This window comes from Acinetobacter sp. Res13-Abat-PEC15-P4-01, assembly GCF_015676285.1.
Classification (GTDB): domain Bacteria; phylum Pseudomonadota; class Gammaproteobacteria; order Pseudomonadales; family Moraxellaceae; genus Acinetobacter; species Acinetobacter nematophilus.
Genome location: NZ_JADAIN010000006.1, coordinates 115344 through 210988, shown reverse-complemented (window position 1 = coordinate 210988; position 95645 = coordinate 115344). Strand labels below are relative to the sequence as shown.

Here is a 95645-nt window from a genome sequence, read left to right as displayed (position 1 = left end):
TAGGTAAAATGGTTATACTTTTTCAAAGTAAGCATAAGTTTATGAAAAATAATAATGGTTTTACATTGATAGAACTAATGATTGTTGTTGCGATAATTGGTGTTCTTGCTTCCATTGGTATTCCAAGTTATCTAAGTTATATTAAAAATTCTCAGGTAAGAGCTTGTTTAGCTGAAACTAAGTCATATGCAAATGATACATATTATCTACTGTACGACCAAACTCCAGAGACACATCCACAGAAACCCATCTATCATTCTTGTTCTAGTATTACAGATGCTTCTTCATGGAATGAGTCGACAACAAACTTGGTGATCGAAGCGAAAAGTAAAAATTCATCTACAGTCGATATTCGTTGTGACCTAAGCAAAGGCGCAAACTGTACAATCATTCCTTAAACAAAAAGTGCTAGAAACGCTATAATAGCCCAGTTTTTCTGTTTACTTTTCATATGAAAGCCATTCCTTATATCCTTTCAGCCTTACTGCTTTTACTTGCTTGGCTTTTACCGATCCATAAAATGCCATGGACGACTTTTGGTAGTGAAGTTTTGACTTTTCTATCAGCATTGGCATTGTTAAGTGTTTTTTACCATCAAGATTTAAAAATACCTAAACCCCAATTACTTGTATTGCCTGTACTTGCAATTCCTCTCATTCAGTTGGGCTTTGGTGAGATTCTATATTTAAGTAATGCCTTACTTTGTACAGCCTACATTGCTATGTTTTGGTTGATGGTGATTGTTGGCTATAACTTGGCAATTGGCGAAAAGGGGCAAAGAGAACAGATCTTTAAAATTTTCTGTCTGGTGGTGTTTACGGGTGGAATACTTTCAAGCTTTATTGCAATCATGCAATGGTTGGATATCAATGAATATTTTAGACCCTTGGTCAATCTGCTCAATGGTAATCGCCCTTATGCAAACTTTGCCCAACCCAACAATTTAGCGACCTTTATTTGTATGGGCGTATTTGCATGCTTGTACTTTTATGAAAAGAAAATCTTACCCAATTATCTCCTTGTACCATCTGCAAGTGTCTTTCTATTGACCATTGCATTAACCCAGTCACGTACTGCATGGGTAGTATGCTTATTCACACTGATCTATTTGACGGTTAAGCAATTTGGTCAAACCAAACGTTTTGGATTTGTCAAGCTGTTGCTATGGAGTGGGATATTTGTTGTTCTTATCACTAGTTTGCCACTAATTAATCAATGGATTACTGCGGTATCAACACAAGACATTGCACAAGCTTCCTCAGTGGTAGAGCGGGCAAGTTCGGGTTATCTGCGATTGGATATGTGGAACCAAGCTTTGATTGCGATTTCAGAAAAGCCTTGGCTGGGTTATGGCTGGAATCAAACAGGAATGGCGCAAATTGCAGCTTTTGATTTATATCCATCGCACGAATGGTATAAAACAGCACATAACGTGGTTTTGGATTTATTGCTCTGGAATGGTATTCCAATCGGCGGATTGATCATTCTGTATGTTGTTTTTTGGTTGTATTGGTTGAATAAAGGGATAAAAGAACCTGTTTCAATTGCAGCCAGTTTAATGGTCTGTGCCATTCTGATTCATGCTTTGTTAGAATATCCGATTCACTATGCTTACTTTTTACTGCCTCTGGGTTTTTTGTTGGGGCTGATTCAAGCGCAATATCCTCAGCTACCGACTGTGAAGCTGAAATCATCGATCACTGTGACTATTATTGTGATCGGTCTTATACTGGTTGGTGTGATTTATCGAGACTATATTTTATACCGTCAGCAAAGTGTTTTTGTGACCAAAAAGACGCCTTTAATTGCTTCACAGCAAGCCGTGATGAATCAAGATATTTGGTTGCTGACACAGTTTAAAGAGCGTGTATGGTGGATTGGTTTAAACCCTTATACAAAAATGACAGATCAACAACTGCAGTATATGGGGCGTATGGTGGCAAATTTAGCATCTGCATACGATATTCATAAATATGCACAAGTCTTGGCCTTTAACGGTAAAAAATCTGAAGCTGAGCATCAGTTGTGGATTTTAAAGACCTTGCATGGACAAGATAAAAGCTATCAGGAATTATTGCCTGCTTCCATTTCAACACAGTAGAATTCTTTTTATAAAAATGAATTCTTAATTTTAAAACTTGAGTTGAATGGTATTTCACGCTCAAAACCAAGCTTAAAATTATCCCAACGACAACGTAAAAAAATCCCCAATAGGGGATTTTTTTACAGAGTCAAACTTACATTTGGCTTTGGATATAATTCTCGATGCCTACACTTTCAGTAAGATCTAATTGAGTAGTTGTCCAGTCCCAATACTCTTCTTCTTTTTCTAGAATTTCTTGTACCAGATCGCGTGTTACATAGTCTAAATGTGTTTCTGCCAATGCAACTGCAGTTTTTAATGCTTCAATATTTTCTTTTACTTTGCGAACATCACAATTCAAAACTTCAAGCGTATGCTGACCGATATACAGTTTGCCTAAATGTTGAAGATTAGGTAAACCTTCTAAAAAAAGAATACGTTCAATAATTTTATCGGCATGCTTCATCTGACGAATTGATTCTTTATATTCAGCAGAACCAAGTTGTTCAATTCCCCAGTCATTAAACATACGTGAATGTAAGAAATATTGGTTGATTGCCGTCAGGTGATGAAAAAGTACTTGATTAAGTTGGTTGATAACGTCTCGATTGCCTTTCATGGTCAAAGCTCCACTCTAAATTTCTGCCTTAAATCATATCCAAGTTTTTCACTGAAAATGATGTCATTGAAATATAGTGATTAAGGCAATCTGATATCAGTCTATATTAATCAACTTTTTAGATGCTGACGAGTTATTTATAGAACGGCAAATGAAAATCGCAATCAAAAACAATAGAGTGTTGGTTTATTGAGGCAGGTTATCCAAAAAATGAACCCGCTTTGAGTCGAAGCGGGGGAGGAGAATGATCCGGGGATCATTAGAAAACTTATTTATTATCGTTATAGGGAAATTCTTGATGGGGCATGGAATCATTAAGCAGCAACGGAAATACGTGCGGCAATCAGTGCAAGCTCTTCATTGATGATGCTTTTTGCTTCAGGCGCACAGCGACCACAGCAGGTACCCAAATCCAATAGTTCACGCACTTCACGATAGCTTTCCGCACCATTTGCCATAGCGTCTTTAATATCTTGATCTGTAATACCACGACATAAGCATACGTACATGAAAACTCAACCCAGCGGTTAAATGCGATATCTAATATTATTGATAATTGTTATCATTTGTCAATGAAATTTATTTAAAATATCACTTATTATGATTGGCTTTTTGAATAAAAAAATACCACCTGATCGGTAGTATTTTTTGTATATTTTTAATACATTTTAAATCAATTGCTTAGTAAAAATACTTTTAAATGCAATTATTGAGGAATAATCACCACACCATCCATCTCAACCAATGCACCTTTGGGCAGGGCTGCAACGCCTAGCGCAGCACGTGCTGGGTAGGGTTGAGCAAAGTATTCTCCCATAATTTGATTAACCAACTGAAAATTTGATAAATCTGTCAGGAAAATATTGAGTTTTGCGATATCAGCTAAAGAACCACCTGCTGCTTCACAGACTGCTTTTAAATTGTCAAAAACGCGTCGGATTTGCGCTTCAATGCCTTCAACCAATTCCATGCTGTATGGGTCTAAGCCAATCTGCCCTGAAAGATATAAAGTATTGTCTACGAGGATTGCTTGTGAATAAGTACCAATCGCAGCAGGGGCATTTTCAGTATGAATCACTTGGCGGGACATTGATTTCTCCTTGATTTTTTAATCATTTCATCATGATACATATGCGCTATACCATTGATCGACGAATAACGATAAATAGCGTACTGCTTAATTTAGCATGCTTTTGCTTTCAGTGTTTCATTGATTGCAATTGGCATTGCCAATCGACTGATCCGAGGGAAACCAAACTGCATACGGAGTTCACGAATAATCTGCGCAATCTGTTTTCGGTTATTCACCACAATATTTACATAGGTTTTATCTTCATGAGTGTGTACTGATTCTACGCCTGTTTTTGCTTTACGGCAGAGATAAATCAATTCGGAAATTTGTTCATCAGTTAAAACCAAATCAATACTTAAGTACGCATTGAAGTTAACATCATCTTCCTGTTCAGAGGTCCAATGCAGCAACATGATATTTTCAGGATGCAAATGTTGCTCGTGCAAAAGATTGTGGCAGCGCTCACGGTGAACAATCAAACCACGACGGGATAAATGTCCTTGTATTGGATCGCCTAATACGGGATTGCAGCAATGTGCATATTTAACATCTACACCATCCGTACCCTGAATTAAACGATTTGAGGCATGTTCTTCAGTATTTTGAGATTGCGCATATAAATGGTTGGCAACCAACTGAGGCAGTAAATCGCCTACAGCGATTTGCTCAAATAAAGTATCTTGATCTTGAATATGGCGCCATTCCAACAGGTCGGCCCAATCTGCTTCCGATAGATCTTTGATGGAGCGATTAAATAATTTTAAAGCACGGTTTAATGCTTGTTGCCCAACCAAACGCTGTTCTTCAAGATCTTGGTCACGTAAAATATTTTGAATTGCACGCCGTGCTTTCTGGGTGTTGATAAAACTTAACCAATCCGGATTTGGTGTTGCCAATACATCAGTGATGACCTCAACCACTTGTCCACTGACCAGAGGGGTTGAAAGTGGTTTAATTTCTCCATTGATTTTGGCACCCACAGCATGGTTACCCAAAAATAAACTTGCTGAATAGGCAAAATCAACAGCAGTTGCACCTTGTGGTAACTCATGCAACTGACCATGTGGGGTATAAACCCAAATTTTTTCTTGGTGTAGATAATCCAGCAAATCACTAAATGTGGTTTTAGCACATTCATTACCAACCAAAAGATCTAGATTCTTCATTGAGGCTTGAATTGCTGAACGACAAGCTTGTGGTGCATTCTCACCCAAAACCACACCAAATCGAGCTGCTTTACGCATCAATTCTGTCTGGATGGTCAGCGAAAGTGTAGTGCGCTCACCTTTAAGCTTGATCATTAACGATTGATTACCGCCAGGTAAGGGGCGGCGAATATGGTCTTCATAGTCTAAAACCTGGAAGTTTTCCCGTAAGGCATCGACCAGACGGTCACAGTCGGCAATGCTTTGTAGAATAATTTCAAAAGCATGGCTATGTGTGAGTTCCTGCAAATCAATTTCATTTTTAACAAAGTGGCGCAATAATTCGATATTATTGTTTTTCTTTTTAATACGCCCTTGAATATTATAGTTATTGAGCAATTCAGCTAAATTTTGTTCCCAAACAGATTGGTATTTACATCGTTCTGGTTTGGTTTTAAGTAAATTCTCCTGCACATCATTGTACATATCCAGATCAAGATTTTGATAGCACAAATGCTCTAGGTTATCAGCCATTTCATTCATACCGACAAGACGTGCCATAGGTACAAAAATATCAAAGGTTTCTTGGGCAATACGCGCACGTTTATCTGGGCGTAATGCACCTAGCGTGGTCATGTTGTGATAACGATCTGCAAGCTTGATGATAATGACGCGAGGATCTTGTAAGGTTGCTTGAAGAATTTTGCGGAAAGATGCTGCTTTATTATATTCTTTGTCGCTGGAGTGGCTGAGTTTGGTGACACCGTCAACCAACTCTGCAACGGTCTTGCCAAATTTTTCAGTAATGTCTTCTTTGGTAAAATCAGTATCTTCAATCACATCATGCAGCAAAGCTGCCATCAATGTTTCGGCATCCATACGCATATGCGCCAAAATACAGCTTACTGCGATTGGATGTAGGATATAGGGTTCACCACTTTTACGTGTAATACCATCATGCGCAATGTCAGCATAATCACAAGCCGTAAGAACCCGCTCGACATCGCTTGGTTTTAAATAAGCGTCGATAATTACGTTAAGCTGTTGCTTGGCTTGGCTGACCTCTTGGCCTGGCATATAAACACCTATCTTAAATTACAAATTTGAAATCTTTTCCTAATGCTTAATGAAAAGCATATTGAGCGACTTGTCAATTTCTAGACCGAAAAAATATTTATTTTTTTTAACAAATATTTCTAAATTTGTCGATCAGTTGGCAATTTTTTTGAAAAATGGCTGCAATAAAAAAGCCTAGTTGAAAAACTAGGCTTTGATAAAAAGCTGAACTTATTGGAAAGAAAAGCCTTCAAGATTTAGGTTGTTTGCAGATAGAGCAAGGTCAAGACTCGATGTTTGATAATCTTGATCACGCTGTTTCAAAATATCTTTAGTCACATGACCGACTGCAATTTCACGTAATGCAACAACAGTGGGTTTGTCATTGTCCCACTCAACAGTAGGTTCAATACCTTGACGTGCCAATTGACGCGCGCGTTTGCTTGCCACTAGTACAAGCTCAAAGCGGTTGTCTACATGGTCTAAACAATCTTCAACGGTTACGCGTGCCATAAGAATTCTCGTTTGAATACAAAATTTTTAAATAGACTGTGCAGTATAAAATGCTTTCATCACAGACTCAAGTTTTAATCGATGCTTATTGAATAAACTTCAGCTCAAAAAAATTAACTTTGCGGTGTAATGAGTTTGCTGATTAAGGCTTGATGACGGTTTGCTTGTTGTTCAATTTTTAAACGATTGGCATTGATCACAGACTCGAGATCATGCAGTGCTTTATTGAAATCATCATTGATAATGATGTATTCAAAATTCACATACTGCTGCATGTCTTCAACAGCACAGCTGAGACGATGCTCAATCACTTCAACAGAGTCAGTTCCTCGATTGGAAAGACGCTGACGAAGATCAAACTGTGTTGGAGGAAGGATAAAGATTTGTTTAGATTCAGGAAAAAGTTTACGAACTTGTTCAGCGCCTTGCCAGTCAATTTCTAAAAGAACATCATGACCTTTTGCCAACTGTTCTTTTACCGTTGCTTGTGCAGTACCATAGTAATTGCCAAAAACTTCGGCATATTCGATAAAACCGCCTTGATTCACCTGTTCAAGAAAGTTTTCTTTAGAAGTGAAATGATAATGAACACCGTCGAGTTCGCCAGGTCGTTGACCACGAGTCGTATGAGAAACAGAAACATGTAAGTTGCTTACACGTTCAAGTAGTGCCTTCACGAGAGATGTTTTGCCTGTTCCTGAAGCCGCAGAAACGACAAACAATAGACCCGACATGATATTTTTCCTGATATGATAAAATATCTTCTCTATTTTAGAGTAGAGCGCAGACAAACAAAACAGTTTTTACACATTGTTTGTGTTTAATCGCTAAAATATATTCAACCATTGAAGTGAACATTGAGGATTTTATGGAAATTGTATTGGCGAATCCACGTGGATTCTGTGCAGGTGTAGATCGTGCAATTGCCATTGTCAATCGTGCACTTGAATGTTTTAGCCCACCGATCTATGTCCGGCATGAAGTGGTCCATAACAAATTTGTGGTGGATGACCTTCGTCAACGTGGTGCGATTTTTGTTGATGAGTTAGATGAAGTTCCGGATGATAATATTGTTATTTTTAGTGCACATGGGGTATCCAAAGCCGTACAACAGGAAGCTGAACGCCGTGGATTAAAAGTGTTTGATGCCACTTGTCCCTTGGTGACCAAAGTACATATCGAAGTCACCAAATATGCCCGTGAAGGGACTGAAGCAATTCTCATCGGTCATGAAGGTCATCCTGAGGTTGAAGGAACAATGGGACAGTATGACAAAAAAAATGGGGGTGAAATCTATCTGGTTGAAGATGAAGAAGATGTTGCATTACTGACAGTTAAACATCCTGAAAAAGTGGCATTTGTGACTCAAACTACGTTATCCATTGATGATACTGCTAAAGTCATTGATGCTTTACGTCATAAATTTCCGCAAATCCAAGGTCCTCGTAAAGATGACATCTGTTATGCCACTCAAAACCGTCAAGATGCTGTCAGGGATCTGGCAACACAATGTGATGTGGTATTGGTCGTAGGCTCTCCAAACTCATCCAACTCCAATCGTCTACGTGAGTTGGCAGAGAGAATGGGGAAACATGCCTATTTGGTGGATAATGCAGATGAGCTGCAACAAGCATGGTTTAGTCCTGATCATAAAATCGGGGTTACTGCTGGAGCTTCTGCACCTGAGATTTTGATTAAGCAGGTGATTCAGCGTTTACAGGACTGGGGGGCAACAGCACCACAAGAACTCAATGGTCGTGAGGAAAACATCACATTCAGCCTACCAAAAGAGCTACGGATTCATGTAACTCAAGCGTAAAGATAAGTGTTAATTTTTAGGCAGATAGCTGAATATTTCAGTTATCTGCTTTTTTATGCCTTTTATCCAACTTGTATTGGTTTTGTAAGCGTTTAAGTTATGATTTTAAATAGAGTAAAGTTTTGAAGTGATGGGGTTGGAATGCAAATTAATCGGGGATTCACCTTAATTGAATTGATGGTGACGATTGCTGTTTTAGCGATTATTGCGACGATTGCAGTTCCTTCATTTTCGAAGCTATTAGCAACTTATCAAGCAAGTAAAAGTAATGAAGAGCTCATGGCTGCGCTAAAAGAAGGTAAGAGTAGGGCATCGTCTATAAAAATGTCTGTGATTGTTTGTCCAAACAAAGACAGCTTAAACCAAGAGATAACAAAAACACTTTGTTTAACCAAAGCAGGTGTGAGTAGTGCGAATGTCTCAAATTATATTGATGCAAAACGTGTCATTTTAGCCAATGTTGATAAGGCTGTAAGTATGGGGGGAGACGTGAATGTTGTTTTTAGTGCGATTGGTTCATCGCTTGATAATGTGCCGAGTACAAACCTGAAAGCCAGAAAAATAACAATTTGTGGTAATAAAGAGTTAACGGAAATAACGGTATCGGTTATTGGTATTACATCCTCTGAGAAAATGGGGGCATGCTCATGAAAAATAAGAAAAATCAATTGGGTGTAGGTTTGGTGGAAGTTTTAGTCGCTTTAGTGCTCTTGGCGATTGGGGTTTTGGGATTTACTGCTTTACAGTTAAAAGCTGTTGATGCGACGGGTGAGGCACTAACAAGATCTCAAGCAACACTTATTTTGAGAGGACTAACAGAAAGTATTCGAGCTAATCCGACTGGTCAATCTAGCTACCCTGTCGCTGTGCAAAGTTATATCGGTGTTGGACAAAAGACAGCAAAAAAGAAATGTTTTAATACAACATGTACACCAGTAGAAATGGCGAATTATGATGCATATTTGGCAGCCGATGCTGCATCTAAAATTGGTATCAGTATTACGATGACGGATTGTCCAGGTGTCGGTAGTACAATTAAAAGGAAATGTTTGTTTGCTGCCTGGGATGAAACCGCATCAAAGCTAAAAGCGAGTGATTATAGTGCTTGTATGAGTAGTACTGGAACATACGAGTTTACTGCCAAATGCCTAATGATGGAGGCATATTAAATGAGCTTCTTGAAAAAGAACCAAATGATGAATTCTCAGAAAGGTTTCACATTAATTGAGTTGATCGTAGCTCTTGCTATTGGTCTTATTATTAGTGCCGCAGCTTTGCAATTATTCACAGGCGGGTTAATTACAACAAAAATGCAAGAAGCAAGTGCAGAGTTGCAAGATAGTGGTGTATTTGGCGTGGATTATGTTGCTAGAGATATTCGTTTAGCTAATTTTGGAAATGTAAATAACCCCGTGCTGGATACAACAACACCAAATGGGGGAATTATTTTTACCAGTAATGATCCAGCTTCTGGTAAAGCAAATCTACAGTTAAAAGATGTAAGTGCAGGATTATTGACAAAGTCTGGTGGTAGTTCAGAGACGAGTGCGAGTAGCGATCAATTAACGATTATGTTTCAAGCCCCTAATAAAATGATGAATTGTGAAGGGAAGCAGGTACAGGCAAATGAATATGTAATTCAACGTTATTTTTTAAGAACGGATAATAATAATTTGGCATTAGCTTGTGATGCAAATACGCCTGGAAGCATGATTCCTTCAATTGCTGGATTAAATGATTCAAATAATGGTGAAGTGATTATGCCAAGGGTAGATTTAGTACGCTTTTATATTGGTGCTAAAGTCGGAAATAATTTTAGTTATTACACCATTGAACAATTTAAAACAGCGGTGAATAGTGCATCTTCTCCGAATATCCCGAGAGTTGTATCTATTAGAATGATGGTTTTAGTTCGTTCTAAAGATCCAATTACCAATAAAAATATTGACCCTTCTAAAGAGAGTTTTAATTTTCCTGATGGTGTGGTGACTCTGACGGATAAAAGTACTAAATACTTGCGCCGCTTATATACAACAAACATTGCATTAAGAAATGGCTTGGGAGAAAAGATCTATGAAACATCGAACTAACCTAAGCAAACAGAAGGGATCAACGATCATCATTGTTATGATGATGCTGTTGTTCTTGACGATTATTGGTGTAATGGCAATTCGAACTTCCATGACGACATTGAATATCGCAACAAATGCACAGATTGGTCAGCTTTCAAGTCAAACAGCTGATACACCGATCAATCAAGTTTTTTTAGAAGACTTAAATAAGCAGGTTAATCTTTCAAGTGTTATTGGTAAAGCTTTAAAGGATGCGGATACTGAACCAGGTAAGGAATATGTATTCTGTTATAGACCAAAAGCAAGTACCCGATTTGGTTCAGTGACTTCTATGGCTGTACTTAGAAATACCACATCAGGAGTGGAGCTGGTTGAAGGAAGTACAGATAGTTTTTGTAACTTAACCACAGATTTTGGAAGCGCGAGAAGAGGCGTGGTTACGCAAGTCTCTATTAAAATTCCAACAGATACAGCGGATCTACCTCCACTTGCGTTACTTGCAAGAAATATCAATGTCAGTGGCGGTCAAACGATTCCACAAGGCGTTACTGAACAAAAACGTATTCGAATGACCACGGTCGCTGTCATGCCAGTTTATGCTAAGGATTTGACAGCAGCTCAGGCATGTTTGAAAGACAACATCAATGATAATTCAGATGCCGAATCGAGCGCTAAACAAACAACGGCTCAATGTCTTGTGAATCTAGGTGTGCCAGTGAATAGTCAAGTTCAAGAGTTTAATTTGCAAACATTTATAAAAATGGTTAAAGCACCAGTATAAATTCAGGGGAATGTAAAATGAAATCTAAAAAGCTTACCGCCTCATTGAGTTATGCAGGTAAACCCAAGAAATTAAATTCAGGTGGGGTTGGATTTACAACCTTCGTTGTAACATTTCTGATCGCTTCTTCAGTCACTCAGGCCAATGACTTACAGATTTATGCTGCGCCGACTGCAGGCAAAAAGACGTTGGTGATGATGCTGGATACATCGGGCAGTATGGGGCCGGCAAGTGGTAGTGGATTTAGTTACCGGGATGACTATGGCTTAAACTGTGGAATCAGTTATACACAAACAGCTTTAGCCACCTTAACGACAAGTCTGTCCGGTCTTACTAATAATAAAGCGTATCGGATCAGTTCAGGAACTGTGCCCAGTTATGAACGTAATTTTTGTTATGTGTCTGCTGGTTCGGCAACAGCAGCAGTTAAAGATGAAGTTTCTGGTTGTGACCCAATTAAAAATTCAAATGGGACAATTACAGGATATCAATGTTTAGATCGGTTAACGCGTTTAAAAGATGGAATGTTTGCATTTTTAAATAGTGAAGATGCTTCGTTAAGACAGGTTCGTGTTGGCTTAGGCAACTATTCTGCCAATGGTGATGGTAAAAGTGGTCAAATTTTAGTTCCAACTAAAGAGCTCGGAGCGGTAAATTCGACTCAAAGAACAGCGCTGAAGAATGCACTTAAAGATTTAACCGCTTACAATGGTACCCCCACAGCACATGCATATGCAGAAGCAGCTGCTTATTTAATGGGAACCAGTACTTTACAATCAGTGAATTTAAGTAATGCGCCAGTATATTTTTACTATAGTTATAATAACTATAGACAGTGTCTAGATTGGAGCGCTGATGGAACATCATGTACTAGTTGGAGTGGTTGGATAAGTGGCCAGTTGTCTAGCTCAGCTGTAAGTGGTATGAGTAGCCAGTCTTGTAGCTTAAGTGGATATAATGGAACATGTTACAGAAAAACAGGAAATTATATAATTTCGAATACAGATAGCGGATTTACAAAATCTGCTAATGATACAAAAGTCTCCGATAATACAAAATACGAGACGCCACTCCCCGCTGTTGCTGACAGGCAAAGCTGTGATGGACAAGGGGTTTATATTCTTTCAGACGGTGCTGCTAATGCTACAGATGAGTCAAGATCAAGTACTTTAATGTCTGCCGCCCTAGATACATTTGGTGGGAATTTTAGTTGTTCTGGTGGTCTTTCAGGTGGTGGTACCGATGCTGCTTGGAGTTGTATGGGAGAATTTGCAAAAAAATTATTTGATAAAACTCAGAACCCAACAGGCGTATCTATTCAAACAGCTTTTGTTGGATTTGGCGCGACCATGAACAATTTGGGAAATGGGTATGTGGAGAATGCCTGTAGATTGAGCTCCCGAACACAAAATGACCGAACTTCTGATGATCAATGTTCTCCAACAGCACCAAGTTATAAAACACCTTATCCAGGTTATGGTAATGGAGGATTCTTTATTGCAAAAGAGTCCAGTGAAATTACCAATAGTGTAATTCAGTTTATTGATAACTTAGGAAAGAACCCCATTAGTCCATTATCAACAGGAGCAATTTCTGTTCCGGTTGATGCATTAAGTCCGCAATCATTCCAACCTTATGGTTATTTAAGAGCACTAGAGCCTAAACCAGGGACTCAGAATATTACCTGGACGGGGAACTTGAAAAAATACAATATTCAAGGTGGGGCTTTAAAGTCTGGAAACAACTTTGTTTTTCAAACCAATGGCTTACTTAACCCGAGCTCGCAAGATATTTGGAACAATACGTCGCTCACAGATGGTGATGGTATTACAGCGGGTGGGGTTTATTCCCAAATTAAATTACCAACACTCGCAAGCCCTAACGGTTATAGACCGCTTTATTCGGATATTAAAAGTGTGGCATCAGGGGGAGCAATTACTTCCACCGATAAAAATTCTGATTTATTTTTAGTGACTCAATCTGCAACAACCCCGACGAGTTTACTCGATAAGTTTAAGACAGACAGCCGATTGAAAAATTTAGCATTAGATATTCAACTAAAGCTATTAAACTACTTGGGTTATAACTTAAGTCTAAGTTCTACACAGCTTCCGAGTAGCTTGGATACCCCTAAAGATGCTTTTACATCGATGGGAGCAAGTATTCATTCTTTTCCAGTACAAATGACTTATAAGGGAACATTGGATGCAGATGGTAATTTAAAGTCTACACGTGATCAGTCTGTACTTTACGGAAGCATGGAGGGTGCCTTACGTATCGTAAACTCTTTGACTGGTGCTGAGCAGATGGTATTTGTACCTGCTGAAATTTTACAGGATAGCACCTTATCAAAAGCATTAAGAAAAGGTGAGTCAGATGCAAATGGTGTGACTCAAGGAATCAATGGAGCTTGGGTTGCTGATTCAGATTATAAGGTGACTGGCGGAAGCGATACAGAAACATCGGTCGTTGCAAATAAGATGAATGTGTATGGTGGTATGCGAATGGGTGGAAAAAGCTATTATGGCTTAGATGTTCTCAACCCAACTTCACCTAAATTGCTTTTCCGCATTTTGGGTGGAACTGGTGATTACACACGGATGGGGCAAACTTGGTCTAAACCTGTGTTAGCCAATATTCGTTACAATAACCAAATTACCCGAGTGATGATTGTGGGAGGTGGTTATGACATGTGTTATGAGAATCCAAGATTCAGATTGAATGCATCCAACGCTAATACAGATTATCCATCTACCTCATGCGACAATAAAACTCAAGCTGATGGCAATGCAATTTATATAATTAATGCCAAAACAGGTGAGAGAATTTGGTGGGCGAGTAATGCAAATGCCAATACCAACAATACCAATATGACTCATAGTGTGGTGAGTAGAATCAGTACATTAGATCGCGATGGTGATGGCTTGGTTGATCATCTGTTCTTTGGAGATTTAGGTGGGCAAGTATTTCGAGTTGATTTAAATAATGCGAAAAATACGCCTCCAGCATCTTTTGGGAAGCGAGTGGTCCGTTTGGCAAATCTTGCAACAAAAGCAGATGGAACAGCCATTACAAATGGAGATCAACCTCGTTTTTATCAACCACCGACATTAACAGTTCACGATGAAGGAACCTCAACTTTTGTTATGGTGGGTATTGCTTCAGGTGACCGCAGTACACCATTGGATGTTTCACCGAGTAAAGGCCGTGAACTCATGTTGCCTTTAAATGAGTTAACGGGTCGTCCAACCAATAAAGTTTATGGATTGATTGATCGTGATATTGCGGATAGTGGATTAATTACGGGTACAAAGGATCCACTCACAGGTGTCTATAAAGATATCACCTTAAAATCAATTGATATTACTTTAAAATATTTAAAGGAAAATCCACAAAATATATCAGGTGTTATTGCTTCAACTTTCTTTCCTTATTCTAAAACAGGTATGCAGGGATGGTATCGTTCATTATCAAGTGATCAGAATGGGAATCCAGTCGCAGGACGTACAGCAGGAGGTGTGAAAGCGTTTGAGGAAGAACCTGTTGCAATGACGGGTAGATTGATTATTCCAGTTTATGATCCTGAAGGTACAGGTATTGTAGATAGACAGAATCCTTGCCAACCACGAATTATTGGTGAAAGTAATTCCCAACAGTTTTGTTTACCTTATGGGGCTTGTCTGGATGCAAAAGGTGTTGTGGACTGGAATCTTGAGAAAAGTACAGGTTTCCAGATCTCGGATGGAAAGAATCAAAATGTTTTAGGTCCTGGTATACAAGGTATCACTTTTGGCCCTGATGATACCAATAATGGTGGAAATAGTTCAGGCAATACATGTGGCGCCTTGACCTTACTTGGTTTACAACAAGGAAAAGGTCGTTGGGAGTGCAATAAGATCCTAAACCCTATTCGATGGTATGAAAAATATGTTGAAGCTAAGTATAACTAAGCGTTATGGATCTGTGACAAGCCCCGCTTGTCACAGGGGCAATCATGGCTTTACATTAATAGAGCTAATGATCGTCATTGTGATTATTACCATTTTAGCAGCGATTATTTATCCAAACTATCAGGACCATGTTAGAAGAGCAGCAGCAGCACAAGCACAACAGGAAATGCAGAAAATTGCAAATCAGTTGGAAGTGTTTAAATCTAAGAACCTCACCTATCAAAACTTTGATTTAAAAAATTTATATAACACAAATTCTTCGGAAGCGATTACAACCCCTGTAGGTTCATCTGGAGATACAGTCAAATATAAAATTACACTTAAAGATTTATCTGATCCAAGCTTGTCACTTAAAAGCTCCAGTGCATCAGGATTCGGTTGGGCAATAAAGGCTGAAAGTTCGGATGTTAAAAATTATAATTTACTTATGACGAGTGAGGGTGTTCGTTGTAAGACGAAAGATAGTGTAAGTTTTACAGCGTGTACAGGCAGTGATGTTACATCATGGTGAAAAGTATGAAATCAGAAGGTTTTACATTAATTGAGCTATTGATCGTAGTAGCAATTTTAGGAATTTTAGCTGCAATTGCTTATCCAGCTTATCAGGAATATGTAGTTAAGACCAATAGAGTGGATATGCAAAGTGAAATGTTGCAAATTGCTCGGAATCTGTCGAATTATAAAGTCGCGAAAGGAACTTATGCTGACGCAACGCTTGAAAATGGAAATATAGAAGAGAATTATCCAAGTACTGGAACTGCAAAATATAAAGTAAAATTAGATGTTTCTAAAGACAATTTAACCTGGTCTTTAAAGGCAGCTCCCATATCTGGTTCACAACAAGATGGAAATGGCGAGGTTGGGTTAGACAGTCAAGGTCAAAAATGTTGGACCAAAGGCAGCACATGCACCCCTGCTGCGACGACAAACTGGGACGGTAGATAGAATCTAAATTCAAAATTGTGGATAAATAAAAATTGATCTTTCTTTCACACTCAAGATAACGTAAAATACTGCCCTCTATGAAAGGGGTTTGAAATGTACCGATGGTCGGTGCAAGGATAATCCGTAAAAACTATAAGGTTCTATCATGGTTGTAATTCGTCTAGCACGCGGTGGTGCTAAAAAACGTCCGTTCTATCAAATCATTGTGACTGATAGCCGTAATGCACGTGACGGTCGTTTCATCGAACGTATCGGTTTCTTTAACCCTACAGCTCAAGGTAAAGCAGAAAAACTTCGTTTAGATGCTGACCGTTTTGCTCACTGGGTTTCACAAGGTGCTCAACCTTCTGAACGTGTTGCTTCTTTAGCTGCTCAAGCGAAGAAAGCTGCAGCTGCTGCATAATTTATTCGGCAGTAGGTAGCCCATGACACCAACACAGAATGTGCCCGAAGATCGTATTCAGATTGGACAGCTACGTTCAGCATATGGATTAAATGGGTGGCTCTGGGTCTATTCCAATACTGAACCTATGAGCAACATTTTTGACTACCTGCCTTGGTATATAGAAACCAAAGCAGGTTGGCAAATTGTCGATGTAAAACGTTGGAAACCACATGGCAAAGGCCTTGTTGTTGCGCTAAAAGGTGTGATTGATCGTACCGCAGCAGACAATTTGGTTGGCGCTAATATCTGGATTTCAAAGTCGCAACTGCCTCAACCGGGTGTGGATGAGTACTATTGGTCTGATTTAAAAGGTCTAACGGTGTTAGGTCTGAATGATGAAGAGCAAGAAGTAAATCTCGGTCAAATCCATGAACTGTTTGAAACAGGCGCCAATGATGTCATGGTTGTTCGTGCAACAACAGAGAGCATCGATGGTGAAGAGCGAATGATTCCATGGCATAAAGATGTGGTACAACGCGTTGATCTCGAAGCTGGTCGTATCTACGTGAATTGGGGCGTAGATTATTAATCCCTAGGATTGGCACAGCAGGAAAATAGAGGAGTCTGCGGTGTTTTTTGCAGTCATTACGCTTTTTCCTGAAATGTTTGAAGCGATTACAGCGTACGGCATTAGCGGACGCGCGGTAAAACGTGACATTGTACAAGTTCATTGTATCAATCCACGAGAATTTGCCGAGGGTAACTACAAAAGAGTGGATGAACGTCCATTTGGTGGTGGCCCAGGCATGGTAATGATGGCTGAGCCTTTGGCAAAAGCAATACACCATGCCAAACAGCTTGCAAAGCAAGCAGGAGCGGTTCATGTCCCTGTGGTGTATATGTCTCCACAAGGTAAAACCCTAAACGAACCTGCGGTACAGCAATTTATTCACTATGATGGACTGATTGTGCTGTGTGGACGCTATGAAGGTGTCGATGAGCGTTTGATCCAAAAATATGTAGATCAGGAATGGTCGATTGGGGATTACGTATTGTCGGGTGGTGAACTACCTGCGATGGTTTTATTAGACAGTGTGATTCGACGTTTGCCGAACACCATGTCGGATGAACAGTCAGCGGTGCAAGACTCATTTGTGGATGGTTTGCTCGACTGTCCTCAATATACCAAGCCAGACCATTTTGAAGATTTGGATGTTCCTGAAGTTTTAAAATCAGGTCATCATGCAAATATTGAAAAATGGCGGTTTTTGCAACGCTATCAACGCACTTTGGAACGTCGACCTGAGTTGGTGGAAAAAGTTGAGTTGACCAAGCAGCAAAAGAAATGGCTAAAAGATCAGCAAGACCAAGCAAAATGATGCTTGGTTCACGCACAGGATTGAGAAGCAATGCTTCTACAAATTGATATTTAGCTTTGGTTAAATGTCTTTTATAGGCTCCTTAGACTCTCTCTGACTTGAGTGAGATTAAGGGGAAAGATAAACGGGTTGATACGCGATTTAGCCTCTGTCCCCAGCGGTTGTACAGACCTCTTCTGTTCCGCAAAATCGGAGATTCCCACAATGAGTGGTAAACATCCTTTAGTTCAAGCAATTGAAAACCAACAGTTAAAAACTGACATCCCTGCTTTTGCTCCTGGTGACACAGTTGTTGTTCAAGTAAAAGTAAAAGAAGGTGACCGTGAGCGTCTTCAGGCGTTCGAAGGTGTTGTTATTGCGAAGAAAAACCGTGGTTTGAACTCTGCGTTCACAGTACGTAAAATTTCTAGCGGTGTTGGTGTTGAGCGTGTATTCCAAACTCACTCACCAATCGTTGCTAAAATCGAAGTGAAACGTCGTGGTGACGTTCGTCGTGCTAAGCTTTATTACCTACGCGAATTGTCTGGTAAAGCTGCACGTATTCGTGAGAAATTGCCTGCGCGTAAACAAGGTTAATTTAAACTTTGCTTTACAGCTAAAAATGCGCCTTATCAGGCGCATTTTTTTATAACGGATTAATGAATAGAATCAATATTATGGATATATTTTTTTGATTTAATACTTGTTTAGATTAATTCAGAGTTTTAATAAAAATCATAAGCCTTGTACTTTCAGGCGGTTGGCATGTTCACGATAGACTTGCACCGGATCCGGGGCAAAGAGTGCACGTAAACCTAAAATTTGATTGATTTCGTCCAGATGATTCCAGCGATAGTTATCTCGAATAGTTCTACCAAATTTTGCACTACAACGTGAAACTAAACCATCATTATCATGACCCGCATTGATTAATAAACTTGTACCAAGCAGTGCTGAATCTAAGTCTAAAAGATTGGTGACAGCTGTATTACCTGTAAATGAAAAAAATTGAATCCCTTTTTCTCGGTAAGCACCTTCACTACATGCGGTAGTACCGACACCCATTGGAAATTTACGGTTAAATAAAACTGATCCTTCGATCGTTACGCTTTTTCCTCCGGCAAGTGCATCATGCGGAAAGCTTTTGGGATCTAAGCCTTGTGCCCAAACAATAGCCTTCGAGAATAAATTTACAAGACTGACCACCGGTCCTTCAAGAATTGTACCTTCTGCATTCAGAATGATATCTGCAACGGGGCTTCCTCTCTGCGGTGAACCGATAGCGGTAACTGATGCAACGTGATTAGACATGATTCCTGCAACATAGCGACTGGTTGGACCACCATGAGAATGACCAATTAAGTTTACTTTTTGGCTGCCTGTAATGGCTAAAATCTCTTCTACTTGTTGAGCCAGCTGTTCACCGCGTACTTCAGTTGAGTTAAATGGTGATACACGTGTCGCCCATGTATTTGCACCATTACGTGCCAAGTTAGGTAAAATTTGATACCAATAGTCGATACCTAAAACATCGCCAACGCGAATAAATCCTGCCATACCATGAGCAAATACAATGGGGTATTGGGTTTTTGCATAATCAGAACTTATTTTTGTTGCAGTGATTTGTTGTGCTGTGGATGCATGTACAGTGGATAAGGTACATGCGAGAAATAGACCTGCGATCAGATGTCCATATTTCATCATCAATCTCCATTGGTTTTATTATTGGTTTTTTTGGTATGTATCGTTTTTTAACGTAGCAAAGCTGAAGTGATGTAATCGATGGGATTTGGATGAAAAACAACCTAAACTGTAACTTAATATTTTACTTTTAGATAAAAATCACGTTGCCATAACAGTGGATGGCAACGTGATTTTTTTAATCAAACATAAATAAAATTCACTGTTGTTGATCTCACAGTAAATATTTTATACACGTTATAAGCCTTCGAGTTTCAAACGGTTGGCTTGTTGGCGAAATTGATCGACTGGGTTTGGTGAAAATAATCCGCGCAATCCTAAAATTTGATTGACCTCATCCAAGTGGGTTTGATCGTAATTATCTCGAATGACTTGTCCGAAATGGGTATTACAACGACTCACTAAACCATCATTGTCTAAGTTTTTATAAGACAATGGCGCGAGAGTAGAAATTGCAGCATCAGTCAGATCAAGAACATTGGTCAATTGTGCTTTGCCTGTCCAGGAATAATGGTAAACACCATTTGCAGTCACTTTCTGACCATTGCCACAATCCTGAGGAATCGCTGCACTTGGAAATTTTGCATTAAATTCAGCAGAACCCTTTTCACTGATACTTTGCAGTGAATGATTTAAACTATTTGGGAGTGATGGATTATTTTCCAAAAGCGTAATTACAGGAGCCACAATATATTGGCTGACAACAGTTAACAAAGCATTAGCACCCTGATTATTCAATAGATCATCAGCAACTTTGGACCCTTTTATCGTTCCTGCAACAGCTGTTAAAGATGCAACTTTATTGGGCGCAACGATTTCAATATAACGGATGGTTGGACCACCATGACTATGTCCAATCAGATTTACTTTGGCGGATCCCGTTAATGCCAAAACCTCATCCACTTGCTGTAAGAGTTGTTCACCTCGAACTTCGGTCGTTTCTAGAGGAGACACTTGAGTTGCATAGACTTTTGCACCATTTCGAGCAAGATCAGGGAGAACCTGATAAAAATAATCTAAGCCAAATGATGAGGTACCAAGCCGAGTGAAACCAAACATGCCGTGGTTAAATACGATTGGATACTTGGTTTTTGCATAGTCAGAACTTACGTAGTTCGGAGTGACAGTTTGTAGCCCTGATGCTGAGACTGTCATTGCACTGAGCCCGAGGATGAAACCCAGCCCGAGTGAACTGATCTTTAATTTCATTTTTAAATACTCTTTTTGTTTTAACTGAATAAATAACCCACAATTTCTAGAATTGTAAGTTGATGTAGATTACAGTCCTTGTAACTTCAAACGATTGGCATGTTGTCGATATAGGGCAACGGGATCTTGTGAGAACCAAGCTCTTAAACCAAACATCATATTGGCTAAATCCGTATGATTTAAATCGTAATTATCTCTAATCACTTGACCAATATGCGTACTACAACGCGGTACCATGCCATCATTATCAGTGTTGCCATACACTAAGGGGGCAAGTTGCATTAATAGGGTATCGATATCGAATAAATTTGTGGTTTGTGCGGTTCCTCCCCAAGAGTAGTAATGGATTCCATTTTCAACTTTCGCCCCTGTTTGATTACAATCTGTAGCAAGTGCAGCAGTTGGAAATTTGTGATTAAACGTATAAGATCCTGATTCTGTGAGTGATTTCATTGAAGCATCAAAGTTAATCGCCAGATCTGGATTTTCCTGTGCCCAAGCAATCAATGGCGCAATAATATATTGCCCCAAAATATTGATCAGGATTTTACTGGCTTGATTATTCTGAATGCTGTCCGCAACACGCGTACCTCGAAAAGTTCCACCTACGCCAGTGATAGAGGCAACATATTGAGGCTTGACAGCCGCAACATAGCGTACAGTTGGGCCGCCATGACTGTGTCCAATCAGGTTAACTTTTGCTTTTCCTGTAATGGCAAGCACTTCTTCAACTTGGGTAATCAGTTGTTCACCACGTATCTCAGTGGTATTTGCGGGGGACAACTGTGCTGCAAAAACAGTGGCGCCGTTGCGCGCCATGTCGGGTAAGATTTGATACCAATAGTCAATATTAAAACCATTATTTCCGATTCGTGACCATCCGAGCCAACCATGTGTCATGACAATAGGATAGGTGGTTTTTGCATAATCAGACTTGATCGTATCTTTGACTTGCAAAATGCCTGAAGATGCCTGTGTCAAGCTGGCTATACCAAGTCCCAACATACAACATATACAGCGTCCCAAACGATTTTTTATTGTCCTGTTTTTCATTTATTTTCTGTCCCTGTGATGTCAAAAGATTATTGACTAATTCGCAAACGGTAATTTACCTCCTTGGTCATGTACTGTTTCAAATGTTTGTAATCTAAGCTGTTCTTGCTGATTGGAAAATTGTTGTGATTTGAGTTGCTGTATTGCACTTTTTTTAGCGGAATCAGACATATTGCTATTGAGAATTGTGTCTCGCTCAGATAAATATTGGTTTACTTTATTTTTCCAGTCACTTCTTTGAACATCCAATGTTTCTAGCCGTTGAGTTGCTTCTGGACCAACAAGGTTCGTGCGCATTTGATGCAGTTCTTGTGCTGACCCCTCGCGTGCTTTAATCTCTGCGGTAAGTTTTCGAAGGTCTTCAAGTTGGTTGAGTTGTTTTAGATTTTCTTTCCAATCTTCGGGAAGCTGATCGAACAGGGCTTTGAGTTTTTTGGCTTTTTCAGTTGCAGATAATGCTGAGTCATCCATCACCGCCATGCGATCGACTGTATATTGGTCATAGGTATCTTGCGTACCAAATAGACCTTGGATTTCATAATCTGAGAAGAATTTCTTTCTTAAACTTTTGGTATTATCCACAATCTGTTGATAGTATTTTGCACTTTCCTTGTCCGCACTGGGTGTTTGTAAATCTGCTAATTTACTTCTGTAATCCATGTAGCGAGTCCATAAATCACTCAACTGAGATAGAACAGGGTCTTGGTAGCTTGCTTGAATATAACGCTGAAAATCTGTTTTGATTTGTTCAATTGTTTTTTCACCGTACTGGGTAATGAAATATTCAAAACAGTCTTTGGTTTGTTCATTGACAATTAAACGATTGGAACCATCTACTCTAATTTGGCAATTAATTTGCGTGTCTTGTTGGCTTTTGCTGGCAAAATTTGAAGCTTCTGATGTTGAAAGTTTAGAGAAGGCCATTTGTCCTTCGGAATGCAGTGTATCTCCAGAACTCTGATGTGCTTCAACTGTTTGATGATTGGGTCTAAGCCAGAAAATGACTGTCAAAATCACCACTAAAAAAATAATCAGTGCTATCCCAAGCGTTTTTTTCCTAGATGAATCCATCTAATGTCCTATATTTTTTGTATTTTTATTCAAAAATAATTTGCCATAAAACAGCCAGTTTCAAATATAAAATTTGTAAAAATAGATGAGTGGTTTTTGTTAAAATAGCCCATCGACTTATGTATAAAGATCAAGATGTCCTCAAAAGCCCAGAAGATTCCACGTCGTCACATCAGTGGTGTATTTTTATTGAATAAACCATTGGGCATTAGTTCAAATGCAGCATTGCAAAAAGTTCGTTGGTTGTATCGAGCACAGAAAGCCGGGCATACAGGTGCACTTGATCCTTTGGCTTCAGGCTTATTGCCGATTTGTTTAGGCGAAGCGACCAAGTTTTCGCATTATTTATTAGATTCGACCAAACGTTATCGAACAACGATTCAGCTTGGACAGAGTACCACTACAGGGGATGTAGAAGGTGAAGTGTTATTGGAAAAGCATGTTCCTGAATTAAACCAAACCCATATTGAGCAGGTTCTTGCACAATTTACAGGTGATATTCAGCAAATTCCCCCGATGTATTCCGCTTTAAAGAAACAAGGTCGCCCTTTGTATGAGTTGGCTCGGCAAGGCATTGAGATTGAGCGTGAAGCACGTCCTATCCATATTTTCGCTGTTGAACTTATTGATTTTACATCGCATAGCCTGACTTTAGATATCACATGTTCTAAAGGAACTTATATCCGAGTGTTGGGTGAAGACATTGCCAAAGCATTAGGTACGTATGGACATTTGACCTATTTACATCGGATTCAGACTGGTCACTTTGATTTGATCCCAGAATATACCATTGAATATTTGGAAAGCCTAACCGAACAAGCACGAGAAAAATTGTTGCTTCCTGTGTATGCACCAATTGATCATTTTCCAAAAATTCAAGTACCTGAAGGTCGTGCAGAATATTTCTGCCGCGGTATGGAAAGTAATATTGATCACCCTGCATTAGCAGAAGTGCTTGTATTCGATGCTGAAAAATGTTTAGGGTTGGCTGAAATTACGGATAAGAAGCGTTTGGTACCGAAGCGTGTTTTAAATCTTTAATTGCAAAGATTGCCTGAAAATTCAGTGGATTGAAGAACGAGCGCTCTTCAAATATAGCTCCGTTAAAGATAAGTGAAGGTTATGGAATTTGATATTATTCTCAGTTTAGTGTTTTTTGCCTTTTGTGCAGGTGCCATTGATGCCGCTGTAGGAGGTGGGGGGCTGATTCAAATTCCTGCTTTAATGGGTGCATTGCCTCATTATCCGACGGCAACGGTTTTTGGGACCAACAAACTTGCGTCTATTTGCGGAACGGCATCCGCAGCATTTTCCTATTTGAAACAAGTCAAAATTGAATGGAAATTACTTGCGGTTATTGGGATCACAGCATTCATCAGCTCATTTGGCGGTGCCGCTTGTGTTGCACTAATACCCCAGGAAATTCTGCGTCCCTTTGTCTTGTTTATGCTGATTGTCATTGCAATCTATACGTTTTTTAAAAAACAGTTTGGACAAGTACATTTTCAACAGGAAATCAGCCATAAAATGCTGTTGATCGCGGGTATTGGTGGTTTATTGATTGGTTTCTATGATGGAATTTTTGGACCAGGCACAGGCAGCTTTTTTATTTTCTATTTTATTCGTTATCTGAAAGTTGATTTTTTACATGCTTCGGCACTTTCGAAAATCGGCAACTTTATGACCAATTTTGCAGCATTGAGTTTCTTTATTCCTACAGGGCATGTGCTGTTTCAACTGGGCTTGATGATGGCAGTCGCCAATATTTGTGGCTCTCTGGTGGGGGTAAAAATGGCGTTGAAATATGGAAGTGGTTTCATTCGAATTTTATTTTTAATTTTGGTCAGTATCTTGATTTGCCGTTTGGGCTATCAAATGTTCACGGCTTAAGATTCATATTCAAAGTACCCCGCAAAATTTAGGTTTTTTTGATACAAAAAACTCTTAAATTTTGTGGGGCTTTTTTTTGAGGGTTTATTTATGATTGATGACTTATTCAGCGAAATTTATCGACTCAATAAAACAGACATCACCACTCACATAGAATCAAAAAAAGAGGGATTTTGATGAACATATTCGAGGCTTTACGAGAAAGCCATAGGATTCAGAAGGATTTGTCTGAACAGCTCATCCATACATCAGGCGATACGCCTGAGCGACGGAAAATTTTCAATTTACTGAAAAATGAACTATTTGCACATGCAGTCGCCGAGGATCGTTATTTTTACAGTCCACTGATGATGACGGATTCAGGTTTAAATATTACACGTTTGGCACTTGCTGAATATCAAGAAATGGAGGCGATTTTAGATTCTTTAGAACAAACTGATTTTAGTCATTCACGTTGGTTGGTACTGGCAAAAAGATTATCTGATACTGTTGCAGGACACATTGACCAGAAAGAGCAAAATTTTTTTATGAAAGCAGGGAAAATTTTAGATGAAAATCAGAAAATAAGCTTGGCTAAAAAATATTTGTCAGAATACAAAAAGTACAAAGCAAAAGAAATAATGCGTTTGGTTGGTTAATTCAGCTCATTTTACCTGAACGCAAACAAGAAGACGGGATTGAAATTAAGCTGAGTTTGAGCAGATAAGACAGTTTGTTGATCAAGCACAATTATGTTTTACGGTATGAGTTTTTGAACAGATCGACTCTATTTGAGCATAGTTTAATAAAATCAATCGGCTTAGTTTGACTCCAGCAACCCATCTATCGAATAGGCATGCTAGAAAAAGTGACTGAAAAAGATCAGTCATTATTGAGTGCTGATGGGTTTCGTGCAGAACGCAAAGTTACTCCTACGGAAGCGGTCATAATACAAATCAAGGCAATAATTTGCCATGTCGTGATATGTTCATTGAGTAAGAGCATTCCTGCAATTGCTGCCAGAGCAGGAGATAAGCTGGACAAGGTTCCATAGCTCATTTTACTGAGTCGTTTTAAGGCAAGCAGATCTAGAGCATAAGGAATTGCAGTGGCCAAAAGCGCAATCAGTAAGGCTTTACCCCAATATTGAGTTTGTAATAAAGCCTGTGAATCATGTACTACGCTGATTGGCAGCATGACCAGTGCAGAGAGGACAATCGCAATACTGAGCGCGTGCATACCAATATTCTGGCGGACCACTTTTTGCCCAAAGTAAATATAGCTTGCCCAGCAAATGCCCGCTCCAAGTGCAAAAGCTGCACCAAGATAAGAAAAGTTATGTGAATTGGCATCCTGCCAGGGCACCATTAATGCGATACCAACGATGGCAAGAAAAACCCAAAGATAATCACTTTTTTGTTTGATCGAGACAAGTGCTAATGTCAGTGGACCTAAAAACTCAAGTCCAACGGCAATGCCTTGCGGGAGCTTGCCTAAAGAAGCATAGAACAATACATTCATCAAACACACAGAACCACTATAGTACAGTAATTCTTTCCATCTTAGGTAAGGTAAGCGTTTGATAATCTTCCAAGAACGAAACATTAAAACAATTAAAATGGAAGCAAAGCATAATCTTAACGTTACGACCGTAATGGGATCTAAAACTTCAAATAGCTGTTTGGCAAACGAAGCACTGATCTGATAAGCCACCATAGATAAAACCATGAAAAGCACAGCAGTGAGTTGAGAATTTGGCATGTCTATGGTGTAAAAAAGGATTGGACAGATTTTAACACTTTCTCAGATTTATTTTGGTATTTCCTAATATATGAATAGAGTCTGTTGCCATTTTAACTATGCATTGCGGTATTGTTTAAAAAAACATCAATAAGCTTTGAAATGTAGCCGATGGCGATCCCTTTGTACAAGTTTTACAATGCCGTTAATGGCGGTTTTATCCTAGTCCCCCGGGACAGGAATATTTTTGCCTTTAGGGGATTGGTCTTGCTGAATTAGAATGACCGGGCTTCAAAAAAACAGCCTTGCACCGTCTAAAAAAAGCTTCCTGTCGCCAGCATCTGTAAACGATCAGCAGACGCTCATTTAATATTTTTCTTTGAGATTATGGGGAGTCCTCTGTAAGATAACAGAGATTATACTTGCAATGGCACATGTGTTAGGAATAAAAGATGTCAGGACATACCAACAATATTGAAAATATGACGTTAAACACGGCAGACAATTCACAGGCAGAAGCTTGGTATATTGAAGTCCTCAAGTTGGAACAACAGGGTTTTGCTCAAACTGAACAAGATGCTCAGACACGTGTGGATTTGTTGGTCAATGCATCCAATCAAGACTTTGCACCGGCGAGTACTTTATTAGGTCAATGGCATGTCTTGGGACGTTATTTAAATCAGAGTATCCCTTCAGCGATTCTTTTTTTTCAACATGCTGCAAAGCTTAATCATGGTTTAGCACATTTGGAACTTGCCTATCTTGGACTAAACCATGCAACTGATCAGTTGACCCAAGCACAAGCATTGCTGCATTTGCAACAAGCTGTTCAATTAAACCATCCAGAGGCAATTTTTGTCTATGCACAGCAACAACTTGCACAAGATCCGCAAGCTGCTTACCAATTACTTTTAGACAATTATTTAAACAATCAGCACCAAAATAGTTTGAAATTTTGTGTCGAGTTTTCAGGATTTGATCCAATCAAGGTACAAAATGAATTGCTCAAGATTGCTGAAAAAGATCATTTCGCCTGTGCCTTGTTGGCATTGAGTTACTTCACGCAGCACAATCTAGATGCTGCTTTCAAATATGCTGAAATTGCTCAGCAACACAATGATCCTTTTGGTTGTTATGTTCGCGCTTTAGTTGAGCAACAACGTGATCAAGGTGATGCAACGCTTGCTCAAGAGTTTTTACTTAAAGCTGCCAAACATGGGCATATTGAATCGGCTTACTTGGCCGCAGTGAACTTACTCAAAAATGCTGAAAATGCCAAGACTGAACAAAAACACAAAGACTATGCAGCACTTGCTGTTGAATTATTATCACATGCAGCTGTTGCAGGGCATGTGCCAGCTCAATATTCACTAGCACAATGTTTACGTTATGGTTTAGGCACTGAAAGAAATCTTGATCAAGGTGTTTCTTGGCTTGAGCGCGCAGCTATGCAAAACCATCCAGATGCACAATTTGAACTGTCTATGCTGTTACCTCTGGAACATGAACATCATTTACCGTTATTAAATGCTGCGGCAGATAAAGGGCATACACAGGCAATGCTGTGTATGTCGATTTATGAACAGCGTCAAGATAATGCTCAAGGTGCGCTAGATTGGTTGAACAAGGCGAAAGAACTTAAAGTACCACGTGCATTTTTTCTACTGGCTCAAATGTATCGAGAGGGTAAATGTGTTGATGTTGATTTGAGCCAAAGTGCTGATTTATTTAAACAGGCAGCGGATCATGGCGATATAGATTCTTATTTTGAGCTGTTTAAAATTTATAAAGATGGAATCGGTGTGCGAAAAAATAAGAAAACAGCCGGTAAATATTTAGATTTAGCGAAAGAAAATCAGCATATTGAAGCGGCATCTATTGAGTTTTAAATCGAAGAGCCGCTGATGAAGGATTTATTACAACACACTTTTGCGCATGTAGAGACCTATATTCACCATACAGGTCGCTTATTTGTGGTGGGGGATATTCACGGTCACTATGATGTATTGATGCAAAAGTTGGCAGATGTGCACTTTGATTTTCAAACTGACGTATTAATTGCTGTAGGTGATCTTGTCGATCGGGGTCCTGAGAGTTTGAAATGTTTGAACTTGATTGATGAACCGTGGTTTAAAAGCATCCTGGGTAATCATGAGGAAATGTGCATTTTATCCCATGTCGATGCCATGATGAAAAATTTGCACGCCCAACATGGAGGGGAGTGGTTTTATGCGTTAAGTTTGCAACAACAAAAACAAGTGATTGAGAAGCTAGAAACATTACCTGTACTTTTGGAAGTCATATATCAAAACAAAAAATATGGTTTTGTGCATGCAGATATTGATCTCAATGATTGGGACGCCTTTAAATTATCGACGCGGGCGAAAAGCAGAGAATTGGCACTTTGGGGGAGAGGTAGAATTAAAAATAAACGCTTTATGCGTTATTCGAATGTTAAAGGTGTTGAAAAGGTTTTTCTAGGACATACCGTGGTTGATTCTGTCACCCAGAAACATAACTGCTATTTTCTCGATACAGGCGCTTGTTTTGGACGTGAATTAACACTTGTTGAAATAGATTGCCAGCTTCCTATAGAAAAACAGCAATGTGTAATCAAATCTTAATCCAATAAAATTCTTGATTGTTTTATGTGAACTCCATTTTCAAATCCCTTATAACAGTGATCGTCAGATTACTCTATTCATTGCAATTAATTTTTATTTTGTATTATATATAAATTGCTTATTTGTGAAAAAATATCAAATTTTTGCAATAAAATGTCTTTAGCGAAAAATAAATACACAATAAACTGAATTTTTTTAAATACATCACAAAATGAATAAAAAAGGCGATTAAAATGAAAAACTATATAAAATGATGTCTTTTTGCAATGATTGGCATCTTTTTGATTGCATCTAAGCCGACCACTAAATTTGAATATAGCCCCGCTGCACTCAATACAGGTGAGATTGTTAAATTTGATGCAACGAAAAGTAAGGGATATAAAGCAATTTATGGAAAACCGCTACTCATTCAATTACCCAGTCAATATTCAGGTTTTGATGTAAGTGGCACATGACCTATCAGTTATTTAAGCATTTATGCATTGATACAAGACAATCGACAAGCATGGCTTGAGCGAATGGGTTTTGAATCAGAGCCAGACCAGCATACGATGGTCAAGCGAGTGACGGGTGAACCAGGTTGATAGTTTTAAATCAATCCATTGAAACCACCTTCCGAGGTGGTTTTTAGATTTGTTTTCTTTTTTGGACAGTCACCGTACAACCAATTGAAGCACTAATAATGGTGGCTAAAGCTAACCACTGAGTCCATAGCAATTGTTCGCCTAAGAAAATAAATCCTGAAAATGCCGCAATCGCGGGTTCAAGACTCATGAGTGTTCCAAAACTTAAAGCGGATAAATTTCTTAAGGCAATCATTTCCAAAGAAAAAGGCAAGGCACTTGCCAAGATTGCTAATACAATAAAATAAATCAGGTTTGAAGGTTGTAATATCTCAGCAGGCATTCCTGAGAACAAGGCAATCGGTAATAAACACAGCGTTCCGACCAACATGCCTAAACATACGGTATGATTTCCTGAGATCCCCGAAGGGCGTTGTCCTGCAACAATATATAATGCCCAACATGCACCCGCAGCCAAGGCTAACAGAATACCCACCGGATCAAGGTTCTGTTGAGCTTGATCAAAGGGGAATAATAAAATCAGTCCAATGATGGCCAGTCCAACCCATATAAAGTCGAATTTTTGTCGGGCATGAAACAGTGCGACACTTAAAGGACCAATAAATTCAAAAGCGACAGCAATGCCCAGTGGGATACGATGAATCGATAAATAGAATAAGGCGTTCATTCCTGCAAGTGCTAAGCCATAACAGATAATCGATGACCATTTGATTTGTTTTAAATTGGCTTGCCAAATTTTAAAAATGACCGCCAAGATCAATCCCCCCAAGAGCAAACGCATGGCAGAAATTGCCAAAACCGGGAAATGCTCAAACAGTGTTTTGGCAAGAGCACCACTGCTTTGCATACTGATCATTGCAAAAAGTAATAAAGCTAAAGCTTGTAGATGTGGCGCATTTTTTAAATTTGACATGCTTTGAAAAACTTGGAATAAGGATGATCTGTATTAAGAATTTGAATTTTAGCGAACTGCAGTCCTAGAAATGATTGTACATTTGATCTGAAGTAATGACCAATAAAAAACCACAGGAATGTTCCTGTGGTTTTTTTTGCTTTCAGTAATCTTAGAACAATACACGTACGCGAATTGTACCTTCAACTTCCTGAAGCGTATCCAATGCTTCTTGGGATGCAGTTGCATCGACATCCATCACCAAGTAACCCACATCACCTTTGGTCATTAAAGATTGACCAGAGATATTGATCCCATGTTCAGCAAACAGGTTATTGATCTTAGAAAGAACGCCTGGCACGTTTTTATGGATATGAAGTAAACGGTGTTTACCTTCAGTCAATGGAAGTGCAATTTCAGGGAAGTTTACTGCAGATAAGGTCATACCTTTATCTGAATAAGCCACAAATTTCTCTGCAACCTCCAAACCGATATTGGCTTGAGCTTCCATCGTTGAACCACCCACGTGAGGAGTCAGGATCACATTGTCTAAACCACGAAGTGGAGAAACAAATTCTTCACCATTGGCTTTCGGCTCTTTCGGGAATACGTCAACAGCCGCGCCCGCAATATGGCCAGATTTGATGGCATCAGCCAAATCTTCGATCACAACACATGTACCACGTGCTGCATTGAGGAAGATTGAACCTTCTTTCATTTTTGAAAATTGTTCTTTTGCAAAGAAGTTGCGTGTTGAAGGAACATCTGGAACATGTAGAGTAACCACATCAGCATTGGCAAGTAATTCGTCTAAAGAACCGACTTGACGCGCATTACCCATTGGAAGTTTGGTCACAGCATCATAATAAATGACATGCATGCCCATGCTTTCAGCCAATACTGAAAGTTGTGAACCAATTGAGCCGTAACCCACGATACCTAAAGTTTTTCCACGTGTTTCAAACGAGCCTACAGCTGATTTGTTCCAACCGCCACGGTGTGTAGATGCTGATTTAGCAGGTACACCGCGAAGTAAAAGAATCGATTCTGCAAGAACAAGTTCTGCAACTGAACGAGTATTTGAGTATGGTGCGTTAAATACAGGAATACCACGAATCATGGCTGCATTTAAATTCACTTGGTTTGTTCCAATACAGAAACAACCCACTGCGATCAATTTATTCGCAGCTTCAAAGATTTCTTCAGTTAATTGTGTACGGGAACGAATACCGATGAAGTGAGCATCTTTTACCGCTTCTTTCAACGCTTCACCCTCAAGCGCAGTTTTACGGTAATCGATATTGGTATATCCAGCAGCATTTAATGTGTCGATCGCGTTTTGGTGAACGCCTTCTAACAACAAGAAACGAATTTTATCTTTAGGTAGTGAAAGATGTTGGCTCATTACGGCTCCGCTACAAAGGCCAAATTTAGTCGCAATATGATACCATAGACCTTGTTCTATAGATATTTTGATTGTGACACTACAGTGGATATTTTATCTACGATTTCTGATAAGCATTATTCAAAAATCAAATGACAAGCTAATGCATTGATTTTTATACTGCTTACTGATGGCTTTATATACAAAGTGTGGATAATGTGAATCAAATCTGTACTTTATCCTCAACCGTCATCTAGGTAAAATAGTGTTGAAATTGGTGAGATTGGAAATTTAAAGTATCAAAAAATGCTGAAAAATTTTCACTGTCTGATTTAAAATTTCAAATGTTGTATACAACGACTCCTTATTTACTTCTTGCTAGGTCCGCAAAACGATGAATGCTCCAGTAACGATAGCACCAGAATTATTGACCCAATTGACGCAAATTGTCGGTGAAAATCGGATTAAAACCGATGCGGACAGTTTAGAAAACTGGGGTAAAGACCATACTAAGCATTTTGATCCAAAACCTTCGATCATCGTTTTTCCATCTAGCACAGCGCAAGTGCAAGCCATTGTTCAATTGGCCAATCAATTTAATGTTGCGATCACGCCATCTGGTGGACGTACGGGCCTATCAGCTGGTGCGGTTGCAGCGAATGGTGAAATTGTCGTGAGCTTCGACAAAATGAACCAGATTTTAGAATTTTATCCTGCTGATCGGATGGTGCGTATCCAGGCAGGTGTCGTGACTGAGCAGTTGCAGAATTATGCTGAAGAACAGGGTATGTACTATCCCGTTGATTTTGCTTCGGCAGGTTCGTCTCAGTTGGGTGGCAATATCGGAACCAATGCAGGTGGAATTAAAGTCATCAAATACGGCATGACACGTAATTGGGTACTTGGTCTGACTGTTGTAACCGGAAAAGGCGATGTATTGCGTTTAAACAAAGGCATGATCAAAAATGCCACAGGTTATGCAATGCAGCACTTATTCATTGGCGGTGAAGGTACTTTAGGTTTAGTGACTGAAGCTGAAATTAAACTTGAGCGTCAGCCGCATGATCTACAAGTGATGGTACTGGGTGTGCCTGATTTTGATGCGATCATGCCAGTACTGCATGCTTTTCAAAATAAAATTGATCTGACGGCATTTGAGTTCTTTGGTGAACTTGCAATGCAAAAAGTATTGGATCGTGGTCATGTACAACGTCCATTTGAAACCGAATGCCCATTTTATATTTTACTTGAGTTCGAAGCGCCATATGAGCCGATTATGAATGCGGCGATGGAAATTTTTGAACACTGTATGGAGCAGGGTTGGGTACTCGATGGCGTGATGAGCCAAAGCCTTGAACAAGTGCAAAGCCTATGGCGTTTACGTGAAGATATTTCAGAAACCATTGCGCCATTTACGCCGTATAAAAATGATATCTCTGTACTGATTACGCATGTTCCTGCGTTTATTAAGGAAATCGATACGATTGTAGCGGAGAATTATCCCGACTTTGAAATCTGCTGGTTCGGGCATATTGGTGACGGCAATCTGCATTTGAATATTTTAAAGCCTGAAAATTTATCGAAGGATGAGTTCTTTGCAAAATGTCAGGTGGTCAATAAACATGTGTTTGAAACCGTGAAGAAATATGATGGTTCGATTTCTGCTGAGCATGGTGTGGGCATGACCAAAAAGCCTTATCTTGCTTACACCCGAACTGCTGAAGAAATTCAATACATGAAGGCTTTAAAGCAAGTATTTGATCCAAACGGTATTATGAATCCGGGTAAACTCTTTGATCTCTAAAGATTTAAATCAAAACGCTCCTTAAGGGGCGTTTTTTTTTGGACACCTAAAAAATTAAAATAAATTTACAGCCTTGTTGTCATTTGTTGTTTAAAATTTGCTATGTTTATAGCGCTTAAATATTGATAAGAAACTGAAAATGATGCTGATTGATAATATTTTAATTTCTAGACAAAGTTTAGAAAGTGATGATCATTATGATGTGATCATGTCCAATATTGATACATTAAATGAATTATTTGAACACTATGTCGAATACGATGAAGTGCCGGCTGAAGCATTGCATAGCTATTTTGTAGATTATTATCTTGCCCAAGTCAATAATGGTGGATTCTCACAATTTGTATATAACACGGGGTGGGATGCGTTCATGGTGAAACATGTTCGTGAGGGTTTAAAAGCCATGAATGCTACACAACATTCAGCATTGTTTGAACAAAGTGCCAATTTGATAACGCAATTTTCAGAAGAACAGCTCGAACAGTTTCTAGAGGGTGAATATTTTGGTGACAATCAGCAACGAGATCTTCTAAATAGTTTTGACGATCAGTTCTTTGCGCTAAAACAAAGTGAAGACCTGATTGAAATCAATAGTCTATGGTTAAGGCAGCATCCAAAGTTACACGCAGTGGATGAAGATGAAATATTAGCCATCATTGAGCAAGTCGCAGCCAAGATTCCGAATTTGGAACAGCGCAAGCAACAGGCAGCAGAAGATCGACCGCGTTATTTTAAAATTATTGAAGAATTATGCCGGCAGGCGGGTCAAGAGCTGGATCGTATTACTATTGGCGATCCGTCACATGAATATAATGGACAAGAGATCGTCGCTTGGCATTTTCTCACTGATCAAGGGCATTTCTATATGCTGGACTTAGGTGATCAAGCATTGATGTTTGATGATCATGATCAACAAATCATTGCGCTCGATATTGAGCATATTGCAGATGAATCATAAAGTCACAGTTTTTAAATAGTGTAAGTTGAATGTGCATAGCATCATGTAGTGGTGCTTCGAGTTTTAAGGATATCCAGAATGAACCGTTTGAGTTTGATTTCAGTATTTTGTCTAGTGACTTTGTCAGGTTGTGCAACCACACAAAATTTAATGAATAAAGTTGGGGGTTCTGAAACGCCATTGAGCCAGGTTTTAAATGAGCGTTCTGATTTGCGCAAAGATTTAGCGACGGTTGAATTACGTCAATATTTTAACCGTGTTGAGTCGCCAACGGTCGCTGAGGTGAAATTGACTGAAACAGGCTTGATGGATGATTCAGTTCGTTCAATTCGTACAGTTTACAGCTTTAAGAATGTAGATGGTCAGTGGAAACGCATAGACGTACAAAAGGAATATCAGTGTTTACGTGGTAAAAATACCAAGACATTCCAAAAAGCCAAATGCCCTTGATCAATGATTTACCGGGAATTAAAGGTTTGAAAAATTAAAAACAGAGAACAACAAAATGGCAAAAACGAGAGTCGGAATAATTTTTGGTGGAAAATCATCAGAGCATCGCGTGTCACTACAGTCAGCACAAAACATCGTGGATGCAATAGATCGGCAAAAGTTTGATCTGAGTTTGATTGGGATAGATCAAGATGGTACTTGGCGTATTTTAGATGCTGCACATTATCTAGAAGATGGTCACGATCCTAAATTAATTTCTCTTGCCCCACGTGAAAAGCTAGATCATTTACAGTCTAAACCATCTCAAATTTTTGAAATTGAAAATGCACAAGGATTAGCGCCCCTTGATGTTATTTTTCCAATTATTCATGGAACCTTAGGTGAAGATGGTGCATTACAGGGCATGCTTAAAATTTTAGATCTACAATTTGTGGGTTCAGATGTTTTAAGTTCTGCAATTTGTATGGATAAGGATGTCACCAAGCGTTTATTACAAGGTTCTGGTATTGCTGTTGCACCGTTTTTAACGATTCATGCTTATGACCTAGACGAGGTGGGTTTCGATGAGGTTCAAACTACTTTAGGTCTTCCAGTATTCGTAAAACCTGCAAATCAGGGTTCTTCCGTCGGGGTGAGTAAAGTTGAAAATGAACAGGAATTTATTGCTGCTTTAGAAAATGCATTTCAATATGACAGCAAAGTATTGATCGAAAAATTTATCAAAGGTCGTGAAATCGAGTGCGGGGTTTTGGGAAATTATTATCCAAGAGCCAGTGTTTGTGGTGAAGTCGTTGTAAAGTCTAGTTTTTATTCTTATGAAGCAAAATATATAGATAATCAATCTTCTGCAGTCGTGATTCCTGCTCCAATTTCACATGAGCAAAGTAATAAGATCCGTGAGATTTCGATTAAAGCTTTTAAAGTTTTGGGTTGTTTGGGACTTGCACGTGTCGATTTTTTCTTGACTGAAAATGGCGATATTTTTCTGAATGAAGTAAATACTTTGCCGGGGTTTACCAATAACAGTATGTATCCAAAGCTTTGGGAAGCAAGTGGGATCACTTATTCTGAATTAATTACCCAACTCATAGAATTGGCATTAGAGCGTCATGAAAATTTATTAAGAAATCCAAAATTAGTGTCTAAAGGATAGCTGTTTTCGCTATTCATATGTTTTATTGAAGAAAGGATAAGACATTTGCTTGAAAACGTATCAGATATGATGCGTTTTTAGGAGATCAACAGAATCAATTAGCCAGAGTGGATTTTTGCTCCCTTGTCCGAGTGAGCGTTTCAGTCAAATCAGGCTTCAGCGTGCTTAATCAATACGATAAAAACAGGTATTCAAAAACTAAATAAAATTCAAAAAATATTGAAATTAATGATATAAAACTTATAGATTTACCAAAAATGTGAATACCATGAACATCCAACAAGAAATTCAGAACTTATTCCAAAACAGGGATGAACATCCGCTATTTTATATCGAAAGCGGCAGTCGATTATGGGGCATGGCAAGTCCAGACAGTGACTACGATGTGCGTGGTTTCCATTTACCTTCTAAAGCTCAATATTATGATTATCGTCAACATCGTGACTTAATTGAAATCATGGAGGGTGATTTTGACTTTGTTTCATTTGATTTGAATAAAATGTTTGGACTTTTGGCAAAAAGCAATCCTACGGTTCTTGAGTGGGTACGTGCGCATATTGTCTATTTTAATCAATTTCCTGAATGGGAAAACTTTAGAGCAGGCTTGCTGCAACGAATAGATTATAAAGCCTTGTATTACCATTACTTATCCTTGGCAAAAGGGGGAATGCAAGTCATGCAAACTGCGGATAATTTTACTTATAAAAAGGTTTTTTATTCCATTCGGGGATTGATGTCTGCAGAGTTGGCAACGCAACAAATTATGCCTGAACTTTTGATCACGCAATTATTTGATCAAATTGATCCCACAGATCCACTCGGCCATTGGGCAGAGGATTATTTGGAAATCAAAAAACAGCAGAAAGAAAAAGCGCAATTACCTGAGATTGAACAAGCGCAGATCTTGAAATTATTGGAAGATAAGATTGAAGTTTTAAATCGTAGAGCTATAGAACCCACCAATGATCTTGAAAAATTAAAGCAATATCTCACAGCATATAGCTTTAATTTAAAACAACATTTTTATGGATAATATTATTGCCAATCAGAGTAGATCGACAGTATGAAAACCCTTGCCTTTATCCATCGTAATGATACGCGCTTTGCGATTGGAGATTTTTATCCTGTACTGTCCGTGTTCTCACATTATGAACTTGGCAACACCGTTTCTCCATTTCTATTGCTTGATCACTTGGGACCTGGTGTTTTAAAACCCACACAATTGCGCAAAGGCGTGAGTGAACATCCACATCGGGGTTTTGAAACGGTCACACTGATTTTTGCAGGAGAACTCGAACATCGGGATTCATCCGGTGGTGGAGGGATCGTTTCTGCAGGCGATGTGCAATGGATGACGGCTGCTTCAGGTGTCCAACATAAAGAAGTGTTTAGTGAGGCTTTCGCAAAAACAGGGGGCTATTTTGAAATGGTACAGTTGTGGGTGAATTTGCCTGCCAAAGATAAAATGAATCCACCCCGTTATCAAAGTTTGCGCAAAGCAGATATTCCCGTGATTGGACTCAAGCATTCCGCAGGAAGTGTCAGGGTCATTGCTGGGCATTATGGAAATGCCCAAGGACCAGCCAAAACGCATTCGCCCCTCCAGGTTTTAGACATCGAAATCCAGACAGGACATCGCATAGTTCTACCGGCGAATGCTGGAGACACTGCAATGATTTATTTAAGACGTGGTAAAGTTCAATTTCAGCCTGAAGATGATATGTTAGATGAACAAGGTTTAGCCGTGATGTCGAGTTTAGGGCAGGACATTGAGATCACCGCTTTAGAGCATTGCAAGTTATTGTTGCTGACAGGTAAACCGCTTCAAGAACCAATCAATGGTCATGGTCCATTTGTGATGAACAGCTATGATCAAATTCTTGAAGCATATGATGATATTAAAAAGGGTACTTTCATCAAATTTAAAGTGTTAGATGATGAATGACAGCAAGTTCAACGTATAAGCTGCCGTGAAGGACTAAATACCCGTTTGCGGTTTGTTTTTTAGTCCAATAAGACCTTTAATCAGCAATGCAATTCCGATTCCCACACATAGCCCCATCAGGAATTTACCGAATATACCTAAGCCGAGTTCTTTTTGATTGGCTGAGCTAATTGCTTTCGCTGTATCTTCTGCTGAGCCTGTAGAATTGGCTTGAGCGTCCATCATGGCAACAAAACCCGTATCCGTCTTGCAACTTGAGATTATTGAGCCAGAGTTTTCACCATATTTTTTTTCAACCAACTGTTCACAGCGGGCTTGATCAGAGGCACTGATATTTGGTCCTGAGCTCATTAAATAAAGCCCACCACCGACCAGAAGTAAAATAATGCCAATGATGATCAAGGAAACCGGATTTTTATTTTTCATTTAATTTATTCATATCGATTCATGTGACATTTAGAGTATCTTAAGAATATTAAATGTTCAACTTCCTCTCGAAAAATGTCTGTGTTACACTACAAAAACTCAACCCTGTGTGTACTTTCTATAAACTTTTTTATAGAAGGGTTCAGTTATAAATCTCACAAATTTGCTGCAAGCATGACTTTTTTACCTATTGAATTAGACACCTTGTGAATGCGGTGTTGACTCCTTATTCAACGTAAATTCCACAACTTAATATTTAAATTTCAGTGCTTGTCATTGGGATGACGCTTATCTTTAGAAAAATAGTGTCACTCCAGCAAGCCTATAATGATATGTAGAAAACAATGCAAAATTCAGTGCAACAAGAACAAACTGCAAGTTTGAGTCGTGCTACGCTCATGTTTCCACTGGCGTTGGTGCTTTTTGAGTTTTCAGTATATATCGGAAATGATCTGGTACAGCCTGCCATGCTCGCGATTACCAAAGAATTTGGTGTGAGCAGTACATGGGCTCCCTCATCCATGTCCTTTTATCTGCTTGGCGGTGCATGTGTCGCAGGATTATTAGGACCATTATCAGACCGATTGGGACGTAAAAAAGTCTTATTGGCGGGTGTGGCTTTTTTTGTGATCACCTGCTTATTGATTTTACTGACACATCATATTGAAAGTTTTCTTGCTTTAAGATTTTTACAAGGCTTTGGTTTATCCGTGATTGCAGCTGTCGGTTATGCAGCAATTCAGGAAACTTTTGAAGAACGTGATGCAATCAAAGTCATGGCGCTCATGGCAAACATTTCTTTACTGGCACCGTTAATCGGACCTGTCGTAGGTGCTTTCCTGATCGATCATGTATCGTGGCACTGGGGCTTTATTGCGATTGCTTTTTTAGCCTTTCTCAGTTGGTTTGGTTTAAAGGCAAAAATGCCATCACGTCAAACCAGTATTCCCAAACAACCTCTGAGTTATATTTGGGATGACTATAGAAAAGTCTTTAAAAATAAAACGTTTATGGGGATGACTTTAGGGCTTCCTATGGTGGCGATGCCTTTAATGCTTTGGATTGCTTTATCGCCAGTCATGTTGGTTGAAGAACTGGGGCTGAGTAGTCTGCAGTATGGGTTAGCACAATTTCCTGTATTGGGAGGGCTGATTTTAGGAAATATTGTTTTGATTCGAGTGATTGATCGTTTAGCGCTTGGGAAAACAGTTTTAATCGGCTTACCGTTAATGCTTTTAGGTACAGTCATCGTATTTGCAGGTGTCATTTGGCGCGAATATTTTTTATATTGCGTCATTTCAGGTATGACATTGGTGAGCTTTGGTGAGGGGATTAGTTTCTCTGTACTGTATCGTTTTGCATTGATGTCTTCAGAAGTTTCTAAAGGTACTGTAGCAGCAGCTGTTTCAGTCCTCATGATGTTTACTTTCTTCTTTGTCATTGAGCTGATTCGGGTTTTATATGAGCATTTCCATCTCTGGGCTTATGCATTGTCGTGTTTTGTTTTAATTGCTTTGTGGTTCACTGTTCCGCGTGGCTTATTAAAATCAATCATGAAACAACGTCAGGCAGAGGGTATCTTCTAAAATTAAAAAAGCTCTCTCTCCAAAAGGAAAGGGAGCTTTACAGCTGTATTCAAAGGAGAGTTAATAAGATTGTTCTTGCTTGAGTTTATGATCGAACACAAAGGGTCCAAAAGGTAAAATTGAAGCGATCAAGCCTAAAATAAACATTTTAATCGACCATTTTTGCTTTTGACAAACGATCAACAGAACAGCAAGAAAGGCGATAAAGAGTAAGCCATGTCCCATACCCACATATTTCACATAGATTGGGTTATCCCAAATATATTTGAGCGGCATTGCAATAAACAGCAGGAGAAGAAAGGAAATCCCTTCAAGAAAACCAACAAGACGTAAAGTTTTGATATTCATGGTCACTTAGTCAAATGAGAATGAATCTTGAGTCTAACCGAATTATGCGCAAAAGTTGAATATATTTATCACGCTCAATCGACCCTCAAGTGAGATTGTTCTATGTGAGAAAATGACCTCGATCATGTGGTTAAATTATCATAATCAGAAGTCATCATTGCACATCTGTTTTTATGATTTATTGAAAAAAAGTATGCAGAATTGGCATTGCATTTAATCTTTAATCATTCTCGATTTCAATGTTTATTGATTACTGTGCGGCTTCAAGTGCAGCTTCCTGTTGCTGTTGTTCAAATTCGGAGAGATAAACGCAACCCAGATAAGTTTTATTTTCTCCTTCATTGATAACAGGATTGGACTCAGCGAGGGTCAGTTTTCGAACGGACTTTTCCGAGTCTTTTGTCGCAGGATCTTTTTTTACAATTTTTTCGCCAGAAAAATAGGGCATATTTTTAAAAAATGGGTTTTGAGAAATTTTAAATTTTTCAGCAAGTTCTTTGGTATTGGCATTTTTGAATACAGCCAGCATACCACCAGCAACTAAACTAATTTCATGACTGGATTGACCAAAAACTTTGATCGGAGTTTGACTGACATAAGAATAATCTTCACCTTGTTTCACCCAACCGTTCTTTTTCAAGTTATCTTCAAACTCAAAACCTAGAGCATAATAATCACTGAGCGTTTTCTTACATTCTAAAAATTGTTCTAAGTTTTGATTAAATTTTGCATCTGCATAACTAGATGTCATGGCACTTAGCGTGATTAAAGCAGCAAATAATTGTAAATGGCGTTTAAGTTTCACTTGAACCCTCTCAGATCTTGTCATCATTTCTATTTAATTTCTAAGCGAAGTAAAGTTGTTTTTAATTTTAACAACTCAGGTAAGGTTTCCAATAATAAACTGATTTGTTTTAATGCTAATAGTAAACCATCTGATAAATTGTCTTGATCGCTTAAAGTTTGTATTTCTGTCAATTTTTGTTCAATCACGGCTTCATCTAAAGGGACTTGATTGAGTAGCACATCATTCAAGGTGTATTTACACCATAACATTAGATCTAGGATTTGCTGATCATGTACCTGTTCTCGATGGCTGCCCAATGCTGACACATAACTGAGTTGACTATGGCTATAGACCAAGTATCTAAAGGCATGATGAATTAAATCTTGATGGGGATTGGGCTCTGCACTGAGGCTCGAAATCATGGCTGATAATTCAATTTGTGCGTTGTGTGCCGCACGACGCGCTTTACGATACTCAATGCTGTTTGTTCGACCCTGTTGATATTGTTCTACCACAGCATCGAAATAATCTAGGGTTGCTTTACTGCTCTTGAGAATATTGTTGGAAATATTCCGGAAATTCCAATCCGGCCAAATAAAGCTCACAGCAAACCATGCAATTAAACAGCCTAAAAGTGTATCAACAATACGAGGCAAAATGATGGCATAGCCTGCACCTTTAAGATTAAAAATCAACAAGACCATCAGAGTCGCCATCAAGGTCGCCATGGCATATTTTTTGGAGCGCAAATAGAAAAAATAGACTCCGAAAATAATGGTAAGGACTAACTGACCTTCAATACTGGGGACAAAATATAAGATTGGAATTCCTAGAATGACACCTAAAACAGTGCCTAAGGTTCGCATTTTTAAACGGCTTTTAGTGGCGAAATAACTGATCTGGCAGACAAACAAGCTGGTCAGTAAAATCCAATAGCCATTCTTGGCAAAAGGCAATAAAGAAATGGCATAGCCCACAGCAAACACAAAGCCGATACGGACAGCATGACGAAACAGGGCAGATTTTGGGCTTAGATGTTGTTTGATCTTGAGCCAAAGGTCTTGTATGCCGTGGATATCGTCATCCAATAAATTTAAATTATCTCGATGTTGGCTGTAGTTTTGTTGATAGTTGGCTTGTTCAATACTGAGGTTGGTAAACTGGTCTTGGACATTTTTTAAATTTCTTAAGACCAAAAGCAGATTTTTAACTTCTATATTATATGGATTGTGTTGAATCCACTCATGCATTGAACTTTCTAAATAGATTAAGGCGGTGTTATGGTCTGCACGGACGATAAAACTATCGCCTTTTAAAATAGCTTCAGCCAGTACCTGACAATGCTGTGCCTGAATGCGTACATTTTTTTGAATTCGATAGATTAAATCGGTGCGGCTAAAGTTCTGCTGGATTTTTTCATAATGAAGATAATTGGATGTAGCCTGTTCATGGATGTCTTGGGCGAGAAAATATAAATTCAGCCAGTAAATTGTATTTTTATTGGCACGTGAAGCTTTTAAACGAGTCAGTAATGATGCTTTAGTGGTGTTTAAGTTTTGTACCACAATACTATTTTTTAATGAAAGATCATATAAAAGTTGTTCAACATTGTCTTGATTATCAGGATCAAACAATTTGGCTTTTGCCATGAGTAAATCGCAAAGCGTATTGAAACTGTTTGATAAATTGTCTTGAACGGCTTGTGTTGGTTTAAGAAGATAAAAAATAATCGAGGTTAAACCATACCAGAGTGCCCCCATAACAAAATAACTCGGCTGTTGATACCACTCAGAATATTCACCTAGACCGAACATGGTATAAATAGAGAGTAGCACTGTACCAAAAGAAATGGTGGCATAGCGTTGCCCCAGTGCTCCCATCAATATGAAAACAGCACTGGAAAGCGATAAATAAATTAAGAATAAAAGTTTATGGGGATGTAAAAAATCGAGAATACTGCTGACACTAAAAAACAGAATACAAACCAGTCCCAGATTTCTTAAACGGATACTGAGCCGGTCATCAAAGTCAGTCAATGCTGTTGCAATTGCTCCAAGCGTTAAGGGAACGATCAACCGGTCATAACCTAGAAAATAAAGCCCAAGCGTTGTTCCCGTCAAAACAATCAGAATCTGTAAGCAATAAATAAAGGTTGAGTTTGACTTTATATTTTGAAAGATTTGATGAATGCTATTCACAATATCGTTTCGCAGAGGTGGGATCTGCATATTTTACTCTTTTATGGCACAATCAGATGTTTTATTCGCTGTGGAAATGTAAAAATTAATGCGTAAAATTCAACATTTTATATACAGATTCACTCTTACCCTGAGCATGAAAAAAATCCACAATAAATCACTGAATGCTTAAAAATACCGACAATGTCAAAAAAACAAAATACCGCAATTAAGCTCCCGCGTTATCGTAATGCCGAGTTGACCGAACGCCGTAATTTAAAAATGGCACGTTCAATCCATGCCTATGTACGTGGCAATACTGCTAAATATTATGATTGGCTGAAACAAGCTGAAATTAGCTCTATTCCTCAAGGTCCAGCAATTTGGATTTGTGGCGATTGTCATACTGGAAACTTGGGTCCTGTCGCCAATGCAGAAGGCAAGATCGACATTGAAATTAGAGACTTGGATCAGACTGTGATTGGCAATCCAGCCAATGACCTGATTCGTTTAGGTTTATCTTTGGCAACAGCAGTGCGTAGTTCAGACTTACCGGGTGTGGTGACTGCACAAATGATTGAAGCACTGTATGCAGGCTATATGTATGCGCTAGAACGTAATGGTCGTACAAGTGATCAGTTACAGCGTCCTGCTTTAGTACACAGTGTGATGGAAAAAGCAGTGAAGCGATCTTGGAAAAGTTTAGCAAAAGAACGTTTAGAAGATTTAAAGCCTCAAATTACCTTGGGTAAACGGTTTTGGCCGTTATTAAAAAAAGAACAGTTGGAAATACACAATGTTTTTGCGCAGCCGGATATAGAAGATTTAGTCAAAATGATTGGGCAGCGTGATGCATCTGCAGAGCTCAAAGTGATTGATTCAGCATACTGGGTGAAAGGCTGCAGTTCTTTAGGCTTATTGCGCTATATCGTGTTAATGGATTCATCCAATCATATTGTTAGAGATGGTAAAGGCTTGTGTTTAATGGATTTAAAAGAAGCCACCACAGCTTTAGCACCTCGTTATTCAAATGCACCTATGCCGAAAGACAATGCAATGCGAATTGTGGAAGGGGCACGACATTTATCCCCTTATCTGGGGGAGCGAATGCGAGCAACCAAATTTTTGGAGCGATCGCTCTTTATTCGTGAGTTATTACCGCAGGATTTAAAATTAGAAATCGAAGGCATGAACCAAAACGGAGCGAGAGATTTGGCATTTTATTTGGCTTTTGTAGTGGGACGGGCACATGTTCGACAAATGGATGCTTCAACTCGAAACAGTTGGCTCAAAGAACTGCAAAGAAACCAATCTAAAACCATAGATGCGCCATTCTGGTTATGGCGCAGTATTGTGGAACTGATCAGTGTACATGAAGCCGGCTATCTGGATCACTGCCGCCGTTATGCACTTGCACATCAAAAATGAAGCCATTGTGGATAACTTTAAGTTTATCCACATTCAAGATTTTTATTGAATAATGATTGAATTACTGGATCACACCGCAAGCAATGCGGTCTCCACCACCACCCAAAGGCTTTGGATGGTCGGAATAATTATCACCACCTGCATGGATCATGATGGCTAAGCCCTGTATGTCGGCAAGTTTTAATCGTGGTGCGATCAAAGTGGTTTTAGCATTACCATTTGAATCAACATTCAATACGGGTAAATCACCCATATGCCCATCATTCGGTGTGCCATGTCCAGTCTGGTGAGGATTGTAATGCCCTCCCGCAGCCAGAGCAGCCCCCATTTTGCCCTCTTTCTCAGCAGGCGCACAAGAGCCTTTTTCATGAATATGAAAACCGTGAAAACCTGAAGGAAGGTGGCTGAGTTGAGTTGAAATATTTAAACCGTTTGGCGAGTCTTGAAAGCTAATCGTACCGATCTTTGCGCCAATGCCTTGTGCTGAAACAGCATGAACATCAATCGTTTTTTGAGGTGTTTTAGGTTTGGTCGTATGCGGTGTAGTGCTGCATGCCGCTGTAAAAAGTGCGATGCAGGTGCAAAATATTGATGTTTTAAAAAAAGTAGATGTCATTATTTGCATCCAATATCTTTGATCATGATTTATAGATCATTCAAACAAAGCATCTATGGATAAACAATGTGAATTAAATATCTGATTGTATAAATTTATTAAATAAACAGTAAATTGGCATTGATTATGCTGGGTCTACTGGGAGGGATTAAAATAATCCGCCAAATAAAATACTTGGCGAATCATGTAGAAGCAGACTGAGTTAATCCGGCTTTTTCGGGTCGTTTTCTTCGATTTCGTATGCCATTGTGGCATCAGGCATTAAAATACCATGCTCTGTCGTTTCATGTAGCCATTCGCGCCAAATTGCCAATAAAATTGCCAGAATAACAGGACCAATAAACAGTCCAACCAGTCCAAAGCTCGCCAATCCGCCTAAAACACCAAACATAATCAATAAGAATGGGATTTTTGTCGCACCTGAAATGACCAATGGACGAATGACATTATCTGCCGTACTGACAATACAGACCCCCCAAGCCATTACACCGATCGCTTCAACCGTTTGACCTTGGGAAAACAGCCATAATGATACTGCACCATAAGCCACAGGTGGTCCAAATGGAATGAGTGCCATCAGGAAAGTGGCAATCGTCAGTACCATTGGATTTGGTACGCCTGCAACAAAATAACTGATACCTGCAAGAATGGATTGCGCAACCGCTGTTAAACCCACACCATACACCACAGCACGGGTGGTTTCAGAAATGGTATCCAGATAATGATGGATACGTGGTCCAATCAGCATCTGTAATGCCTTGCTGACTTGCTCCAAAATGGTTTGACCATCTCGATAGAAAAAGAACAGAGACATGACGGCAAAACCCAGTTTCACTAGATTTTTGGTGATCTCGTTAAGTACGAACTTACCATAATTCATATGTCCTTGAATCCAAAGACCAATGGTCTGTGAAAGACTGGTAGGATCCGCATTTATTTCCCGAACAGTCCGGCTGACTTCCTTACCGATAATAGGCAGTTCGCGAATAAAATCAGGAACAGTCAAATGCCCCGATGACAATTGGCGTTGCAGGTCAAAATACAAATTTCGACCTTCATGCTGCAGAATAAAAATCGCAAAGGTGAGCGGGATTCCAACCACTAAAATCACCAGCGTAATCATCACTGACGCACTCAATGTTGGTCGATTCGGACCAAACATTCTTAATATGCGCTTGTACATTGGCCATGTCATATAGGCGATGATACACGCCCATAATACCGGGACAATGAAATACTTGAGAATATCGTAGCCCAAGAAAATCAGGATAAACAATAACCCAAACAATAAGATACGTTGTAAGTTTGAAGTGAAGTCTTGCACTAACTACTCTAAAAATTGCTGAGTGATTCACTCAATATTAACTGAAAAATCAAATGTGGCAAATTTTAAGCTTGCTTTATCCGACCTACTTTAGATTGGTTTTAGAACCAATCACTTGGATCATCTATTAAAGCATCAAGCAGTGGTTGCCATTGTTCTTGAATGGTTAAAAAATTCTTTTGGGTCTTATCAAAAATATTTAAGCCCTGCATAGCCAATTGACCATATGCAGTACGTTCTGAAATCCATGCAACAGGTTGTTGATCAATCTTTTCAAAAAACTGTTGAATATCTTTTGAACTCGCACTATTGGTTTTCATGCGATTGGCAATCAAGTGTACCGCGACTTTTCCTTTACGAATCTTTTTAATATCTTGTATATGTTTGAGAAAACGTCGGGTACTGTCGATGTCAAAAAATGAGGGCTGGAGTGGTGTGACCACAGCATGGCTTTCACTGATTAACTGTTCTGCGTGTTCACCAGTTAAAGCACCAGGCGCATCGATAACCAAATAATCGAGATTTTTAGGTGCATCTCCTATTGATTTCTCATGACGCCAATCGAGGCTCTGAATTTTCGCTGCGTGTTCTGGGCGCTGTTTTAACCATTGTAGTGCTGACTTTTGTCCATCAGCATCCGCTAATGCCACTTTATAACCTTTTTGTGCCAATGCTGTGGCTAAAGTAATTGCTGTAATTGTTTTTCCACAACCGCCTTTTAAATTTGCAACAAGTATTGTTTTCATCGTATATCAATAATATCTGTCCGCTAGCCCTTGTCTACTTTAGCATTAATTTTAAGCATATAGGTTACACATGACAAAACTTTAGTAGTTGTTTACATTGTGCCAATGATTTACAGAAAGGAAAGAGCATGTCGATTTGGATGGCGATGTTGATAGGTGCGTGCATTGGCATCGTTTTGACCACAATCGTGTTATCGAGTACACGAAATGGCAAGATTAAAGCAGAGTATGAACAATACATCACTGAACTTGAACTGGAGCATCAACAGGCACTTGTACATGCGCAAAAAAGCAGTGTGAATACCAGTCGTGCTGTCCTAAAAGGGAAGATGGCAGAACAACTTGCACCGATCATGCCTGAATTCCAATATTTGCCAAGTGATGCCAAGTTTCTGGGTGATCCCATTGATTATGTGATTTTTGATGGCTATACCGACTTTCGAGACGGCGAAGGCTTGGCTGAGGATATCGAGGTTGTATTGATTGATATTAAGAGTGGTGGCGCGCGTCTGACCAAAGGACAGCAAGCAATTGCCCAAGCCATTCGTGAAGGACGGGTACGCTTTGAAACGATCAATATTGATTTTGCCGATTAAATTTTTTGTGCTCTTGCCATAAACATGCGTCTTCCCACTTTAGGCAGGCCTTCCGCATCGAAATAATATTTTTCCGAAAATTTAAAACCAGTATTTAATAACTCAAGCTCGATATTGCGGTTCAGATGACAGCCATCAGCAAGGACTTTTTGGATCGGGGTTAAAATGTCCTGCAATTTTTTCAATGCTGAATTGTCATGATACTGAACATGTTCAATCAGGTGTAAATTACCTTCAGGCTTTAATACTCGATGAATTTCGTGGAGAGCTTGAGCTAAGTCTGCAATACTGCACATGGTCCATGTACTTACGATATTTTCAATGGAATGGTCTGCAAAAGGTAATTTTTCGGCACTGGCTTGAATATGCTGGATATGAAAGGGGGTGTCAAAGATTCGTTTTTGTGCAAGACGATAAACATCAGGGTTTGGCTCAAGCGCATAGAGCTGATCAACTGCTTGATAAAAAGGTAAATTAAGACCTGTACCAAAGCCAATTTCTAATACTTCACCACGGATTTTTTTAATCAGTTCCGCGCGACCTTCCATCATGCTGGGGGTTTGCATCACTTGATTGAGCAGGTGAGGAAAAATACGCTGTTGATAATATTTATAAATCATGATGTGATCATTTTAAGTGTATGATCATGATTCTACCCAATGTGAATTTTGAATATAAGACAAAAATAGGACGAAATTTCTGTATTTTGTTACTGAAATTCGATTTTTATTTTAAGTTTATCTATTAATACTGGGATTAGATATTTTTGTTGGTTGAGTACTGCGTTTGAGGAGCATGTTATGAATAAAAAGTTAGTCTGTGCAGCGTTGATGGCACTGAGTGCTTTTCAAGCCAATGCTTTTCACTCTACCGCTGTGTCAAAGGCGCAGCTATCAAATCCCGCCTTTAATATTGCCAATGGTTTAGCTCCGATTGATCGTAATCAGAAAATCTCTGTTCTTGAGCCATTCCGTGGTGAGTTTCGAATTTTAGGTTCAAAAGAATATTATGATGATGCACAAGCAAAATTCTCACCGATTGACTATGCTGTGACACGGGGTTTATTTACTGAGCCTGAAATTGCCCGCCAAATTTCAATCAATCAATATGATCGATTCCTCAATTGGAAAATGGCTCGACCACCGATTCCGGCTCAGTTGGCAACTCAATTGGTTAGCAATATGCACATTATTCCTGCCAATCCTAAAATTGCCAAACAAATCAAACAAGTTAAACGTGGTGACTTGGTTCGCTTAACGGGAGATTTGGTTCAGGTGAATGATAAAGATTTGGTCTGGAAATCGGCTTTAGATTGGAATGGTGTGGGAGATGGTGCTTGCAAACTGATCCGAGTCAATTCGATTCAATGGCTAGAAAAGCAAAATATCTAAATTCAATTGAGCCAAATGAGACAAAATGTTATGGTGATATGTATAATTTTAGGTCAATTGAAAAATAAAGAGTTTGATAAATGAAAGGTTTAGCGTGTTTTACCTTGTTGATTTTCAGCTTGGGGCTGGTTGCTTGTCAAAGTCCGAATCCTAGCGTAGGTAAAACACATGAATACACCATCAAACAAAAGTGCCCAACACTCATGGATATGAAAGTGGGAGAGGTGTTGTTGTTCAATGCACCTGAAAATCCAAGCACAGGTTACCAATGGCAGTTATTACAGCCGCTTAAAATATTTAAAACCGAAGAAACCTATTTACAGAATGACAGTGAGGAAGGTGCGGTAGGCGTGGGCGGGACCAAAACTTTCCGTTTTACAGCGGAGAAACCAGGACAAGATTATATCGAGTTGGTTCATATTCGTGCCTGGGAATCTTCAAAACAGCCTGATCAACAATGGCGTTGCCGTATCCGGGTTTCTTAAGAGCAAAGTATTCTAATTCTCATCCTCTTGTCTTTTCAAAGCATTAACCGTAGTGAAGCTGCTGAACACGCACTTAAATATCAGAGTAGCGACATCCATGTCGCTTCACATTCGAACACCTATGTGCGCTGTGGTTAATTTTTAAAAGCATCCGACTGTTGAATGTTCATTTTGATGGCACAATCCGTTGATCAGAAGATTATTTACCTTCAGTTGTTTGCTTCCAATGATCAAGCTGTTCATCGGCAGTGAACATTTCTCCCATGCCTTTGACTGCATCACTTGGATTTTTAAGCTCACCATCAGCAGATTGCTTTTTCTCATCATAGACTTTGGCTTGATTTTCCCAATATTGATAACGTAAACCTTGAATATAGCGCCCTTGCTCTGTTTTAAGATCCAAGTCTTTCAACATATTCAGCGCCGACTCAATATTGTCGCGTTTAAGTTGGTGATCAATTTCTTCCGTGAGGCTGCCTTCACTCGCACGTTTTTTAAGATCAGCTTCCAAAGCATTATTATTTTCAGTAAATTTCTGATCGTATTCGTCGAGCAAAGCAATATCGTGAGCATCGTTTGGTGTACTCGGAAAGGCCTTAATCGGTTTGGTTTTCAATTGATCCATAACTTCTTGAGATGCATCTTTCGGCTCAGATGAATTGTTTTGTTGACCGTCTTTAGGAGAACATGCTGCTATGAATACGATTGATGTCAGTAAACCTGAAAGAAGCAAAGGGCGAAGTATTAAATGCATGATAAACATTCCTCATTAAAGCGTATTGATTAGCGTAGTTTCCTAAAGTTATAAACATAGGTGACATAGGGGAAGTCTATTTCATCTTGAGCGTGTTTGCCCGTATATTCCGATACAATCTGTTCGAATTTGTGTTTCAATTTGAGTTGTTCTTGTTCTGGCATCGCGGCAATGAAACTGGTGGAAAGTAAGCGTTTACTCACCACATTCTCTACCGTACCTGTGTGGAGTTGTGAAAATACTTTTGCAGTTTCAAGTTGGAATAAAAACTGATTTTCAAATACCTGTTTCCATTGCGCACTGTGGTAGCGTGGGGTATCTCCTTCAAGGGTTGCGAGCAAATCTGCCAATGCTTTTACCCAATCTATATTCTCGTCTCGTTGATTCCAGATCAAACCCAAATGACCTTCAGGTTTTAAAACATGATGAATTTCGTTCAATGTTTCGATATTGGCAAACCAATGAAAGGACTGAGCGCACAATACAGCATCAATACTTTCAGATTCTAACGGAATTTGATCACTCTTCGCTTGAAGCGTTTGCACATCAGGATGTACTATTTTCAACTGTTCCAACATTTCAGAAACAGGCTCAACTGCAATGATATTGGGCGTTGCCTGTTTCAGATAGGGAAGAAATTTTCCTGTACCTGCACCTAAGTCAACCACTTTTGAATCTGGGGTAAGTGCCAAATCTTCGATGAGCCATTGAACCACATCCTGAGGATAATTGGGTCTGGCCTGTTGATAAAGTTCAGCAGCGGTGCTGAAGCCTTTTTGAGCAGCAGGATGTAAAGAATGTGTCATATTTTGCGCTTTTTTATCTGACTAGACTCTATAAAATATGACATTTGAAGCAATCAATAGGCAAGTGCCGATTGATTTAATTTCAGCCAAGAAAAGAGCGGATGCTCGGTGTGCGAATGGATAAACAAATAATTTTTGAAGATGATCATATCAGAGCAATCTATTTAGCAGGTGAGTCTGACACTTTAGTTCTGTCATTTGGAGATTTGATCACTCGCGCCAAAGGGCTTTCAATTAATGCTGAAAAGTCTTTGATGAAATATAACTATGCCATTGTCGGTATTATGCCTAAGCAAAAGTCTTGGTTTCCTGCATCAAGTATGGCGGCACTTTTACAACATCTCCAGCCGATCCTAAGTCAATTCAAGAATATTGTAGGTTATGGTGGATCAATGGGGGGCTATGCAGCAATCAAATATGCCAAAGATTTAAATATGAATCGTGTAGTTGCCATGGTTCCACAATATTCAATAGACCCCACTGAAGTTGAAGATAAACGTTATACTGATTTCTATGATGCTGATCTAAATGCAAATATGCGTATTCAAGCACAGGATATCGTGACCGATTGCGAATACATTATTGTCTATGATCCTTATTTTGAAAACGATAAAGAACATTATTTAAAAATTAAGCCGCTGATTCCTCAACTGCATACGCTTCATTTACCCTATACAGGACATGATGCAATTGCTGTTTTGGCGAACTCTGCATTATTGCATGATTTTATTGAGCGCCCATACGACCAGACTTATTTCTATAAGCAGATCCGTGAGGTCAAGAAGAACAGTAAGTTTTACTATCGCAGTGTGATTGCACGCTTGTTGGGAACACACAATGAGGCATTGGGTAAAATTCTCAAAGGAACTGATATCCAATTGGACAGTACCTTCTTTGATGCCAGTTTAAAGCAGACCATTACCCGTATTTTATTGACCAATAAACGCGTTGATGAGCAAGATTTGCAAAAACTTGGGATTCAGGTCAATTTTTCATTTGAGGATAAAACCCAACTACAAGACAGCTTTGGCAATATCTTGGTATTTAATGTCATTACCCAAAAACTGGAAAGCTATGATCAACAGGTCATTGATGTTAACGGCAAATATATCATCCCATTGAATGTTGAAAGCAATGGTCTAGCGCAAGTCGAGATTAAAAAACAGACTTATTTGATTTGCATGAATGATCGTCGTGTGACCAAGCTATTTAAACATGATGAAGCGTTGTCATTGGATATGAATCCAGTTGTAATCAAGAAAACGCCAGACTTTTATGTGTTGAGCTATAAAAATTTCTATATGAGCTGTGATATTCAGGGACAGGTCAGTTTTGATGACGAAAGTTTAAATGAGTTTTGTCATTTTAAGATTGCATAACTTAGACTTTTTAACCGTACGACTAAAATAGATTTTCGCTTAGACCTTTTTAGCAACATCAGTGAATAAAAATAGTCTTTTGTCCTCGCCTTGTCCAAAAAGGACAAAGCGGGAACAATAGCAATAGGGTTGACGAACAGAAGCTTTGTTGATTGCTGAAAGCGCGTTAACAAATGCTTTGTTTAACTACATTGCTTTAAATCGTGTGTTGGAAACAATGCTTGATGTTTTCTGAATTCATTTTGAACTTTTAAATCAGGCAGTCCATAAGTTTCGCTAGAATATTGATATACACCAGTGACTGCCATGAGCGAGCCTTCCTGACCTTCTTTATAATGATAGCGGAAGGTTTTTCGCGAGGCATGCAGAAGTCTTTGATCAATAAATTTATAACTAAACAATTGATTTTCCATTTCTAAATAATATCGGGCTTCTATACGACAGCCCTGATCCAATTTAATCAGCTTAAAATAATTTCCTTCAGAACTTCTAAATCCAGCTTCATCTAAATTTTGAATCGACTGTAAAACATGGTCTTTTGCGATGATTGGGTTTAAGGAGGAGATCCAGAAAATAAAGAATAATATGAGTGACTTATAGATTGATTTTTTCATTTGGATATCTTTTATTGCTTGTTGGAGTCACTATAAATCCCAATCGTGTTTTTTTAAATTAAAAAGTAGATCCTATGCCAAAAATCTCCCTAAACTGAATTAATTATTTTCTCAGTTATAAAAACATAGCCCCCTAAAATCTGCGATTTGCACGTTTAAATGTACCAAAGTCATTAAAACGGACCCCATTTTCTTTCATGGCGGGATAACAAGCTTGTGCAATGGCTTGACGAATATAAAATGGATCACGAACAACAAAGTGATGAATTGCATGAGTACCGGCAAAGTTGAAACAGAAAGCTTGTAGAGGCTTCATACGCCAGTCAGTCCATACTTGGCATTGTTGGACAACATTGCCATCTTCGACATCGCCGTAATAATGCATATTCGAACTGGTAAAGTGCAAACTGAGGGTGCGTAGGAAATTGGGTGCAGCAATACTCACAGCATAGAATGCTGTCGCTTTGTCAGCAAATTTCCATACGCGATTTTGAGGTTGCGAAATCCCCAGAGTTTTCATTGCCAATTTGGCAGCACTGATCAATAGAAAGCTATGCCAAAGAGCATAATGAAGGTATCCAAATGGTGCATAAGCTGCAGAAAGTTTTGCCTTCAATTTAAGTTTTTCAACTTTTGATAAGTTCTTCTGTGCATGGATAAAACGGTTGGTGGTTTTCATCATGGTGATGGGGCGGAGATAAACAGCCAGCATATTGTCACCTGTCATGATCAAGCGTTTTAAACCCCATTTATCTCCATTGTTAATACCGCGTTCTTCCAGATCTGTTTTTGTTCCCGAGGATTTATGATGATGGAGATGTACTTCACGACGTATCCAAGGATTGACTGTACTTGGACGGAAGGCATATACCGCAGCCAGCATGGCATCATTTATTTTTTTATCCTTGCGATAATACATTTGATGAATCAAATCGTGTTCTAGTTCATGCAAAATTGACATCCAAAATGCAGAAAGTGGAATTGCCACATACCAAGCCATTTTCCCACGAGCGTATTGTGTTATATTGAAAATAATCCCCGTAACGGCAATACCCAGAATACTCAAACCGATTTGATCCTGATATTGAACCAGCCAAGGATGGCGTTCTCGTAACTGATTCCCAGCTTCCAAAATCGCTTTACGAATTCGATGACTGCGTTGCTCATCTTCAGGATCAGCAAAGTTCTTGGTTTTGTTCAGCTTGGATACATGTACATCGGAAAGGGGTAAATTCATTTCCGTTTTCCTCTATATTTTTTATGAAAACAAGGAAGTTTTAAAAGCCAACATTTGTTGGATTTTTTGAGAGATTATCTGATGATCAAAATAACGTCAACGTCAGTTTTAAAGAAAATGACCAAAAAAGTGAGTCAGCCAAAACAAGAACGCTCGCAAAAAAGAATGGAAAAAATGCTGGCAACTACACAAGAGTTATTGTTATCCATTGGAATTGAAAAGATTTCCATCCCTGAAATTGCCAATGCTTCGGGCGTTCCTCGTACCAGTATTTATCAGTTTTTTCCGACGAAATACGATATTCTGCGTCATATAGCACTCGCACACTTGAATGATTTGGTCAAACAATTGGGGAAAGCGGCTGTTCGAGTATTAACAGACAACCCCAGAGCAAGCATTGAAGTCTACGGGCAACTCCTTTCAGAAAGTATGATCCGGACCACGGCTAAATTTTTCAATGAATCTGAAATTGCCAGCCTGCTTATTCTCAGCGGTCCTTTTACGCGGCAAGCATATCTTGAGTACCAAATTGAGTTGAAAAAAGTCAGTGAGGGTGTACGTAAAGCATTGGAAATGATTCAGGTCGATAATTATGTTCCTCAACAACCTGATACTTTAACGATTTTAATGGAATTGGTTTTTACCTGTATGAAACATGGCTATTACAATGAAAGTTATATTTCAGAAGCCATTATTCAAGAAGCTTACCGTATGACCAATGCATATCTATTGGCGCTTAAAAATAATACTTTTGGCTTTCCGCAAGCATCATCACAATCCTAAAATCATTTGATTGGACAGGATTGATTTTCAATGTTGAATGAATGGTGTTATATGTTGAACAGATGATAAAGACCAGTATGAAAATCTGTGAAAATTTCATGCTATAAACAAGCTAGTGCAAATGATTGGAACAATAAGGTAAAAGCGACGCAATGAAGGCTGTATTTTTAGATTATGAATCTTTAGACAAAAATGATTTGGATTTTAGTCAGTTAAACGCAGCTTTTGACGAACTTATCCTTTATCCCTCGACCACGACTGAGCAGGTATTAGCACGTGTAGAGCATGCCGATGTGATCATCAGTAATAAAGTATTGATCAATGCAGAAACAATTGCTCAATCGAAGCAATTAAAGCTCATATTAATTTCGGCAACGGGTACCAACAATGTCGATTTAGATGCAGCCAAATCTAAAGGCATCGTGGTATGCAACTGTCAGGGTTATGGTACATCAGCAGTTGCACAGCATACCCTGACATTGATGCTGGCTTTAGCAACTTCTTTGCTCAAATATGATCGTGCCGTTAAGAAGGGGCAATGGAATAAATCACCAATTTTCTGTTTATTGGATTTTCCTGTTGTAGAACTGTCAGGGAAAACCTTGGGAATCATTGGTTATGGAGCATTGGGACAAGCGGTTGCCAAATTAGCTGAAGCTTTTGGTATGCAGGTTCTGGTAGGGGCACTGCCAAGCCGCCCACAGCATCAAGCACGAATTCCTTTTGCTGATCTACTTCCGCAAGTCGATTTTCTTTCTTTACATTGTCCTTTAACAGATGAAACACGGGACTTGATTGATGCACAAGCACTGAACGCAATGAAAAAATCTGCATTTTTAATCAATTGTGCCCGTGGAGGCATCGTGGACGAACAGGCTTTGGCGGATGCATTAAGACAAGGCAAGATTGCAGGCGCAGCGACAGATGTACTTTCTGTTGAACCTCCAAAACAAGGAAATGTGTTGCTTGCAGAGGATATTCCAAACCTGATTATCACCCCGCACAGTGCCTGGGGAAGTGTTGATGCTCGGCAACGTATCGTCAATCAAATGGTGGAAAATTTTGAGGCATTTCAACAGGGGAAAGTGATTCGTCAGGTGAATCACTGAAATCTTAAACAGACATCATGTTATAAATAAAATTATAACTGCATTATTGCTCTTTCAATCACGTCTTCCCTGGATCTAAGCTTTAACGATCTGAGTGAGGGGCTATCTTGGTACACCTGCCTCATCATCTGCGGGTATATTGGTATCATCATTTCGGGTTGAGTCTGTTGATGATGGACTCGGCATGTTGCTCTGGTTCTCTATAGGCAAGCTTTGTTTTTTGATTTCAAGCTCTTGTTGATCTGATTGAATATTTTGAGAAGCTTGTGTTTTGAGTGCTGATGGCGCAACTGATTCTTGCGTTGATGGATTTGCAATAATTTGGTTAGAAATGTTTGGAACATTGGCTACGGTATGGGGATTCGCTGAGTTTGCAGTAGTTGATGATTGACTCAAGCTGCCTTGTTCTATTGGCACGTTATAGCTGTTTTTGCCCATCACACGATCTTTGGTCTGTTCAACCTTTTTGACTGCGGTGTCTATGCCTTGACGCGTATTGTCTCGAGCAATCGTGGCTTGTTCACTGGTATATTTTTTCGTATTCTCAATGGTTTCATCAAAGGATGGTTTGATTTTTTGAATTCCTTTTTCGGTTGCATCTCCTACTTTTTCAGCCGTATTTTGTACTGCTTCACCTGTCTTATGGGCGAGGACTCTAAATATATTGGGATTATCACCATAAGGTTGGGTTTGAGTGCCTGTTTGAGCATACAGTGATGATGTTGCACAAATTGCAGTAACCATACATAAACTTTTTATCTTCACCATGTTTTTCATTCCTTTATGATGACTTTATTAACGCTGCGAATCATATTGGGTAATCATACTGTTTCATTCAATAACAAGCTGAAATGGTAATAAATCCACAACAGCAAAATATAACAATACAAGTTGGAGATTATTACTGGGCATTGGAAAGAAAAGCCCACGGATGTGGGCTTTTCATCTTGATATTGTATTAAATCCAATCCGATTCAATTATTTGGCTGCGATATTTGCTTCGGTTGATACGCCAACCTTTGCGCTACCTACTGGGGTTTTCACTTGCGTATGTGAATTTACTTTCGCACCCGTGTTGCTTGATTTTGGCTTAACCAAGTCTTTGGTTTTTTGCCATGTTTTACTGGTCGCAGATTTGGTTTTGTCTTTCGCTTTTACCGCTGCTTCTTTAGTATTGTGACCTGCTTCTGAACTTAGTTTTTTGGTATTTTCCCAAGCACCTTTGCTTGCAACTTTACCTTTATCAATACCGGTTTCAACACTTGTACCGACTTTGTCAGCAGTGTGTTTTGTGCCATCCCACGCATCTTTAGATACTTCACGGGTTTTGTCGACACCTTTTTCAACACCCGTACCTACTTTACCCGCAACATTCTTGGTGCCATCCCAAGTCTCTTTGGACACATCACGGGTTTTATCAACACCTTTTTCGATACCATCACCGACTTTAACAGCAGTATTTTTTGTACCATCCCAAGCATCTTTAGAGACTTCTCGGGTTTTATCGACACCCTTTTCAATGCCATTCCCGACTTTGTCTGCTGTATTATGGATACCCTGACCAATATTGCTGAGTAAACCTCCACCATTCGCATTGACTTCTGCAGAAGCATTCGCGCTAACATTTGTGTTGGCAAAAAGAAGAGGAGAGCTAGCTAAAAGGGCTGTAGCGATCACTGTTGTTTTAAGCATTTTCTTCATAATTCGTTTTATCCTATACCTGAATGATTTCAAGTTTGAGTGTTGCCTATCATAATGTGAAATATGGATGGAAATCGTCTTTGAGATAAAACAGCAACAGCATATCTACACAGTTTTAACACTAATGTAAAAATTGTGAATAAATATTAAGTTCTATTTTTGGGGGAAATTTATAAATTTTTAAATTTAAAATTCTGATACTTATAAACCAAAAACCACTATTCTAAAACTATGTTCTATTGGCACTCCTAGCTTGTCATTGAAACAGAAAACACATAAGCTTTGGCATCAGTCCCTATCTAATTCCTATAATGAACAATATAAAAATCCTGGTGTTGTTAAGTATATTATTAACTTTTAGACCGAGTTTTGCCTGTGCTTGTGGAGAGGAAATTCCTCTCAGTCATCAAATGATTGGCTGGATTACAACGGCGATTTTATTTTTACTCTATTTAGTTCCAAGTTTTTATTTTGCAAAATATTTTAAGAGATATCAGCTATCTATTCTACACCTCATTTTTCCTCATATGTTAATGTCTGCCCTACTATACGCGATGATGAATTCTTTTAAATTGGGTTTAAATCCAATTTATGATTGGGTTGCGACTTACCTCCCGAATAGCTTAATTTTTGCAGCGATCGGATTGATTGGTGTGATTTTTTGGTTCTATCCCGTGATTTATGTGGCTAAAAGAGCTAAATGATTTTGTATTTAGCTCTACCAACATAGCAAAGTGAAGTACCGAGATTAATTGCATTTTTCCAGATTTGATGCTCTAAAGTTGTTTTTGAGTGAATTGAAGTTTTTTAGTGTTTCAGCATCTTTAGGATCAAAAACAGTCTGTTTTTGTTCAATATCTGCATCTACATTTGAAAATGCTGAGATCAATTGTTCACCTTTAAAAATCCAATGCTCAGTTGCTTTTCCTGTTTCAAAGTTCCCTGTAAATTCAATCACGCAGTTATCTGTTTGTCGAATAAGACGGGCGAGGTTGTGTTTGGTATTGGGTTGTGCCGAGATATTCTTGTGTTGTTCTAGAATAGTTGGCGCGTTTGGATTGGTGGGTGTTGTTGAGCAGGCGGTGAGGGCGAGTGTGATGAATATTGCACAAAATATGATTTTATTAGCCATTACTTTTAAGCTCAGATAGAAAAAGTCATATTCAGTTTATACAAATCATTGAGCAGATTAGGATTTATTTAGTTATTGATTGTTAAAGACTATTTTAAAAAATTACATTCTTTGTCTATATTTTATTTTTCAATGATGCAACTTCTTAATATTGTAGAACAGAAATATTCACAACACTTGTAAACCAGTCAGGTCACTGTAAAGGTAAAAAATTGCTCCCAATACTGAATTCCTGATTCCCAGAGAATGTATTCTTCTAAGATTAAATGAGGAAAGAGCAGAAAAAATTTACATATGCCCTTGATGATCATGGCATGTTTCAACTGCACTTAGATTACTTGTTATAGACGGTAAAAACTTTGAATACAGTAAAGCTTCAGCAACTGGTTTTACATCACTGAATGTTGCAACAGCACCATGAGATAAATTCTGATTATTTTTTGTTATGTAATCCTCAAGCTCTTTCAAGAGCTTGAGGATAGCAATAGTCATTGGTGAATGACTATAAATAGCCGTAATTAGTGCTGTAACACTGAAATATCTGCAACACTTGTAAATAAATCACGTAACTGTGCAAGTAAACGTAAGCGGTTTGCTTTTAACTCGACATCATCCGCCATAACCATAACGCCTTCAAAGAAAGCATCAATTGGTGCACGTAGTGCTGCCAACTTGGAAAGTGCAGTGGTGTAGTCTTTTGCATCCAGAAGCGGCTGAACAACAGGAAGAATAGTTTGAATCTCTGTATAAAGTGCTTTTTCAGCATCTTCAACCAATTTCGCTTCAACAATCTCACCTGTAGGTGCGGCTTCTTTCGCCAAGATATTTGCAACACGTTTATTTGCAGCAGCAAGTGCAGCAGCTTCTGGCAAATCACGGAAATGATTCACTGCGGTAACTCGCTTATCAAAATCTAAAGGTGATTTTGGCGAAAGTGCTTGAACAGCCTGAATCACATCAACGGCAACACCTTGGTCTTCGTATTTAGCACGATAACGACCTTCAAGGAATGCCACTGCATCCGCCAAAGTTTTTTCGTGGTCTTTCAATACATCGCCATATGCAGCTAAAGCCAGCTTGATTAATTCTTCAATAGAAACATCAAGATTATTTTCAGTCACTAAGCGTAAGATACCAATTGCAGAACGACGTAAAGCAAATGGATCTTTCGAACCTGTTGGGGCTTGACCAATACCGAAAATACCAGTCAGCGTATCTAAACGATCAGCAAGCGCAAGTGTTGTACCGGTTTTGGTTTTTGGTAGCACATCACCCGCAAATTTAGGCAGGTATTGTTCACCTAAAGCTTCAGCAACTTCATCATTCTCGCCTTCAATGCGAGCATAATAAGTGCCTGCAATCCCTTGTAGTTCAGGGAACTCACCGACTAATTCAGAAGTTAAGTCGCATTTAGCAAGTAGTGCGGCTTTTTCAGCATCCGCAGGTTTTGCACCTGTGATTGCAGATAATGCCACAGCCAATTTAGCAATACGTTCAGACTTATTCCAAAGAGTCCCTAACTGTGCCTGGAATACCATATTGGCCAATTTGTCTTTACGAGATGCGAGTGGCTGTTTTTGATCTTGCAAGAAAAAGAATTCAGCATCTGACAAACGCGGACGTACAACTTTTTCATTTCCTTCAATAATTTGAGTTGGATCTTTAGACTCAATATTTGAAACCGTAATGAAATAAGGTTGTAGTTTGTTTTCAGCATTGACCAAACAGAAATACTTTTGGTTGTCTTGCATGGTCGTGATCAAAGCTTCTTGAGGGACTGCAAGGAAACGCTCTTCAAAACTGGCACGAAGCGCAACTGGCCACTCGACCAATGCAGTCACTTCATCACGAAGATCCGCAGGTACAATCGCAGTCGCATTCACTTCATCTGCTAAAGCTTTGACTTGTTGATCAATGATCGCTTGGCGCTCTGCAAAGTCAGCAATAACATAGGCTTTACGTAGTGCATCTAAATATGCATCTGCATTTGCCAATACAATGGCTTCAGGTGCATGAAAACGATGACCATAAGTCACATTGCCTGTTGTATGATCTTGAATGGTAGCGTCAATTACAGCGTTATCTTTCAACAATACCACCCATTTCACAGGGCGAACAAATTCAGTACGGCTTGCAGCAGAACGCATGCGTTTAGCAATAGGCAGGTTATCCAATGCTGTTTGTAAAATCTGTGGCAGTAAAACGTCAAGGCTTTGACCCTTGACATCTTTTAAGTAGCAAACTTTTTCAACTTTACCCGCTTGGAATGTTGATACTTGATCTGCCGTAATGCCTTGACCACGCATGAAGCCTTCTAAAGCTTTGGTTGGTTTCCCTTCTGCATCATAAGCTGCTTGAACAGCAGGACCATCGAAACGTTTTTGAGAGTCAGCTTGAGCACCATCCACATTGACGATCTTGAGCGCCAAACGACGTGGTGCAGCATAAGCTTCAATGACTTCAAATGCCAAACCCGCTTCGTTTAACCCTTTTTCTGTTTCAGCTTTTAAGGCATCACGTAAAGTTTTTAGGCTTTTAGGGGGTAATTCTTCACAGCCAAGTTCGAATAAAACAGTATGTTTAGACATTATTTATTCTCCTCAGCTTTTGCTTCTGCTTCAACTTGCGCCTTCAACTGTGCCAATACTTCATCACGTAAATGCGGTTCAGCCATTGGGAATCCTAATTTCGCACGGGCAGCCACATAGCTTTGTGCAATAGAGCGTGCCAAAGTACGGACACGTAAGATGTAACGCTGACGCTCAGTCACAGAAATTGCACCACGGGCATCAAGCAGGTTAAAACTGTGTGATGCTTTGATGACTTGTTCATATGCAGGAAGTGGAAGCTCGGCTTCCATTAAACGTGTGGCTTCGGCCTCATAAAAGTCAAACAGCTCAAACATTTTTTCAACGTTGGCATATTCAAAGTTATAGGTCGATTGCTCAACTTCGTTTTGGTGGAAAACATCACCATAGGTTACAGTACCGAATTGACCTTTGGTCCACACCAAATCGTAAACAGAATCTACGCCTTGTAGATACATTGCCAAACGCTCTAGTCCATAGGTGATTTCACCTGTAACAGGATAGCATTCAACACCGCCAACTTGTTGGAAGTAGGTAAATTGAGTAACTTCCATACCATTCAGCCAAACTTCCCAACCTAAGCCCCAAGCACCTAATGTTGGAGATTCCCAGTTATCCTCTACAAAACGAATGTCATGGATCAAAGTATCAATACCAATCGCTTTTAAAGAATCTAAGTAAAGCTGTTGAATATTGTCAGGATTTGGTTTAAGCACCACTTGGAATTGATAATAGTGCTGTAAACGGTTTGGGTTTTCGCCATAACGACCGTCTTTCGGACGACGTGATGGTTGAACATAGGCTGCGTTCCATGTTTCAGGACCAAGTGCGCGTAAGAATGTTGCAGTATGGAATGTCCCTGCACCCATTTCCATATCGTAAGGTTGTAACACTACACAACCTTGTTCAGCCCAGTAGTTTTGTAAGGCAAGAATTAAGCCTTGGAATGTATCAATATGCGATATGGCGCGACTCATGCAGCATCCACTATAAGTATTAGAAAAAATTGGTTCTAAGTATAAGGATTTTGCGGAGGTGTGGCAAAGGTTAGTCTATAAATATTGATACCGATCGCAGAACAGCTCAGGTACATTTTTTTAGATTTTCTTTTGAGATAAAACTTTTCATTTGATGGGCCTCTTTTGTTATTTTCATTTCTTGAATATGCGCTTCGGTTTCAGCATCTGGGGAGTCTGGGTTGATGGCGGATTCAGAGGTGGAATTCTCAGAGATTAAGATGAGATCATCTCTAAAAAAAGCCCAGTCTTTTTCAATAGGCGGGGTATTTTTTGCACTTGTTTTTGTCTTTAACAGACAGATTTTACCTTTTTTGATCAGTGTGAGTTCAAGTACACTGGAAGGGGTGTTTGCAATTTCAATCTGCTGGGTTTCCAGGATCACAGGTTCGTTTGAAGAGAAGCAGGCGGTAAGCAAAGCGCAAGAAATTAAAGTAATTAAAAGGGGTGTTTTGTTCATCATTAATAATTAAGAAGTTAAATTATATATTTGATATTAACATAAAAAAAATAAATATATGAACTTTTGGGTTGTGAGTTGATTTTTGAAAGTTAGCTATTAAGCACGGATCAGGATGATGTTATGAGGCTTTATTTCACGTTAAATAAATGAATTATTTAAAAATCATGATTAAGATTTTCATGGACCAAATGATGCAAAATAGCGGAAGTCTAGCTTGAAAAATTCGTTCATATTATTAAATGCTGATACTGGTTTGCCTTATACATAAATTTTCGTATATTCGCTTTTATTATGGGGGTATTTGAGAACTGTTGAAAAATTAAACTTTAAATAAAATTAAATATTTGAATTATTGATATATAATTTAAAAATTTTTAAATTTAATACTGATATCAAAATGAGAAAGTGCTTATGAAAAAATTCAATTATTTAGTCTATATTATAACTTTGGGTTTTGTATCAGCAACTTATGCGGAAAATATTGAGAAAGCTCCTTGTTTTGCTCCACAGACAGCACCTATTTTTAAAGAATTTTATGAATTAAATAAAGGATATAACCAAAAACTATTGTGGGATCATTATGTACAATCACCCACTGATGAAGACCCAAATACCAAAGCAATGCATCAAGCTTTAAATATTTTATTTCGTCAACTGGGACTTTCTGAGGAACAAAAACAACAGATGCAGCCAACACCAAAACAGGCATCTGAAGTAGATCCCGACGGGTTGGAAATTTATAACTTAATGGTGAACGCGCAAAAGTTGTATTACGGTGATCAGGTTGAAATTGACCAAGCTCAGGCTTTTGAGGTGTTGCTGGATGCTGTTAAAAAGGGAAGTGCCGATGCCTATATTTTTTATCCTGTACTGAATCAACATTGTGCTGATCCTGCCAGGAAAGAATCTGCAGTTTCTATATTTCATTCGATTGAAAAGCACATGGGTGACCAAGATGATTATCCAACCCCAATATGGGCATATTTAAGTTATGCATATGCGTATGGTATTGGTGCTGAATTGGATGAGCAAAAAGCACTCAAATATTGGAAAAAAGCTTGGCGCATCTATTCTTTACAATTTGATGCTGATGGTTTTATCGGTTTCATGATGGGGCAAATGGCAGAACAGAAACCTTATTTAAAATCACATTTGGGTGAAGCCATGAATTATTACAAAATTGCGACCCGAGCAAATGAACATAATCTTGCTGCACAACAGGCAATTTTAAGATTATTAAAAAGCGATAAAAAGTTTGAAAATCTGACCTATGAAATAGAGATATTTGAAGAAACTGAAAATGCAAAACATGATCAAGATCCAAAATCTGCTTATTTTAATTTGTCGGAATTGTATGCACAGAAACAGTCAAAAATTTATAATCCTCAACTGGCGATGATGTGGTTGGAAAAAGCAGCTGAAGCCGGACATGAGCGCGCACAGTTGAACTTACCACTCTATTACGAACAGGGAAATTTAATTAAAGCTGATCCCCAAAAGGCGATGGAGTTATATCAAAAATATTATGAACAAGACAATATTTTGGTCGGAATATATTTTTTGGATCGTTTAGAAAATGGAGCTAAAGGTATTACTAAAAATCCGATGAAAGCCAAGATTGTTCGCGAAGATTTAACTCAAAAGTATCGTGCTTTAGGGCAAACTGGTAAAATTCCAAAACCTTCAGAATTGAGATTAATGCAACGAATGTATTAAATCAGACGCTTGCTCAGATTCGTGACTTACTAACCTGAGCAAGCGCGAATACCGAATTTTGATCGAGAAAGCCTTTACATCGACTATCAGTCTTTATGCATCTGTTTTTTCTAAGTTATTCTGATCAAGTTTAGGTTGAGAAGAAAATAGCTTTAAAAATCCCCAATAACAACAGCCTGAAAAGATTGAAATTGCATAGAAAAACCAGTCACTGAATAATTTCCAGATGGGGGTTGGCAGTGAGCCAGTAAAAATCAAATAGCCAATGATGCTAACAATCAGCCACATCAATATCGAGCCAAAGAAAATACTGAAAAAATTGAGCCAATATTGGTGTGCAAGCCATAATGAAAGTGCATATGCAATTGGAATGACAATCACACAGTAAATCAAATAAATCATTAAGCTGATACCAAACACTGTAAGTAAGGACTGCACATCATATTGATGATTCATGAAAAGAAAAAAAGTGACCAATACGACTAAGCTCATGCTAGGCGCTAAAAATAAAGCTTTTAAAATAGATTTATTGCTATATTGAGCCATGATCAAAACAACAAATGAGATTTAATAATGAAAGCATGCCTAAAAATGATTATTTTTTCTACCGTGATTTTTTCCACTGGGGTTTACGCAGAAAATCACGAGATCAAAACGGATATATACAACAAATGTGTTGATCAAACAATTGAAGAGCTCGGATTGGGAAATATTAATAATGCTGTTGTAGAAATATGTAGCCACCAAGGCAAAGCATTCTATGAAAAAGAAATTGTCAAAGTATTAGACCATATTAAAAAACAAAGCCAGCAAGACAATCAACAAGAACGTTATACAGACGTGCTGAAATCACAACGTTTGTGGAAAGCTTATGTTGATCAGGAGTGTCAAAACGCTGGGCGATATATAGGTTCACCCATGTACGAGTTTTGCCCCATGCAAGAATATGGCAAAAGGTTAGAGCAGTTGACTGAATATGCACGATGAAAAAATCATTCTATGAGAAATATAGTAGAAATATTTATACATCTAAGATGGATAATAAATACACCTTATAATCACAACAACGTATAATTCGCACTTCAACAGCGCAAAAGTAAAGGATTGTCGTGTTTCATACGCAACTTGAATGGTTAAATACCTTAAAGCCTAATTTTAAAGTGTTACCCCTAAAAGATCGTTTACTTTGCGGTTTGGGGGCACTTTTGGGCTTGGCAATATCTTCACTGATCTGTTGGTATGTATTAGGCGGCTTTAACGCATGGTATATCGCACCGATGGGAGCATCCTCGGTATTGCTATTTGCAGTGCCTGCAAGCCCTTTGGCACAGCCTTGGAATATGGTGGTTGGAAATACCATAGCTGGTTTGATTGGCGTGACATGTGCGCTATTGATTTCCAATCCGACTGAAGCATTCAGTATTGCTGTTGCATTGTCGATTTTTTTGATGATGAGTACGGACTCGCTACATCCACCGAGTGGTGCAGTAGCAATTACTGCGGTATTGGGCGGTGATTCGGTACATCAACTGGGCTATCATTTTATTTTCTATCCAGTGCTGATTAACTCCGTATTTTTGCTGGTGATTGCGATTATTTTTAATCGGATGTTAGGCAAACAATATCCCCAAGCTGCACAACTCAACGTTCGATCTAAAGACCCAACGCCAACACAAAAAGTCACCATCCAACCGCAAGATATCCAAGAGGTCTTGGAGCATCAAACCCAGCTTTTAGACATCAGTGAATATGATTTGCAAAAAATCATTTTAGAAGCGCAAGAGAAAGCCAATGCACGCGCAGTTCATGAATTTCTTTGTCAGGATATTATGAGTAGAGACGTGATTAGCCTAAATGAACAGGATGACATTCACCAAGCTTTAGATAAGTTTAAACAGGTAAATTTAATGAGTTTACCTGTGGTCAATGCCGGCTATGAGCTGGTGGGTACCTTGGCGCTGTATGAAATTGTAGAGTGGTTTAAACGAGCGACTGATCCTAGAGCCTCATGGCAACACGTCGTCAAACAGATTATGAATCGACAGGTCGTGACAGTACAACCCACTCAGCCGATTCAAGATCTTGTACCATATTTTGTGGAGCGGTCTTTTAACTATATTCCTGTGATTGAAAATCAGAAATTGGTGGGGATTATCAGTCGTGCGGATATGATTGCTGCATTGCAACAACAGCTGAATAATTCAACATAATAATGAAGCAGTGTTGAATAAAAAAAGCTACAGCAGTTTGGGGGAACTGCTGTAGCAGAAAAGGGAAAATGTTTAAAAAATTTCAGTTAATGGGTTTTTTCTTCATAAATGGTACGTACAGGACGCTGATAGGCTTGATGATCATTCAAGCGTAAATTCTGTTTAGGCATCACTAACCAAAGAATCAGATAGACCAGAATACCTGGGAATGCAGCACTCATACATGAAATAATCACGAAAATGATACGCAGCAAAGTTACATTCCAACCAAAACGTTCAGCAATACCGCCCATCACACCGGCGATCATATTATGTCGGCTTGAACGATATAAACCAGAATTGGTCATTTAAATCTCCTTAGAAAGTTATCAGTCACAGGTCTTGAGTTAGCAATATAAAAACAATCACTGTACTTTTAATAATGGAGTTATGACACAATTCTTCAAGTAAAGTGCCGATAAAAATTGTTAATACTGTGTAACAATATTTCTTAAATTATTCAAAATACTGTAAAAAAGCGGACGTAAACCACGTACAGACGAATTGAAAAAAATGTGTTTTTTATACTTTTGTAAAAAAAATACCGTGAAGATTTCGAGAAGTGGTACAACGCAATACTATATGCGCATGCAGATGAATGTTTTGCATGTTTTTACTCAGTATATTTGGGTTATTGGGATTTATGCATTTGATGGTTCATAAAACAAGCTTCCTTGGGATTTTAGGTATAGGTATCTGCAGCTTATTGAGTGCTTGTGATTCTTCAAAATCGAACAATAAACAGCAGAGTTCTTCTGATACACAGCATTCATCTAGTGAGATTGCACTGCAAGAAGCAACCCAAGCCGTACCTGCAAATGACGGTAAAAAACTGAGTGAGGTTGCAGGTCAGGCGACCTTACCCGCAATGGCTGAGGTGAAAGGCTTTTCACCACAGCATCAAAGTTTACCATCCAAGGCAGAAGCCTTTGTTGGGCGCTATCATGTTCAAATCAGCTGTGATGATCCATTTGCGAAGTGTGATCAGGGCAGTGCAGAGTTTATTATCAACTTGCTTGCAGATGGAACTGCACATCGTACTTTTGTATATATGGGCAAAATAAGCTATGAAAACAGTGATATAAAATCCAATCGAAGCTATCAAAAGAATACATGGATTTATGATGAAGCTCAGCATGAAATCATTGTGAACAGAATAGAGGGGATTCAATTTTTTTATAAAGTAGATGCGCAGAACAACTTGATTATGGATATTGACAGAATTCTCAATGGAACTGAAGAGAATCGTTTGTACTTTAGCCAACATCATACTGCGCCAACAAAAGCGTATGTATTACAAAGATTTGATAATTAAAGTGAATAGATCGTTTTTAAATCTGGTGGGTTGTGTGGGGTTCGAACCCACGACCAATAGATTAAGAGTCTAATGGTTTAACTATTTATTGGTGTTGATTGGTGCTTATTTTAAGTTAAATTATATTTAATATTAATAACTTGGTTTATTTTTGTATTTATTGTTGTTGACTGGTGTGGAATTAATTTGCTTACATAGTGCTTACATGGAAACTTGATGTAAGCTAATGAAAATAAAGTTCACTACAACCAAAGTATTTAAACTTGAAAGCCCAGAAGATGGAAAAAATCAAAAATTTTATTGGGATACTGATGCTCAGGGATTGTCTGTTCGTGTAACTAAAAATGAAAATCGGTCATATATTTTTCAAAGCCGATCTCTTGGGCAAAGTATCAGAATTACAATTGGTAGTGTGGATACTTGGTCGTTAGATGATGCAAGGAAAGAAGCTAGACGATTACAGCATTTATGTGATCAAGGAATAGACCCAAGGCGAACAAAAGCTGAAGAGGTTTTAAAAAATGAGGAGTTTTTTAAACGAACTGAATTGGAAGCAATTTTATTTGGTGTTGTTTTTATGGAATATATCGAGGCTAATAAAGCGGAATGGAGCATTTCTCACTTAGAAAGTCATTTTACTTATATACATCGTGGTGGAGAGGCTAAGAAGAGAGGAAAGGGGGTAACACAACCAGGGGCAATGGCTGCTTTGCTTGATGTTCCACTTTCCGAGATTACGGCAGATAAATTAACGCAATGGCAGCAAAAAGAATCAGAAACAAGAAAGGGAAGTGCAGCTCTATGTTTTCGATTGGTTCGGGCATTTATCAATTGGTGTGCTGAGCATGAAGTTTATTCAAAAATTATTTCCAAAGATGTTCATGAGGCAAAAAAAGTTCGTAAGTCAGTCCCTGTTTTAAAACCAAGGAAAAGAGCATTACAGAGAGATCAATTAGCTGATTGGTTCTTAGCTGTCAGGGAAGTACCTAATATAATGCATAGAGTATTTTTACAAATTACCATATTGACTGGACCGAGATCGGAATCAATGCGGTCTGTTAAGCATGAGCATTTAGATTTTAAGTGGAAAACAATAAAAATATGGGATAAGTATGAACAAGATTATAGATTGATTCCAATGACGCCATATGTTGAAAAGCTTTTAAGAACCCTGCCTGTTAATTCAAAATCAGATTATATATTTTGGACGGATCAATCTGATTGTGGTTACATCACTGATGTGCGGCGAAAATATCATGAGAAGTTGGACGAAAGGCAATTGCCTAGAATCACTATTCATGACTTGAGGCGTTCGTTTAGTAATCTGACAGAGTGGTTGGAAATTCCTGCGGGTGTCGTTGCGCAATTAATGGGGCATAAACCTAGTGCAACACAAGAAAAGCATTATAAGGATCGCCCAGTTGATCTTCTTAGGATATATCTTACAAAAATTGAAGAATGGATTTTGCAACAAGCTAAAGTCGTTCAATAATAATAGGGGCTTTTTAAGCCCCTATTAAATTTCTAATGTCTGTTAATCGCCATTTAGCTCCACTGGATGTCATAACTGGCTCTAAGTCACCTCGCCCAGTGCTTGCCCAAACCCTTAAAGTATTAGGTTTTAACCCAAGAACTGTAGCTGTATCTTTACTGCTAACAAGACTTGTGCCAGAAGCAATTAATTGAGCTAATTTCTCATCTGGTTTGACCTTGATTATTTCCATAAGCCCTCACTATTGTTTAATGTCATGTTTGATTAGATGTATTAAAGCTTAGGTATGACTTAAATTAAAATGAATAGGTCTAGGTCAGTAAAAAAATGCATATTGAATATTTTTTCTAACATATTGAATTTTATAGCTATGAAAAAACTAAAAATTGAAGATTTGAATTTGTTTAGTGATGAATTGTATTTGCAAGCGATTATGAATTTCCATATGGATGAATTTAAGAGAGCTAGTCAGTGGCAAGTAGATATCGAAAATAACGAAGTTCATCAGAGTTTAGGCTTATCAGTCCAAGAAAAAGAACAATTATTAGAGATACTAGAGGGATTGGGAGATGCAAGTTGTAATGTTGGGTTTTGGAAAAATGCGCCATGTTTTAAAGGTGATGAACCTACTGTTTTTAATAATGAATATACTGCAAGGAAAATCTTATTATTAATTAATCAGGTTGATTCGCTAATTGATAATTTCCTAAATTTAAGCGCAGATATTCTCCAAAAAGAATATCGGTTAATGATTCAGACTCTTGTTGAAATGTTAACACCAATAAATCTCGTATCGTATTCGTTAATACACTTTCGGATATTGAGAAAAAGAATCCAAGGGCATGTGGCTGTGAATAAGCGTCATGAAGTTAAGCATAAGATTTTCTTTGATATTTTACTCAAGCGTGTCGAAAATAATGGTAAATGGAACAGTGTTAGTATAGCTGTTCAAGATGTAAAGGATGAAGTTCTTGAAAAGTTTAAGGAAATAGATAAGCAATATATTGAGAAGCAATTTAAAAAAGCTGAAGAACAGATCAATATATTGATTGCAGAGGAAAAAGAGCTTAAGCAGATTTTGGAGAATATACAAGCAAGGAAGAACCCAAATATCCAAAGCAAAGTGATGGATGAAACTCTGAATGAAACTGAAGAAAGATTAAATGAATTAGATGAAGAATTACATCATCTGAAAATACAAACTACTAAATATGTTGATGCAAGAAATAGAGGCTACCCTTTTGTAAGTTTGGGGCGGGAGTTGCTATTCAATACAGATGATATTGAATCTTCACTAATAAACTGCCTTAGAAATAATAAAGAAATTAGAGATCAGGTGATTGTTGAGCGAGCGAATACTAAGTCGAAAGAGTAGCAATTTGCATATTTAAGCCATTCATAAAACATCATAATTATTTTACAAAAATCCGCTTTATAAAGCGGATTTTTTATGCATATTATTTTAAATAAATTTGGAATAGTAGTAATAAAGTATTATGAATAATAGCTATAAAAAAATAAACTTTTCATACTCTATATTGCTAAATTACTAGGTTTTACGTTATTAGATATGCTAAATATTAACGCTATTATAAATAGTAAAATTCGATTTAAAACAATATATATTAATATTTAATGGAGGTAATTTTTGTGGCTACACAACTATACATAGTGAGTCCTCAAGATATATTCAGCTATCTAAAAACTTGCCTGTATACTGAATCAATAGTTGAGGTACGTAGGGCTGGTAAAGAAATACGAAGTGGTATTTTCTATGAAACAGTACGTATGATCGAAAAACTAGAAGAAGGCTTAGCAAAGATTGAAGACAATATCATTTCAAATCAGATCGCGTATGAAGATAGTGACGATGACGCAAAAGAAGAGATTATTCGTTTTCTAAATCAATTGCGCTTGGACGAAGAACTTATTTTGTATGCTGAAAATGCGAATGCTAGATTTAGTATTCAAGTCAGTCTGTTTTTTAGAATCGTTGCTGAAGAGTTTCCTGTTTTCTATATTGATGGTGATGATTGGACGAAGTATGATCTTCCCCTTGAGCAAATTTTTGCATGTATTGCCAAGTATCGCTACGAATTAAAATCACGATATAAGATAAACAAGGATGAATTACTCGAGTGTAATCAGCGACATATTAGCTTTGTAAAAATATTTAATAAAATAATTAAAAGAGCGAAAAAAGTTTATGTTTTAAATTTAATGATTGAAATATCACCAAATTTTTTAATTGGTCAATCATTGTGGGATAAAAAAGCAGTAGAGGATGTATTACATGCTTTGGGGGGGAGTTATAAGGAAATTGTTACGCAACTTTATGGATATGCTCATTTTGTCAATACATTCATGGGCGTTAATGAAAGCCTGAATTTTCATCTCGTGTTTATTTTAAAACATGATGTTGTTTTTGATTCTAAAGAAGTTGCTGAACAGATTAAGAGAATTCTTAATCAGCACTTGAATAAGCGGAATGATTATAACCCATTAAATAAATATGAAATCACAGTTAAAAACTTGAATGAGCGTATAAAGCACCAATTTAAACAAAGGACTGTTACTGATGTATTGGGATGCAGACCCAAAAAACAATTAGAAGATTTTAATTTTTGGTATTTATATTTATTTACATATTCAACGTTTTTCATTTCAACAGATCGGGAGAAATTCAAGTATACATCCTTTGATATTTATGACCTTGGGTATAAAATTTCAGAGTTGTTCTATGAAATTAAAAAGCTTGGTCCTGAATACAGACCTGCATATAGCAAAGAACCTATTAAAGAATCTAGTCTTATATCGCTGTATGGTGAGTTGGAAGGGGATAGAACTTGGGCAAAAGCGCTTTATCGACTAGATAATAAAAAAGAGTATTTGGGGCTTTGTCACATTTATGACGAGCAAAAACATTTTTTTCCGTTTGAGAGAAATTCAAGTGAACGTCTTAAGTATTTGGAATTGTTTATTCAATATTTAAAGCAGGAAAAAATTCCAGCAATAAGTAATATAGATAAGGAGCTTGAACATATTATTCGGTTTCCTGAAGGGAATCTGTCATTAAGTGAAAAACTTGCTTTGATTGTATTGCTCGATCATGAGCTAAATCAGAGCAATAAAGATAATTTGGCTAAAATACTTAAATCTACACTTAGTCCTAATATTGAAGTGTTTTTGAAAGAATTTAAAAATGATCGAAATGTTAATAAATTATTGAGTTACGAAGTTTTTTCATTTGCTTTTTATAGACATTTACATAAATTCATCTGTGATTTTAAAAATAAATTACATGAATGTGATATTGCGATAGAGCAAGTAAAAAGGTCAGCCAAGAGAGAAAAAAATGATAAATCTATAAATCAGTATTTGCGCTACCAGTTTAAGCAGAATGTTGATGTTTATCGGTTCAAAATGACTTGCAAGATTGACATCCAAGAAATACCTGAGGCTTTACTGATAACAGTCTTTAGCGAGATATGGACAACATTCATAAAGGATGTGAAAAGAAAGCCCAATATTATTGGTCAACTTCTTGTAGCACATGTTGGGGTGTATGTCTCTTTGATAGAGCCTATCATAGACGTTACATTGATCTTTAACTCTGAAAATATTGGTGATTTAGAATTTAGTACACCTGATAAGATTAATGAGACTTGGAGAAATTATTTAACGGAAGAAACAAAATCCCAATTAATCCGTAAACTTCAAAAAAGAGAGATCAACATAAATCAGGCAGAAAACACGGTGGCAGTTGATTATGAAGGCTTACTCAATAATTTGATTCTCGAATCAACTGAAATACCTCTAGTTATGGAAAAGAGAAATCGTCAAGGTGATTACTCATTGTGTGATTATAAAGATAAAAAATATAAACTTAAGTTTATTAGATTGCTTGCAAAATATTATTCAAATTATAGCCTTATGAAACGAGGTTCGATAAAAGGAAGTGAAAAAAATTTGAATTTATTGCTTAAAGGACGATTAATTCAACCTATACAGCAGAATATTCCAAAGCGGATTAAACCCGTAATTGATGAGAGCGAAGATAGTTAAAAAGTGACTTAATTCACGCTTCCATATCCTCTATAAAAATAATGAATTCTGTAAAGTTTTTACTATTTGCTATAGAAGTATAAATTATGAACAGGATGAGATAGCTTTGATCTAGTTCATTCTTAAAACAAGTAGGATATGTATATAATCTATTATTATCTAATCTATTATTGATAATTATCTATATCTAATATTAAATCATATCAATCATTTAAGATACTAATCTACTTACTACATTCACTTAACCCATAAAGTATTTAGATCAATCAATAACCTTCATCATCGAAGAAATGATGAAGGTATTTGTATAATTAAAATATCAAACCCTAAATTAAAAAAATACAGATCAGTCACTCCTATGTAATTTACTTACCTAGGACAAAAACATGACTGAAGCACAAACATTACTTGCCATTGAAAACTTCATGAAACGAGTGATTAAACCAAATTATTATTGGCGTGATTTTGAAGATGACTTTGATGAACTGCTCCATGATGCTGACGCAATCTATAATCCTCGCTACCAATACGCACCTTTGGTACAGGCTTACTTTGATTTATTGCTTAAGCGGATGAGAGATAGAGAACACGGGCTATTTGATAGCTGTCATGAATTTGGAGAATATCAATTTGACCTTCAAGATCAACATGAAGATTCTATTCGTAGCTTGAGACAAAAAAACAAACGTAATCAAAAAAACTTAGAAAAGTATTTTTTAAAATTGATTCAATACCATTACAAACTTTTGTTGGTAAGAGTTGATTTGCACTATTCCACAGATGTTTGTCCAAGCATAAAACAATTCGATCAAGATATTAAAAAGTTAGTTAAACGAATTCAGGACAAGGATACGATCTTTAATGGGCAGGTAGGGTATGCGTATAGGCTTGAACAAGGCGGAAAGAGTAGAGGTTACCACTGCCATTTACTGGTGATCTACAATGGCTCTAAACGTTATAGGGATAGTCATCTAGCACAAGAGATTGGGACACTATGGCAAGATAGAATAACCAGTGGTGACGGAGCATATTACATTTGTAATACAGCTAAGAATAAATGCGAATATCATCAGGCAGGCAGGCTTGGTATAGGAATGATTGAACGAAAGGATGCCAAAGCTATTGAGAATGCTCTTGTCGCGATTAGTTATTTGGCTAAACCTGAAAAAGACAATCAGTACTTAAGAGGTAAATTATTGGGTATGCGAGAGTTTGGGAAGGGACAGGTTAAGAAAGATCAGCGTAGACGTAGGAGTCGATCCCAAAAAATCATAGCAATACATCATTAACATGAAGATTGAATGTTCTTTTTCATCTTTACATTCAAAACCATAGGCTTATTAATCGATAAGCCTTTTTTCATTTTATCAGGTATATTCTATGATTCTTACATGCCCATACTGCAATTCTGAAAACGTCACGCGTGAATCGACACAGACAACCAGTAATAACAGTCTCTCTTCAATGGCAGGTGCAGGGATTGGTGCAAGCATCTCCAAGCATTTGCCTACCCCATTTTCACCACTGTTGGGGGGATTAGCAGGAGCGATGATTGGTGGTTTGATTGATAGCTTTGTACAGCCGTCAAACCCACAACCGACAGTTAGATATTTTCACTGTCACCACTGTCAGAATAAGTTCCAGTAAATAGGGTGGCATAAAAAAATCGCAGAGCCGTTCTCTTCGCCCCCTCTTCATTGAAGAAGAAAGGGCATTTGAGACAGCTCTGCTTGTAGTCTTATCGGCAATGAAATACTCTCATCCTAATATTGATCTTTATTTTTAATATTTTTTAACTTGAGGATTAAGAGTTTGTGCCATTCAATAGAAATGGACGAAGTGTAAAAATTGACATTTGCTACAATAGTATGTGGTTGACAATTATTTGCTATTGAGCCCCATCACATAGGTGATCGTGGGGGTTCAGGTTGTAAAAAAATAAGGGAACAGCTTCCCTTATTTTTTGGTTTAAATCTTTGTACTTCATCAACCGTGATTGCAACCTTCACTCGGTGTTGAATATTCTTCATCCCAACCCAATGAAAACACAGGGCGATTCATTGATGCAGCTTTGTTCTTTTTGACATATTCCGAATCGAATTTAACAAACACCTCTCCGTTAACTCCATCGGTAATGAAGAACGAATAGTTTTGGTTGTATTGAGTATCTAGGATATTAAAGCAACCTTTGCCAAGTTTCTTCTCTGCTGTCTTCAGTGTATCCTTACCAATGGTAATGGTTTGACCACGTGTTTTGATAAACGTCGTTGATGGTTTATTATTCAATTGAGATATACCAAATTTACTTAAGCCACGTTGACCATAACTGGCACTAATCGAGTAATTGGGTTTAGACCAATAACTATAAGTTGTATTTCCACTGGTTGGTTTGCCTAATTTAGCGATCAGCGTTGTTCGATTGTCTTTAGGGGTAATTTGCTTGCCAGCAAAAGTAATCACTGGTTCACTTGCAATCGTCAACGTAGATACAGCCAATAAAGAGACACATAGAAGTTTCTTCATTTATTTTTTTCCTTGAATTTAGAATGATATGTATAAGCTGTAGAACAAAAAGGCTTCACATATCAAAGCATTTGGTTTATAGAAAGATCGGGTTGAGAGAATGACTGACTATCTGCGTACCAAACGCATGGGTAAGTCATATGCTTTATAGCTTTTTTGTCCAAATGCCGTTTCGTATGCCCAATACCATTCCATTTTATCGTAACCAAAATATTTCAAATCCTGTGCTTCACGCTTATCAGGCACAAAGACGGTGCTACTTCTTAACGTATCCTTGGGGTCATAGCGTTCAGGGTTAGGTGGAAAAATCGTAGTGTTGATTGCAGGTTGCCAGCATTCGCTATCCAGTGATAGCAACTCATCAATGCTTGGTAAACGCCAGTTTGGTGCATATTGACTGATATATGACTTGGCACTTGAATTGGAGAAATCGAGTATTTCACCAGTACAAGCACGACCATTCCATTGTTCCCCAGCAAGACAGCGTTGCCAAATTAAACCTGTTTTCAGGTCTTTGACTTCTCGCCCTGCGTTTAAAAGCTGATAACGGCTATTTGGAGTAATCGAAGGTTGTTTACTATCACACTCTTGAGCGAAAACAGAACTGCTCAAGAATAGACTGCTAAGTAATAAGGGCTGAACGATGTAGGTTTTGATCATTTGAATTATCCAAAGGTTTTAAGTGAAAATGAATCATCTCGAACGCAGTGTTAATGCACCAATGAATAGCAAGATCAAAACCCCACCAATAAATTTACCCACTGATGGGAACAGCATTGCTGGCCAAACTAAGCCTTGACCGATATTGAACATAAACGGCTTATAGCTATATTGCCCCCAAAAATGTTGATAGACCGCGAAGAAAAATCCGATGGTCAGATAGCCACCAATTAAAGCTGTTTTAATATTTGAATTCATTTTTTACCCCCACCTACAGCAAAGTTAACCAGCAACATAAATAGACCTAGTAAAATCATAAAACCAATAAAGGGTAAGCCTAGAAATGCTACGATGATGATGACAACGATAATGCCTGCAATGACACGCATGACTTATTCCCTCATACACTGAAGACTGCTTTGCACCATGTCATTTTGAAAAGACTCGGTTTGGCTCAGGGTGTAGAGGTTATTTTTAAAACCATCTTCCCCATATTTACCTTCGAGTTTTTTATAGACGCATTTACAGACAGAACGTTCCATACCTGTAGACTGACATCCTCCGAGAAACTCTCGTTCAGCTTTACTGGCACAACCAAGCGTTAGGAATGAACACCCAACGATTAAAATAGATGTGTGAATTTTCATCATTACCCCTAATTTATTGTTTTTGCTTATTTAAGAGTTGATCATCTCAACGGTAGTTCGAATTAAAAAGACAAAGGTGTCCTATTCCAAGGACAAGTAAGTCTTAGATTGAATGTCTGTTGAATGAAAAACTAAGTGCTATGCCAAATGCAGGGCAACAAACTTATAGGGCTTTAGAGAAAAGAGTAAAGAAAGATAATGCTTAGTCATGGTAATGACTCCTTTGGGTATAAAGAAGTTTCACCAGATTACTGTCAAATAATGGTGGCGAAACGAAAAGGGGTTGACAGACTGATACCCAAAAAGATCAGCACACCCGAAGGTGTCCCCCTCCCGTTCCACCGCAGAGGGGGAGACGCAGGGTAGCCCACCAAAAAGTGAAACTTTTTAGCGTGCTTTGGGTAAACGGTCTGTCAAAACCGACTGACAATGTAGGTCAGCAGGCAAAGGATAATCTGACGGTAGGGCTTAGTCAATGCCACATTTCAAAAGTGGGAAGCACTTTTTGAAGAATGGAATTGTATTAAGTACCTAATTAATTTACATGAATTAAGATGAAATAATGATAGTTGATTTTTTATTAAGCTTAAATGTAAGCAACTTAATATTGAGTCGCTTTAACGTATCTTGTAGATCTTGAGCCAACTCTTGATCATAAGGTAGTACAAGAGTTCTTTGGCATTCATTGGATACGCCATGAACCATTAATTGACCTACAGCAGTATATATATTAGTACGGTTTGAGTTTGTTTTGACTTCATATACTTCAACAAGGTTATTATCAATGGCAACCCCTAGATCAATATACAAATTTTTCACCAAATGGCTTTTATCTGGAAGTGAATTTGCACTCCGCCATTTATAAACCGCATCGACAATTTCTCCATGCCTTGAAATATAATCAATTTCTTCTGAACGCTTTCCTTGGCGTTGCCCATGTGATTCTGAATAGAAATCAGAAAATTCTTTTTTCTTTTTTTGAAATTCTGGTGATGTTAATTCACCATCACGTACCGCTTGTTTGAAATTTGCAATATTGTTGATATAGAAGATAGCAGGTTGAGTAACGGCTATACCTTGAACAGGCATAACCACGATTCCTTCTTTAACATTACCTAATGAATCTAAAACTTCAATAGGTTGCTGATTACTCCATGCTAAAAAGGCTTCTTTACCAACGCCTTCCGTTCCACCACCGACGCGACCTGAATGCATTAAATAGACGGAACCAGTTTCACTATCACGTGCAAAGAAGCCTGCAATTCTATCATTACGACCTTTATATACCGTATTAATCTCTACTGAAATATCTAGACTTGAACTATTACTAAGTAAACCAAACCAGTTTAAACGACGTGGATTAAGAACATCCTTTCCATTATGATCTGTTGACCAGAACCAATAAGTTCCATCAGATTGCACTTGTGCATCAAATACAGTACCACCAGGATAGCCAATATTTTTTTTAATTTCTTTTTTAAAATCACGGCGAATTGAACGCTCTAAATCCTGTTGTGCTTTATTAATTTCTTCTCTTGATTCGATGAGTGTAAACATAAAGTTAATCCATAGTCTTATTGTATAATTGTGAATAATAATTACAAAAAATCAAAATAATTTCAAATACATATTACCTAAGTGAATAATCAATTTCATTGGAGTAATTTAGTATGGCACATTTAATAGAACAAATGGCATACGTTGGGCAAACCCCTTGGCATGGCTTAGGCAACCAACTTTCTCAAAACCAACCGATTGAAGTATGGGCACAACAAGCAGGCATGGATTGGCGTATTGAATCCTCCGATGTCAGCTATATGGCACAAAACGAACGTGGGCAAAGCATTATCATGCCCTATGAAGAGCAACGGGTTTTATACCGCTCAGACACCCATGCACCATTATCAGTGGTCAGTCAACGCTACCAAGAAGTTCAACCCAAACAGATTCTTGAGTTCTATCGAGATTTGACTGAACAATCAGGTTTTGAATTGGAAACCGCAGGCGTTCTTAAAGGTGGCAAGAAGTTCTGGGCATTGGCGAGAACAGGACAAACTTCCTCACTCAAAGGCAAAGATGTGAGTAATGGCTACATACTCTTAGCCACCGCTTGTGATGGTACACTCGCCACCACTGCACAATTCACTTCAATCCGTGTGGTGTGTAACAATACTTTAGCTATTGCACTGAAAGGACAAAACAGTAGTACAGGCGTAGTCAAAGTACCACATAGCACCAAATTTGATGCAGATAAGATCAAACAACAGCTTGGCATTTCAATTCGTGCATGGGATGAACACAGCTATGAAATGAAACAACTGAGTCAACGCAAAGTGACCCAACAAGAAGCAGCTGCTTACTTTGATGCTGTATTTAACAATACCAATCTTAGTCAAGCAGAACAGGATGAAGGCATCATTCAGTTTTATCGCAATGTAGCGAATCAAACTGAGTCCACTAAAACTGAACTAGCCAAAACAGACTCAAGCAAAGCTGAACCGAATGGACGAGCTATGTCGAAAGTCATGACCATGTTCAATGGACATGGAAGAGGGGCAGAACTCAGTTCAGCCAAAGACACAGCCTATGGCTTACTGTGTTCCATCACCGAGTTTGCTGATCATGAACGTCGTGCCATGAGTCAAGATCACCGTCTTGATTCAGCTTGGTTCGGTGCAGGGGCAGGCTTGAAACAACGTGGTTTAGAACAAGCATTAAGGATGATTGCTTAATAGCCTAAGTAGCCCAACTGATTCAATACCACATTTTAATATTTTAAATTAATTAAGCAAATCAAAGCTGTGTCTACGGACACAGCTTTTTTTATGCCCAAATTTTAAAAAAATACCAGAGGAATACTTATATGCAATCTATTACCCCGTTAACCCCATCCCCACATCTCAATCGTGCTACACAACCTTTTATTGCCCCGAAATTCTTTACCGCCAAACGCTTAGTGAATACAAAACATATGAGCCAAGCAGAATGGCTAGAGGTTCGAAGACAAGGTATAGGCAGTAGTGATTGTGCAGCAGCGTGTGGACTCAATCCCTATATGTCGATGCTAGAACTTTGGATGATCAAAACAGGACGCATCCAACAAAACATTGAAGATGAAAGTGAAGGACATGCACCCCTATATTGGGGCAAACGTCTTGAACCTCTAGTTGCTGAATACTACAGCATGCACACCAACAACAAAGTCCGTCGCATCAATGCTGTTCTACAACATCCCGAAGCTGACAAATACTTTATGTTGGCAAACTTAGATTACTCAGTAGTCGGAAGTGATGAAGTCCAAGTCTTAGAATGCAAAACCGCAGGGGAATACGGCGCAAAACTTTGGCGAGATGGTGTGCCTTTATACGTGCTGTGCCAAGTCCAACACCAATTGGCGGTGACAGGTAAGAAAGCAGCACATATCTGTGTACTGATCTGTGGGCATGAAACCCGAATCTTTAAAGTGACCCGTTCAGAATCGGTGATCCAACATATCATCAATGCCGAACGTTACTTCTGGGAATGTGTAGAAAAGGATACCCCACCTGATGCAGATGCCAGTGAATCCGCAGGCAAAGCACTACAACTACTATATCCCGAGCATATCCCACTCAGTACCACTGACTTGTCCGAGGATGAACAAGCCAATCAACAGTTTGAACAATTGCTTCAAGCGCGTAACCAAATTGAAAAGCATCAACAAAACTTTGATCAGCTTAAACATCAACTACAAGCCAAGATACAAAATGTAGAACGAGCAACATTCACCAATGGTTCGGTGACGTGGAAAAAGTCTAAGGACTCTATCAGCTTAGATAGCAAGGCATTACTGAAACAACACCCTGAATATCTCAATCAATTTCCACACAACAAACAAGGTTCACGGCGTTTCAATATCTACAGCAACGATGATTGAAACAAAATTAGCCTAAGAAATAGAAATCTTCAGCAAAACTCAAAATGACAAAAACCGCTCCCCGCCCTCTACTTAAAAGCAGAGAGCAAAACGGTCGCGGTTTTCGTTGCTAAAAATTTATTTAATTGAATTATTTATTTATGGAACTGTATCTCGTTCATATAGGACGCAATTCTGTAAAAAAATAAATATGAGGAATATACCATGATCAAAGGTTTAGCGATTACACCGCCAATACTTGGACGAATCAGTATAGGCAAGATTGTCGAAAAGAACGGAAAACGACTCCCTGAGAAAGATGATCAATTTACCATTACCAGCCAAATCCAAAATAAAGACGGATGGGTCAAACATCCCCTTGATGAACAGCTTCGAGCAAAACAGCAACAAAATCAACAACCCAACCAACACGCAAGCCAAAACCAAAGCCAAGCCCCCAAACTCCGCGCTATTCCAGTACGGATGATCTTTAACGATCCTGAACTGAACCTACGAGCAGAGTACACTTTATTCGACCGACAGACTGGACGACCTGTGTGTATTGGTAATGGTGAAACCTGTCAACGACTGACTAATCAAGGTGTGGAACAACATCCATGCCCATCACCTGACCTATGTCCTTTAGCAAAAGGAGGTAACTGTAAGCCCTTTGGGCGATTGCATGTCAATTTAGATGAAAGTGATGAACTAGGTACGTTTATTTTTAGGACGGCGGGTTTTAATAGTATTCGGACTTTAGCAGCACGACTCAGTTACTACCATGCAGCATCGAATGGTTTATTGTCATGCTTACCGCTACAACTCACACTTCGAGGCAAATCCACCACACAAAGTTATCGAACGCCTGTGTATTACGTGGATTTAACACTACGGGATGGAACAAATCTGCAAAAGGCTATTCACATGGCGCAAGAGATTGATCAGCAAAGTAAGCAGAGTGGGTTTAACCAAAGTGCTTTAGACCAGATGGCACGACAAGGCTTTGCCAATGCGCGATTTGAGATGAATGATGAGGAGGGCTTAGAGTTGGTTGAGGAGTTTTATAGTGATGAAAATCAAGAGACTGAAGTAGAACAAGCTCAGCCTGTAACCACAGCGAGAAGCAAAGCAAAGCCTAAGCTGAATCAGGCTGAGGGTTTTGTACAGGATATACAGAAAGGATTGCAGAGGAGTGTGAGGGCAGTGAATTAATTGTCATGTAGTTCAAAGTTAAATTTTTACAGTTCTCCCAATCATTTGAGCAGTAACGCTCGCATCATTGATAGGAGTAAACATCATGAATGCGTTTGTTGGACAAACTTTTCAAATGAATCAACTTATTAGTATCAAAGAAGTCATAAAAATTGTTGGTGTAGGTCGTTCGACGATTATGAAATGATGGATGAATTTTCACCTTATTACGATCCCACTTTTCCAAAGAAAGTTCAAATCACCCAAAACCGTATTGGTTGGTCAGCTTATGAAATTCATCTGTGGATTGAAAGTGAGTTGGCAAGCCGAGAGTAAAGGAACAACTGTTCCTTTATTTTTTTGATTTTATCATGAAGTATTGAAATATTTAGAATTAGCGATCGATACTCATTAAAGTATGGATTATATTTCGCCTGTAAGTCCAAAAACACTCAGATAATTGTCAATGTTTTAGCTATGAGTTAACATCAATTTTTAGCTTAATCACATCTCCTGTCTTTTATAGTATTCTATTTTGATCTTTTAATTGATTAGCTGTTGAGACAGAGATGAGGGTGCAATCAGTACTCAAAATACTATCATTCAGGATGAATAAGAAGGTCAGCAAGTTTTAATAAAAAAGCTTAATGGGATTAGGAGTTTTGATATTTTAACAGTAACTATATGAATTTTATATAAAAATAAATATTTTGTTGCAAGTGCTCTATTGGGAATATCACTCCTAAACTATTGTTATTAAAAATGATTTTTATCTGAGATTAAAATTAGTACAGCAAATGTCAACACACTCTAATTAAAACTAATAAATTTGAAGATCAAACTTAATCGGATCTTAATAACTTGGTTTTACCCTTGCATAGAAAAATCTCTTTGAGGGTGGGGTCAGTGAGTCAACAAGTAAGTGTACTGGGTAATAAAAAACTATTATTCGCCATTGGCGCATTGGCCGTGGTTATCGTTGCGATTTTGTTAGGTAGTAGCTTACTGTCAAACAAGAATGAAGCTGCACAAGTTAAGGAAACCGATGCTGCAGCCAATGAAGCGATTAAAAGTGATGCTTCGGGTAATCAAATCTTGATCTCACCAGAGCAAATTAAACAAGTCGGCATCCAACTACAAAGTTTGGGTCAGCCAAGTACTGATATTCAAACGACTTTGTCTTTGCAAGGTCTGGCGCAGTGGTCACCTGAAAGTAAAGTGGTGTTGACCAGTCCAGTTGCTGGGGTAGTACAACAAGTTTTGGTGCAACCTTTGGCGGCCATTGCACGCAATAGCAATGTACTGACTGTAAGTAGTCCAGACCTGATTCAAACTCAAAATGAAATATTACAAATTCGTGCACAGCAACAACTGGCACAGCAAACTTTAGCACGTGAAATAAAACTCTTTGCTGAAGGCATCATTGCAGAAAAACGTGTCCAAGAAGCACAAAACCAAGTGCAACGTTTGAGCATCGACTTAAGTGCAAAACAACGTATGTTGCAGTTTATGGGGGGCAGCAGTGCTAATGGTCTTAACCCTGTGGTTTCTGTAAAAAGCCCAGCCAGTGGTCAGGTGGAAAGCCTACAAGTTTCTGCGGGTCAATATGTAGAAATAGGGGCGGTACTCGGTCAGTTGGTCAATGGCGATTTACCTTTGCAACTGCTATTACAAGCCAGTTTAGCTGACAGTAAATTTATTCATATTGGCGATACGGTTAAAGTAGAAGGCTGTGAGATTACTGGTCAGGTGCAAAAAATCGCGCCAGCATTGGCAGGCAATACGCAAACTCAAAATGTCGTGGCACAGATGAGTGCCAATCATAGCTGTCTGCATGTACAACAGTTTGTTAAAGCACAGCTGCAAAGCCATAACTCAACAGCGATGGCTGCTTGGACTGTACCGAGTGCGGCACTGACTTTAAAAGATGGCAAACATATCGTCTTTGTGAAAAATCAAAATGGTTATGCTGCAGTGCCAGTGGATGTTGTGGGTGAAAATCAACAACACAGTTATATCGCTTCAACCGGTTTAAAACCAGGTATGGGCATTGCTGTCAGTGGTGTTGAGCGTCTAAAAGCCGTTTGGTCAGGCTTTGGTACAGAACAAGCACCTGCCGTCAATAGCAATACTGCAGCCGCAGCGCATTGAGGCCAAGCACATGTTGAAACGTATCATTGCATTTTCACTTGGCCAACGCATCCTGATTTTGCTGATTGGTCTGGCGATCAGTGTGGCTGGCTACATGGCTTTTACCAAGCTACCGATCGATGCCTTTCCTGATGTATCGAGTACTCAAGTTCAGATCGTGATGAAATCACCAGGTATGACTCCCGAAGAAGTGGAAAGTCGTATCGTGGTGCCAATCGAACAAGAAATGTTGGGGATTCCGCATCAAACCGTACTGCGTTCGCAATCCAAATATGCCATTGCCATTATTACTTTGGACTTTGCCGAAGGCACTGATCCTTATTGGGCCAGACAACAGGTCAATGAACGCTTAAGTGGCGTCATGTCCGCATTGCCAAGCAGTGCTTCGGGTGGGATCGCGCCGATGACCACGCCTTTGGGTGAGTCATTTATGTTTACCCTACATGGTTCACTGAGTGACATGGAAAAACGGACCTTGTTGGATCGCGTGATTCGTCCACAGTTACGTAAGATCGAAGGGGTGGCTGATGTCAACTCTTTGGGTGGTTTGGTACGTACGTTTGAAGTGACACCGAACCTAGAAGCCTTAGCTGCACGTGGTTTATCACTCAATCGACTGCAACAAGCGATTGAACTTAACAACGCCAGTGATGGTGCTGGTCGACTCAATGAAAATGGTGAATCACTGCTGATTCGTAGTGATAGTCGTGTCAGTAACTTGGCTGAGTTGGGTGATATTATTGTTTCCAACAACCAAGGTGTTTTGGTTCAAGTCAAAGACGTTGCGACAGTACATACTGGTGCTTTAACCCGTTATGGTGCCGTAACTGAAAATGGTCAAGGTGAAGCGGTTGAAGGCATTGTACTCAGCTTAAAAGGTGCCAATGCGCGTCAAGTGGTACAACATGTGCGTGAACACTTGCAAGAGATCGAAAAAACCTTACCTGCAGGCACCACTATTGAGCCGTTTTATGACCGTGGTGAATTGGTCAACCGTGCCATTCATACCGTGAGTAAGACACTATTTGAAGCTATCGTTTTAGTCTTAATTTTACTGTTGTTGTTCTTGGGGAATTTACGCTCTGCATTGGTGGTGGCAGCGATTTTACCGCTATCAGCATTGAGTACTTTCTTGATGATGCGTCAGTTTGGTTTAAGTGCCAACTTGATGTCGCTCGGTGGTTTAACCATTGCCATTGGTTTGCTGGTCGATGCTGCCGTAGTGGTGGTTGAAAATATCGAGATGCAGCTGGCCGATGCACATGAATCCAAAAACCGGTCATTTTTACCACCGCTGAATGTAATTTATCGTGCGGTATGTGAAGTATCGGTACCTGTGACTGCGGGTATGATCATCATTATGTTGGTGTTTATCCCACTGATGACTTTGGAAGGTCTAGAAGGCAAGCTGTTCTCACCCGTCGCGTTGACGATTGTCTTTGCACTGTCGAGTTCACTCTTTTTCTCTTTAACGATTATCCCTGTGTTGTGTTCGTTCTTCCTCAAATCACAAGCCCATCACACACCATTTATCGTGCGTAAACTTGAAGCGGCTTATAGCAAAGTTTTAAATGCGAGTTTGGCCAATCCGAAAAAAGTCTATGCAATGGCTGGTGTGGCCTTGTTGGTGGCGGTGTTGATTTTCCCATTTATTGGTAAATCGTTTATGCCGACCATGGATGAAGGCGATACCATTTTACAGCTAGAAAAAATCCCTTCGATTAGTCTGCAAAACTCGATTGCACTGGATATGGATATTCAACGACGTATCTTAAAACAAGTGCCTGAAGTCAAGCGTATCGTGGCGCGGACTGGTTCGGATGAGCTCGGTCTGGACCCGATGGGGCTTAACGAAACCGATAGCTTTATTGTGCTTAAACCGCAAGATCAGTGGAATGGTCAAAGTAAGGAACAGATCTTAGCGAAGATTCGTCATGTCTTGGGTGATGTCCCTGGCGTGAACTTAACCTTTAGCCAACCGATTGAAATGCGGACGTCAGAAATGCTCTCTGGGGTACGTGGTGACTTAGCGGTGAAAATATTTGGTACAGACCTCGATAAACTCAATGAATTATCTAAGCAAATTGCCGGCATTTTACAGGGGATCGAAGGCAGTCAAGACGTGATGACCCTTGAAAACTCTGGGGTGCAATATCAAGAATTGCGTGTACGTCGTGATATGGCCGTGCGTAATCAACTCGACAGCCAAAACATTCAAGCGCAACTGAAAACATTGATTGAAGGTAAAGAGATTGGTTCGATCATTGAACAAGGCCGTCCTGTACCGTTAATGATGAAAGGTGATCCATCTTTAAGCCAATCCAGCTTTAACTTGGCCAATATCGCATTACCAGTTGAAAACTCTGCCGCAGTTCCAATGCAGTCTTTGGCTGAGATGGTCAAAACCGAAGGTGTAGTGAAAATCGACCGTGAAAATGCATCGCGTATGTCTGTGGTGCGTTCTAACGTGCGTGATCGTGACTTGGTTGGCTTTGTTGATGAAGCCAAACAAAAAGTGGCTGAAAAAGTCAAACTGCCTGCTGGGTATAATTTGAAATGGGGTGGTCAGTTTGAAAACCAACAACGTGCCGCAGCGCGCTTGATGTTGGTGATTCCTGCAGCCTTGACCATGATCTTCTTCTTGTTATTCACTACATTGGGTTCTGTACGCCAAGCGGTATTGGTGTTTGCCAATATTCCATTTGCCTTGATTGGTGGTGTGGTGGCCTTGGCGATTACGGGTGAGTATCTATCCGTACCTGCATCAGTCGGCTTTATCGCGCTGATGGGGATCGCGGTGCTCAATGGTCTGGTAATGATTGGCTACTTTAACCAGCTCATTGCCCGCGGTATTGAGATTGAGGAAGTGGTAAGAGAAGGGGCAATGCGTCGTCTACGTCCAGTGATGATGACTGCAAGTATTGCTGCATTGGGTCTGATTCCATTGCTATTTACCACAGGTCCAGGGGCAGAGATTCAGCGCCCTCTTGCTATCGTGGTGATCGGTGGATTGATCTCATGTACCTTATTGACTCTGATTTTGTTACCTAATCTATTTAAAAAATTTGGTTTAGCGAGTGATCATCATGCCTGAAATGTGCCAACTCTCTATTAACGTGTCGAGTGAGATTGTCGAAGAACTGATGAGCCATTTATGGCTGATTCCTGAACTGGTTACGGGTTGTACCTGTGTGCCAGCCAAGGGTTTTGGTAGCCGTCAGCATTATCGCAATGTGCAAGAAAAGATCCGTGGTGCGACTGAGCGTAACCTGATCTTGATGGTTTTGCCGCAAGCATCGGTACCTTTAGTTTTAGACCATATTAAACAAAAATTTAAAGCAAGCGACTGTTTCTACTGGGTACTTCCCACTGTGACCTCTGGCTATGCAGGCCAAGGAGCACTTGACTGATGAACTCAAATCTCAATATGCAGATCAAAATTCAACCCGCTGTACTCAGTAAAATGTTACGTTTACTCGGACTTGGCTGCTGCTTGGCTTTTACCCAAGCTACATGGGCTGAACCGAGTCTCGATCCAGTCTTGCCACCAGTAGAAGCAGTTAAACAAAGTTTGGCTGAGCACTCGACTGTGCGTGCTGCGATCTCAGACCAAGACTATGCAGACTTTGCTGGCCAAGGACTCAAATTGGGTCAACACCCATGGACAGTACGTGCCGGGATGCAGCTGCGTAAGACAGATGCTCAAGAGGGTCAATCCAAATCCAACAGCTATGAGCCGAGTTTTGGGGTCGAAAAGCAAATCCGCTTATCGGGTAAATATCAGCTCGATCAAGACCTAGCTAAGCGTGGTGTAAACATTGCAGAGTTAAAGTACGAAGATGCCAAACACGAAGTCGCTAAGTCTTTGTTAGGCAACTGGTTTGCTTATATGCGTGCAGCTTTGCAGCTGAATCGTTTGCAAGAACAGTTAGGTCAGATCGAACAGTATATGAGTATGACCCAGCAACGTATTCGTGCTGGTGATGCACCGCGTCTGGAACTGATGTTGCTCAATAACGAACATAGCCAAGTTGAAGAAAAATATATGCAAGCCAAAGTGGCTTACTATCAGTCACAGCAACTATTGGCACGTGATTATCGTGGTACGATTCCTGAGCAGTGGAACAGTGATATGATTCAGGTTGGTCCAATCAAATTTACTCAGGCGGAGTGGATTCGACAGATTCTATCCGCTAACCATGAGTTAGAGTTGGTGCGGAAACAGGCTGAGCAACAACATGCTTTACACAAACGTGAACAGCTCAATAAAATCCCTGATCCAACCATTAGTCTTGGCTATAGTCGTGAACAGTCGGGCGTGGAAAACTTAATGGGGGTGACGATTTCGGTACCATTATCTGGCAGTCACACTCGTGTTGCGTCGGGTATGGCCGCAGCCGAAGCACGTAAAGCAGATTATGAAGTAGGACGTGTGGAAAACCGTCTACGTCAGGAAGCGCAGTACTGGTCAACGCAAATGGAGTCAGCTCAGGTACGTTATGGTAAAGCGCAGCAGAACTTAACCCAATTGCAACAGCAACATAGCCTGATGCAAAAGGCTTATAAATTGGGTGAGCTCAGCCTCAACGAACTGTTGTTACATTCACAACAATTGATCGAAGCGCGTAACCGTATCGATCAAGCCAAAGTTGATTATGCCGAGAGCTACGGACTACTATTACTCAATTCACATCAATTGTGGCCATTACACGACGAACATGAGCATGATGGCCATGAGCATGAGGTGAAACAATAACTGCATGATTCAATAGGTCGAGTATGAGAATTTTATTGGTAGAAGATGACGCTTTATTAGCCAAAGCAACTGCACGTGGTTTGGATCAGGCTGGCTTTGTGGTCGATATCGCGGGTACGGCAGAGCAGGCATATCATTTTCTGGGCAGTTATCACTACCATTTTGTCTTACTCGACCTAGGCTTACCAGATCGTAATGGGATTGAGGTTTTAAAATCCCTACGCCGTAAAAAAAATATGGTCGGGATTATTATCCTTACCGCACAAGACCAAATCGAAGATCGTATTGCCGGTTTACAAGCGGGTGCCGATGATTTTGTGGTCAAACCTTATGACTTACATGAGGTGGTGGCACGTATTCAAGCGGTACTACGACGCATCTCTGGTGATGTTAGTGACCTGATCCAGATTGGTAATATTCAGATCAACAAGGCCAACAAACAAGTGTTTTTAGATGGTGTCGAGGTCGAATTGACCCATAAAGAATTTCACTTACTTGAATTACTTAGTCTTAATCGTGGTCGAGTGATTTCTCGTGAAAATATTGAAAATTCATTTTATGCCTACGATGCTGATGTCAGCAGTAATGTCATCCAAGTACATATTCATAACTTACGACGTAAATTGGGTAAAAATATTGTGCGTACCGTACAAGGTTTTGGTTACATCATGGATGAGTCCAGCCAATGAAAGATAAATCGACAGCAGACAAGCCAACAGCAGAAAAGCCAATCACCGAAAAGATCCGTAGTTATTCGTTAACACAACGGCTTTCCATGATATTACTGGTGATTACCACCAGTGTCTGGGCAGGGAGTTTGGGTTGTATTTATTGGGGCATGCAAAAAACTGCCAATAATATCTTCGATAAATCTCTGGCGGAAACAGCGCATGCCTTATTGTCTACTACCCTAAGCACGCTCAATGGTAAGGTGCCTGAACATACTGCGATTGAAAAGATCCAAGGTGAACACTATGACCAGATCGTGTTTCAGATTTGGCATGGTGATGGGCAATTGATTTATCGTTCGGTTGGCGTGACCACCAAGCCCTTGGTTCAACAAAGCAGTTTCGGATGGATCAATATGCATGGTAAGACCTATCGAAGCTATTCAGCTTGGGATAGTACCCATACCATTCAGGTGCAAATTGCACAAGTCTGGGCGATTCGCGAAGATATCCAAAAAGATATGCTGTTGTTTTTGATCTTGGTGTCAGCGGTATTTTTACCACTTTTGTTCTGGTTGATTATCCGTATCATCCGCAGCAATTTATCCGCGGTGTATAGCATTAGCCAAAACTTAGAAAAACAATCAATTGAACATTTAAGTCCTATCCATCCTGTAGTACCTAAAGAAATTGAACCGCTGGTCAGTTCATTAAATACATTATTGAGTGAGATTGCTGAGAGCATTCAAAGGGAAAAGCGCTTTACTTCCAATGCAGCACATGAATTGCGAACGCCACTTGCTGCAATTCGTATGCATGCTCAAATTTTACAAAGTGCACGTTCAGTTGAAGAGTTGCAAGAAGCTACTCAAGATATTATGAGGGGGGTAGATAAAGCCTCACGTATGATCGCTCAATTACTAACATTAGCTCGTCTTGAACCAAATGCAGTTCAGATTAAAACGCAGATAGATTTGGTCAATATTATTAATAGTACTGTGACGATGATGGATTTTCATTTCCATAAAGCCAAGATCGATTTGAAACTAGAATTAACTTCAGCACTAATTTTGGCACAATCTGATCAACTTGAGATCATGCTGAGAAATATATTAGAAAATGCCATTATTTATCGTAGTCAAACTCGTGCCCCTATTATTAAAATCACTTGTGGAATAGAAAATGGACAACCTTTTGTTGAGATTGAGGACAATGGCATTGGAGTGGATGACGAGCAGATACCTTTTATATTCCAGCGCTTTTATCGCATTAATCAAACCAGTGAAGTAATAGGAAGTGGGCTTGGTTTATCTATTGTTAAGCAAATTGTTGACTTATACTCTGGAGAAATAGAGATTTTTAAACCGAATAGTGAATATGGTATGGTAATTAAAATTAAATTTAGTTTATCTGTTTAGCTATTATTAGAAATAGTGACTAAATCTTTAATTGTAATACTTGTGAGCTTTTTTATATTTTTGTGGAAGAATAATGTGCAGAATTTTAATATTTATAAAGTTCATAAAAACTCTATAAAAATATAAAAAACTTCTATTATTAAATTTATCAAACTTAATAAGAATTTAAGATATTATTTATACGATTTTAGAAATATTTGAATTTTTTAAAATTTTGGTACAAGTATGAAAAACAAATATCCTTTTCCCATAATGATTATACATTGGCTGACCCTTCTCCTTGTTGCATTAGCTTATATTACTAGGGGAGATCCAACGGTACATTTAAAAAGTGGGGAACTTCATATTTTTGCTGGAATATCAGTATTCTTCTTATTTTTTATCAGAATTATAACGATTTATCTTTATAGAAAAGATCCTCCACTTAATAAAGTGATGAGTAAATATCAACAAACTTTATTTTTGATCGTCAAATACATGCTTTATTCATTGTTGTTTTTAATTCCTATGTTGGGTTGGTTAACTTTATCAGGATTAACCGAAAGTTATCAGTTATTTGGTATAAATTTACCTTTAATAAGTAACTTACGGGATGTGGAAATAATTGGTGAAACTCATGAATATCTTGGTAATTTTTTCATGGTACTTATAGGTTTACATGCTATAGCTGCCTTAATTCATCATTATGTACTTAAAGATAATATTCTGAAAAGTATGCTTTATTTTAAAAAATAAACCAAGAGTCTAAAGATTATGATTGAATCAAATATTGATTTTGAGTCGAGAGCAAAAGCTGCATCCAAATCAACATGGGTTAGTGTATGTGTTAATATCTTTCTGTCGATTGGACAGATATTGATTGGTATTTTTTCAAAATCACAAGGTCTAGTTGCAGATGGTATCCATACTTTAAGTGATTTAGTTGCAGATTTTATTGTATTGGTGGCGAACCGTCATAGTCAAAAAGCACCTGATGATACACACCCATATGGTTATCTTCGTTTTGAAAATGCAGCATCTTTTATACTCGGCTTAATTTTACTATTTGTTGGAATAGGAATGTTATGGACATCAATACATAAGATCCTTCATCCTGAACAAATCCCAAAAGTTCATAGTGTAGCGCTTTGGATTGCTATAGTCGCATTGATTTTTAAAGAATTATTATTTCGCTATATGCTCTCTATTGCCAAAAAAGTGAAATCAAGCTTATTGATTTCGAATGCATGGCATGCACGTTCGGATGCAGCCTCTTCCTTTGTTGTCGCGTTAGGGATTATTGGTAATCTTGTTGGCTATCCAATTCTTGACCCAATCGCAGCCTTAGTTGTTGGTTTGATGATTACAAAAATGGGATTTGAGTTTAGTTGGACAGCCTTACACGATTTGATGGATAAATCGGCGAACGAAGATGAAATAGCTGAGATCAGAGAAACTTTATTGAAGAAAGAAGGGATATTAGGTCTGCACCAATTGAGAACACGTAAAATGGGTGACATGACTATTGTCGATGTTCACTTAGAAGTTAGTGGTGAACAAAGTGTCAAAGAAGGCCACAGAATTGCAGTAGAGGCGAGAAATGAAGTGCTTAAAAATCACAATGTGATTGATATTGTTACTCACATTGACCCAATATAGGAAGGTATTGGAAAGAGAGATGAGAAAGGCAGAGAGCTTTCATAAGTTGGCTGCCTAGAATCTCCCAAGTAGAAGTCTCCTGTTAATTCAGCACACATCATTACTATGCCTGATTAGGTTATAGGAGACTTTAGGTCAAGATATTCTAGGTAGCTATCATATAGGTGAGTTTGAGTTCTTATCTGACCTTTTGAGGGAGTGTGATAGTGATATGGGCTTTATTGCTTTATGAAAAGAGTAGTGTGCTAAGTTCGATGATTGTAATAAAAATAAAATTAATGCTTACATAGTGCTTACACAGTAATATTTATAATGGATTTACTTTAGATATAAATTTTTAAGTTATTGATAAATATGGTGGGTTGTGTGGGGTTCGAACCCACGACCAATAGATTAAGAGTCTACTGCTCTGCCAACTGAGCTAACAACCCTGTATTTGTCTAAAACAAGTATATTTAGACATAACAACAAAAGATGAAGCAAAATTTTCAAGAACGGCGAAGCATCAAAAAAAGATGATGTTTGGTCTAGGTCGGAACATTTGCAGGTTTCGTTTCTAGTATAGTCCCAAAGGAGTACGGAAAGAAGCCCTAAGAAAGAATGGTGGGTCGTCCGCGATTCGAACGCGGGACCAACGGATTAAAAGTCCGCTGCTCTACCAGCTGAGCTAACGACCCTGAGTCAGGATGTATAAAGTATAACTTTATCCGAATCAATGAAAATCTAAATTTTCACTCGGTATCCATGTTCAGATTGAAACATAAAGATGGTGGGTCGTCCGCGATTCGAACGCGGGACCAACGGATTAAAAGTCCGCTGCTCTACCAGCTGAGCTAACGACCCTGAGTTAGGATGTAAAGTGAAACTTTACTTAAAGCGATATGAAAACCAGTAATTTTCATTCGTTATCCATACAGGTCAAAACAATAAGTGGTGGGTCGTCCGCGATTCGAACGCGGGACCAACGGATTAAAAGTCCGCTGCTCTACCAGCTGAGCTAACGACCCTTTTGTTTTGATGGAGCGTATTTTAGCAAGATATTGATAGAGCGCAAGTAAAAATTAAGAAAGTTTGCAGCGTTCGGTTATAAATAACACAAAATCAATTAAAAAAGCCCTGAAAACAGGGCTTTTATTTCTAGAAACGGTATTTATAAGCTTCAATATTGGCGTAAACCTCTGGGGTAACATCACAATATGCTGTCGCACTTGGCAAAAGTACCAGCAAGCGATCAGAGGTTTTTTCAGGATTAAAAGCCTGTTCTTTCAGTTTGTTCTTCTGATATTTAAATGTTCCTGTCGTTTCTACAATCTCTTGAATACGTAAAAAAACTGGAACAGCATAAGCGGGAAGGTTCTTTTTAAAATCAGCAACCATCTGGCTCAAATCTTGTTCTGTCAGTTGTTCACCTTCATGTAAGGTAATTGCCGCCATACCTGCACGACCATTGGTATTGGGAATTTCAACGCCGTAAACCACTGCTTCTGTAATCTTAGGATAGTCACTACAGATATTCTCAACTTCAGTGGTAGAT

97 protein-coding genes, 4 tRNA genes and 1 pseudogene (1 of these 102 only partly in view) are annotated in these 95645 nt (G+C 38.8%); 56 read left to right on the top strand and 46 right to left on the bottom strand.

Annotated elements, in window-relative coordinates; all coding sequences use genetic code 11:
- Positions 1-8 precede the first annotated feature (8 nt).
- Together IMO47_RS01745 and IMO47_RS01740 are read left to right on the top strand one after the other, a co-directional pair.
- Positions 9-398, top strand: a complete 390-nt coding sequence (locus IMO47_RS01745; RefSeq protein WP_347339918.1) for a prepilin-type N-terminal cleavage/methylation domain-containing protein — start codon at positions 9-11, stop codon at positions 396-398.
- Between the two features lie 53 nt (positions 399-451).
- The gene (locus tag IMO47_RS01740) at positions 452-2101 is read left to right on the top strand and encodes an O-antigen ligase family protein (protein ID WP_196075748.1); all 1650 of its coding nucleotides are present in this window, start codon (positions 452-454) and stop codon (positions 2099-2101) included.
- A 136-nt stretch (positions 2102-2237) separates the two neighbouring features.
- On the opposite strand, the gene bfr is transcribed toward IMO47_RS01740, so the two are convergent.
- The 6 genes from bfr to gmk form a co-directional block, all read right to left on the bottom strand.
- Positions 2238-2702: a bacterioferritin gene (bfr, locus tag IMO47_RS01735; RefSeq protein WP_196075747.1), complete on the bottom strand. Its 465-nt coding sequence runs from the start codon at positions 2700-2702 to the stop codon at positions 2238-2240.
- A 314-nt stretch (positions 2703-3016) separates the two neighbouring features.
- Positions 3017-3211: a bacterioferritin-associated ferredoxin gene (locus tag IMO47_RS01730; protein WP_130072231.1), complete on the bottom strand. Its 195-nt coding sequence runs from the start codon at positions 3209-3211 to the stop codon at positions 3017-3019.
- Between the two features lie 197 nt (positions 3212-3408).
- Entirely contained in the window at positions 3409-3792 is a 384-nt protein-coding gene (locus tag IMO47_RS01725) for a RidA family protein (RefSeq protein ID WP_100886076.1), read from the bottom strand.
- A 92-nt stretch (positions 3793-3884) separates the two neighbouring features.
- On the bottom strand, positions 3885-5996 hold the full coding sequence (locus IMO47_RS01720) for an HD domain-containing protein (RefSeq protein ID WP_196075746.1): 2112 nt from the start codon (positions 5994-5996) through the stop codon (positions 3885-3887).
- Positions 5997-6206: 210 nt separating this feature from the next.
- A complete protein-coding gene (rpoZ, locus tag IMO47_RS01715; protein WP_196075745.1) occupies positions 6207-6488 on the bottom strand; it encodes a DNA-directed RNA polymerase subunit omega in 282 nt (93 codons plus the stop codon).
- A gap of 113 nt (positions 6489-6601) precedes the next feature.
- Entirely contained in the window at positions 6602-7222 is a 621-nt protein-coding gene (gene gmk / locus IMO47_RS01710) for a guanylate kinase (RefSeq protein ID WP_196075744.1), read from the bottom strand.
- A 134-nt stretch (positions 7223-7356) separates the two neighbouring features.
- Here gmk and ispH point away from each other — a divergent pair, with 134 nt between their 5' ends.
- From ispH to rplS, 12 genes are all read left to right on the top strand, one after another.
- The gene (ispH, locus tag IMO47_RS01705) at positions 7357-8307 is read left to right on the top strand and encodes a 4-hydroxy-3-methylbut-2-enyl diphosphate reductase (protein ID WP_196075743.1); all 951 of its coding nucleotides are present in this window, start codon (positions 7357-7359) and stop codon (positions 8305-8307) included.
- Positions 8308-8448: 141 nt separating this feature from the next.
- Entirely contained in the window at positions 8449-8958 is a 510-nt protein-coding gene (locus IMO47_RS01700; protein WP_196075742.1) for a prepilin-type N-terminal cleavage/methylation domain-containing protein, read from the top strand.
- Complete coding sequence (gene pilV / locus IMO47_RS01695; RefSeq protein ID WP_196075741.1) at positions 8955-9476, top strand: type IV pilus modification protein PilV; 522 nt, start codon at positions 8955-8957, stop codon at positions 9474-9476. Before IMO47_RS01700 ends, pilV begins: the two co-directional genes overlap by 4 nt.
- A complete protein-coding gene (locus IMO47_RS01690) occupies positions 9477-10397 on the top strand; it encodes a prepilin-type N-terminal cleavage/methylation domain-containing protein (protein ID WP_196075740.1) in 921 nt (306 codons plus the stop codon). It abuts the gene before it with no gap.
- Positions 10381-11160, top strand: coding sequence for a pilus assembly PilX N-terminal domain-containing protein (locus IMO47_RS01685; protein ID WP_196075739.1), 780 nt, complete (start codon positions 10381-10383; stop codon positions 11158-11160). Before IMO47_RS01690 ends, IMO47_RS01685 begins: the two co-directional genes overlap by 17 nt.
- Before the next feature lie 17 nt (positions 11161-11177).
- Complete coding sequence (locus tag IMO47_RS01680) at positions 11178-15110, top strand: PilC/PilY family type IV pilus protein (protein WP_196075738.1); 3933 nt, start codon at positions 11178-11180, stop codon at positions 15108-15110.
- On the top strand, positions 15088-15621 hold the full coding sequence (locus IMO47_RS19840; protein ID WP_277922755.1) for a prepilin-type N-terminal cleavage/methylation domain-containing protein: 534 nt from the start codon (positions 15088-15090) through the stop codon (positions 15619-15621). The genes IMO47_RS01680 and IMO47_RS19840 overlap by 23 nt, the downstream gene beginning before the upstream one ends.
- A gap of 5 nt (positions 15622-15626) precedes the next feature.
- Complete coding sequence (locus IMO47_RS01670; protein ID WP_196075736.1) at positions 15627-16055, top strand: type IV pilin protein; 429 nt, start codon at positions 15627-15629, stop codon at positions 16053-16055.
- A gap of 145 nt (positions 16056-16200) precedes the next feature.
- Positions 16201-16458: a 30S ribosomal protein S16 gene (gene rpsP / locus IMO47_RS01665; RefSeq protein ID WP_004826436.1), complete on the top strand. Its 258-nt coding sequence runs from the start codon at positions 16201-16203 to the stop codon at positions 16456-16458.
- A 22-nt stretch (positions 16459-16480) separates the two neighbouring features.
- Entirely contained in the window at positions 16481-17029 is a 549-nt protein-coding gene (rimM, locus tag IMO47_RS01660; protein WP_196075735.1) for a ribosome maturation factor RimM, read from the top strand.
- A 40-nt stretch (positions 17030-17069) separates the two neighbouring features.
- Entirely contained in the window at positions 17070-17819 is a 750-nt protein-coding gene (trmD, locus tag IMO47_RS01655) for a tRNA (guanosine(37)-N1)-methyltransferase TrmD (RefSeq protein ID WP_196075734.1), read from the top strand.
- A gap of 204 nt (positions 17820-18023) precedes the next feature.
- A complete protein-coding gene (rplS, locus tag IMO47_RS01650) occupies positions 18024-18395 on the top strand; it encodes a 50S ribosomal protein L19 (RefSeq protein WP_004826442.1) in 372 nt (123 codons plus the stop codon).
- Positions 18396-18533: 138 nt separating this feature from the next.
- On the opposite strand, the gene IMO47_RS01645 is transcribed toward rplS, so the two are convergent.
- From IMO47_RS01645 to IMO47_RS01630, 4 genes are all read right to left on the bottom strand, one after another.
- On the bottom strand, positions 18534-19499 hold the full coding sequence (locus tag IMO47_RS01645) for a triacylglycerol lipase (protein WP_196075733.1): 966 nt from the start codon (positions 19497-19499) through the stop codon (positions 18534-18536).
- 237 nt (positions 19500-19736) lie between these two features.
- The gene (locus tag IMO47_RS01640) at positions 19737-20708 is read right to left on the bottom strand and encodes a triacylglycerol lipase (RefSeq protein WP_196075732.1); all 972 of its coding nucleotides are present in this window, start codon (positions 20706-20708) and stop codon (positions 19737-19739) included.
- A gap of 69 nt (positions 20709-20777) precedes the next feature.
- Positions 20778-21761, bottom strand: a complete 984-nt coding sequence (locus tag IMO47_RS01635; RefSeq protein WP_196075731.1) for a triacylglycerol lipase — start codon at positions 21759-21761, stop codon at positions 20778-20780.
- Between the two features lie 36 nt (positions 21762-21797).
- A complete protein-coding gene (locus tag IMO47_RS01630) occupies positions 21798-22832 on the bottom strand; it encodes a lipase secretion chaperone (protein ID WP_196075730.1) in 1035 nt (344 codons plus the stop codon).
- 135 nt (positions 22833-22967) lie between these two features.
- On the opposite strand from IMO47_RS01630, the gene truB reads away from it, so the two are divergent.
- The 3 genes from truB to IMO47_RS01615 all read left to right on the top strand — a co-directional run bounded on the left by truB (position 22968) and on the right by IMO47_RS01615 (position 25360).
- Positions 22968-23873 carry a tRNA pseudouridine(55) synthase TruB gene (truB, locus tag IMO47_RS01625; protein ID WP_196075729.1) on the top strand — a complete coding sequence of 302 codons (906 nt, stop codon included), beginning with the start codon at positions 22968-22970 and terminating at the stop codon, positions 23871-23873.
- Positions 23874-23954: 81 nt separating this feature from the next.
- Positions 23955-24722 (top strand): TSUP family transporter, encoded by a 768-nt coding sequence (locus tag IMO47_RS01620; protein ID WP_196075728.1) that lies wholly within the window; start codon positions 23955-23957, stop codon positions 24720-24722.
- Positions 24723-24898: 176 nt separating this feature from the next.
- Entirely contained in the window at positions 24899-25360 is a 462-nt protein-coding gene (locus IMO47_RS01615; protein ID WP_196075727.1) for a hemerythrin domain-containing protein, read from the top strand.
- 223 nt (positions 25361-25583) lie between these two features.
- Here IMO47_RS01615 and IMO47_RS01610 read toward each other — a convergent pair whose 3' ends face one another.
- A complete protein-coding gene (locus IMO47_RS01610; protein WP_196075726.1) occupies positions 25584-26462 on the bottom strand; it encodes an EamA family transporter in 879 nt (292 codons plus the stop codon).
- Positions 26463-26893: 431 nt separating this feature from the next.
- Here IMO47_RS01610 and IMO47_RS01605 point away from each other — a divergent pair, with 431 nt between their 5' ends.
- From IMO47_RS01605 to IMO47_RS01595, 3 genes are all read left to right on the top strand, one after another.
- A complete protein-coding gene (locus IMO47_RS01605; RefSeq protein WP_196075725.1) occupies positions 26894-28330 on the top strand; it encodes an SEL1-like repeat protein in 1437 nt (478 codons plus the stop codon).
- Between the two features lie 15 nt (positions 28331-28345).
- A complete protein-coding gene (locus IMO47_RS01600) occupies positions 28346-29065 on the top strand; it encodes a metallophosphoesterase (RefSeq protein WP_196075724.1) in 720 nt (239 codons plus the stop codon).
- Positions 29066-29331: 266 nt separating this feature from the next.
- Positions 29332-29520: a hypothetical protein gene (locus tag IMO47_RS01595; protein WP_196075723.1), complete on the top strand. Its 189-nt coding sequence runs from the start codon at positions 29332-29334 to the stop codon at positions 29518-29520.
- Positions 29521-29692: 172 nt separating this feature from the next.
- Here IMO47_RS01595 and IMO47_RS01590 read toward each other — a convergent pair whose 3' ends face one another.
- Positions 29693-30562, bottom strand: coding sequence for an EamA family transporter (locus IMO47_RS01590; RefSeq protein WP_196075722.1), 870 nt, complete (start codon positions 30560-30562; stop codon positions 29693-29695).
- Between the two features lie 151 nt (positions 30563-30713).
- Positions 30714-31946 carry a phosphoglycerate dehydrogenase gene (serA, locus tag IMO47_RS01585; protein WP_196075721.1) on the bottom strand — a complete coding sequence of 411 codons (1233 nt, stop codon included), beginning with the start codon at positions 31944-31946 and terminating at the stop codon, positions 30714-30716.
- Between the two features lie 373 nt (positions 31947-32319).
- On the opposite strand from serA, the gene IMO47_RS01580 reads away from it, so the two are divergent.
- The 6 genes from IMO47_RS01580 to IMO47_RS01555 all read left to right on the top strand — a co-directional run bounded on the left by IMO47_RS01580 (position 32320) and on the right by IMO47_RS01555 (position 38235).
- Positions 32320-33729 (top strand): FAD-binding oxidoreductase, encoded by a 1410-nt coding sequence (locus IMO47_RS01580; RefSeq protein WP_196075720.1) that lies wholly within the window; start codon positions 32320-32322, stop codon positions 33727-33729.
- Positions 33730-33868: 139 nt separating this feature from the next.
- Entirely contained in the window at positions 33869-34687 is an 819-nt protein-coding gene (locus IMO47_RS01575) for a DUF4375 domain-containing protein (protein WP_196075719.1), read from the top strand.
- Between the two features lie 78 nt (positions 34688-34765).
- Positions 34766-35137, top strand: coding sequence for a hypothetical protein (locus tag IMO47_RS01570; protein ID WP_196075718.1), 372 nt, complete (start codon positions 34766-34768; stop codon positions 35135-35137).
- 55 nt (positions 35138-35192) lie between these two features.
- Positions 35193-36290 (top strand): D-alanine--D-alanine ligase, encoded by a 1098-nt coding sequence (gene ddlA / locus IMO47_RS01565; protein WP_196075717.1) that lies wholly within the window; start codon positions 35193-35195, stop codon positions 36288-36290.
- A 268-nt stretch (positions 36291-36558) separates the two neighbouring features.
- The gene (locus IMO47_RS01560; protein ID WP_196075716.1) at positions 36559-37323 is read left to right on the top strand and encodes a nucleotidyltransferase domain-containing protein; all 765 of its coding nucleotides are present in this window, start codon (positions 36559-36561) and stop codon (positions 37321-37323) included.
- Between the two features lie 30 nt (positions 37324-37353).
- Entirely contained in the window at positions 37354-38235 is an 882-nt protein-coding gene (locus tag IMO47_RS01555) for a pirin family protein (protein WP_196075715.1), read from the top strand.
- A 33-nt stretch (positions 38236-38268) separates the two neighbouring features.
- Here the strand turns inward: IMO47_RS01555 and IMO47_RS01550 are convergent, their stop codons facing one another.
- Positions 38269-38661 (bottom strand): hypothetical protein, encoded by a 393-nt coding sequence (locus IMO47_RS01550; RefSeq protein ID WP_196075714.1) that lies wholly within the window; start codon positions 38659-38661, stop codon positions 38269-38271.
- 344 nt (positions 38662-39005) lie between these two features.
- Here IMO47_RS01550 and IMO47_RS01545 point away from each other — a divergent pair, with 344 nt between their 5' ends.
- Positions 39006-40247, top strand: a complete 1242-nt coding sequence (locus tag IMO47_RS01545; RefSeq protein ID WP_196075713.1) for an MFS transporter — start codon at positions 39006-39008, stop codon at positions 40245-40247.
- A gap of 60 nt (positions 40248-40307) precedes the next feature.
- Here IMO47_RS01545 and IMO47_RS01540 read toward each other — a convergent pair whose 3' ends face one another.
- The 3 genes from IMO47_RS01540 to yccS all read right to left on the bottom strand — a co-directional run bounded on the left by IMO47_RS01540 (position 40308) and on the right by yccS (position 43580).
- Positions 40308-40595: a DUF3817 domain-containing protein gene (locus IMO47_RS01540; RefSeq protein WP_196075712.1), complete on the bottom strand. Its 288-nt coding sequence runs from the start codon at positions 40593-40595 to the stop codon at positions 40308-40310.
- A 250-nt stretch (positions 40596-40845) separates the two neighbouring features.
- Positions 40846-41400, bottom strand: coding sequence for a hypothetical protein (locus IMO47_RS01535; RefSeq protein WP_196075711.1), 555 nt, complete (start codon positions 41398-41400; stop codon positions 40846-40848).
- Between the two features lie 29 nt (positions 41401-41429).
- Positions 41430-43580, bottom strand: a complete 2151-nt coding sequence (gene yccS, locus IMO47_RS01530; protein ID WP_196075750.1) for a YccS family putative transporter — start codon at positions 43578-43580, stop codon at positions 41430-41432.
- A gap of 183 nt (positions 43581-43763) precedes the next feature.
- On the opposite strand from yccS, the gene IMO47_RS01525 reads away from it, so the two are divergent.
- Entirely contained in the window at positions 43764-44987 is a 1224-nt protein-coding gene (locus IMO47_RS01525; RefSeq protein ID WP_196075710.1) for a DUF2252 family protein, read from the top strand.
- Between the two features lie 61 nt (positions 44988-45048).
- Here the strand turns inward: IMO47_RS01525 and sodC are convergent, their stop codons facing one another.
- From sodC to IMO47_RS01510, 3 genes are all read right to left on the bottom strand, one after another.
- Entirely contained in the window at positions 45049-45603 is a 555-nt protein-coding gene (gene sodC / locus IMO47_RS01520) for a superoxide dismutase family protein (RefSeq protein ID WP_196075709.1), read from the bottom strand.
- 202 nt (positions 45604-45805) lie between these two features.
- The gene (locus tag IMO47_RS01515) at positions 45806-46927 is read right to left on the bottom strand and encodes an AI-2E family transporter (protein WP_196075708.1); all 1122 of its coding nucleotides are present in this window, start codon (positions 46925-46927) and stop codon (positions 45806-45808) included.
- 101 nt (positions 46928-47028) lie between these two features.
- Positions 47029-47673, bottom strand: coding sequence for a ParA family protein (locus IMO47_RS01510; protein ID WP_196075707.1), 645 nt, complete (start codon positions 47671-47673; stop codon positions 47029-47031).
- A 128-nt stretch (positions 47674-47801) separates the two neighbouring features.
- Between IMO47_RS01510 and IMO47_RS01505 the strand changes: the two genes are divergently transcribed.
- On the top strand, positions 47802-48269 hold the full coding sequence (locus IMO47_RS01505) for a Holliday junction resolvase-like protein (RefSeq protein WP_196075706.1): 468 nt from the start codon (positions 47802-47804) through the stop codon (positions 48267-48269).
- Here the strand turns inward: IMO47_RS01505 and IMO47_RS01500 are convergent.
- Positions 48266-48889 (bottom strand): class I SAM-dependent methyltransferase, encoded by a 624-nt coding sequence (locus IMO47_RS01500; RefSeq protein ID WP_196075705.1) that lies wholly within the window; start codon positions 48887-48889, stop codon positions 48266-48268. The genes IMO47_RS01505 and IMO47_RS01500 overlap by 4 nt on opposite strands.
- Positions 48890-49069: 180 nt before the next feature.
- Here IMO47_RS01500 and IMO47_RS01495 point away from each other — a divergent pair, with 180 nt between their 5' ends.
- Positions 49070-49660 (top strand): hypothetical protein, encoded by a 591-nt coding sequence (locus IMO47_RS01495; RefSeq protein ID WP_196075704.1) that lies wholly within the window; start codon positions 49070-49072, stop codon positions 49658-49660.
- 80 nt (positions 49661-49740) lie between these two features.
- Positions 49741-50145 carry a protease inhibitor I42 family protein gene (locus IMO47_RS01490; RefSeq protein WP_196075703.1) on the top strand — a complete coding sequence of 135 codons (405 nt, stop codon included), beginning with the start codon at positions 49741-49743 and terminating at the stop codon, positions 50143-50145.
- A gap of 199 nt (positions 50146-50344) precedes the next feature.
- On the opposite strand, the gene IMO47_RS01485 is transcribed toward IMO47_RS01490, so the two are convergent.
- Both IMO47_RS01485 and IMO47_RS01480 read right to left on the bottom strand, forming a co-directional pair.
- Positions 50345-50899: a hypothetical protein gene (locus IMO47_RS01485; RefSeq protein WP_196075702.1), complete on the bottom strand. Its 555-nt coding sequence runs from the start codon at positions 50897-50899 to the stop codon at positions 50345-50347.
- Positions 50900-50928: 29 nt separating this feature from the next.
- A complete protein-coding gene (locus IMO47_RS01480) occupies positions 50929-51705 on the bottom strand; it encodes a class I SAM-dependent methyltransferase (protein WP_196075701.1) in 777 nt (258 codons plus the stop codon).
- Positions 51706-51821: 116 nt separating this feature from the next.
- On the opposite strand from IMO47_RS01480, the gene IMO47_RS01475 reads away from it, so the two are divergent.
- Complete coding sequence (locus IMO47_RS01475) at positions 51822-53084, top strand: hypothetical protein (RefSeq protein ID WP_227552298.1); 1263 nt, start codon at positions 51822-51824, stop codon at positions 53082-53084.
- Between the two features lie 182 nt (positions 53085-53266).
- Here IMO47_RS01475 and IMO47_RS01470 read toward each other — a convergent pair whose 3' ends face one another.
- Both IMO47_RS01470 and IMO47_RS01465 read right to left on the bottom strand, forming a co-directional pair.
- The gene (locus IMO47_RS01470; protein ID WP_196075699.1) at positions 53267-53698 is read right to left on the bottom strand and encodes a hypothetical protein; all 432 of its coding nucleotides are present in this window, start codon (positions 53696-53698) and stop codon (positions 53267-53269) included.
- Between the two features lie 133 nt (positions 53699-53831).
- On the bottom strand, positions 53832-54935 hold the full coding sequence (locus tag IMO47_RS01465) for a fatty acid desaturase (RefSeq protein ID WP_196075698.1): 1104 nt from the start codon (positions 54933-54935) through the stop codon (positions 53832-53834).
- 81 nt (positions 54936-55016) lie between these two features.
- Between IMO47_RS01465 and IMO47_RS01460 the strand changes: the two genes are divergently transcribed.
- Together IMO47_RS01460 and IMO47_RS01455 are read left to right on the top strand one after the other, a co-directional pair.
- The gene (locus IMO47_RS01460; RefSeq protein ID WP_196075697.1) at positions 55017-55718 is read left to right on the top strand and encodes a TetR/AcrR family transcriptional regulator; all 702 of its coding nucleotides are present in this window, start codon (positions 55017-55019) and stop codon (positions 55716-55718) included.
- A gap of 152 nt (positions 55719-55870) precedes the next feature.
- A complete protein-coding gene (locus IMO47_RS01455) occupies positions 55871-56827 on the top strand; it encodes a 2-hydroxyacid dehydrogenase (RefSeq protein ID WP_196075696.1) in 957 nt (318 codons plus the stop codon).
- A gap of 102 nt (positions 56828-56929) precedes the next feature.
- Here the strand turns inward: IMO47_RS01455 and IMO47_RS01450 are convergent, their stop codons facing one another.
- Positions 56930-57595: a hypothetical protein gene (locus IMO47_RS01450; RefSeq protein WP_196075695.1), complete on the bottom strand. Its 666-nt coding sequence runs from the start codon at positions 57593-57595 to the stop codon at positions 56930-56932.
- A gap of 210 nt (positions 57596-57805) precedes the next feature.
- Positions 57806-58528, bottom strand: coding sequence for a hypothetical protein (locus IMO47_RS01445; RefSeq protein WP_196075694.1), 723 nt, complete (start codon positions 58526-58528; stop codon positions 57806-57808).
- A gap of 311 nt (positions 58529-58839) precedes the next feature.
- Between IMO47_RS01445 and IMO47_RS01440 the strand changes: the two genes are divergently transcribed.
- Positions 58840-59232, top strand: coding sequence for a hypothetical protein (locus tag IMO47_RS01440; RefSeq protein WP_196075693.1), 393 nt, complete (start codon positions 58840-58842; stop codon positions 59230-59232).
- A gap of 44 nt (positions 59233-59276) precedes the next feature.
- Here the strand turns inward: IMO47_RS01440 and IMO47_RS01435 are convergent, their stop codons facing one another.
- The 5 genes from IMO47_RS01435 to IMO47_RS01415 form a co-directional block, all read right to left on the bottom strand.
- Positions 59277-59660 carry a hypothetical protein gene (locus IMO47_RS01435; protein ID WP_196075692.1) on the bottom strand — a complete coding sequence of 128 codons (384 nt, stop codon included), beginning with the start codon at positions 59658-59660 and terminating at the stop codon, positions 59277-59279.
- A gap of 288 nt (positions 59661-59948) precedes the next feature.
- On the bottom strand, positions 59949-60152 hold the full coding sequence (locus tag IMO47_RS01430; RefSeq protein ID WP_196075751.1) for a hypothetical protein: 204 nt from the start codon (positions 60150-60152) through the stop codon (positions 59949-59951).
- A 26-nt stretch (positions 60153-60178) separates the two neighbouring features.
- On the bottom strand, positions 60179-62248 hold the full coding sequence (gene glyS / locus IMO47_RS01425) for a glycine--tRNA ligase subunit beta (RefSeq protein ID WP_196075691.1): 2070 nt from the start codon (positions 62246-62248) through the stop codon (positions 60179-60181).
- A complete protein-coding gene (gene glyQ, locus IMO47_RS01420) occupies positions 62248-63225 on the bottom strand; it encodes a glycine--tRNA ligase subunit alpha (protein ID WP_196075690.1) in 978 nt (325 codons plus the stop codon). The genes glyS and glyQ overlap by 1 nt, the downstream gene beginning before the upstream one ends.
- Before the next feature lie 106 nt (positions 63226-63331).
- Positions 63332-63727, bottom strand: coding sequence for a hypothetical protein (locus IMO47_RS01415; protein ID WP_196075689.1), 396 nt, complete (start codon positions 63725-63727; stop codon positions 63332-63334).
- Positions 63728-64138: 411 nt separating this feature from the next.
- Here IMO47_RS01415 and IMO47_RS01410 point away from each other — a divergent pair, with 411 nt between their 5' ends.
- A complete protein-coding gene (locus IMO47_RS01410; protein ID WP_196077299.1) occupies positions 64139-65443 on the top strand; it encodes an SEL1-like repeat protein in 1305 nt (434 codons plus the stop codon).
- A gap of 93 nt (positions 65444-65536) precedes the next feature.
- Here the strand turns inward: IMO47_RS01410 and IMO47_RS01405 are convergent, their stop codons facing one another.
- Positions 65537-65989, bottom strand: coding sequence for a hypothetical protein (locus tag IMO47_RS01405; RefSeq protein ID WP_196077300.1), 453 nt, complete (start codon positions 65987-65989; stop codon positions 65537-65539).
- Between the two features lie 27 nt (positions 65990-66016).
- Here IMO47_RS01405 and IMO47_RS01400 point away from each other — a divergent pair, with 27 nt between their 5' ends.
- Positions 66017-66430 (top strand): lysozyme inhibitor LprI family protein, encoded by a 414-nt coding sequence (locus IMO47_RS01400; RefSeq protein ID WP_196077301.1) that lies wholly within the window; start codon positions 66017-66019, stop codon positions 66428-66430.
- Positions 66431-66552: 122 nt separating this feature from the next.
- On the top strand, positions 66553-67653 hold the full coding sequence (locus tag IMO47_RS01395) for an HPP family protein (RefSeq protein ID WP_196077302.1): 1101 nt from the start codon (positions 66553-66555) through the stop codon (positions 67651-67653).
- An 86-nt stretch (positions 67654-67739) separates the two neighbouring features.
- On the opposite strand, the gene IMO47_RS01390 is transcribed toward IMO47_RS01395, so the two are convergent.
- Positions 67740-68000, bottom strand: coding sequence for a PspC domain-containing protein (locus IMO47_RS01390; protein ID WP_196077303.1), 261 nt, complete (start codon positions 67998-68000; stop codon positions 67740-67742).
- A gap of 344 nt (positions 68001-68344) precedes the next feature.
- Here IMO47_RS01390 and IMO47_RS01385 point away from each other — a divergent pair, with 344 nt between their 5' ends.
- Together IMO47_RS01385 and IMO47_RS01380 are read left to right on the top strand one after the other, a co-directional pair.
- On the top strand, positions 68345-69007 hold the full coding sequence (locus IMO47_RS01385) for a hypothetical protein (RefSeq protein WP_196077307.1): 663 nt from the start codon (positions 68345-68347) through the stop codon (positions 69005-69007).
- A 226-nt stretch (positions 69008-69233) separates the two neighbouring features.
- A complete protein-coding gene (locus IMO47_RS01380) occupies positions 69234-70499 on the top strand; it encodes an integrase family protein (RefSeq protein WP_196077304.1) in 1266 nt (421 codons plus the stop codon).
- Between the two features lie 13 nt (positions 70500-70512).
- Here the strand turns inward: IMO47_RS01380 and IMO47_RS01375 are convergent, their stop codons facing one another.
- Positions 70513-70731, bottom strand: coding sequence for a hypothetical protein (locus tag IMO47_RS01375; protein ID WP_196077305.1), 219 nt, complete (start codon positions 70729-70731; stop codon positions 70513-70515).
- 138 nt (positions 70732-70869) lie between these two features.
- On the opposite strand from IMO47_RS01375, the gene IMO47_RS01370 reads away from it, so the two are divergent.
- The 4 genes from IMO47_RS01370 (at position 70870) to IMO47_RS01355 (ending at position 76211) form a co-directional block, all read left to right on the top strand.
- The gene (locus IMO47_RS01370; RefSeq protein ID WP_196077306.1) at positions 70870-71874 is read left to right on the top strand and encodes a hypothetical protein; all 1005 of its coding nucleotides are present in this window, start codon (positions 70870-70872) and stop codon (positions 71872-71874) included.
- 275 nt (positions 71875-72149) lie between these two features.
- On the top strand, positions 72150-74564 hold the full coding sequence (locus IMO47_RS01365; RefSeq protein WP_196075169.1) for a hypothetical protein: 2415 nt from the start codon (positions 72150-72152) through the stop codon (positions 74562-74564).
- A gap of 386 nt (positions 74565-74950) precedes the next feature.
- Positions 74951-75853: an inovirus-type Gp2 protein gene (locus tag IMO47_RS01360; RefSeq protein ID WP_196076400.1), complete on the top strand. Its 903-nt coding sequence runs from the start codon at positions 74951-74953 to the stop codon at positions 75851-75853.
- Between the two features lie 91 nt (positions 75854-75944).
- On the top strand, positions 75945-76211 hold the full coding sequence (locus IMO47_RS01355) for a hypothetical protein (protein ID WP_196076399.1): 267 nt from the start codon (positions 75945-75947) through the stop codon (positions 76209-76211).
- A gap of 339 nt (positions 76212-76550) precedes the next feature.
- On the opposite strand, the gene IMO47_RS01350 is transcribed toward IMO47_RS01355, so the two are convergent.
- From IMO47_RS01350 to IMO47_RS01330, 6 genes are all read right to left on the bottom strand, one after another.
- Complete coding sequence (locus IMO47_RS01350) at positions 76551-77087, bottom strand: hypothetical protein (RefSeq protein ID WP_196076398.1); 537 nt, start codon at positions 77085-77087, stop codon at positions 76551-76553.
- A gap of 108 nt (positions 77088-77195) precedes the next feature.
- Positions 77196-77747: a DUF1566 domain-containing protein gene (locus tag IMO47_RS01345; protein WP_196076397.1), complete on the bottom strand. Its 552-nt coding sequence runs from the start codon at positions 77745-77747 to the stop codon at positions 77196-77198.
- A gap of 33 nt (positions 77748-77780) precedes the next feature.
- Entirely contained in the window at positions 77781-78005 is a 225-nt protein-coding gene (locus tag IMO47_RS01340) for a hypothetical protein (RefSeq protein WP_196076396.1), read from the bottom strand.
- Positions 78002-78136 carry a hypothetical protein gene (locus IMO47_RS19835; protein ID WP_264757106.1) on the bottom strand — a complete coding sequence of 45 codons (135 nt, stop codon included), beginning with the start codon at positions 78134-78136 and terminating at the stop codon, positions 78002-78004. The genes IMO47_RS01340 and IMO47_RS19835 overlap by 4 nt, the downstream gene beginning before the upstream one ends.
- Positions 78137-78139: 3 nt before the next feature.
- On the bottom strand, positions 78140-78394 hold the full coding sequence (locus tag IMO47_RS01335) for a hypothetical protein (RefSeq protein ID WP_196076395.1): 255 nt from the start codon (positions 78392-78394) through the stop codon (positions 78140-78142).
- 549 nt (positions 78395-78943) lie between these two features.
- Positions 78944-79951: a hypothetical protein gene (locus tag IMO47_RS01330; RefSeq protein WP_196076394.1), complete on the bottom strand. Its 1008-nt coding sequence runs from the start codon at positions 79949-79951 to the stop codon at positions 78944-78946.
- A gap of 113 nt (positions 79952-80064) precedes the next feature.
- Between IMO47_RS01330 and IMO47_RS01325 the strand changes: the two genes are divergently transcribed.
- From IMO47_RS01325 to IMO47_RS01270, 12 genes and pseudogenes are all read left to right on the top strand, one after another.
- Positions 80065-81126 (top strand): DUF932 domain-containing protein, encoded by a 1062-nt coding sequence (locus IMO47_RS01325; RefSeq protein ID WP_196076393.1) that lies wholly within the window; start codon positions 80065-80067, stop codon positions 81124-81126.
- Positions 81127-81257: 131 nt separating this feature from the next.
- Entirely contained in the window at positions 81258-82310 is a 1053-nt protein-coding gene (locus IMO47_RS01320; protein WP_196076392.1) for a lambda-exonuclease family protein, read from the top strand.
- A gap of 204 nt (positions 82311-82514) precedes the next feature.
- Positions 82515-83501: a hydrolase or metal-binding protein gene (locus tag IMO47_RS01315; RefSeq protein ID WP_196076391.1), complete on the top strand. Its 987-nt coding sequence runs from the start codon at positions 82515-82517 to the stop codon at positions 83499-83501.
- Positions 83502-83586: 85 nt separating this feature from the next.
- Positions 83587-83816 (top strand): annotated as a pseudogene (locus IMO47_RS01310) (AlpA family phage regulatory protein).
- A 570-nt stretch (positions 83817-84386) separates the two neighbouring features.
- The gene (locus tag IMO47_RS01305; RefSeq protein ID WP_196076390.1) at positions 84387-85631 is read left to right on the top strand and encodes an efflux RND transporter periplasmic adaptor subunit; all 1245 of its coding nucleotides are present in this window, start codon (positions 84387-84389) and stop codon (positions 85629-85631) included.
- A gap of 10 nt (positions 85632-85641) precedes the next feature.
- Entirely contained in the window at positions 85642-88725 is a 3084-nt protein-coding gene (locus IMO47_RS01300) for a CusA/CzcA family heavy metal efflux RND transporter (protein ID WP_196076389.1), read from the top strand.
- Positions 88718-89041, top strand: a complete 324-nt coding sequence (locus tag IMO47_RS01295) for a DUF3240 family protein (protein ID WP_196076388.1) — start codon at positions 88718-88720, stop codon at positions 89039-89041. Before IMO47_RS01300 ends, IMO47_RS01295 begins: the two co-directional genes overlap by 8 nt.
- The gene (locus tag IMO47_RS01290; protein WP_196076387.1) at positions 89041-90387 is read left to right on the top strand and encodes a TolC family protein; all 1347 of its coding nucleotides are present in this window, start codon (positions 89041-89043) and stop codon (positions 90385-90387) included. The genes IMO47_RS01295 and IMO47_RS01290 overlap by 1 nt, the downstream gene beginning before the upstream one ends.
- Positions 90388-90410: 23 nt before the next feature.
- Positions 90411-91076, top strand: coding sequence for a response regulator (locus IMO47_RS01285; RefSeq protein ID WP_196076386.1), 666 nt, complete (start codon positions 90411-90413; stop codon positions 91074-91076).
- The gene (locus tag IMO47_RS01280; protein ID WP_227552198.1) at positions 91073-92473 is read left to right on the top strand and encodes an ATP-binding protein; all 1401 of its coding nucleotides are present in this window, start codon (positions 91073-91075) and stop codon (positions 92471-92473) included. The genes IMO47_RS01285 and IMO47_RS01280 overlap by 4 nt, the downstream gene beginning before the upstream one ends.
- Before the next feature lie 225 nt (positions 92474-92698).
- On the top strand, positions 92699-93208 hold the full coding sequence (locus IMO47_RS01275) for a cytochrome b/b6 domain-containing protein (RefSeq protein WP_196076638.1): 510 nt from the start codon (positions 92699-92701) through the stop codon (positions 93206-93208).
- A gap of 18 nt (positions 93209-93226) precedes the next feature.
- The gene (locus tag IMO47_RS01270) at positions 93227-94111 is read left to right on the top strand and encodes a cation diffusion facilitator family transporter (RefSeq protein ID WP_196076637.1); all 885 of its coding nucleotides are present in this window, start codon (positions 93227-93229) and stop codon (positions 94109-94111) included.
- A 355-nt stretch (positions 94112-94466) separates the two neighbouring features.
- Here the strand turns inward: IMO47_RS01270 and IMO47_RS01265 are convergent.
- The 5 genes from IMO47_RS01265 to IMO47_RS01245 form a co-directional block, all read right to left on the bottom strand.
- Positions 94467-94542, bottom strand: a tRNA-Lys gene (locus IMO47_RS01265).
- 170 nt (positions 94543-94712) lie between these two features.
- Positions 94713-94788: transfer RNA gene (locus IMO47_RS01260), tRNA-Lys, on the bottom strand.
- Positions 94789-94878: 90 nt separating this feature from the next.
- Positions 94879-94954 (bottom strand) — tRNA-Lys (locus IMO47_RS01255).
- 88 nt (positions 94955-95042) lie between these two features.
- A tRNA-Lys gene (locus IMO47_RS01250) sits at positions 95043-95118 on the bottom strand.
- A 130-nt stretch (positions 95119-95248) separates the two neighbouring features.
- On the bottom strand, positions 95249-95645 hold the 3' portion of the coding sequence (locus IMO47_RS01245; protein WP_196076636.1) for a long-chain-acyl-CoA synthetase. Its footprint extends 1445 nt past the window's final position; only the last 397 of its 1842 coding nucleotides appear in the window; its start codon lies beyond the right edge, outside the window; its stop codon occupies positions 95249-95251.

Bases quoted from the DNA above. Each gene is read 5' to 3' on its own strand.
- IMO47_RS01745 (WP_347339918.1), top strand. From the start codon at position 9: ATGGTTATACTTTTTCAAAGTAAGCATAAGTTTATGAAAAATAATAAT.
- IMO47_RS01740 (WP_196075748.1), top strand. From the start codon at position 452: ATGAAAGCCATTCCTTATATCCTTTCAGCCTTACTGCTTTTACTTGCT.
- bfr (WP_196075747.1), bottom strand. From the start codon at position 2,702: ATGAAAGGCAATCGAGACGTTATCAACCAACTTAATCAAGTACTTTTT.
- IMO47_RS01730 (WP_130072231.1), bottom strand. From the start codon at position 3,211: ATGTACGTATGCTTATGTCGTGGTATTACAGATCAAGATATTAAAGAC.
- IMO47_RS01725 (WP_100886076.1), bottom strand. From the start codon at position 3,792: ATGTCCCGCCAAGTGATTCATACTGAAAATGCCCCTGCTGCGATTGGT.
- IMO47_RS01720 (WP_196075746.1), bottom strand. From the start codon at position 5,996: ATGCCAGGCCAAGAGGTCAGCCAAGCCAAGCAACAGCTTAACGTAATT.
- rpoZ (WP_196075745.1), bottom strand. From the start codon at position 6,488: ATGGCACGCGTAACCGTTGAAGATTGTTTAGACCATGTAGACAACCGC.
- gmk (WP_196075744.1), bottom strand. From the start codon at position 7,222: ATGTCGGGTCTATTGTTTGTCGTTTCTGCGGCTTCAGGAACAGGCAAA.
- ispH (WP_196075743.1), top strand. From the start codon at position 7,357: ATGGAAATTGTATTGGCGAATCCACGTGGATTCTGTGCAGGTGTAGAT.
- IMO47_RS01700 (WP_196075742.1), top strand. From the start codon at position 8,449: ATGCAAATTAATCGGGGATTCACCTTAATTGAATTGATGGTGACGATT.
- pilV (WP_196075741.1), top strand. From the start codon at position 8,955: ATGAAAAATAAGAAAAATCAATTGGGTGTAGGTTTGGTGGAAGTTTTA.
- IMO47_RS01690 (WP_196075740.1), top strand. From the start codon at position 9,477: ATGAGCTTCTTGAAAAAGAACCAAATGATGAATTCTCAGAAAGGTTTC.
- IMO47_RS01685 (WP_196075739.1), top strand. From the start codon at position 10,381: ATGAAACATCGAACTAACCTAAGCAAACAGAAGGGATCAACGATCATC.
- IMO47_RS01680 (WP_196075738.1), top strand. From the start codon at position 11,178: ATGAAATCTAAAAAGCTTACCGCCTCATTGAGTTATGCAGGTAAACCC.
- IMO47_RS19840 (WP_277922755.1), top strand. From the start codon at position 15,088: ATGTTGAAGCTAAGTATAACTAAGCGTTATGGATCTGTGACAAGCCCC.
- IMO47_RS01670 (WP_196075736.1), top strand. From the start codon at position 15,627: ATGAAATCAGAAGGTTTTACATTAATTGAGCTATTGATCGTAGTAGCA.
- rpsP (WP_004826436.1), top strand. From the start codon at position 16,201: ATGGTTGTAATTCGTCTAGCACGCGGTGGTGCTAAAAAACGTCCGTTC.
- rimM (WP_196075735.1), top strand. From the start codon at position 16,481: ATGACACCAACACAGAATGTGCCCGAAGATCGTATTCAGATTGGACAG.
- rplS (WP_004826442.1), top strand. From the start codon at position 18,024: ATGAGTGGTAAACATCCTTTAGTTCAAGCAATTGAAAACCAACAGTTA.
- IMO47_RS01645 (WP_196075733.1), bottom strand. From the start codon at position 19,499: ATGAAATATGGACATCTGATCGCAGGTCTATTTCTCGCATGTACCTTA.
- IMO47_RS01640 (WP_196075732.1), bottom strand. From the start codon at position 20,708: ATGAAATTAAAGATCAGTTCACTCGGGCTGGGTTTCATCCTCGGGCTC.
- IMO47_RS01635 (WP_196075731.1), bottom strand. From the start codon at position 21,761: ATGAAAAACAGGACAATAAAAAATCGTTTGGGACGCTGTATATGTTGT.
- IMO47_RS01630 (WP_196075730.1), bottom strand. From the start codon at position 22,832: ATGGATTCATCTAGGAAAAAAACGCTTGGGATAGCACTGATTATTTTT.
- truB (WP_196075729.1), top strand. From the start codon at position 22,968: ATGTCCTCAAAAGCCCAGAAGATTCCACGTCGTCACATCAGTGGTGTA.
- IMO47_RS01620 (WP_196075728.1), top strand. From the start codon at position 23,955: ATGGAATTTGATATTATTCTCAGTTTAGTGTTTTTTGCCTTTTGTGCA.
- IMO47_RS01615 (WP_196075727.1), top strand. From the start codon at position 24,899: ATGAACATATTCGAGGCTTTACGAGAAAGCCATAGGATTCAGAAGGAT.
- IMO47_RS01610 (WP_196075726.1), bottom strand. From the start codon at position 26,462: ATGCCAAATTCTCAACTCACTGCTGTGCTTTTCATGGTTTTATCTATG.
- IMO47_RS01605 (WP_196075725.1), top strand. From the start codon at position 26,894: ATGTCAGGACATACCAACAATATTGAAAATATGACGTTAAACACGGCA.
- IMO47_RS01600 (WP_196075724.1), top strand. From the start codon at position 28,346: ATGAAGGATTTATTACAACACACTTTTGCGCATGTAGAGACCTATATT.
- IMO47_RS01595 (WP_196075723.1), top strand. From the start codon at position 29,332: ATGATTGGCATCTTTTTGATTGCATCTAAGCCGACCACTAAATTTGAA.
- IMO47_RS01590 (WP_196075722.1), bottom strand. From the start codon at position 30,562: ATGTCAAATTTAAAAAATGCGCCACATCTACAAGCTTTAGCTTTATTA.
- serA (WP_196075721.1), bottom strand. From the start codon at position 31,946: ATGAGCCAACATCTTTCACTACCTAAAGATAAAATTCGTTTCTTGTTG.
- IMO47_RS01580 (WP_196075720.1), top strand. From the start codon at position 32,320: ATGAATGCTCCAGTAACGATAGCACCAGAATTATTGACCCAATTGACG.
- IMO47_RS01575 (WP_196075719.1), top strand. From the start codon at position 33,869: ATGATGCTGATTGATAATATTTTAATTTCTAGACAAAGTTTAGAAAGT.
- IMO47_RS01570 (WP_196075718.1), top strand. From the start codon at position 34,766: ATGAACCGTTTGAGTTTGATTTCAGTATTTTGTCTAGTGACTTTGTCA.
- ddlA (WP_196075717.1), top strand. From the start codon at position 35,193: ATGGCAAAAACGAGAGTCGGAATAATTTTTGGTGGAAAATCATCAGAG.
- IMO47_RS01560 (WP_196075716.1), top strand. From the start codon at position 36,559: ATGAACATCCAACAAGAAATTCAGAACTTATTCCAAAACAGGGATGAA.
- IMO47_RS01555 (WP_196075715.1), top strand. From the start codon at position 37,354: ATGAAAACCCTTGCCTTTATCCATCGTAATGATACGCGCTTTGCGATT.
- IMO47_RS01550 (WP_196075714.1), bottom strand. From the start codon at position 38,661: ATGAAAAATAAAAATCCGGTTTCCTTGATCATCATTGGCATTATTTTA.
- IMO47_RS01545 (WP_196075713.1), top strand. From the start codon at position 39,006: ATGCAAAATTCAGTGCAACAAGAACAAACTGCAAGTTTGAGTCGTGCT.
- IMO47_RS01540 (WP_196075712.1), bottom strand. From the start codon at position 40,595: ATGAATATCAAAACTTTACGTCTTGTTGGTTTTCTTGAAGGGATTTCC.
- IMO47_RS01525 (WP_196075710.1), top strand. From the start codon at position 43,764: ATGTCAAAAAAACAAAATACCGCAATTAAGCTCCCGCGTTATCGTAAT.
- sodC (WP_196075709.1), bottom strand. From the start codon at position 45,603: ATGACATCTACTTTTTTTAAAACATCAATATTTTGCACCTGCATCGCA.
- IMO47_RS01510 (WP_196075707.1), bottom strand. From the start codon at position 47,673: ATGAAAACAATACTTGTTGCAAATTTAAAAGGCGGTTGTGGAAAAACA.
- IMO47_RS01505 (WP_196075706.1), top strand. From the start codon at position 47,802: ATGTCGATTTGGATGGCGATGTTGATAGGTGCGTGCATTGGCATCGTT.
- IMO47_RS01500 (WP_196075705.1), bottom strand. From the start codon at position 48,889: ATGATTTATAAATATTATCAACAGCGTATTTTTCCTCACCTGCTCAAT.
- IMO47_RS01495 (WP_196075704.1), top strand. From the start codon at position 49,070: ATGAATAAAAAGTTAGTCTGTGCAGCGTTGATGGCACTGAGTGCTTTT.
- IMO47_RS01490 (WP_196075703.1), top strand. From the start codon at position 49,741: ATGAAAGGTTTAGCGTGTTTTACCTTGTTGATTTTCAGCTTGGGGCTG.
- IMO47_RS01485 (WP_196075702.1), bottom strand. From the start codon at position 50,899: ATGCATTTAATACTTCGCCCTTTGCTTCTTTCAGGTTTACTGACATCA.
- IMO47_RS01480 (WP_196075701.1), bottom strand. From the start codon at position 51,705: ATGACACATTCTTTACATCCTGCTGCTCAAAAAGGCTTCAGCACCGCT.
- IMO47_RS01475 (WP_227552298.1), top strand. From the start codon at position 51,822: ATGGATAAACAAATAATTTTTGAAGATGATCATATCAGAGCAATCTAT.
- IMO47_RS01470 (WP_196075699.1), bottom strand. From the start codon at position 53,698: ATGAAAAAATCAATCTATAAGTCACTCATATTATTCTTTATTTTCTGG.
- IMO47_RS01465 (WP_196075698.1), bottom strand. From the start codon at position 54,935: ATGAATTTACCCCTTTCCGATGTACATGTATCCAAGCTGAACAAAACC.
- IMO47_RS01460 (WP_196075697.1), top strand. From the start codon at position 55,017: ATGATCAAAATAACGTCAACGTCAGTTTTAAAGAAAATGACCAAAAAA.
- IMO47_RS01455 (WP_196075696.1), top strand. From the start codon at position 55,871: ATGAAGGCTGTATTTTTAGATTATGAATCTTTAGACAAAAATGATTTG.
- IMO47_RS01450 (WP_196075695.1), bottom strand. From the start codon at position 57,595: ATGGTGAAGATAAAAAGTTTATGTATGGTTACTGCAATTTGTGCAACA.
- IMO47_RS01445 (WP_196075694.1), bottom strand. From the start codon at position 58,528: ATGAAGAAAATGCTTAAAACAACAGTGATCGCTACAGCCCTTTTAGCT.
- IMO47_RS01440 (WP_196075693.1), top strand. From the start codon at position 58,840: ATGAACAATATAAAAATCCTGGTGTTGTTAAGTATATTATTAACTTTT.
- IMO47_RS01435 (WP_196075692.1), bottom strand. From the start codon at position 59,660: ATGGCTAATAAAATCATATTTTGTGCAATATTCATCACACTCGCCCTC.
- IMO47_RS01430 (WP_196075751.1), bottom strand. From the start codon at position 60,152: ATGACTATTGCTATCCTCAAGCTCTTGAAAGAGCTTGAGGATTACATA.
- glyS (WP_196075691.1), bottom strand. From the start codon at position 62,248: ATGTCTAAACATACTGTTTTATTCGAACTTGGCTGTGAAGAATTACCC.
- glyQ (WP_196075690.1), bottom strand. From the start codon at position 63,225: ATGAGTCGCGCCATATCGCATATTGATACATTCCAAGGCTTAATTCTT.
- IMO47_RS01415 (WP_196075689.1), bottom strand. From the start codon at position 63,727: ATGATGAACAAAACACCCCTTTTAATTACTTTAATTTCTTGCGCTTTG.
- IMO47_RS01410 (WP_196077299.1), top strand. From the start codon at position 64,139: ATGAAAAAATTCAATTATTTAGTCTATATTATAACTTTGGGTTTTGTA.
- IMO47_RS01405 (WP_196077300.1), bottom strand. From the start codon at position 65,989: ATGGCTCAATATAGCAATAAATCTATTTTAAAAGCTTTATTTTTAGCG.
- IMO47_RS01400 (WP_196077301.1), top strand. From the start codon at position 66,017: ATGAAAGCATGCCTAAAAATGATTATTTTTTCTACCGTGATTTTTTCC.
- IMO47_RS01390 (WP_196077303.1), bottom strand. From the start codon at position 68,000: ATGACCAATTCTGGTTTATATCGTTCAAGCCGACATAATATGATCGCC.
- IMO47_RS01385 (WP_196077307.1), top strand. From the start codon at position 68,345: ATGGTTCATAAAACAAGCTTCCTTGGGATTTTAGGTATAGGTATCTGC.
- IMO47_RS01380 (WP_196077304.1), top strand. From the start codon at position 69,234: ATGAAAATAAAGTTCACTACAACCAAAGTATTTAAACTTGAAAGCCCA.
- IMO47_RS01375 (WP_196077305.1), bottom strand. From the start codon at position 70,731: ATGGAAATAATCAAGGTCAAACCAGATGAGAAATTAGCTCAATTAATT.
- IMO47_RS01370 (WP_196077306.1), top strand. From the start codon at position 70,870: ATGAAAAAACTAAAAATTGAAGATTTGAATTTGTTTAGTGATGAATTG.
- IMO47_RS01360 (WP_196076400.1), top strand. From the start codon at position 74,951: ATGACTGAAGCACAAACATTACTTGCCATTGAAAACTTCATGAAACGA.
- IMO47_RS01355 (WP_196076399.1), top strand. From the start codon at position 75,945: ATGATTCTTACATGCCCATACTGCAATTCTGAAAACGTCACGCGTGAA.
- IMO47_RS01350 (WP_196076398.1), bottom strand. From the start codon at position 77,087: ATGAAGAAACTTCTATGTGTCTCTTTATTGGCTGTATCTACGTTGACG.
- IMO47_RS01345 (WP_196076397.1), bottom strand. From the start codon at position 77,747: ATGATCAAAACCTACATCGTTCAGCCCTTATTACTTAGCAGTCTATTC.
- IMO47_RS01340 (WP_196076396.1), bottom strand. From the start codon at position 78,005: ATGAATTCAAATATTAAAACAGCTTTAATTGGTGGCTATCTGACCATC.
- IMO47_RS19835 (WP_264757106.1), bottom strand. From the start codon at position 78,136: ATGCGTGTCATTGCAGGCATTATCGTTGTCATCATCATCGTAGCATTT.
- IMO47_RS01335 (WP_196076395.1), bottom strand. From the start codon at position 78,394: ATGAAAATTCACACATCTATTTTAATCGTTGGGTGTTCATTCCTAACG.
- IMO47_RS01330 (WP_196076394.1), bottom strand. From the start codon at position 79,951: ATGTTTACACTCATCGAATCAAGAGAAGAAATTAATAAAGCACAACAG.
- IMO47_RS01325 (WP_196076393.1), top strand. From the start codon at position 80,065: ATGGCACATTTAATAGAACAAATGGCATACGTTGGGCAAACCCCTTGG.
- IMO47_RS01320 (WP_196076392.1), top strand. From the start codon at position 81,258: ATGCAATCTATTACCCCGTTAACCCCATCCCCACATCTCAATCGTGCT.
- IMO47_RS01315 (WP_196076391.1), top strand. From the start codon at position 82,515: ATGATCAAAGGTTTAGCGATTACACCGCCAATACTTGGACGAATCAGT.
- IMO47_RS01300 (WP_196076389.1), top strand. From the start codon at position 85,642: ATGTTGAAACGTATCATTGCATTTTCACTTGGCCAACGCATCCTGATT.
- IMO47_RS01295 (WP_196076388.1), top strand. From the start codon at position 88,718: ATGCCTGAAATGTGCCAACTCTCTATTAACGTGTCGAGTGAGATTGTC.
- IMO47_RS01290 (WP_196076387.1), top strand. From the start codon at position 89,041: ATGAACTCAAATCTCAATATGCAGATCAAAATTCAACCCGCTGTACTC.
- IMO47_RS01285 (WP_196076386.1), top strand. From the start codon at position 90,411: ATGAGAATTTTATTGGTAGAAGATGACGCTTTATTAGCCAAAGCAACT.
- IMO47_RS01280 (WP_227552198.1), top strand. From the start codon at position 91,073: ATGAAAGATAAATCGACAGCAGACAAGCCAACAGCAGAAAAGCCAATC.
- IMO47_RS01275 (WP_196076638.1), top strand. From the start codon at position 92,699: ATGAAAAACAAATATCCTTTTCCCATAATGATTATACATTGGCTGACC.
- IMO47_RS01270 (WP_196076637.1), top strand. From the start codon at position 93,227: ATGATTGAATCAAATATTGATTTTGAGTCGAGAGCAAAAGCTGCATCC.